A 115,343-nucleotide genomic window follows, 5' to 3' on the forward strand; every position below is an offset into this window, starting at 1 on the left:
GCCAAACATCCGCGAGTAAGTCTTTCTATTACCGAAGGTTTTAGCAATCCGCTATGTGACTTGGTAGCCGGGGGTCAACTTGAAGCTGCCATTATTAATCGCCCACGAACACGACTTACGTTACGCAATGATTTAATGTTGGATGAAGAAATCGTACTTGTCAGCGGACCAAAGGCTCATATTGGCAGAGAAAAATTGACTTTGAAAAAAATCATGGGTTTGAAAATGGTACTGCCAACTAAGCAACATGGCTTGCGAAAAATTTTAGACAGCATTACCTCTTCGGAAAACCTAGAGCTCTCCCCCATTCATGAAATCGACTCAATCAATGCAATCATGCAATTGGTAGAAATTAGTGACTATGTAACTTTGCTACCACAGCTTGCCATGAAGGGATTGAATGGAAAGCAATTATCAATAAATAAAATTCACCCACCAAATTTGACAAGGCAAATATCCTGTGTATCTCACCCGCGTCGACCGCTCAATGTTGCGGTCACGACTTTTATAGAAATATGCACGCGCCTCTCAATCGAGACACGCGCAAAATAATCTACAAATAAAGCAGCGAACTATTCTGGTGAAATTCCAGATTGAGCAACAACTTTCTTCCAAATATCCATTTGCTTTTTAATAAATGCATCAAACTGGGAGCTAGTACCGCCATCTGGAACAACACCCTGCTCCTGAAATGTCTTTTTGATGTCATCTTGCTTAAGTATTAAATTGATTTGCTTATTGAGCTTCTCTACAACGGCCGGCGGAGTACCTGAAGGCACAACAAATCCATGCCAAGATGAGGCCTCATAACCTTTTACACCGGACTCATTAATCGTAGGGACATCTGGCATTAGGGATGATCTAGATTCGGTAGCAATAGCGATAGGTCGAATTTTTCCGGACTGAAGAAATGGACGAACATGAGGATAAGCATCAAAAGCAACTTCAACCTGGCCACCCGCTAAATCCGTCAACAATGGTGTACTACCCTTATATGGGACCTGATTCAGAGATGTACCAGACATACTCTCAAATAAAACCATCGATAAATGATTGGATGATCCAGGGCCAGAGGACCCATAATTGACCGAACCAGGCTTTGCTTTAGCAAGAGATAATAGATCGCCGGTGGTTTTGATTGGAGAATTGGAATTTACAACTAAAACCATTGGCGATCTACCAGCCAAAATAACAGGGGCAAAAGCTTTTAAGGTGTCATATGGCAGTGACTTATATAAATACGGGTTGGCTGAAAATGGAAACTGGGCTACCAAAATCGTATATCCATCTGGAGCAGACTTGGCAACAAAGTTACTACCAATAGTTGTTCCCGCACCTGGCTTATTCTCAACTACTACGGTCTTACCCCATGCATCGCTTAATTTTTTCCCAACTATGCGGCCCAGGGTGTCATTAAAGCCACCTGGTGGGTATGGCACAACAATAGTAATAGGCTTATCAGGATATGTATCTACATTTTGAGCGTACAGATGACCCGATACAGAAGAAACTACCCCAAAAATTAACGAAAAAATAGAAAATTTGATATCAATCTTCATGTTACCCCTCCAGTTAGACACTGACTTTTTTAATAAGAATTTCACGTTCATGTTGATTGCTTGAATTACCCTCAAGGACAATGCGACCACGTTCAACAACATAATGTCTATCGCACAAATGGATGGCTTTGTGAATATTTTGCTCGATTAGCAAAATAGCAATCCCTTGAGACTTCAACTCTTCCATTAGACGAAAGATCTCAACCACCACCATAGGAGCAAGTCCCTCTGTTGGCTCATCAATAAGAAGCAATTTTGGCTTACCAACTAAGACACGACCCATCGCCAGCATTTGCTGCTCGCCACCAGAAAGCGTTGTACCAGACTGATGACGCCTCTCTCCTAGTCTTGGAAAGCGTTTGAAAACTTCTTCTATACGATCTTGTGCTGCGCCACGATCACTTGATGCCACCTGCATGAGGCCCAACCTTAAATTATCCTCAACACTTAAACCAGGGAAAATTCGACGATCCTCAGGAACTAACCCTAGTCCAAGCCTGGTAATGTCATTTGGAGGAAGTGAATCAATTCTTTTTCCATCAAAAAGAATTTCACCTTGAGATGGTTTATGCCAACCCGCTATTGTTTTAACAATGGTTGTCTTGCCAACGCCATTTCTACCGAATAACCCTACGGTTTCACCAGCATTGATATTTAAATCAACTCCCTGCAATACATGGGAGAGACCCAAGTTGACATGGACATTCTTCATTTGCAAGATCATGCTAGCTCCTCACCAAAGTAGGCAGCCTGAACTAAAGGATTCTGACGAACCTCAGCCGGAGCTCCTTCAGCCAACTTTCGACCCTGAGCCATAACAAACACTGTTTTAGATAAGTCCATAACCAACTCAACATCATGTTCAATCAATAGGACGGTCGTATTGGCACCCACACGCTTTATTAGATCCGCAGTTTCATGGGTGTCAACCTGAGACATTCCTTGAGTGGGCTCATCTAGTAATAGTAATTTCGGCCTCGTGGCCAAAGTAACAGCAATTTCCAGCCGTCTTTGCTGACCATGGGATAAGGCGCCCGCAAGTTGATCGCGGGACTCCTCCAAACCAAATTCCTCTAGAAGTTCATTTGCTCTTTTATATGCAATTTTGCTTTTTCTCAAAGGGAGATATAAGTAGGACCGCGGCTCAAGAATCTGGCTTGCAATTCGCAAATTATCGATAACCGTTAGATCAAAAAATAGATTGGTAATCTGAAAGGACCTGGCCATTCCAAAAAATAAACGCTCTTCTGGGCTTAGGCGCGTAATCTCCACACCATCCAGTTCAACAGAACCTCCATCCGGTAAAAAAGTACCACTCAGTAGATTAAATAACGTACTTTTACCGGCACCATTTGGGCCAATGATTGACGTTACTCCAAGCTTATGGACTGATATTGAGACATCGTCTACGGCAATCAATCCACCAAATCGCTTATTCAAGCCTCTTGCCTCGAGAATGATAGATTGTGAATTATTCATGCTTTTCTCCCTCTTTTTTAGAGGAATTTTTATTCATATGAGACACGATTAGTCCAATCAGCCCCTTTGGCGCTGAAATAACAATCACAACAAAAATTAAGCCAATCACAATATGATGGTGTGAGGTCCACGTACCAATAATGGATTTGAAAGAAGTGAGTAATACACTTCCTAGAATAGGTCCTACTAGGGTGCCTACACCGCCAAGCACAACTGTAACGACCGCATTTCCGGATACATTGAAGAACATCAATTCCGGTGAGACGAAACCCCTAAGCATCGGATACAGAGCTCCCGATACAGCAGCAACAACAGCTGCCAAAATAAATGCTACTTGTTTTGGGCCCTTTGATTTATACCCAACGTATGCCAACCGGTTTTCATTAGATTGAATGGCTAGCCATAATGAACCTGTCGGCGTTGATAGGAAGTATTTCAAAATACCATACAAAATAGAAATCGTTAATAAGCATATTAAGAAAAATATGCCGGGATCAGATGTATCAATCGGACCAAATGGAGTTGAAATTTGCAGCACAGGAACCCCCATCATGCCATCCGATGCACCAAGACTGCGTGTGTTGTACACAACCTTTGCCGCCACCTGAGCCAAGCCAAAAGTAATTAACGCAAAGTAAACACCTTTTGATCTCAATGCTATGAAGCTAGCAATCCAACCCAAAATAGCCGATGCAATAACAACAATAAAAATTGCCAAGGAGAATGAAGGTGCAAGCTCTTTCAAGATTAACGCTGATAAGTAAGCTCCAAACCCAAAATACAAAGCCTGTCCAAGAGATAGGAGACCTACAATCCCTAGCAAAAGATCAACCGAAAGTGCAAGGCCGCCAAAAATAAGTGACTCAGTCGCCAATCTTAAAAAGAAAGTATCGTCCAAATAGGTGCCAACAATGAATAGAATTGCAGCCGATATAAGCAACAATAACTCAACAAAACGGATTGCTCGCGCCTTGGTATTAAGCATTTTTCATCCCCCCGTACAATCCGGCAGGTTTAAACATCAGCACTAACACCATGACAGAAAAAACCAACGGATCCGACCATACTGGTGAAATATATAAAGATGATATGGATTGCAGTTGAGTTAAAAGAATCCCTGCAACAACAGCGCCCTTGATACTCCCCAAACCGCCGACAATAACAACGCTAAAAGCCATCAGAATAAAGTCCCTACCCATAGTCGGGAATACCGAGTAGATAGGGGCAAGCAAAACCCCTGCCAATCCAGCTAGAGCAATGCCGAATGCAAACGTAAGTGCGTATACTCGCATTACTGGAATACCTAGAGATGAACTCATTTCCTTATCGTATGCGGCAGCCCTAACAATAGCCCCAATCTGGGTTTTATATATAACAGCCCAAACACAAAAAATAAGAACAGCCCCAAACCCCATTAGGAAAAGGCGGTAGTTAGGAAACATTACCCCGAGGAATTCACTAGCCCCTGAAATTGGTGCAGATGGCTTGATTGGGTTAGCGCCCCAAATAATCTTATACGCATCTTCCAGAACCATCGCAACACCAAAGGTGAGCAAGAGAGTCAAAATATGGCGATCCTTGTAATGGAACACTCTTTGGATCAAAAGCCTTTCCATGGCAAAACCAATAGGAATCAACAACAGTGGAACCAAAAGAAGGCATAACCAAAAAGAAACACCCATCGCCATCAGACTCACGCTGATAAATGCACCGGCGGCATAAAACTCACCATGGGACATATTGATGACATCAAGTAAACCAAAAATAATGGTCAGACCAAGGGCCATCAAAATGACGGCTACTCCTATTGAAAGGCCATTAATCACCTGTGGTGTATAGATGTACTGCAAGGTTTCAAGCATAAAAAACCAATCACGTATTGAATACGACTGCCAATAAACCCCCATGCTAAAGGCTCACCTATAGCATGGGGTCGATACAAGAATTAATTAAAAGCGTGTGCAGGTATCAGGGCCAATTGCCTGATCTGATGCAACCTTACCGACGATGTTGAATTCACCATTCTCCACCCGGACAGCGAACATATCTTGCATCGCTTGATGGTCGCCAGCACGCATTTTCTTTGTACCCTGTGGAGTCTGCCAAGTTAAGTCATTCATGGCAGTGCGCACCTTATCCGTCTCAGTAGATTTTGCTTTTTCAACAGCGGCTTTATAGAAATACAATAAGCCATATGAGTCAGCACCATAAAGATCGGGAAGCTTGTTGTAGGCTTTTTGGAAATCTGCTACAAATTTCTTGTTTGCTGGATTATCTAACTTTGGAGAATAACCAACACCCGTAACAAATCCGTTGGCGGACTTACCAATTGCCCCCATATTTTGTGAAGTAACTGTTCCTGAGGCTCCTACAACAGTAATGCCCTTATTAACACCATACTCATCCATCTGAGTAAACAAGCGCACTGTATCGTTACCAGCTACCGAGGTATAAATCACATTTGGTTTAGCGGAGCGAACTTGTCCAAAATATGGCGAATAGTCTTTATTATCCAATGGAGCAAAAACCTCGCCAACATCTTTCGCCCCCTTTTCAGTAGAGGCCTTCTTAAAAGCAGCCACGGTACTACGACCCATCTCATAGTCAGGACCAATAAAGAAAATATTTGCCTTTGGGATCTCTTTGTCAACCCAAGCAGCTAGTGCAGCAGACTGCATACCCGCGCGGGCGTTTACGCGAAATACGTTTGGAGAGCACTTATCAGCAGTAATAGAGTCTGCAAATGATACTGTGGTTGCAATGAGCTTATTATTACGTTCTGCTAGCTGGCCAACTGCCAATGTGGAGCCGGAATTCACTGTGCCTGTTAAAAAATCGACTTTTTCAACTTGAAATAGTTTCTCAGCTTTTTGGGTTGCTACTGCAGGATTTGCCTCTTCATCTTCGTAGATAAGGCTAATTTTGCGCCCCCCGATACCGCCTGCTGCATTAATCTCTTTTGCCGCTAAATCAAGACCCATTTTGACCTGCTCTCCGATGGGAGTATAGGTACCAGAAAGAGGCGTAACCACACCAATTTTAATTGGGCCGGACTGAGCTACCGCAACCGACATACCAAAACTTAAGGCAGCTGCAATTGCAATTTTTTTAGCTTTAAATTCTTTTTGCATCATTCATGTCTCCAGTGAAAAATTAACGACCAACAAACTTAGGTTGACGCTTTCCATGAAAAGCTTCTACCCCTTCTTTAAAATCTTCAGAGTTACGCAAACGGCTATAACAATGACCCTCCACTTCGATTGCCGTTGTTAATAGACAATCTTCAGTCTCATTCAACATCTTTTTCGCAGTTCTTTGAGCCATCGGAGAGAAGGCTCGCAATTCATCCACCAATTTAGAAACAGCCTGAGCTAATTCAGCATCAGGAACACATTCAGTTGCAACACCCCATTCATAAGCCTGTTGACCTTTAATTCTTCGGGAGCGCATGACAATATCTTTGGTTCTTGTAATCCCCACCATCTTCTGTAAACGCGCAGAACCACCAGAACCTGGAATTTGTCCAAGCTTTTGCTCGGGTAGAGCATATAAAGTAGATTCAGCCGCAATACGGAAATCACAAGCCAATGAGATCTCAAAGCCAACCCCAAAACAGTAGCCATGATTGGCGGCAATCACTGGCTTAGTACAACGCGTAGGTGCTGCAATATTCCACGCCAATTTAGAGACATGCTCTGGCGTTGCCTCCAAGAACCCCTTAATATCACCACCGCTTGAAAAATGCTCGCCTTCAGCACGCAACACAATGATTCGCACTCTATCATCAGCATCTAACGCCTCAAATGCTGCGCGGAGCTGATCCCTTTGCGGCATCTGAATAACGTTAAACGGGGGACGCTTAAGCACAATATCCGCCCTCTCCTTAGCGGCATCAATCTCAACATAGAAGCCATCTAAATTGTCAAGAATATTGCTCAAGGGATGTTTTAAAACTGTAGTCATAATGTCTTTCTAATAAAATTAAACACTTTCATATTCGCCGGCAACCAATTTACGTCGCAATACTTTTCCCACAGGTGATTTGGGAATTTCTTTTACAAAAACATACTCTCTTGGCCGTTTAAAGTTAACCAAGTCAGAACTGCGACAGTATTCATCTAGTACCCGTGAATCTACTGAGGCTGCAGCTTTAATAAAAGCAACAACTTTTTGCCCTAAACGATCATCCTTTAGGCCTGCTACTGCAACTTCACTAACCGATGGATGCAAAGAAAGTACCGATTCAATCTCAACAGGTGAAATATTTTCACCACCCGAAATAATCATGTCATCAACACGACCGGTAACAAATAACTCACCAGATTGATCAAAATAACCTGTATCGCCCGTGAAATACCAACCTTCACGAATCGACTTTTGATCGGCATCAGGACGCTTCCAATAACCTTCAAATGCCTCGTCCCCACAAAGGTCGCAAATAATTTGACCCTCCTCATTTGGGGCGGCTAAATCATGTGGCCGAGTAGCTTGAGGGCCAAAATCCAGCTTAACAACACGGATACGGGCATTAATTCCGGCCCTACCAGCAGAACCTGGCTTAGCAACCGCACTTTGATTAATTGTGTATGTGTAAATTTCACTAGATCCATAGTGATTAACAAACAACTCAGGAGAAAATGCGTTATCAAGCCTCAACAAAAGAGCATCATGCATTGGGGCCCCTGCAAATCCAAGCTTTCTAACAGATGACACGCGTGATGAATGAAAGTTTTTTGATTCCAACATATCGTGGTACAGGGTTGGAACGAGATATAAATGCGTGACTTTTTCAGCCTCAATGGAATTGATTGCTTTTTCAACATCCCACCGTGGCACTGCAACATATGTTCCATTCACGATACATAGCGAAAGCAATGTTCTTACCCCCATCGTATGGTAAAGCGGCATAACTCCGAGCGTTACTTCACCCATAGCATATTGATTTTGCGCAACGTGAGCCACACCAGCCGCACGTTCTGCACGCTGCTTCCTGGGCACCCCCTTTGGCTTTCCTGTAGTGCCCGAAGTGAATAACATCACAGAGATATCATCTACCTGTCCATCGGCGTTTGGCTCACAGGCATCTTGCACCATATCTTGAAAATAGGTATGACCGTTCGAAGTAACTGCATCTGCGCAAAGAATGACTGGGATTGATTGACTGGTTTCAGAGTCTAAGTAATTTTGGAGGGATATTTCTTCCACAAAAGCCAGCTTTACATCTGCATTTTGCGCACAATAATCTATCTCTTCTGGCTTCGATCTCCAATTTAATGGAACTATAGCAATACCCGACATCTGGCATGCCCAATGAATGGTGGCAGCTTCATATCGATTCTGCAAAATGGTCAATATACGATCACCGCGTGTAAGTCCACGTTGATAGAATGATTTCTGAAGCGCCCCAATGGAGTTTGCCCATTCCTGGTAAGTTGACCGACGATCACCATCTACGATAGCTAAGCGATTAGGTTCACGCTCAACCGCCTGTAAAAATGTTCTTCCCAAATCAAGCATGGGCATCTCCAACCTTACTTCTTCTTTGTTCTGCGACCTCTAGTACCGCCTCAACTATGCCAACATAACCAGTGCATCGGCATAAGTTTCCAGATAAACCCTCTCGCACCTCCAGCTCCGAAGGTGAATTATTTTTGCGAAGTAGATCATCTGCAGCCATCAGAAATCCCGGAGTACAGAATCCACACTGCAAAGCATGGTGCCTTCTAAAGGCGAGCTGCAAGTCTGTCAATTCACCACCCTTTGAAATGCCTTCAACTGTTTTAATTTCTACCCCATCAGCCTGGCAAGCAAACATCAAACAGGAACGAACAACCTGACCATTGACTTCAACCGTACATGCGCCACACACCCCATGCTCACAACCCGCATGAGTGCCCGTCAATCCAAGATCATGTCGGATGAAATCCAGCAATGTAGTGCGATCTTCACACTTTGCCACTCTCTGAACTCCATTAATTGTTAAGTGGATAGATTTCTCTGTCATAACTGAAGATCGCTTTCATATTCAAATGCTTGTGTCGCCGCTCTTTTTCCAAGGGTACGCATCAGGTGCCTTCTTAATCCAGAGGTAGCGGTTGGATCCTCCCGCACCTCAATAGTACTAGCGAGTGTATGAATGTATTCCTCAACCTCACTCACAGAGTTAGCTTCAACATGAAAAACTTTAGCAGTGTCATCGATGCCACCAAACCCTATCCTCCACAAGTTTCCATTTCTGATGATAGCAACAGCAACCACAGCAAAATCACCATGACGATATCCATACTCGGAAAAACCGTAACCCACCTTAGTTGATTGAATTGGAAAATCAACTGACAAAATTAATTCATTCGATTCGCGAATAGTTTGTAATGCGCCAACAAAAAAATCCTCAGCCTTAACAATTCTTACTTTTTTCTTACTACCGAGTGTCACAAACCCTTCCAGGGTCATGATGGCCAACACCATTTCAGCACTCGGGTCTGCATGAGCGATGGAGCCACATACGGTTCCTCGATTGCGAATAGGTGAATGAGCGATCCACGGAAACATCATCTTTAACAGTGGCTGATATTGTGACAATTGATCCCACCCTTCCAATGCCGTTTGCGTTACTCCAGCACCAACTCGCAAAGATTTACCCGTAACATTGAATTCATGCAGCTCTTTAGCAAGGCTGATATCTATTAAATGAGCAGGGCTTGCTACTCTCATTGCCAGCATGGGTAGCAATGTTTGACCACCGGCCAAAATGCGCGCATCTTCACCGTGGACCTCTAACAACTCGATAATTTCTCGTAGCGAGCGGGGTCGGTGCATTTTAAAGTTAGTTGATTTCACTTTTTCAACCCTAGCAACAAGATGAGTCGAGCGTATAGCTCCATCAATAAACTCTGTCCCGCCTGAGCTCCAGCCTCTTTAGCCAATGAACGGAATAGTTGGTCTAAAACCAAACGAATTGCACCCTCCAACAGTCGGCTACCTATGGCTGATAATTTTCCAGAAACCTGAGCTTGATAGTCGTAATGCAACAGCGTTTCGCCGTCGATGGCCTCCAAGCGAACGCCCCCTATTCCAAGCGCCATGCCAAGCGGCCCCCTCCCTTCGCCGCCCAATGAAAAGCTATAAGGTCGAACGATATCAGTCAAATTAATTTTTGCGTTAAATCGAGCTTTAGCAACCCCAATTCGAACTACGGCCACGCAATCAAAACGAATGCCGTTATCAATTAGGGATTCTTGGATCGATTCACAGCCAGGAATAACGTTTTTAAGGCGCTCCGGATCGAGTAAAACAGCAAAGATCTTTTCGGGGGTCACCTTCAATCGAATTTCACCCTGAGCCCTCAATGGATAGTCCTGATTCATCCTTAGTGAGGACTTACGCGACACCTCAACATCTTTAGGCAACTTATTCTGAGAAACCAATAACGCATGAATTCGACTCGGCGTTGCGGGCAGCACAACATCCTCTACACCGAGAGCATCAGAAATTGCATTGGCTATGCAAACTGGAGTGCTCATACTGTTACCTTCACCAATTCCTTTAGCGCCTAAAGGAGTAAAGGGGCTTGGGGATTCTTGATGATAGATTTTTGGTGTGATGATCTCACTAGCCGTTGGCAACCGGTAATCGGCAAAAGTGCCTGACAAGAAGTTGCCATCACTTCCATATACAAATTCTTCAAATAGTGCCGCACCAACTGCTTGTGAATACGCCCCGTATATTTGCCCATCAGCAAGCAAGGGATTTAAAATTTTTCCAGCATCGTGTACGGTAATGTACTCATCGACTTTTGCGAAGCAAGTATCTGGATCAATTTCAATACCGCAAACATCCAATGCAAAACCATACGCAGCAGATGTATTAATACGATCTTTTCCATCTGGAGCATTAAGCACATCAGGACTCCAGAATGTAGTTTCTTGCAAAGCCAAAGTCACATCCTTGCCCAAAGCTTCTTGAACTAGTCCTGGCGACCAATGAAAATTTCCACATATTCTGGAAAAAGGTATCGATTCGTCAGTCCGCCCAACGATGGATATATTCCCGTTAGCGAACAGCAATTGCTCTGGGTTCACCTTTAAAACATTTGCAGCATAAGCTGCAATTCGTGTTTTTAATTTCTCAGCAGCCAGAAATACTGTACCAGCTACTGCACCAGCAAATCGACTAGAGTAATTTCCTGCCGCAATTGACCAGGCATCTTTTGCCGTATCAAAATCAACATTCACATGAACTTGTGACGGCGTGATACCAAAAACATCTGCTAATAGCTGGGCAATTACTGTTTGATGACCCTGGCCAGCAGGAGCGGATGCAATATTTGCGGATACACTCCCTGACGGATCAATACTAACGGTTGCCGAAGTAATTGCTCCGTTCTTGAGGCCAGATTTTGCCCGTTGCTCAACAGTAAGAACTGTAGTGATGTAGCCCATATTAGACACAGATGGCTCAACTATTGATGCGACACCAATCCCATAATGGCGACCATTTTTTCTTGCCTCATCGCGACGCGTCAAAAGTCTTTTATATTCTGGTGACGACTGTACTGTGGCGAGCGCCTTTTGATAATCGCCAGAATCCAATAGAGCCCCGGCAGCTGCTTGATAAGGAAATTGATTCTTTTCGACATAATTCAGCGCCGCAATTTCTAAATGAGATTTGCCAAGACGTTTAGCAATTTGATGAACCAGTCGCTCTAAGGCAAAGTAAACTTGAGGCCCACCGAAGCCGCGGACTAAGCCGGTAGGAGTTTTATTAATTAAAACTACTCGGTTACGAACTTTTAAGTTTTCAATCTGATAGGGGCCAGTCAAGCAGCCATGCATACGATATAAAGTTGCTGGCTCAGGAGCTCTTAAATAGGCGCCACAATCCTCAATTTGATCATAGTCTAGCGCAAGAATTTTGCCATTTGAATCAACTGCTGCCCGCAAATGAGTATGGCGTGCTGTGGCAGATGTTGCTGCCTGCAAATGTTCTAAGCGATCCTCTATAAACTTGACTGGTGCACCCGCTTTTCTCGAGGCTAAACAGCAGAGAATGATGTAAGGCAAAACAGATTGCTTTACCCCAAAACTGCCGCCAGAGTCAGGTGGCACATGATGCCGTAGCTTTGTTCCTGGAATTTTTAACGCAGCAGCCATCACTACATGAAGTGAAAATGGCCCCATAAAATTAGAGCTAACTTCGTAGGAAGAGTCGCTTGCCCGCCATTGGGCAACAACACCACCCGTCTCCATCGGTGTACATGAGTTGCGAGGATACCGAATATCAACCTCAATTAAATGAGCGGCTTGCAAAAAAGCATTTTCAGGATTGCCGTAACTAAAGGATCGGTCAGATACGCAATTACTGCCCATATCTTCATGCAACACTACCGCATCCTCATGAAGAGCCATATCAACATCAACAACAGCTGGAAGCGGTTCAATGTTCACTTGAACCTTTTCAACACCATCCTCAGCTAATGCTCGTGATTCAGCGATTACAACAGCAATAGGCTCGCCAACATATCGAACAAATTGATCAGCCAATACCCATTGACGCATTGGCGTCTTAACAGCGACTACCAAAGGATTTGACCAGCCTTGCACATCCTCGATTGTAAGAACGGCGCGTACCCCAGATATGCCCAATGCCTCACTAGCATCAACCGATAAAATTTTTCCATGGGCGATAGGCGAACGAACAATTGCAGCATGTAAGCAGCCAATGGGTAACGGTAAATCATCAAGGTAGCGTCCAGCCCCAGTCAGGAGTGCGCCATCTTCAACGCGCTCATGGGGGCTACCTAAATGAATTGAATTATGAGTCAATACCGTCTTTCAAAAATAGAATGAATCTAAACTTGAAAGAAGGTTAATGAACAGTTGCTAAGATCGCTTACCTCAGAGTCTGATTACTTACCTCAGAGTCTGATTTTATATATCAGGAAAACCCTAAGAATCAAATTTAGAAGTTTTTTCTACCTGCAATCGATAGAGGCTCGGGGCCACACCTTGGTGCTGTTTAAAGAATCTTGTGAAATGGCTAGGAGCAGAAAAGCCGAGTTCATCGCCAATATCAATCAAACTTTCTTCTTTATTTGCGAGTGCATCGAAGGCAAATTCCATTTTAAGAACGTTTGCAAAAACAATTGGCGATAAACCTGTGCAGCGTCGAAATAATTCAAAAAAGTGGGAGCGTGATAAGTCAACGCTTTTTGCAACAGTGGAAATGTCGCTAAAGCCCTGAGGCGATGTTCTCATCAAGTGAATCGCCTTACGAATTCTCGGATCCATGAAGGCCATAGCATTTCCTGCTGCACGAAGATCGCTTTGGGTAATGCACCCAATATCCTCCATGAAGGTTGAGGTCAGATCTAGCAACATGGACTCAAGATGATCATGAGTAATTTGATCAGACCACCACAACTCCATTGAAATCTTTTCGAGAATTTGCTTTTGTATTACACCCATTGCCGAAAGGTTACTCGAGAAGAAGCGGGGATGGCTACTTGCTAAGAATTTCTTACTAAAAGAGGCGAGCCACTTTGGTTCAAGGTATAAGGCAAGCAATATGGGGCTCTCCCCATTAACTGGCAAATGCAAATAGGAGTGCTCCTCCCAGGCATTAATTAATACCGCGTTTTCACTAGTCAACGGGCAATGGATCCCTCTCACCTGAAAAGCAATATCAGGACCGGCCACCTTGCAAAGAATGTGACAGTGATGGTGCGCATGAGTAACTAGGGGGGCATCCATTTCAAGGAGTGCCACCCTTCCAAACTCACCATGTAGTAAGCGAATTACCTTTGACATGATGAGATCATCTCATAGTGCAAATAGCAATGCACAGCATTACTATGTTGCACTGCAAAATAACGCTCGAATTACTTCTTCTTCACCGGCGGGAGATCGGTGCAGTGGCCGTGAGCAGCTTCAGCAGCAAGCCCAACAGATTCACCTAACGTTGGGTGTGGATGGATGGTTTTGCCAATATCTACCGCATCAGCACCCATCTCTATTGCAAGACACACCTCGCCAATTAAGTCACCTGCGTGAGTACCAACAATACCGCCACCAATAATGCGCTTGCTGGTGGCATCGAAAATCAGTTTCGTGAAACCCTCGTCTCGACCATTGGCAATCGCTCTACCACTAGCAGCCCAAGGAAATAAGCCTTTTTCGTACGCAATTCCTTGAGCCTTACACTGCTCTTCTGTTAAGCCGGCCCAAGCTACCTCAGGATCGGTATAAGCAACGGAAGGAATTTGCTTCGCATCAAAATAAGACTTCTCGCCAGATGCAGCTTCAGCAGCAACATGACCTTCGTGAACTGCCTTGTGCGCCAACATCGGCTGACCAACAATATCGCCAATCGCAAAAATATTGTTTACATTGGTGCGCATTTGTTTATCCACTGGGATAAAGCCGCGCTCATCAACCACTACGCCAGGGGCCGCCGCATCAATCTTCTTACCATTTGGCGTGCGACCAACAGCAACCAACACAAGATCATACAACTGCGGCTCTGCTGGAGCATTTTCACCTTCAAAACTCACATGAATTCCATCAGGCTTTGCTTCAGCTTTGGCGGCGCGTGTTTTGAGCATGATTTTTTCAAATCGACCTGCGTTGAATTTCTCCCAAACTTTTTCCAAGTCACGGTCGGCGCCAGCCATGAGCCCATCCATCATTTCAGCTATATCAATTCGAGAACCTAAGGTGCTGTAAACGGTAGCCATCTCCAGACCAATAATGCCGCCGCCAATGACCAACATTCTCTTAGGAACACTCTTGAGCAAGAGAGCCCCAGTGCTATCAACAATGCGAGGATCTTTTGGTAAAAATGGCAAGCTTACTGGCTGACTACCAGCGGCAATAATCGCTTTCTGAAAACGAACCACCTCTTTCTGACCAGTGAGATCTTGACCATCGCCCCCTGTTAGCTGAACCTCGACGTGATTTGCATCTAAGAAACGACCTAAGCCACGAACTACTTTCACTTTACGGGCCTTAGCCATACCAGCCAAGCCTCCGGTCAATTTAGCAATGACAGAATTTTTATAACCACGAAGCTGATCAATATCAATTTGCGGGGCTCCATAAGTGATGCCATGCTTTGACATGGTTTTCACTTCATCCATGACTGCAGTGGTATGCAATAAAGCCTTAGATGGAATGCAACCAACATTCAAGCACACACCACCCAAGGTAGCATAGCGTTCAACCAATATCGTTGACATGCCCAAATCGGCGCTACGGAAAGCAGCACTATAGCCACCTGGCCCAGCACCCAGCACTAATACCTCGCACTCATGATCAACCTTACCACCGTATTGCCCAGCGATTGGAGTCTGGATAGGCGCTGTTGATGGAGTTGGTAGTGGCGAAGTTGGGGCAGGTGCCGGTGAATGAGATGCTTGAGGAGCAGCAACAGCCGCACCGCCAGCCAACTCAATCTCAGCAACAACACTACCCTTGCTGACTTTATCGCCAACCTTTACAGAAATTCCCGTAACAGTGCCAGAAGCATCTGCAGGAACTTCCATAGTGGCCTTATCGGATTCAAGAACAAGCAGTGCTTGCTCTTTCTCTATGACGTCACCAACCTTAACCAGAACTTCAATAACTGGAACATCGTCGTAGTCACCGATATCCGGCACAAGAATCATTTGCTTAGCCATATTTCCTCCTTATAGCGCTGCACGACGAAAGTCGGACATAAGCTGAGCAATATAGGCATTAAAGCGCGTTGCCAGGGCGCCATCAATGACGCGATGATCTGCGCTGAGCGATAAGGGACAAATCAAACGCGGTACAAATTGTTTTCCATCCCACACAGGCTTCATGGAGGCCTTGCTAACACCCAAAATAGCAACTTCAGGAGCATTCACTATTGGTGAGAAATATGTTCCACCAATGCCACCTAGAGATGAAATCGTAAAACTGGCACCCTGCATTTGATCTGGCTTTAATTTACCTTCACGAGCAAGGGCAGCCAATTCAGAAGTTTCGCGTGCAAGTTCAAAAATCCCTTTTTTATCCGCATCACGAATTACTGGGACCACTAAGCCATTTGGCGTATCGGCGGCAAAGGCAATATTGAAATACTTCTTAAGGACTAAATCATCTCCGTCGAGTGAGCTATTGAACTCTGGATACTTTTTCAGTGCAGCTACAGCAGCCTTCATTAAGAAGGCTAGCATGGTAATTTTGACGCCCTGCTTTTCATTCTCTTTATTAGTAAGAACGCGAAATGCCTCCAGATCTGTAATATCAGCATCTTCATGGTAGGTCACAGCGGGAATCATTACCCAATTGCGGCCTAAATTCGCGGCAGTTAATTTTTTAATACGGTTTAACGGTTGACGCTCTGTCTCACCAAACTTCGAGAAGTCAACTTTAGGCCATGGAATTAAATTTAAGCCGCCCAAACTTCCACCGCTAGTATTAGCGCCATTGGTACCAGCACTCATCGCAGCTTTTACGAATGCCTGCACATCCTCCTGAGTAATACGGCCTTTAGGTCCAGTACCCTTTACTTGAGAAATTGTGACACCAAGTTCGCGGGCAAACTTGCGAACGGAAGGGCTGGCATGGCTTGCATTTGTATCGGTCTCAGGCGCAGCATTGCTTACTGGGGGTGGTGCTGGAGCGCGCGTAATTGGTGGCTCTACCTTAGGTGAAGCAGGAGACGCAACTGGCTCTGCCTTTGCTACAGCTGGTGTAGTTTGGGCTGCTTGTGTAGATACAGGAGCAGCTCCTACAGCGGTTTCTTCAAGAACAAGAACAACTGCCCCTTCCGAAATTGAGTCACCCACCTTAACCTTGACTTCCTTCACAATGCCCGAGTGTGAGGATGGCACATCCATGGTTGCCTTATCCGACTCAAGGACAACAATCGACTGCTCTTTTTCAACTTGGTCACCAGCCTTTACTAGCACTTCAATGACGGGTACATCCTTGTAGTCCCCAATATCTGGAACTTTGATATCAATTAATTGGCTCATATTCTCTATCTCTTATCAAACCGTCATTGGGTTTGGTTTAGTCGTATCGATCTCGTACTTTTTGATGGCTTCAGCCAATTTCTGACGATCAAGTTGGCCGGCGTCCACTAGAGAGCGCAGCGCTGTTAATACCACCCAACGACGATCCACCTCGAAGAAATCACGTAATTTCTCACGTGTGTCCGAGCGCCCAAAACCATCTGTGCCCAAAACCTCGAAGCGGCGACCGATGTGCTGAATAGCCGGACGAATTTGCTCAGCAAACAAACGAACATAATCAGTAGCAGCAATGATTGGTCCGCTAGTATCTTTAAGACACTTCTCAATATGCGATAGAGCTGGCGCCGCAGTAGGATTGAGTAAGTTGCTGCGATGAACAGTAGTCCAATCACGTCCCAACTCTGTAAAGCTTGGACAACCCCAAAGGTCTGAAGCGATGCCCCAATCCTTGTGCAATATTTCAGCTGCCTCAATCACTTCACGGAAGATCGTTCCAGAACCAAGCAACTGAACGCGTAACTTTGCATTCGCATCGCCAACAGACTTCAACTTATACATGCCCTTAATAATGTCCTGCTCCGCACCTTTAGGCATCGCTGGATGGGCATAGTTTTCGTTCATCAAAGTGATGTAGTAGTAGACATCCTCTTGATCAGTCAACATGCGACGCATACCATCTTGAATCACCACTGCAAGCTCAAATGAGAAGGTTGGGTCATAGCTAATGCAGTTTGGAATAGCGGCACTCCATACCTGACTATGACCATCCTCATGCTGGAGACCCTCACCATTGAGCGTGGTTCTGCCAGCCGTACCACCTAAAAGGAAGCCGCGACTGCGCATATCTCCAGCGGCCCAGCATAAGTCGCCAATGCGCTGGAATCCAAACATCGAATAGAAGATATAGAAAGGCAGCATAGGTACGCCATGAGTAGAGTACGAAGTTGCTGCTGCAATCCAATCGCACATGCCACCGGCTTCATTAATGCCCTCTTGCAAAATCTGGCCGTGCTTATCCTCTTTATAGAACATCAATTGATCATGGTCTTCAGGGGTGTAAAGCTGACCCAATTGATTCCATATCCCTAACTGACGGAACATACCTTCCATACCAAAAGTACGAGATTCATCTGGAACAATGGGCACCACACGCTTACCAAGAATCTTGTCGCGAACAACTGTATTGAGCATGCGCACAAATGCCATCGTGGTAGAAATCTCACGACCTTCTGTAGTCGCCTCCAAAAGTGCTGCAAATGTATCTAAGGCTGGCACAGGCAAACTTTCGGCCTTCATGCGACGCTGTGGCAAATAGCCGCCAAGTTCCTGACGACGAGCCTTCATATACTCAAGCTCTGGACTACCTTCAGGAAACTTAACTAAAGGCATCTCATCTAACTGCTCATCCTTGACTGGAATCTCAAAGCGGTCACGGAAACGACGCACGTCATCCGCATTCATTTTTTTTGCTTGGTGCGCAATATTCATTGCCTCACCAGAACCGCCCATTCCGTAACCCTTAATGGTGTGAGCTAAGATCACAGTCGGTTGATTCTTGTGGTTTACCGCAGCATGGAATGCAGCAAATACTTTATGAGGATCATGACCGCCTCGATTAAGCTGCCAAATTTCATCATCACTCCAGTCACTTACCAATGCTTTTAATTCTGGAGTGTTAAATACCGTCTCACGAACATAGGCGCCGTTTTTTGCCTTCATGGTTTGATACTGACCATCGACAATTTCGCCTAGTCGCTGCATCAGAATGCCTTTTTTATCGCGTGCGAAGAGTGCATCCCAATGGCCGCCCCAAACGACTTTAATGACATTCCAACCTGCGCCACGGAACTCGCTCTCAAGCTCCTGAATAATTTTGCCGTTACCGCGCACCGGGCCATCTAATCTCTGCAGATTACAGTTCACCACAAAGATAAGGTTATCCAGTTTTTCGCGACCAGCCATACCGATTGCACCGAGTGACTCAGGCTCATCAGTCTCTCCATCACCCAAGAATGCCCAAACTTTTCGGCCTTCCGGCTTAATAAATCCGCGATCTTGCATATAGCGCATAAAGCGCGCTTGATAAATGGCCATGATAGGACCAAGGCCCATTGAGACAGTTGGGAACTGCCAAAAGTCCGGCATCAACCATGGATGCGGATAACTGGAAATACCCTTTCCACCAACCTCTTGACGGAAATTATTCAACTGCTCCTCAGCCAAGCGACCTAACATGTACGCACGAGCATAAATGCCGGGCGCAGAGTGTCCTTGCACAAAAATTAAATCGCCACCGTGTTCTGGTGTTGGTGCATGCCAAAAATGATTGAATCCAACGTCATATAAAGTTGCGGCAGATTGAAACGAGGAGATATGTCCACCAACGTTAGTATCTTTATTGGCACGCAATACCATTGCCATCGCATTCCAGCGTGTATAAGAACGAATACGATGCTCAACATTCTGATCGCCAGGTAAGCGAGCTTGCTGCTCTACAGGAATTGTGTTGATGTAAGGAGTTTCAGCGTGGAAAGGTTGATTAACACCATTCACGCGTGCATGAGAAATTTGTTGGTCTATTAAGAAAGCAGCTCGCTCAGCACCTTCATTACGGATTACACCGTCTAAGGCCTGCAACCACTCTTGAGTTTCAACTGGATCCGCATCCTGCTTACCTGCGCTACCCAAAATTTGATCTGGAACTGCCGCCATAACTTATCTCCATTAGATACATCGGTGTTAATGATTCACTCTATAGGCAATATTCTAGGAAGGTCTATGGGTGTAAACAAGCAATTTTCCACATAATGATAGTATTTCTCATTATGTGGAAAATTGCTGCAATGCAATTTATCAAGCAGGAAACTTGAAAACACCTAAATAAAGAGATCAATCAGGCAAAATAGCTTGAATTCATGAAAAAAATCGCATTTTCCATCTGGCAACTAAAACCTGTGAAGTGGCTTCGTCGTATTCAGAGTTTTAGGCTGGTCTACACCCCACTATTAGCCATTGTGCTATTCACCAGTGTGATGGGAATCATCCTGGGAACACTTCAACTTCAAGAAAAAAGCCAACAAGAGTCTGCACTATTTAGAGAGTTGTCATTTGCAAAGCAAAGGATTCAGTTACGTTTCACGAATAACACTGATATTTTGCAATCAATGGGTCGGGAATACTTAAGTGCAAGTGAGACTGACAAGTCACGCGAAAACGTGATCGTCCAAGCAGAGAATTTATTGCAAAACAATCATGAAATTGTGCAAGTCTTGTGGATTAATGAAAATAGCCAGCGCGAGTGGAAGCTACCGCAAAGTAATTTGAAAACAGACTGGTTTAATAAGCCAGAAAACGCATCATTAATTAATGATGCACTCAGAAAAACAATTGAGCTAAGTGTAGCCACCCATAGATCGGCTTTCAGTCACTTTATTACACTACAAGTGCCTAAAGAAGAGCCAATTTCAAAAGAAATTCGAAATGTCTTTTGGCAAACCGTTCCTCAGATCTCAGGAAATAGTGTTAAGGGCATGGCAGTCGTCCTCTACACAACCCAAGGTCTGATTGATATGATCCCTGGCGAGTTAAAAGCTCAGTATCGATTTACGCTTTTGACCGACGACGAGAAAGTTCTCGCCATTTCATCCGATACAAACACTCCAAAAAGAGCTTTTAGTAATCAGACGAGTCTTGATATCGGCGTTTTGAGTCCGAATTTAAGTCTACGCATTGACACCTACCCGCCCGCAACTAATTTAACTTTCAGAATGCTCATTGGCGTTGTGTTGGGGTTGAGTGCATTTGTGATTTGGAGCTTATGGTCCGTCCTCAAACAAATGCAAGTTCGACAAGAGGCAGAGGCCAATCTGCGAGCCGAAACTAATTTTCGTAGGGCGATGGAAAATTCCACTCCAGTGGGAATTCGAGCTCACGACATGAATCGAACAATTACCTATGTAAACCCCGCCTTCTGTGAAATGACTGGCTGGTCTGCAAAAGAGCTCATTGGGCTTAAGCCCCCTTTTGTCTTCTGGCCTGAGGGTCAAAAAGTGGAGCTCATTGAAAAAATGAATAAGGGTTTGAAGTTAGCCCTGAGCGAGGAAAAGAATATTGGTATTGAAGGCTCAATTCTTCATCGAGATGGCTCCATCATCCAAACGCGCACTTTTATCGCTCCCCTGATTAACGAAAAAGGTGAGCAAACCGGCTGGGTCACCTCCTTAATTGATATTTCTGAGCCCAAGAAAATTCGCGAAGAATTAGCAGCATCACAAGTGCGCTTTGTCACGGTTCTTGAAAGTTTGGATGCTGCCGTATCAGTAGTTTCAAATGAAACTGGAGCACTTCTTTTCGCAAACCGCTTTTATCGCGAACGTTTTGGTGAAACGCCAAAAGGACATTTTGATTTAGCGGGCGGTGAAATCATTCACAATACGATGCTTGAATTATCTGAAGGTATAAATGATTCAACCCCAGGGATTCCGCCATCATCCCTATATCAAGAGTCTGAATCTGAGGAGATTCAATTAATCGATGAAACTACCGGTACCTCAAAGTGGTATGAGGTACGTCGCCGATTTGTGCCTTGGGTAGATGGGCAATTAGCACAACTCTTAATTGCTACAGATATTACTATTCGTATTGAGGCAGATGATTTGGCGCGACAACAAGAAGAGCGTATGCAATTTACCAGTCGCTTAACCACAATGGGTGAGATGGCATCGTCATTGGCACATGAATTGAATCAACCGCTCTCAGCCATTTCAAATTACTGCATGGGTGTTATCAAGCGTTTGCAAGGTCACCTTGACCCAGCATTACAAAAAGATATTCTGCCTGCGCTCGAAAAAGCCTCAGATCAAGCACATCGAGCCGGAACCATTATTCAGCGCATCAGGGGATTTGTGAAGCGAAGCGAACCTCAACGCAAGTCCTGTGACATTGGAGAAATTATTAGTGATGCAGTTGGCCTTGTCGAAATTGAGGCGCATCGTCACAGACTTAGCATCACTTCCCATGTGGCCGAAAACCTTCCCATGGTCGACTTAGATCCGGTATTAATTTTGCAAGTATTGGTCAATCTTCTCAAAAATTCCCTAGATAGCCTTAGAGAGGTATACCCCCTCTCCTCCCGCTGGACGGCACCACCAGTAGCCATTTCCGCCGATCTTGATACCAGCACCTTTCCCGCCATGCTTCGGATCCAGGTAACCGATGCTGGGGCTGGAATCGCCGATTCCGTCATTGAACGCATGTTTGAGCCCTTTTTCAGCACAAAAAATGATGGAATGGGTATGGGTTTGAATATTTGCCGATCAATTATTGAGTCTCATCAAGGGCGTCTGTGGGCCAAAAACCTCATGGATGCCGAGCAGACAAAGCTGTCAGGCTGCAGCTTTACAATACTATTGCCTCTGGAGTCCCCTGGTTCTGAGGGTAATATTTAACTTTTCGTATTTTTAGATTTCTATGAGAGATGCTATGAACGTTAGTGCCGCTACTAAACCCAATCAAGCTGAAGTGGTTTATGTTGTTGATGACGATGAGGCGGTGAGAGATTCACTCACTTGGCTACTTGAAAGCAATGGCTACGTTGTTCGTTGCCATGCTAGCGCCGAACGCTTCCTTCAATCCTTGCAGAGCACAGACAAGTCCACGATCTCTTGCGCCATTTTAGACGTCAGAATGTCGGGTATGTCGGGCCTTGAATTACAAGAGCGTTTAATCAGCGAAAATCTTCCAATGCCTGTGGCTTTTATCACTGGTCACGGGGATGTTTCAATGGCAGTATCAACAATGAAACGTGGCGCAGTAGACTTCATTGAAAAACCATTTAAAGAAAATGATCTGTGCGGCTTAGTCGATCGCATGCTGGCTAAGGCGCGTGTAGATTATTCGCAAGCTAGTCAACGTAAAATTACCCAAAGCTTACTCAGTAAACTTACCGGTCGCGAACGTCAAGTTCTAGAACGGATTGTTGCAGGTCGTCTGAATAAACAAATTGCCGACGATCTTGGCATCTCCATAAAGACAGTGGAGGCACATCGCGCGAACATTATGGAAAAGCTCAACGTTAATACCGTAGCCGACCTCTTGCGTCTCGCACTCTCTGATCCTCAGCCTACAAATTAATCACCGCTTACCCAATGCCTGCACAGCTACTTGATGGAAATCTTCTCTCCAAGAAACTTCGCGCTGAAATTGCCGCTCGAGGCGCCATTGTCACCGCCAAAGGCACCAGACCTGGCCTAGCGGTTATTGTTGTTGGTGATAATCCAGCAAGCCAAGTGTATGTTCGCAATAAAGTCAAAGCCTGTGAGGATGTTGGATTTCATTCAGTTCTAGAGCGCTATTCCGCTGATTTGGGCGAAGAAGAGTTACTTGCTCGCATTGCTACTTTAAATGCTGATCCAGCCATTCATGGCATCTTGGTTCAACTACCACTACCAGAGCATATTGCTGCAGAACGCGTACTTGAGGCGATTGCCCCTGAAAAAGATGTCGACGGTTTCCATGTGGCCAATGCTGGCGCACTAATGGTTGGTCAACCAGAATTCAAACCCTGCACCCCTTATGGTTGCATGAAGATTTTAGAAAGCATTGACTATCCTATTCGCGGAGCTCGCGCTGTGATTGTTGGCGCTTCTAATATTGTCGGAAAACCTATGGCTATGTTGTTGCTTCAGGCGGGCGCTACGGTCACCATTTGCAATAGCAAAACACGTGATCTAGCTCACCACACTAAAGATGCAGATATCTTGGTAGTGGCTACCGGTAAACCCAAAATGATTACTGGCGATATGGTTAAAAATGGTGCTGTAGTCATCGATGTTGGTATCAACCGTCTTCCTGATGGCAAGCTGTGTGGTGACGTCGATTTTGATGCGGCTCAGTACATTGCTGGCTGGATTACCCCAGTGCCTGGTGGTGTTGGACCAATGACTATCACCATGCTACTCATGAATACTCTAGAGGCGGCTGAGAAGGCGAGCAAACATTAAGTCTTGTGAGCTCTGACGTTGCTTCGTTGGCAAAAAAATCGCTAGTCCATTAAGCTAGAGGGATGACTACCTCTTTAGCCCCAAAACCCTCCGCTGACGTTGCGGAAAACCCTTTAATTTCTTTTGGTCGAGGGATTGCCGCTTACTCGCAAATTAAGCCCATTCATATTGCTCCAGCAATTTGCCACCTATTGAAGCAAGCGGAAAGCGCGGTGAATTACGCCACACAGGCTGCAACGCCAGCAACATGGAGTGCGTTAGTCGAACCCCTGGAGGATGCAACAGAGTCATTAGGACGGTCCTGGGGGGTAATATCTCACCTCAATAGCGTAGCGGATAGCCCTGAACTACGTGCTGCTTATGGAGAGATGCTGCCTAAGGTGACTGCATTTTTTTCAAGTCTAGGACAGAACCTCGCGTTATACGATAAGTTTAAGCAACTCAAACAAAGTCCCGATTTTTCCAAGCTATCAACTGCCCAGAAAAAAGTGATTGAAAACTCCTTAAGAGATTTTCGCCTTGGAGGCGCCGAGCTTCCTGATTCTGAGAAGACCCGCTTTTCAAAAATCCAAGACGAACAGGCAGTGCTTAGCAAGGCATTCTCAGACCATGTTCTGGATGCTACCGATGGATTTATTCACCTTGTTCAAAATGAAGATGAGCTTGCTGGCTTGCCAGAGGATGCCATAGCTGCCGCTGCTGACAACGCAACACAGAAGAATCTCAAGGGCTGGGTATTTTCACTACATTTCCCCTCTTACTTTCCGGTAATGCAATACGCAGAAAATCGAAATTTGCGCCGTCTCATGTATGAAGCTTACGTCACTCGCTCTTCTGAGTTAGGCCCTAAATTTGGTCATGGCCAGCTCGATTGGGACAATACTGAAAATATGCTTGAGCAATTGCGCCTTCGCGATGAGGAGGCACGCATGCTCGGATTCAACAACTATGCCGCCTTGAGTCTTGCCCCCAAGATGGCTCAGAGCGTTCAAGAGGTTGATCAATTTTTAAGCAATATCGCAACTAGAGCAAAACCATACGCACAACAGGATTGGCTAGAGCTACAAAATTTTGCTAAATCTCATTTAAATCTTGAAGGCGATCTACAGCCTTGGGATATTGCTTTTGCTTCTGAACGGCTAAAGCAAGAGCGCTACGCCTTTTCTGAGAACGAATTAAAACAATACTTTCCTCTACCAAAAGTATTGGATGGTTTATTTGGATTAATTCAAACGCTCTTTGGTGTGAAAATTAATGCTGCGGACCTTCCAACATGGCATACAGATGTTCAGTCGTTTTCGGTCAGCGATAGCTCCGATAAAGTCTTGGCCTATTTCTACCTAGACCCATATGCCAGACCAGGTAAACGTGGTGGCGCCTGGATGGATGATGCGAGAGGTCGCCGCGAATTACCTAATGGTGAAATCCAAATCCCCGTTGCGTATCTGGTCTGCAACTTCGCTCCCCCTGTAAAAGTAGATGGTGTATTACGCCAACCTACGATTACGCATGATGATGTGATTACCCTATTCCATGAAAGTGGTCATGGCCTGCATCACCTTCTCACCCAAGTCAGCGCTTTAGGTGTGTCAGGAATTAATGGCGTGGAATGGGATGCCGTGGAGTTGCCAAGCCAGTTTATGGAAAACTTTTGCTGGGAATGGGAGGTTTTAGAAACCATGACCGCACATACCGAAACTGGTAAGCCTTTACCCAAAGAGTTATTTGACAAAATGTTAGCTGCTAAGAATTTTCAAAACGGTCTTAGTACTCTGAGGCAGATTGTATTTTCGCTAACGGATTGGCGGATGCATTCAAGCTTTGACGCTAAAGATGCTAAGGAGTCAGCAGTATTAGAGCTATCAAGAAAAATCGCCAGCGAGTTTAATGTGATTCCCCAGCCAGAAATTTCCCGTTGGCCAAATACCTTTAGTCATATTTTTGCGGGGGGCTATGCCGCCGGATATTACAGCTATAAATGGGCAGAAGTCCTTTCTGCCGATGCCTATGCTGCATTTGAGGAGGCAGCCAAACTCACTGGTAGCGTCCTAGACGCCCAGACCGGCAAACGCTACCGCAAAGAAATCCTAGAAGTTGGTGGTAGCCGTCCCGCTGCGGAATCCTTTAAAGCCTTTAGAGGACGCGAACCCAGTATTGACGCACTCTTGCGTCATGGCGGATTAAGTGCGGCGATTTAATTCAGTGTAATTTCTGCGACTGCGGGAGCATGGTCTGACGGCTGCTCCCAAGTGCGCGGCTCTTTATCGATTATGCTGGCTGTGCATTTATTCTTCAGGGCGTCGCTTAACAATATATGATCAATTCGCATCCCTGCATTACGCCTAAAACCCATCATCCGGTAGTCCCACCAACTGAAAGACTTTGGCGCTTGCTCAAATAAGCGAAATGAGTCATATAAACCCAATTCAGTGAGTTGCTCAAATGCCTTACGCTCAGGTGGTGACACCAGGTTCTGACCAATCCACTTTGATGGATCATGCACATCAGAATCCGTTGGAGCAATATTAAAGTCACCCAATAATGCCAAGCGGTTATTTTGAGTTAACTCATCCTTTAGCCAACCCTCCAAGGCATTTAGCCAATTCAGTTTATAGACAAACTTATCGCTATCAGGAGATTGGCCGTTGGGGAAATATGCCGACACCAGACGTATTGGCTGCACCCCCTTAAAACACACTGTAGCCGCTAGAATGCGCTGCTGGTCATCAGCATAACCAGGAATATTTCGAACAGGCTTTAGAAAAGCCGTCTCTAAATCAGAGGCCATTGGCGCTAATGCCGCTCGACGCAATAAAATTGCGACTCCATTATAGGTTTTCTGCCCTGCAGCCAAACTCAAATACCCCGCCTCCTGAAGCTCTCGATGCGGATATTTATCATCTGTTAATTTCAATTCTTGAAGACATAAAGCGTCGATTGGTTTTTTAGTTCGAGCCTGATCGTCAAGCCACTTAATGACCTGGGGCAGTCGAACCTTTAATGAATTCACATTCCATGCGGCGATCCGCAATGACTCAGTCATTTATTCCCAACTCCTGAAGCTTACGGGTAATTGTGTTTCGACCAATACCCAATCTTTGAGCTGCCTCTACACGACGACCTCGAGTAACCTCGAGCGCCGCTTGCAAGATAACCTTTTCAAATCTAGAGCACAAAGCATCATAAACATTTAGCTCGCCGTCCTGCAGCATCTTTACGGCGATACGGGACAAGCCGGCCTCCCAATCAATACCAACGCCCCTAGCAGCAACAGGAGCCGATGGAGTAGAGTCACCCTCTAAAAGAACAGGATGCGCCCCTGCCTCAGCCAATATATCAGCAGGCAAATCACTGCTACCGATGATATTAGATGGCGTCATGACCGTGAGCCAATGACATAAGTTTTCAAGTTGACGAACATTGCCAGGAAAAGACATGGAACTCATTTCTTTCAAGGCCTCATCAGAGATTTTTTTAACTTCGACTCCTAGGGATTTTGCACATGTCGTCATGAAGTGGCGTGCTAATGCAGGTATATCTTCCGCGCGCTCACGTAAGGGGGGCATCCTCAAGCGAATAACATTTAAGCGGTGGAGTAAGTCTTCTCGGAAAGCTCCTGAAGCTACTTTAGCTTCTAAATGATGATGAGTGGAGGCAATGATGCGGACATTTGCCTTAATCGGATCTTGGCCACCAACACGATAAAAGTGTCCATCCGATAAGGCGCGTAATAGCCGCGTTTGCAAATCAAATGGAATATCACCAATTTCATCTAAAAATAAGGTGCCGCCATCAGCTTGCTCGAAGCGCCCACGCCGCAAGGTTAGCGCCCCCGGAAAAGCTCCGCGTTCATGACCAAACAATTCGGACTCCAAGAGCTCTTTAGGCACCGCTGCCGTACTAAAAGTAATAAAAGGGCCTTTAGCGCGCGGACTATGTTTATGTAAGGCTTGAGCAACCATCTCCTTGCCGGTGCCTGACTCACCCGTAACCAGGACAGTTGAATGCGATTGAGAAAGCCTTCCTATCGCCTTAAAAACCTCCTGCATCGCTGGCGCCTGGCCAATAATTTCGGTGGAATCCTGCCTCCAACCGGCTACTTCTTTATTCCCTGTGGAGTTGCGTTCGCTTTGTTCAATTGCGCGTCGAATAAGCTCAACCGCCTTATCAATATCAAAAGGTTTTGTTAGATATTCAAATGCACCACCTTGCAAAGAAGAAACTGCAGAATCTAAATCCGAATAAGCGGTCATGATAATGACGGGCAATAAAGGATGAGTCTCTTTGACAGATTGCAAGAGATCCAAACCATTTCCACGTGGCATGCGGATATCAGAAATCAAGATTTGTGGAGTTTCTTTTTCCAGGGCATCCAATACATCATTAGGGTTAGAAAAACTCTTATGAGGAATATTCTCCCGTGTCAGCGCCTTCTCGAGTACCCAACGAATTGATTGGTCATCATCCACGATCCAAATGGGTTTCATAATACTTTCTCCTGCCTACGGTAAGGAATTTGAATATGGAAATCAGTGAAACCAGGTCGACTCTCGCAAGCTATAAAGCCCTGATGTTGCTGAACAAATGTTTGGGCCAAAGTTAAACCCAAACCACTGCCGCCCTCTCGTCCAGATACCAAAGGAAAAAAGATGCGCTCACGAATATCCTCCGGAATACCGGGACCGTTATCAATCACATGTAGATCCATGGCCATCTTATAGCGATGTTTTGAGATCGTGACCGAACGGGCAACACGAGTTTTAAATTCAATCTGAGCAACTCCATCCCGAATTTCTTCAGAAAGAGCCTGCGCTGCGTTATGCGCAATATTCAGAACGGCCTGTATCAACTGCTCACGGTCACCCAAAACCTCTGGCAGACTGGTGTCATAGTTACGAATAATCCTTAAGCCCTTAGGAAACTCAGCGAGTACCAAACTCCGCACCCGCTCCAAAGCCTCATGGACATTAAAGGACTCCATAGCATGGGCTTTACGATGTGGCGCCAGCAATCGATCTACCAAGGTTTGCAAGCGATCGGATTCTTTAATAATGACTTGCGTATATTCACGCAGACCCTTCTCAGGAAGTTCAAATTCTAAGAGTTGGGCTGCACCACGAATACCACCCAATGGGTTCTTAATTTCATGCGCTAAATTACGCATCAACTGCTTATTAGCCTCTACCTGCTGAGTTACGCGCTCATCACGCTCACTGCGTAATTGTTGATCTATTGGAAACCACTCCATCATGATTAAGCTTGGATCTTCCAAGCTAGCAATTACAACATGGGCGGGAATAGAGTCTTGATGAATGCTGCCAGGCAAGGAATTCAATACCATCTCTTGGCGTTGAGCAGCTACATGCCCTAACTTTACCTCGTCAATCATATGAGCAAGAGAGTCGTTATCGCCAAATAAATCGCGCACAGATTGACCCTCAAGTGATTTACGAGAAAGATCCAAGGCTGATTCTGCAGCTGGATTCACATAAACCAATTGTTGGTTTCCTGCCTCAAACACCACAATGGCATTTGGCATTTGGTCGAGCAATGTCGGAAAAAAAGGAGCAGCCGAAGCTGCCCCTTTGAACGAATTGCGCAATAGACCTGCGCTCAACATTTCTCCTTCGCTTACAGGGAGTAATACATATCGAATTCGATCGGATGAGTTGTCATACGGAAACGTGTGACATCTTCCATCTTCAATGCGATATATGCGTCGATCATAGAATCAGTAAAGACACCGCCACGAGTCAAGAACTCGCGATCTTTGTCCAACGCTGCCAAAGCCTCTTCTAAGCTTGCGCACACAGTTGGGATCTTTGCATCTTCCTCTGGAGGCAAGTCATACAAGTTTTTATCAGCAGCTTCACCTGGATGAATCTTGTTCTGCACACCATCCAAACCAGCCATCATCAATGCTGAGAAGCAGAGATATGGATTAGCCAATGGATCAGGGAATCGCGTCTCAATACGACGACCCTTAGGACTGGAAACGTGTGGAATGCGGATTGAAGCGGAACGATTACGTGCAGAGTAGGCCAATTTCACTGGGGCCTCAAAGCCTGGAACTAGACGCTTATATGAGTTAGTGCCTGGATTAGTAATTGCATTCAATGCTTTAGCGTGCTTAATGATACCGCCAATATAGAACAAAGCAAACTCAGACAAACCAGCATAGCCATTGCCAGCAAATAAGTTCTCGCCATTCTTCCAAATAGATTGGTGAACGTGCATACCTGAACCATTGTCGCCGACGATTGGCTTAGGCATAAATGTTGCCGTCTTGCCATAAGCATGCGCTACGTTTTGAATCACATACTTCTGCCAGATAGTCCAGTCAGCGCGCTCTACCAATGTGCTGAACTTGGTACCCAATTCATTTTGGCCTTGGCCAGCAACTTCATGGTGGTGCACTTCAACTGGAATGCCCAATGACTCCAGAATCAAACACATTTCGGAGCGCATGTCTTGGAATGTATCGACTGGCGCAACTGGGAAGTAACCACCCTTCTTGCCCGGACGGTGACCAGTGTTACCACCTTCGATTTCAGCAGATGAAGACCATGGAGCTTCCTCGGAGTCAACCTTAACGAAACAGCCCTGCATGTCAGCACCCCAACGGACGCCATCAAAAATAAAGAATTCTGGCTCTGGGCCAAAATATGCAGTGTCACCCAAGCCAGTACTCTTGAGGTATGACTCTGCACGTTTAGCGATCGAGCGTGGGTCGCGGTCATAACCTTTACCGTCTGAAGGCTCAATCACATCACAGGTGATAACTAACGTTGGCTCTTCATAGAATGGGTCAATGTATGCTGCAGTTGGATCAGGCATCAACAACATATCGGAAGCTTCAATGCCTTTCCAGCCAGCAATAGAAGAACCGTCAAATGCATGACCACTCTCAAATTTATCTTCGTCAAAATGGGAGATAGGAACTGTTGTGTGCTGCTCTTTACCCTTGGTATCGGTAAAACGGAAATCAACGAAAGTACACTCTTTCTCTTTAACTAACTTCATCACATCGGCGACGGTCTTCGTCATGCAAATCTCCTCTATTAACTAAATTCGGAATACAAACCTAAGGCATAAACCCTTGTTTATTCCAGGCATCAAATATGCCGTGGGGATGTATCTAATTTACTGAAGCAAACAAATGGTATGACACATTATTGCACTACTTGGGTGCTTAATTACCCCTGTAAAAGCAGGAAATAAGCTAATTTGCACCAAAGTAGTGCTAATTAAGCAGCTGAAATATCATGGATTTCATAGCCTAAGGCCTCAGTCCCAGAACGAAGGGCAATCCATGCGCTATTTAAAAGATCCGCATTCCCCTTAATTCCAAGCTCAATGTGGCGCTCAGCATAAACACCCTCTTTCGCAGGATCACCAACAGACGGAAGACTGAAGACCTTAACCCCAGGATAAGCAGACTCAATGCGCTCCATCAGGGGTGTTAAGACAGACTCAATGCCTTTAGGTACGATAAAACTTTGCTCAGCCCAGTTTTCTTGATGAAATAAATTCTTGTAGTGGGTATCAAGACACCAGGCCATCATGGGCGCAGCCATTACTGGGAAGCCGGGTACAAAGTGAAGTTCCTTAATTCGAAAACCAGGGATCTGGTTATAAGGGTTAGGAATAATTTCACTTCCAATAGGAAACTCTCCCATCTTGAAGCGATGTTGGTTTTCAGGGGTGTTGAGATCAGCCTTGATGGGATCTCCCTCAGCCATAGATTGGATGCGCCCTGCTATTAACTCCCGAGCAGTCGGATGGAGCTCTAAGGTAGTGCCCAGCGCTAATGCGGCACATTGACGAGTATGGTCATCAGGAGTAGCACCAATACCGCCCGTGCTAAACACAACATCTCCACTAGCAAAGCCATCAACTAGCGTTGCAGTAATCTGATCGGGATTATCAGCAACATACCTTACCCAAGACAGACTCAGACCTCGTTCATTCAAAAGCTCAATAAGCGTATTCATATGCTTATCTTGACGGCGACCTGACAATATTTCATCGCCAATCACAATTAAACCGAAACGCCGATTCAATAACTCTGGCACATCAATAGCTACATTCTTTACTTGATCAACCATGGTAAGGTAACTCCATATCAATAACGCGAGCCTCGATATTAAGGGATTTCTCTAGCTCTTCTTCACGCAAATCCTTTAGGGCATCCAATAAAAAATGGGTAAACCACAAGGCGGCAAATACAAATATTAAAGAGTAAACCCAGAGAGCCACAAAGCTCACAATCGGAAACAATACGAGGGCCAAAGCTGAAGTAGCCCAGAAAAAAGTAGGTACGGCACCAAGTAATCCGGATACAACACCCATGGCTAGCAATGACCACTTATACCTTTGCAGCAAAATATCACGTTCTTCAGTGCTCGCGTGCTCGGCAAGAACATCGTAGGACATTAAGCGCATTGTTAACCAGCCCCATAGCAGTGGGGGGAGAACCGCTACAAGTGGAGGTAGCCACCAAACTGGCAAAGTCAGCATCACCAGAACCAAGCAAATCAATGCCGACCAAATTGTATAAATCAAGCTACCGAATAATCCGCCGCCCTTTTTCTTTTGCAGATCTTTGTACATGTGCTGACGCGCAACACTACGAACAATTGCTGGAACTGTAGTAAAGGCAATAAAAACCAACAGGCTTATAGAGATCAATGGAATTAAGAGCATGACGAAAAATAGTGGTGCTATCCACGCTCTGGCGTTTTCAAAACCAACCCAAATCAAACCTTCCTGAATCCAACTTGTAAAGATAGAGGTTGTTAAGAAGCTGCTGAGCATCTCTAGCGCTGGCGTCCAAGTTAACCAAATAAGACACCCCCACAAAATCGACACAATCAGAAAAGGGCGTAGGCTCAACCACAACATCCTAGGATGCATGGCACCGATCATTGCCAAGCCAAATGACTTAAAAACCTGTTGCATGCTGTCCATATTTTCTTATTTACGCCCTAACAAACAAATACGATTACTTCTTCGAAAGTAATTCCCGAAAGGAGTGCCTCAAACCTTGCCACTGCTGCACCAATACATTATTAGAAACAGATAAATTCCTGACGCCTGTTGGATACACATCACGAGGGAAGATTGCCGTATTAAAAATCATATCCCACCAGGGGAACAATACGCCGAAGTTGCAACCCCCCAAGACTCCAGGCCTATCCTTAGCTTCATAGCCATATCCAATCGCATGATGCATGCGGTGATACATAGGGGAAATTAACAGATACTTAAACGAACCTAGATGCACCCTAATATTGGCATGCTGCCAACTCTGTATAAATTGACTCAATACAACCAATAAAATAAATTGGGTGGGTGATACACCAAACAGCAAAGCAAAAAATGCAAAAACTACCGCATGCATGATGTCATCCAAAATATGATTGCGATCATCAGACCATGCGGTCATGACTGTTTGACTGTGATGAAGGGCGTGGAGCTGCCACCACCAATGTATACGATGCGATGCGCGATGGTAAAGGTACTCAATAAAATCCAGCAAGACAAAATAGATACAGAAGCTAACTAACGGAATCGCTGTAAATGGAGGCCACCAGGACTCGACGTTCAATCTTGCAAATCGGAAGTCATGTAATACCGCATCAATATCAAAAAAGAAGCCAGATAGCAAGATAAAAAACAGTCCATGAAATAAACCCAAGCGATGGAATAATGTATAGACAACATCGGCTCTACTTGAGCGTGCGAATCGTTCTTGGGGTTCGGCTGGAGCCAACCTCTCCCAGGTACGCAATACGGTCAAAATCAAAAAAACTTGAATGCAGCCAAACAAAAACCAATCAATGCCATCAAATACATCTTCAGCCCAGGCCATTAAATTGAACTGGTACAAGATAGGAGCAGCTATATTGGCAAAAATGAATTCTTGAGCGCTTGCATACGCCGCAGAAATCATTGAGAGGACGGAACTATTTTCCATGTCTCTAATTGTGACTTATTTCATTGATTTTGGTAGCGTAGCAAAACAAAAACCACGATTTTTAAGGTTAATAATCAATTGCTCCAAAACCGCTGGAGCCCAAGGGTCTTTTCTTGACCAAATCCCAAGGTGCGCCATCGTAATATCACCATCCCTTAAACCCTGACTAGCCCGCTCTAATAACAATGGATTGGGATGCGTTTGGGAATTAAGTTCATCACCCAAAAAACCCGCAGGACTCCAGCCAATATGTTGATAGCCGCAATGCTCACCCATTTGAATTAAGCGGGGTGATGTTTTGCCACCTGGGGCACGCCAAATTTTTTCCAAATTAGACCCGGTCAGCTCCTTGAATCGCTCATCAACCCTTCTAATTTCACGACAGTAGTTGGACTCGCTATAAGACTTACTTACCCCCGCCTTAGGGCCGAACTGAGGTTTAGCAATCACCTCCCCTAAAGCGCCATCTTTAATAAAGTAAAGATGATCAAAGGTGTGACTTCCAAAGTGATGCCCCTCTTTCACCCTTTCCTGCCAATAGGTCTTCCAGAAATCATCCAAGGAAAAGTTGCCTTGACTTGTTTTTTCATTCGCCAGAAAAAAGGTGGCTTTAACGTTTTGACGATTAAGAATATCTGCTACCGTTTGGGCTACCGACATATTGCCGGTGTCAAACGTAAGGTAAACGGTTTTTTTACACTGAACTTCTTGTGCTGGTGAGCTTGAGGAGAAAATGCCTAAGATAGTAAGCGCCAATAGCCCGGCAATCTTCATCCTCAAGCACATGAGCGCCCTTATTCCCAGCCAGCTCTAGGCGTAAAAAATACACCGTGAGGAGACTTGCCAACTGGAATCACGGTTTGCAACTTCATCGAAGGGATATCGATGACCCCCACCTTTTTTGAGAAACGAAATGTCACCCACAATGTTTTTCCATCTGGCGTAATCTCCATATCATCGGGACCCGCAGGCAAGCCGGTAATATCACCAACTTTTTCCAAAGTTTGCATATTGATTAAGCTAATCGTTGAAGCAATGCGATTACTCAAAAACACATGTTTTTTATCACCCAAGGGGCGGAAATTATGAGCGCCTTTGCCGGTGTATATACGTTTAACCTCTTTACGGTTCTTCCAGTCAATCACCTGAACATTATCTTCACCAGTAATCCCGATCAATAGATATTGATCACCTGGAGTCATCCATACGCCAGCAGGAACCTTACCTGTAGGCATTTTCCAAATGACAGTCTGAGTATCTAAGTCGATTGCGGCTAACTCATTTGAATCTTGCAGGGTAATGAAAGCGATCTTGCTATCAGCAGTAAACGCTACGTGACTCGGCGTTTTACCCAATTTGATTGACTTAGCCAACTTCAAATCCGCGCCTTGTGCGTGATACACATCAACCCGATCTAAACGATTACCGTTTGCTATAAACCACTTGTAATTTGGAGAGTAGCCAATTTGATAAGGGTCGATAATATTGGGAATCTTGCCAGTGATCTCGCCGCTTGTAGGATTCATCAGATCCACATCATTGCCGGCAGCATTGGCAATTAATAATGTCTTTTGATCTGGAGTGATCATTAAATGATGAGGCTCTTTTCCAACTGGAACCGTCTTAATCACCTTGCGTGATGGCATATCAATTAAGCTTACGGTCGCCTCACCGGAATTCAGAATTACCGCCAGCTTTGGTTCCTTGGGGTCTGCCACAGAACCACTCTGAGCCAGAGCGGTATATTGACAGCCAATATAGGAAAATATGGCAAAAGCAAAAACTTTGCCAAATCTTGATTTACTTATAAATGTACGCATAAGGCATATTGTAAGCAAAGAGACCTAAGTCCAAACGGGCAAATTTGACCTAGCGCAAGCTAGCAAGGATCTTTTCTAGTCGCTTAAGGGACATTGGGGTAGGCGTTTTAAGCTCTTGGGCATATAAAGCTACTCTTAACTCTTCTAGTTGCCAACGAAAATCAATGAGCGCCTGATCCTCAGCCAAGGCGTATGATGCCGACCCCCTACTGCCCTGAAGCATTTTTTGCCAAGGGCGGGCTACAGACTCCCAATCTTTTTGGCACTGAGCATCTCTCGCGGGATTGGTTCGAAGTTTATCTATCCGCAACATAATCGCCTTAAGATACCGGGGCAAATGAACTAACTGCGCATAAGGAATCTCCGACACAAACTTGGCAAAAATGAGAGCCTGGAGTTGCGACTGAATATCGGCATACGCACTAGGTGATGCTGCTTTTGCTTGGGCTAATTTTTTAAGTACGTCAGCATTTGCCTGTAATGCAGCTAAGGCATGCTTGGATATCTCTTGGGCAATGAGCGCCAATCTGGGTTTGCCAGTATGAAGTCGTTCAGCAAACTGATTGGAATTGATTGGAAGCGGATCATTCATAAATGCACGCTCTAATGCCAAATTCAGAATTTGCTCTATCAACGCCTCAACTGAGCCCACATTAATAAACAATAAACCAAGCTCACGAATTCCAGGAAGTTGCTTTTGCAATGACTTAAGCGTGTCTTTATTAGATAGCGCGAATAAACGACGCAAGCCAAGCCAATGAATTTTTCTAGCCTCGACTAAATCATCAAACACCTCAAGGTCACATGCATCCATCCGATCTACAAGGGCAGGATAACCAAATAAAGTGCGATTACCTTTTTGAATTTCAAGGGTCTCTGGTAGCTCGCCAAAATCCCAACTCCGATACCCCCCCTGCTCTACCGATCTCGCATCCTGCAGGAGATTGCTTGACCGGGATGTTGGACTTGATGAAGATATGGGCGCCTCCACCCCAAGCTCTTCATGAGCAGCCTGCTGAGCGATCGCCTGAAATGCGGTTCTAGCGGTTTGACCATACTCCGAGCGAAGACGAGCAAGATTGCGCTCCAATTCCAACTGACGGCCGTGTTCATCAACTAAACGAAAATTCATTGAGGAGTGAATTGGCAATAACTCTGGTCTAAAGTCAGTTCGCTTGATTTCCAAACCACGCTCCTTGCGAATATCCGCAATGAGCTTATCCAAGAAATCACCAGCACCGAATTTCTTTTCTTCCAGAATGCGCTCTAAAAAAGACTTTGCATATTCTGGTAATGGAACACAGTGACGACGTAATTTCTGTGGAAGAGATTTGAGCAATAAGAGAATCTTCTCTTCACACATACCCGGCACCAACCATTCACACCGTCGACCATCCACTTGATTAAGAAGCGTTAATGGAACAACTAGGGTCACTCCGTCTTTAGGGCTGCCTGGCTCAAAGTGATAAGTCAAACTCAGATCCATTCCACCGACAGTCATTTTTTTAGGGTAACGATCTACAGTGATACCGGCAGCCTCATGACGCATAAGATCAGCTTTTGATAGTCTTAATTGAGTATCAGGACTCTCTTGATCCCCGGCATTCTTATCGGTAGAGCGCTTTAGCCAAGATTTCATACTCTCTCGACTCAGAACATCCTTTGGAATACGCGCATCATAGAAGGCAAACAAGAGCTCATCATCCACCAAGACATCAGGCCTACGTGAACGGTGCTCTAGCGCCTCAATTTCTTTAATCAGTCGACGGTTATGCCAGAAAAAATCGAAGGAACCCGGGTATTTTTTTCTGGCATCCGCCTCCGTTTCTCGAATCAATGCGGGTGTATCCATACGTCCAAACATTTCTTCTTGAACTAAGGCTTGCTTAATAAATAGCTCTCGTGCCTCTACTGGGTTGTGTGATTCGTAACGGACACGACGTCCATGATAAATAGGTAAGCCATATAAAGTGCCCCTCTCAAATGCCATCACTTCACCCTGACGGGCATCCCAAAAAGGATCGCTTAATGATTTGATTAAACGATGAGCAGCAACTCGCTCAACCCATTGTGGCTCAATCTTTGCGATCGTACGGGCATACATGCGATTGGTTTCTTGTAATTCGCCAGCCAATATCCAGGCACCCGCCTTTTTACCAATCGTCGATCCGGGCCAAATAAATGGTCGAATACCACGTGCACCAATATATCCGCCAGTCTTACTACCACGCTCTTGAGATTTTTCATCCTCTTCTTTTTTGGCAACATAACCGAGCAGGCCAGTAAGTAGTGATACATGAATCTGTTCATAAGTTGCCGCAGAGGCATTCTCTTTCCAGCCTTTTTCTCCCAGCATGGTGTGGAGCTGACCATGAACATCTCGCCATTCACGCAAACGTCGTGGCGATAAAAATTTACTGCGACACAGATTTTCTAATTGTCGATTGCTATGCTTATGTTGCAAAGCATCCTGATACCAATCCCAGAGTTTTACAAAGCTCAGGAACTCCGAACGCTCATCAGCAAATTGCAAGTGAGCCTGATCGGCTGCCCCAGTCTGATCCATAGGTCTTTCCCGTGGATCTTGCGTTGCCAAGGCAGAAGCAATGATAGTCACTTCTCGTAAAGCATTTTGCTCTTTTGCGGCTAAAAGCATACGGCCGATACGCGGATCTAAGGGAAGGTCTGCTAATTGCCTACCAATAGGAGTGAGCTTGAAGCTGTTGTTCAAATCTTTGCTATCACCTCCAGAAGTCTCACCATTAGTAATGGCACCCAGTTCATCTAAAAGCTGCACACCATCGGCAATTGCCCTACCGAGCGGCTTATCAATGAAGGGAAACTCTTGAATCTTCGGCAAGCGCAATGCACTCATACGCAATAGAACCGCGGCTAAAGAGCTGCGCAAGATTTCGGGGTCTGTAAACTTGGGACGTCCGAGATAATCTTGTTCGCTATAAAGACGAATACAAATTCCGTCAGAGACTCGACCGCAACGACCCGCCCGCTGATTTGCAGCCGCTTGTGAGATAGGCTCAATCTGCAACTGCTCAACCTTATTGCGATACGAATAACGCTTTACTCTAGCCAACCCACTATCGATTACATAACGAATATTGGGAACCGTTAATGAAGTTTCGGCAACGTTAGTGGTGAGGATGATCCGACGGCCATTACCAGGATTAAACACACGCTCCTGTTCAGCTACTGACTGCCGAGCAAAAAGACTGAGAATTTCTGGATGAAAACGCTGCTGAAGAATATGGTCTTTTCTGAGTGCTTCAGCGCAGTCTCGGATCTCTCGCTCTCCCGGCAAAAATACCAAGACATCTCCCGCGCCTGACGCACCCTCCCGCCATACATCAACAATGGCTTCCGCGACCGCCTCTGGAATCTCCTTGGCCTCCTTAGACTCCTTTTTCCCATCCGGCTTAACATCAGGCTCAAGTGGCGCATAACGCTGTTCGACTGGGAATAATCTTCCGCTGACCTCGATAACTGGAGCATCTTCACCATTAATAGCAAAGTGTTCTGAGAAACGTTTGGCATCAATTGTGGCCGAAGTGATGATGAGCTTAAGGTCTGGGCGTTTTGGAAGCAATTGCCTGAGATAGCCCAGCAAAAAGTCAATATTTAGACTACGCTCATGAGCCTCATCGATAATTAATGTGTCGTAGGCCTTTAGATGGGGATCGCGCTGGGTCTCGGCGAGCAATATGCCGTCAGTCATCAGTTTTATGGATGCGCCTTGACTAGTTCTATCGGCAAAACGCACTTGATAGCCAACGTCTTGACCAATCGGACTACCCAACTCCTGGGCGATACGCTTCGCTGTGGCTGTCGCCGCTATACGGCGAGGCTGAGTATGGCCAATTAAACGACCGCCATTGATAGTCCCCCTGCCAAGGTCCAAACAGATCTTAGGGAGTTGGGTGGTTTTACCTGAGCCCGTTTCACCACAAACAATCACCACCTGGTGCGATTGCAAGGCGTCCTTGATGTTCTGCCGTTGGCCCGAGACTGGCAACTCTTCTGGGAACCGAACCTCCAGACGTCGGGGGGTGTTGGAAGCAGGCACAGAGGCGCTCATTGCTTTGGGTTTTTGTTGGTTTATAGGCTCTTGCACCCTATAATTTTCTCACTATGCCAACAAATGCTCCAAACCCCGGTTCAAACGCTGAAGAATCCAGCTCCAACTTCCCCTTCGTAGGGTGGTTGCGCGATGTTGCGCCCTATATTCATAGCTTTCGCGAAAAGACCTTTGTCATCGCATTCGCTGGTGAGCTAGCCCAAGAAATTGGCCTAGAAAACCTGATTGAGGACATCGCCATGCTACATGCCATGGGGATGCGAATTGTGCTGGTTCATGGGATTCGCCCACAAATTGAGGAGCAACTCATGCTCCGCAATATTAAGAGTCAATTTGGCCAAAGTGCAATGCACAGCTATCGGATTACCGATGCTGCGGCTTTGGAGTGTGTCAAAGAGGCGGCTGGAGAATTACGGCTAGACATTGAAGCTGCATTTAGCCGGGGGCTACCCAATACTCCAATGGCTGGATCACGCATCTCGGTGATCTCAGGCAACTTCATTACCGCCATGCCAGTTGGCGTAGTTGAGGGTACCGATTACATCCATACTGGCTTGGTTCGTAAAGTTGACTCCACGTCGATCAAACTATCTTTAGACAGTAATAAGATTGTGCTACTTTCCCCCTTGGGATTTTCGCCTACAGGCCAAGCATTCAATCTAGCCTTTGAGGATGTGGCTGCCTCAACTGCGGCCGCTCTAAAAGCTGATAAGTTAATCTTCTTAAGCCCTTACGAAGGACTGAAAGATAGCGAAGGTGACTACATTACTGAGCTGTCTATGCCACAACTACAGGAATACATCTCTCAACACCAAGAGCTGGATCTGGGGATGAAGAGTTTGTTAAACATTTCTGGAAGAGCCATTCGTGCTGGCGTGAGTCGTGTGCACTTCTTGCCATGTAATCAAGATGGCGCCCTACTAGAGGAACTCTTCACCCACGATGGTATCGGCATGATGCTCGCCTCTTCCGATATTGAAAATCTTCGGGAAGCTAATCAAGATGATGTGGGTGGCATCTTGCAACTTACCAGCCCATTGGAAGAGGAAGGTATTTTGGCGGCGCGCGGACAAGATGTCATCGAGCGCGATATTCACCGCTTCTCTGTCATTGAGCACGATAGAGTTCTCTTTGGTTGCGCGGCACTTTTTCCATTCCCAAATGGCGTTGGAGAGTTAGCCTGTCTTGCAGTTGATCCCGATGTTCAGGGTTCTGGAGACGGTGAACGCCTTCTTAAACGCATCGAAATGCGAGCCAAACGTGAAGGCATTAAAAAACTGTTTGTACTCACCACACGGACAGAGCATTGGTTTTTGAAGCGAGGCTTTAAACGCGCAACCGTGGATGACCTACCTGAAGAAAGAAAGCAAATCTACAACTGGGATCGCAAGTCTATGGTACTTACCAAAGACCTTTAATTCCAAATGAATTAGTATTTGCTCTTGCAACAAATTTGATTTGAAAGGCATTACAGATGGCACGCATGGTTCAATGTATCAAACTCAACAAAGAGGCTGAAGGTATGGACTTCGCTCCACTACCTGGTGAGCTTGGTAAAAAGATTTGGAATCAAGTTTCTAAAGAGGCTTGGGCAGCTTGGTTAAAGCAACAAACCATGCTGATTAATGAAAACCGACTCAATATGGCGGATCCTCGCGCTCGCCAGTACCTCCTCAAGCAAGTCGAAAAGTACTTCTTTGAAGGTGGTGCTGATATGGCTCAAGGGTACGTACCACCCGCAGAATAAATATTTTCGCCCGCCTCTTGACGACTCTTATTAAGAGGCATAGGATGAAACTGTAGCCTCCTAGATCTCGTGGTTGGCTACATTGGCGAAAGCCGATACTGATAAGCATATCTGTGTGCTTATTGGGCACTAGGAACTCAATCTCTTCCTTTTGCCCTCGCCATGATAGACATGGCAAACAAACCCGATGGGGCTACCCCGTCGGGTTTTTTAATTAAAAGCTAATGCGACTGACCCCAGATGCATTGCTCACTAGCAAAATATCCGCCTTTTCTTTTGCAAATAATCCAACTGTAATCACGCCTGCAATTTGATTGATCTGGGATTCCAAGGCCAAAGGGTTGGCAATCTTCAGACCAGAGACATCCAAGATCCAGCCGCCGTTATCCGTCACAAATGGCTGACTTTGAGTTTGACCGAGATCCGCCCTTACTTCTTTCGCTAAACGTAAGGTCACATGACCCCCTAACTTCTCAAGTTCTTTTGTCACTACGCCCTTTGATAAGGGAATAATTTCTACGGGTAAAGCAAAATTACCCAGCATAGGAACCTGCTTTGAGGCATCACAAATACAAATGAAACATTGCGCCATCGAGGCAATAATCTTTTCACGAGTCAAGGCGCCACCGCCGCCCTTAATCATGTGGCCAGCAGGATCAATTTCATCAGCTCCATCCACATAGGCAGGAAAAATACCTACATCATTTGGGTCTAGAACCTTAAAACCGTGCTTGAGCAAACGCTCAGTAGTAGCGTTAGAACTTGATACTGCTCCAGCAAAATGATCCTTATGGGGAGCCAAGGCATCAATAAAGCAATTGGCCGTGGAACCCGTACCAACGCCTAGCACCTGGCCGGCAGGCAACTTTAAGACCTCATCCCTAGCAGCCTCTCCTACCAATTGTTTTAGTTGATCTTGATTCATGCCTATTGCCTTCATTGTTCTGGAATACGGAAATTTATCCATCTATCATATGATATTCAGAATAATCCATAATTAATCCCGACTGAGCACAGACGATTCCTATGACCTCAAGCACTTCCGCATTAAGCCAACTCAAAAAATTCACTATCGTTGTTGCCGATACCGGCGACTTTGAGCGTATGCGGGAATTCCAGCCCCAAGATGCCACCACCAATCCATCCCTCATCCTGAAAGCTGCGCAGCAGGCTAATTATCAAAATTTAGTTCATCAGGTCAAAACAGCCCACTTTGGCATGAAGCCAGTCGATTTGGTAGATTACATCCTAGTAGCCTTTGGTTTAGAAATTTTGAAGATCGTACCGGGGCGAGTATCCACCGAGGTTGATGCACGACTCTCATTTGACACTCAAGCGACAGTTCATAAGGCCAAACATCTAATCTCTCTATACGAATCACATGGAATAGATCGTAAACGCGTGCTGATTAAACTGGCTGCTACATGGGAAGGAATTCAAGCCGCCAAAATATTAGAGTCCGAGGGCATTCATTGCAATATGACCCTGATATTTTCACTGGTCCAAGCCGCTGCCTGTGGCGCCGTCAATGCAAAGTTAATTTCTCCATTCGTGGGTCGTATTACAGATTGGTACAAGGCTAAACTTGGTGTTGAATGGAGTGATGCACGTCATGGCGGCCCAAATGACCCTGGAGTGACTTCCGTCAAACGCATTTTTCACTACTACAAGCGCTTTGGTATTTCCACGGAAATTATGGGTGCAAGTTTTCGCAATACCAATCAAATATTGGAGCTGGCTGGCTGTGACTTGCTCACAATTAGCCCAGAGCTGCTAGGCGAACTACAAGCTAGCCACGCAAGCGTCGAGCTCAAACTCAACCCAGGTAATGCTGCAAGGGCCTTAGAGAATGAAAATATCTCTCAACTAAAACTAGATGAATCACACTTTAGACTGCAGCTAAACAATGATCCAATGGCCACCGAAAAGTTAGCCGAGGGGATTCGCAACTTCTGCATTGACACCGAGAAACTAGAAAACTTACTGACACACTAAGCCGGCAAAGAGGTACCGATATGATCATTCATTGTCCACATTGCTCCAAAGGAAACCGCGTTCCAGCGGAAAAACTCAACCAGACACCAATCTGTGGGGCTTGCAAAAAAGATCTTCTCTCTTTACCAATCAATGCGACGACATCCAATTTCAGCGAACTGATTGCTCAAACAGTGTTACCTGTCATCGTAGATTTTTGGGCACCTTGGTGTGGCCCTTGCAAAATGTTTGCGCCAACTTTTCAAGCTAGCGCCGTAAAGTACGCCAATAAGGTCTTATTTATAAAGGTAGATACAGAGTCTGAGCAATCATTAGGAGCACAATTTAATATTCGCTCTATACCCACGCTTGCAGGATTTAAACAAGGTAAAGAAATTCACCGCGTGAGCGGCGCTCTACCGCCTGCCCAACTCGAACAATTTATTAATCAGCTTGCCAGCTAATGCGCTTATTTTTTGGCTGTATTAATGCCTAGCAAGCTATAGGCCGGACAATTACCAATCAGCCCGGTAACAAAGGGGATGACACCAATCCAAGCCCAAGCGCCAGTAATGCCGAAGCCAGCTAAGCCCATGAGGGTAACACCCACAGTCATACGTAGCACGCGATCAGTATGTCCAATGTTGCATTTCATATCAAGCTCCAAAAGTAAGGGCCAAAAGCCAAGCGAAATCTAATTTTGAGATTTAGCCAAACGTTGTCTTAAGGCCTCATACAAGCATACGCCACTAGCAACAGATACGTTTAAACTTTCAACCACACCTTGCATCGGAATGCGGACCAACTCGTCACATGTCTCGCGAGTGAGGCGACGCATACCCTCTCCTTCAGCACCCATGACAATGCCAATTGGGCCAGTCAGATCAATGTCATAAATAGATTTTTGAGCTTCATCATCTGTGCCAATCAACCAAACACCAGCCTCTTGCATCTCTTTCATACTGCGTACTAAATTAGTAACTGTGATCACGGGCATCACCTCTGATGCTCCACTAGACACCTTGCTAACGGTTGCGTTGATAGAGGCAGAGCGATCTTTGGGGATCACTACCGCATCAACACCAGCCCCATCAGCCACTCGCAAACAGGCGCCAAAATTATGCGGATCGGTCACGCCATCTAGGACTAAAAACATGACCTGGGTTTGATTGCTTTCTGCATCCTCGACTACCTCTGTAATTGTCCGAGCAACAGTTAACTTTTCAGCCAAGGCAACAACACCTTGATGACGGTCATGCCCCGCCAACTTATGCAGACGCTCAGCATCAGCAGCGTGCAATCTCTCTCCCAGCGCCTCTTCGGCTTGCTTCAAAAAATCACCCATCCGGCGATCACGTCGACTAGGATCGAAGTAGACTGATTTGAGGCTTGCGGGATCTACCCTTAAGCGAGCCTGTACCGCATGAAATCCTACCAATATTTGCTTCATTTACATTATCTCGATCTAGCGTTTCTTATTTACGACGTGATTTAGTGCCACGAACCGGAGGCTTAGTCCCTGCCGGCTTTCCAACGGATCTTACTGGCTTGCTGGAACTGGCGACCCTACTTGCCGATCGACCCGCCTTGTTTTTAGATTGGTTGGCCCCTAAGTTGCCAGCCGACTTTGCTGCATTGACATTAATGCCGGCATGTTTTTGAGGCTCCTTACTTCCGGGGCGACCCTTCTTAGAAGCAGCCTTCTTATTTGGGCGACCAGTATCACTAGCCAAGATGATTTGACGGCGATTAGTGGTGCCGCCTGGCTCCAAACCAACAGACTTAACCAAACTAAATTCAATTTTGCGAGCATCCAGATCCACGCGACTCACCAATACATGCACGCGATCCCCTAAGCGATAACGAATGCCTGTTCGCTCACCACGAAGTTCTTGACGAGCCTCATCGTATTGGAAGTAATCCCCACCAAGCTCGGTAACGTGAATCATTCCCTCAACAAAGAGGTTTTCTAACTGAACAAATAATCCAAAAGTTGCTACTCCAGTAACGGTACCAGCGTATTCCTGTCCCAAGTGATCACGCATGTAATAGCACTTTAACCAAGCCTCTACATCGCGAGATGCCTCATCAGCACGTCGCTCATTCGATGAGCAATGCACTCCCAATTGCCCCCAGATAGGCAGAGCTGCATTGGCACCTTTGGGCAGCTTTGGCAAGCGAGCGCCTTTGGCACTAGCATCCTTGGCATCTTGGTGTGATTTTTTGGCATTAACCGCATTCTCACGACCCTTACCCTTGCGAGGTAAAGTTAAGTTCAAGGGGACCTTTGGCGGCAATACTGGCGTGTATGGCTTCTTGGCCAGAATTGCCTTAATCACACGATGAGTCAGAAGATCTGGGTACCTACGAATTGGACTAGTGAAATGAGAGTACGCAGGATAGGCCAAACCAAAGTGACCTTCATTGTCTGGCTGATACATTGCCTGCTGCATAGCCCTTAAGACCACGGACTGGAGCATATTGGCATCAGGTCGGTCTTTGATTTCACGCATCAACTTAGCAAAGTCTTTTGGTTTTGGTTTCTCGCCGCCACCTAAAGATAAACCCGAGGTACGCAATACTTGACGCAAGGTCACCAACTTCTCTTCAGAAGGTTCGCCATGAACGCGATACAGGCTGAGATGTTTATTTTTATCAATGAAATCAGCCGCACAAACGTTAGCCGTCAACATACATTCTTCAATTAAGCGATGCGCATCATTTCGAATACGGGGCTCGATTCTTAAAATCTTGCCAAGCTCATTGCTAATGATTTGAGTCTCAGTAGTTTCAAACTCAATCGCGCCACGTTTTTGACGGGCATCTAACAAAATTTTGTATAGAGAGTATAGGTTTGTTAGTAAAGGCCTAAACTCTGAAAAACGCGTGGCTTCAGGGCCCTTGCTGTTAGAAAGAATCTCCCAAACTGTATCGTAGGTGAAACGTTGAGCGGAATGCATAACTGCTGGATAGAACTGGTAAGCCAGCACCACACCATTGTTATCAACCACAGAATCGCATACCATGCAGAGGCGATCAACTCCGGGATTTAAAGAACAAAGACCATTGGAGATTTTCTCCGGGAGCATTGGAATTACTCGCCTTGGAAAATAGACTGAAGTCGCACGCAGCAAACCTTCATCATCCAATGGCTGCCCCGGTTTTACATAGTGGGAAACGTCGGCAATGGCTACAATAAGACGCCAAGCCTTGCTCTTGCCGTACATGACCGGCTCACAATAGACGGCATCATCAAAATCGCGCGCATCTGCACCATCAATAGTGACTAGCGGCACATCACGTAAATCAACACGTCCCTCTAAGTCAGCTTGCTGCACAGTATCAGGCAATGCGTCCGCTTCCTTTTTGACAGCAGCTGAAAACTCATGTGGCACGCCATACTTACGCACAGCAATTTCAATTTCCATACCTGGATCATCAATCTCACCAAGTACTTCAACAACACGACCCACTGCCTGGCGATAGCTATCGGGATAATCAATGATCTCTACACTAACAACCTGCCCTAACTTTGCACTTCCCTGACCCTTAGGTGGAATCAGAATATCGTGACCAATCCGCTTATCTTCGGGCGCAACAATTAAAACACCATTCTCATTCAGGAGTCGACCAATGACTACTTTATTAGCATGCAAAACAACGTCAACAATTTGACCTTCTGGGCGACCACGTCGATCCGTGCCCAATACTCTGACATTCACTCTATCGCCATGCATAACGCGAGACATTTCTCTCTCAGAGAGAAAAATATCTTCACCGCCATCATCGGGGATGACAAATCCAAATCCATCTCGATGACCTTGGACTGTACCTAGACGGTCAGCCTCTCGTGGCACCAAGTTTTTTGCTTTACGCATTTAATTCCTTCGGCAATACATGCCTTATATATCTATGATTATTCTTAATTAGGCTACTGTATCAAACCACTAGGTTAGAAGGGGAAAAGCCGAACTGGAGTTAGAAAAGAAGCCAAAAGGCACATACCTTTATAATAACGGTATGCCCAGGTGGCGAAATTGGTAGACGCACCAGCTTCAGGTGCTGGCGATCGTAAGGTTGTGGGGGTTCGAGTCCCTTCCTGGGCACCAAATACACCTACAAAGAACTATATGGGGGCTAGACCGCCCTTTTTCAAGAGCCGGCTAGATACCCATCGTTCGATGCAAAATCTTGGGCTTCATCTCCTCCCAGAGGCTTTCAAAGTCTTCTATCTTGTCCTCGGATAGATTGAGTGGGTCAAAGAGCTTGCCAAAGAAAATGGTTTTCCTCGGCGCCAAGATCTGCTCAAAATCAGTCAGACCAATAGGTTTATCGTCGATGTCGCGAGTAAGTTCGGCGGAACAAACGATAGCTTGATCATCATCTCGATCAATCACAGCGAACTCAATAAGTTGCTGTGATTTTTCCAGAATCACCAATGTACCCCTGGCATAGCAAACCGCTTCATGTTCTTGGACTATAAAAGCAAGAAACTGATTCTCCTCATCCGTCTCCATTGCTAAATCATCCACAAAGAATAGATACTGATCGCCCTCACCGTTAACCAGGGTGAAGACTTTTGGTATCACGCCATGCCCCAAAGCAAGATTTCGATAGTAAGACGCGATTTCAACTGCGAGATTTTCGGAAAAAAGATGCATGAGAGGTAAATAGATTAAAGATTATTCGGTACGAGTCTTAATCGACTCAATAATTTTTAGAAAAGGTTCAGGCTCAATCGCGCTCTGGCCCTTAAAAGGTTGATCGGTAATGACCAATAAAGAAATGAGAGCGCCTAACGTAACAGGCAGAATTTTCAAACCCATAAAAAATGAATCAGATGGCAAAAACAAGGTATTAATGCCAAGTAACGCCAGCATACAGATAATAATGACAACCCAAAATAAATTCGGTAGGCGCACCGAGGAGCGCTCGATCCGGGATTCCCTGCTTTCAGCAACTTCCTCAGCTTTCTTGAGAATATCGGTATACATAGCAGTCTGCCTGTTGGTGTGTGGCTCAAGGGATAAAAGTTTTCGAGAAAGACCCCGCCAAAGCATATGAGTCTTTGGACTACCCTGACCATTCTTTAGTAGATCCCACTCGTCATAAACGATCGAATTCATGTACTCATATAACTCTTTGCGCATGGGTGCAATCGCAGGATCACCATACCGGACCAATAAGCGATCTAGATTATTAATTTGACCAGCCTCCCTAGAGACCAAGGACTGGACTTCGCGAAAATTGGTTTGCGCTTGATTTAGCAAGAAACCAATTAACAGACCACTTAATGTAATGATGGAGCCAAATAAGCTTAAACCCAATCGCGTACTGTCTTCTGTCGGAGCAAACACCGAGATAGTTTGCAAAAGCCGAGGCATTAAATCCAATAACAATACAAAGAAGATAACCAAAATAATCAATATCTGGATATTGCTCCGCTTATAAATCCAAGTAAAAAACATTTGCGCCTTTGGGGTTGCTTAATCAATTACCGATAGTATTTTTTAAGAAAGTCATCGTACGCTCCCAAGCCAGATCAGCGGCGGCGGGATTGTATTGCAATGGTGGCAAACCCCTTGTCTCCGACTTAGGGTTAGCAAAAGCATGCTTGGCATCATAGCGCTGGAAATCATATTTCACACCAGCAGCTTTTAATTTACCCTCAAGCTGGTCAACACCTGCAATTGAAAAGAAATCATCGTGCAAAGCCCAGTGAGCCAACATCGGCTTTTGAATTGCTTGGGCGTCTACATATTCCAAAGGGGGATAGCCGTACCAAACTACAGTGCCATCACATTCCGGAACAAGTCCTGCAGAAAGTACCGTCAGCGCACCACCCATACAAAAACCAGTCACGGCAACTTTAGTGCTACCAGTCGCTTTTAAATACTGAACTGCGCCACGGATATCTTGACTGGCCGCATCAGCAAAGTTGAGATCATTCATTAAGTGCTCCGCTTCATTTGCCTCAAGTGCTAACTTGCCGCGATAGAGGTCCGGCACTAAGGCGCGATATCCGGCCTTTCCCAAACGATCCGCCACATTTTTAATTTCATTATCTAGTCCCCACCACTCCTGAATCACAACTATGCCGGGGGCATTTTTTGCCTCCGCTGGTTCGACTAAATATGCATTACTAGATTTACCGTCAGGCCTTTGAAATGAAATCATCATAGTCTTCCTTTAAAAATTGATTACTTGGCAGTTGCACTTGCCTGCGTATCGTTATGAATATATCCCACCAATATAAAGGTAAGCAAGCCACAGAACACAGCTCCATAGCCAACCAAGTTGTAATGGTTTATCTTCCCGTCGGCGCCAATGGTAATTACAGCGCCCGCAACTACGGAAGCCAAACCGGATGCCAGCATTTGTACCGACCCCACTAAACTCATAAAGGTGCCACGAATTTTCGCATCAACCACCTGACTAACAATCGCCATTGCTGGAATCATCCGCCCAGAAACCAATACAAAAAATGCGGTCGTGTTAATCAACACCACCCAGAACGGAACGGGTATTAAATGTGTAGTTACTAATAATGGAATCACACTAATCATTGCAAGCGTCCTAAACATGCGAACCTTTCCGTAATGGTCTGCCATATAACCAATAATGCGAGAGGTCATTAAGGTGGCAACCCCACCACATAGGTAGATCAGGGAAATATAAGAGTTTTCAACCCCCGCATTGGAAGTGAGGTACAGAGCAATATAGGGTATGACGGAGAAACCAGTCATCATGATTAGCGCCATAAACACAAATGCCCTCATATGCTGATGGGCAGTAAAAACATTCCAGACTTGGCGAAATCGACTACCCTCCTGTGCATGTCCAAGATGTCCGGCAATCTTTGGAATATTGCGATAGCCCAAATACAAAATCACCGTTGAAGCCAGCGCAATAAAAATAAATGGCGCCCGCCATCCCAAGAATGGAATTTGCTGTGCCAAAAAAAGACTTAACGGTACGCCTGCTACCGTTGATACCGAGAATGCCGACATCACTGTACCCAAAGCCTTACCTCTGCGCTCAAAGGGAATAGAGTCAGCAACAATCGTTTGCACCAAAGATCCAAGAATTCCGCCAAAGGCACCTGCAAAGGCACGTGCAATAAACAAAGAGTGATAATCAGGCGCTAAGCCGCAAATCAGAGTTGCGATAATAAAGCAGCTATACAAGCTTAATAAGAGCGCCCTTCTCTCAAAGCGGTCCACAAAGTAGGTTGCAAAAACGCCCGCTATTGCAGCCGCAAAGGTATATGAGGAAAGCAGTAGGCCAAACTCATGCGTATTGATATTGAGCTCCCGAATAAAGTCAGGGCCCAAGGGCATCATAATCATGAAATCCAAGATATGGGTAAACTGAATTCCGGCCAAGGAGAATAAGAAGAATTGCTCTTTTTGCTTTCCTCCAGGCATGTATTTCTCTGTCACTGTTTTCTTTACTTGGTGTTGGGTATATGCCATTATCAACCCTGAGGGTCAATTCAGCTTGATCTTGACCTCAAACCCTATCCCCACATGAACTTCACCATTCTTGAACTCCCCTACCTAGTCTTGCTATACAACATTGCCCTTGGCATCCTTGGCCTGATCGCCATTTTATTTTTTCATGGAAGTGCTATTAACCATGTTCTAACGAGATTTAAAAGATTAACAAAGGCAAACTTGGCATTGGCGCAGTACAACCGAGTCTTCTTTCATTTCTACCTTGCATTTGTTTACATCGCCCTCATTCATATTGTTGAAATATTAATGTGGGCTTTCTTCATCCTGCGGATGGATCTCATTGAAAAACCAGTGGATGCGATTCTTTTTTCAGGAAGCTGCTATACGACCGTTGGCTTTATATCTGACGTGCTCCCAGATGGCTGGAAAAGCCTCGCATTCTTTATTGCTTTTACTGGTCTTTTTTGCCTGGCCTGGACTACCTCAATCATGATAGGAATGACCAACACCTATCAAAACGCCTGGGACCAGAAATATCACACTGGCGAAGGTGAAATTTAAATAATTTGCTGCACCCCAACATTTTTTGGGGAAATGGGAGTATCATTAGGGTTAACCCTTAAGGAGCTTACCATGGCACATGCAAACTCAGCACAATTTACAGAAGCACCAGTATTTAGTTTTAAGCCTTTAATGGCATTGCGTAATTACATCCTATTGTTGGCTAGCGCATTTAGCGAAGCCAAGATTTTGGAGCAAAAATCACGTAAAAATAGCGGAAATTGGTAATTTTTAGCAAATTTGAGCTTTTTTTAGCCAACTTTGGCTATTTAATGTAAAAAGTCCCAACTTGTTTGGGACTTTTTACATTTGAGCCCCTAAATGAACTATCGCCGGATGTAATAGCCATAAACACAGCGATTTCCACCTCTAGATGGGTTGTGGGTATCTTGAATAACCCCATCAATAATTGCGCTTAAGTGTTTGGAAACCTTGACAATTAGCGTACCAATAGGCAACTCGTCCGGCCGAAGATGTACTTGGCAACCTGCACCAACCCTCATAGTCGGAACCCACTGAAAACCATGGCTCAGGATGTAGTCATGAAAGACGTTGCGGTGATTGCCATTTCGCGGTGACACCCCTTTTGCATTGAGTCTTCTGGCTAGCTTGTCATTACGGGTATCCGCATAAGCTTCATTTGCCAACCGAAGATCCTCATACACTTGCAGATAGGGTAATTGCGCAGCAATAGCAATTGCGCGTACTACGCAATCCCCAGCCCCACCTTTAAAACCAGCCTCCGCCCTTCCACCATCATTAAAGGAGAAATCAAACTCCCGCCCCTTGAAGGATGAAGCTCTTGAAAAGGGATTCAGAAAATGCCACATCAAAAATGAAACCGCCCTTACGAAAAGTAAAAAATGGATTTGCCTTGCGACAAACCCATTCTCATTTGACCCGCTATTTTCAGTGAATTAAGCTTGCGCCTTTTTCACCTCAAGACGCCAAGCATGTAATAAAGGCTCAGTGTAGCCATTTGGCTGCTCAAGGCCTTTAAAGATTAAATCACTAGCTGCTTTATAAGCGAATGAATCCTGATAGTTTGGCATCATTGGCTTGTAAAGAGGGTCGCCAGCATTTTGACCATCCACCACTTTAGCCATACGTTGCAATGTCTCATTTACCTGGGCTTCAGAAACAACACCATGCAATAGCCAGTTGGCAATATGCTGACTAGAAATGCGTAATGTTGCACGATCTTCCATCAGGCCTACGTTATGAATATCAGGCACTTTAGAGCAACCAACACCTTGATCAATCCAGCGAACTACATAACCTAAAATACCCTGGCAATTATTGTCCAACTCTTGCTGAATTTCTTCTTTAGACCAATTGGCTTTTTCAACCACCGGAATGGTTAGTAAGTCATTCATTAAGGCCTCGGCTTCTGCGGCAGTATCGAGCTTTTCCATTTCTTTTTGGAGCTCAGCCACATTCACTTGATGGTAATGCAAGGCGTGCAAAGTTGCCGCGGTAGGAGATGGAACCCAAGCGGTATTTGCGCCAGCCTTTGGGTGAACAATCTTTTGCTCAACCATTGCCTTCATCAAGTCAGGCATGGCCCACATTCCCTTGCCGATCTGCGCGCGACCACGCAAACCGCAATCCAAACCAGCCAGAACATTACGACGCTCATACGCTGATAACCATTTGCTGGTTTTCATATCGCCCTTGCGCATCATTGGACCCGCATGCATAGCTGTGTGCATCTCATCACCAGTACGATCAAGGAAACCTGTGTTAATAAATGCAACACGTGCACCCGCAGCTGCAATTGCTGCCTTAATGTTTGCACTCATGCGACGCTCTTCATCCATGATGCCCAGTTTCACTGTATCAGCAGGCAGGCCAAGCAATTTTTCAACGCGACCAAAAAGCTCCCCGGCAAAAGCGACTTCTTCTGGGCTATGCATTTTTGGTTTAACAATGTAAACAGATCCTTTGCGGGTATTGCCAATTGCTTGAGTTGCTGGACGTTTGATGTCATATAAAGCAATCAGAACGGTCACAACGGCATCTAAAATACCTTCGTAGATTTCCTTACCTTCGCCAGTAATGATGGCTGGGTTAGTCATTAAGTGACCAACATTGCGCAGGAATAACAAAGAACGACCATGCAAAGTCACTAAGCCGTCTTTAGCATCAGTTGCGCCGATGCCAGCTTTGTACTGACGATCAGGATTTAGTGTACGGGTAAAGGTTTTACCGCCCTTACTCACCTCTTCAACCAAAGTACCTTTAAGAATGCCCAACCAGTTTTCATAAGCCAATACTTTGTCATCAGCATCTACAGCAGCGATGGAATCTTCTAGATCTAAGATGGTAGAAAGAGCCGCCTCCAAAATGACATCATTAACACCGGCAGGATCGCTTGAGCCAATGGTTTTGCCCTTATCAATCTCAATATCAATATGCACACCATTGTTACGCAGCAAAATAGACGAAGGGGCAGATGCATCGCCTTGGTAACCAATAAATTGCTTTTCATCAGCAAGGCCAGTTTTACTGCCATCCTTAAGCGTGACAACTAGCTTATTACCCTCGACGGTATAAGCAGCGGAATCACGATGCGAACCTTTTGCAAGTGGTGCGGACTGATCTAAAAAATTTCGAGCAAAGGCAACAACCTTTGCGCCACGAATTGGGTTGTAGCTAGCAGTTTTTGCTGCGCCATCCTCTTCCGAAATAACGTCGGTTCCATAAAGAGCGTCGTATAAGGAGCCCCAGCGAGCATTAGCCGCGTTGAGTGCATAACGGGCATTTAGAACAGGGACAACCAATTGTGGGCCCGCTTGCAGGGCTAATTCATCATCGACATTTTTAGTGCTTCCTAAAACCTTGCCAGGAACCTCATCAAGGTAACCGATTTCCTTGAGATACTTGCGATAAGCAGGCATATCTTTAATGGGACCCGGATTGGCTTGATGCCACTTATCTAGCTCAAGTTGCAAATGATCACGCTTAGCCAGCAAAGCCTCATTTTTTGGACTTAAATCTTTAACAATCTCATCAAAGCCTTTCCAAAAATCTGCACTTTTGATGCCTGTGCCTGGTAAAACTTTGTCTTCTATAAAACGATATAACGGTGTAGCCACTTGAAGGCTATTGCATTGTGTACGCGCAGTCATTTTTATACCCCGAAGGAAATATGAATAATTGAGTTAATAGTTCAAGAGTTAAATATCAAAATATGTCTTTGATTAACCCTTGAAAGGATGTTGTAGAAGAATCGTTTCATCGCGTTCTGGTCCTGTTGAGACCATAGCGATCGGCTTTCCTGCAACTTCTTCGATACGACGCAGGAACTTCTGAGCCTCTATTGGGAGTTTGTCCCATTCACGAATACCAAAGGTCGTCCCCTGCCAACCAGGGAAGTCCTCATAAATCGGCTGGCAACGGGCAACCGCTTCAGCACCGCGCGGTAACACATCCAGCTTTTTGCCATCGAGCTCGTAACCAACGCACAGGCGAATGGTTTCTAAGCCGTCTAAGACATCAAGCTTGGTGATGCATAGTCCAGATAAGCCGTTAATTTGAATGGAGCGCTTCAAAGCGGCAGCATCTAACCAGCCAGTACGACGCGGGCGTCCTGTTACCGAACCAAATTCCTTACCCACTTCAGCCAAACGAATCCCTACTGGGTCTTGCTTGGCTGGATTATCAAAGTCATACAACTCGCTTGGGAATGGACCAGCACCAACACGCGTGCAATAAGCCTTGGTGATTCCCAATATATATTCCAATGAATCCGGACCAACCCCCGAACCTGCTGCAGCATTACCAGCTACACAATTACTCGAGGTAACGTAAGGATAGGTGCCGTGGTCAATATCGAGCAATGTGCCTTGTGCACCTTCGAATAGTAAATTCTGGCCAGCTTGTTCGGCAGCGTACAGAGCGCTAGAAACATCCACCACCATAGGCTCAATGCGCTTAGCATAGGACATTGCTTCATCTAATGTTTTTTGAAAATCTACCGGCTCTGCCCCATAGTAATTGGTGAGCATAAAGTTGTGATATTCCAAGTTCTCACGCAACTGAGCAGCAAACTTTTCTGGGTAGAACAAATCCTGAACACGCAAAGCACGTCGTGCGACCTTATCCTCATATGCTGGCCCAATACCGCGACCAGTTGTACCAATCTTGGCATTGCCGCGTTTTTTCTCACGAGCATGATCAATAGCTACGTGGTATGGCAATATCAAAGTAGTAGCTTCAGAAATTTTCAGACGAGATTGAACATCTAATCCAGCAGCTTCTAACTCGCCAATCTCTTTGAAGAGGGCTTCGGGAGAAAGTACAACGCCATTACCAATGTAGCAAATGACGTTCTTGTGCATGATTCCAGAGGGAATTAAACGTAGAATTGTTTTCTTATCACCAATAATTAATGTATGGCCAGCATTATGTCCACCCTGAAAACGCACTACCGCTTGAGCATGATCGGTTAACCAATCGACTACTTTGCCCTTGCCTTCGTCACCCCACTGGGTACCAATGACAACGACGTTACGACCATGAGCTTGTTGCTTTGAAGACATAATGAAATCCAAAAGGTAATTACAGAATTCGTTTGTTAATAAATAAAGTTTTAATTTGCTTTTTACTAATATTGCTTATTTCTTTTTTACTTCCCATGAGTCACCTTGCTTTACTAACTCGCGATCACAAAGATATTCAGCAGTTTCTACAGCCTCACCTGCTGGGATCTGAATGACAACATCGCCAGCGTGGCGCAAACTGGCAATCCTCGCAGCCAGCGAAGCATCCTCAATCCAAGGTGCAACAATCGCAGGCTTACGCTGAGTCAAAGGCGACAGATTAGCCAAGGTTAGTAAGTCCAATGAAAAACCCGTTGCGGGACGTGAACGTCCAAAGGCCTGGCCAACATGGTCATAGCGACCGCCACGAGCAATGGGTTGAGGCAACTTATCTACATAGGCAGCAAACATGACTCCGCTGTGATATTGATAGCCACGCAAATCAGACAAATCAATGCTGAGCTCAACATCTTGGGAGAGTGTTGCGATAGCGGCGGATAATTTTTCCAATTGAGCCAAGGCCTCATTGATCTGCGCGTGCGAAGGCAAGATCTTTTTTGCGCTAACTAATACTTCAGCACAGGGGCCATTTAATTCAGTTAAGGCCATCAATGCATCGGCAGATTTAGCGGGCAAGCATTTAGACCAGTGAGCCAAACGAGGACGATCCTTGCTTTGTAATAAGGAATAGATAACAGCAACATCTTCTTTGCCAATATTTTGACCAGCCAAAATCCCCTCAAGCACACCTGCGTGCGAGAGATCCAAATACACTTTATTCAAACCGGCAATACCCAAAGTCTGCAGCAAGAGAGAAATTGCTTCAAAATCAGCCTCCCAGCTTGCACATCCATAGATTTCAGCGCCAAGCTGAAGCTCTTCACGAGCAGAGCTGCCCACAGGAGTACGTGCATGCGCAATCGATCCCGCATAACAAAGACGCGTCACCCCTTCACGATTCAGTAAATGCGCATCAATTCTAGCAACTTGCGGCGTCATATCTGCGCGTAAACCTAAGGTGCGCCCAGAAAGCTGATCAACCAGTTTGAAAGTTTGTAAGTTCAGATCAGAACCAGTGCCGGTCAATAAGGAATCTAAGAACTCTAATATTGGAGGGGCAACTAACTCATAACCGTAGGATTGGTATAAATCCAAAATGGCACGACGCAAAGTTTCTACCTTGCGGGCCTCTGCCGGCAAAACGTCAGCGATATCTTCAGGAAGTAACCAGCGATTCATGATCTGAAATATTCACTTTCAATTATTTTTTGTGTAAGAACTTAAAGAATTCACCATTGGGCTCAACCACCATGATGTCCTTCTTATCCTTAAATGAGCTACGGTAGGCCTCAAGACTTTGGTAGAACTGCGCGAACTGAGGGTCGCGTCCAAAAGCCTCCGCATATAAAGCAGTTGCCCTTGCATCTCCAGCGCCTTTAATCTTTTGCGCATCACGATACGCTTCAGCCAAAATAGTGTCGCGCTGACGCTCGGCATTTGCACGTATCTTGTCAGACTCAGCGGCACCGGTGGAACGTAATTCATTAGCCACGCGTTTACGCTCAGCTTCCATGCGGCGATAAACAGAGTCACTAATCTCCGCAAGCAAATCAACGCGCTTTAAGCGAACGTCTACGATTTCAACCCCGATATCTGCGGCGTCATCGGCAACTTTCTTACGTATTCCCTGCATCACCTGCTCACGCTGATCAGAGATCAACTCACGAACGGTGCGCTTAGTGAACTCTTCATTTAATGCCGATCGAACCAATTGGGTTAAACGGTCTTGCGCCAAACGCTCATCACCTTTGAAGCTAATAAAGAATTTGCGCGGATCTACAATTCTCCACTTCACATAAGAATCCACCAGGAGATTCTTTTTCTCAGCAGTAATAAAGCGTTCAGCCTCAGGGTTATCAATCGTCAAGATTCGACGATCAAAGAAACGCACGCTTTCAAATGGTGCGGGGTATTTGATTTGCAAACCCGGCTGCTCAATCACGCGAACAATTTGTCCAAATGAGAACACCACAGCGAAGTTACGCTGATCAACAATAAAAATACTGGAAGCCAATACGTAAGTTAAAGCGATTAAACCCGCAATACCAGCAAGAAGACGATTTGCATTCATTATCTTGCCTCCCGATCGCGGCTTCGTAGGCCATCCCGTTTATCTGTAGCACCCACTGCTGAGTTAGCGGCTGATGGAGTTGTCGTTGGTGCCGCCGCATTACCGGTAGCACCACCGACAGTAACTGATCCCGTAGGGGTATTTGCTGGGGCTTGGCCAGTAGCAACCTGAGCGCTCTCAGCACTGACTTGCGCGACGATCTTATCTAAGGGTAAATACAAAAGGCTATTACTCTTATTGGTATCAACCAAGATCTTCGTTACATTGTTGTACATCTCACGCATGCTATCGATGTACATACGGTCACGAGTAACACCTGGTGCTTTTGCATACTCAGCCTGCACTTGTTTAAAGCGCGCAGCATCTCCTTCTGCAGTTGCCACAACGCGAGCTTTGTAACCTTCCGCTTCTTGAATCAAGCGAGCGGCAGTTCCCTTTGCGCGCGGAATAATGTCATTGGCGTAAGCCTGACCTTCACTCTTTAAGCGCTCCTGGTCTTGACCAGCTTTTACGGCATCATCAAATGCAGCCTGCACTTGCTCTGGTGGCTGGACATTCTGCACAGTCACGCTAGTGACATAGATACCCGTTTTATAGCTATCTAAAATTTTCTGAATCGAGTTCGCTAGATCAACGCCAATCTTCTCGCGCCCCTCATAGAGAACTGTATCCATCTTGCTACGAGCGACGATTTCACGAACAGCTGTTTCTGCCGCCTGCACCACTGCTGCGTCTGGATCACGATTGTTAAACAAATAATCCGTTGGATCTTTAAGGCGGTATTGAACTGCAAAGCGCACATCGATGATATTTTCATCTTCGGTGAGCATGGATGAATCCTTTTGATTCGTTGCCTTAATCAACACTGGGCGACCTACCTCAACCGAACGAACCCCAGATAGATTAACCGTCTCTTGAGACTGAATTGGCCAAGGCATACGCCAATTGATACCAGGCTTCGCCGTGTAATCGTATTTACCGAAGGTGGAAATCACCCCAGCCTGGCCTTCTTGAATAATGAAAAAGCCACTCAAAATCCAAACTACAAATACTCCACCCGCTGCAAGCAATATGGTTGCCTTTGAGCTAAAGGGGTTAGTGAAATTGAAGTTTGGCGTAGATGCGCCTCCACCTCCGCCGCCACCAGCACCCCTCTGTGAAGGTGTTGGAATGTCGGTGCTATTGGGTTTATTTGACGGTTTGCTCGATGAGGACTCAGGCTTTTTCTTGCCGCCAAAAATTCCACTAAGGCGATCATTAAAGTCGCGCCATAACTCGTCCAAATCTGGAGGACCATCCGGCTTAGCGGCGGGACTTTTGGGCGGGCTTTCTACCGGCTTATCAGAACTTGGGGCGGGATCCACTTTGGGCGCCTGCTCACCAGCCTGCCCATCATTGGCATCTTTAGATCCATTGCCAGGGCGTCCATTGTTCCATCCTGGGTCATTGACCGAAAACAGCTCAAGAAATTTACGCATCATTAGGTGAATATTTTCGGATTGGTAGCGGGTTAAATTCAGAAGATTCTGGTCGTTCGGGTAAAGGCGTTAAAAACTCTTCTGGAGTCATTAATACCTTGGCACGATTATGCTCGACCCTTATTCTATCAGTCATTTGCGAGCATTCTGCTAAGGCTGAGCGTAATAAATCGAGGCCTAGGCCAGTCCTAGCGGAGAGGAAAATCTGGCTGGGGATACCATTAGCATCCCGCTCCAAAACCGCCCCTCTGGCAAAGGTTTGAGGCATCTGGTCAATCTTATTCATTACCTCGATCCGGGGGATGTCATCAGCCCCTATTTCCCGCAAAACAGCCTCAACTTCGGCTTTTTGCTCCTTAGCTACCGGGCTACAGGCGTCGATCACATGCAAAATCAGGTCGGCATGGATGGTTTCATCCAGAGTCGCCCTAAATGCCTCTACCAGCTGATGGGGGAGCTCCCGGATAAAACCCACGGTATCAGAGACCACGATGGAACCCACGCCGTCCAAATGGACTTTTCTGGAAGTGGTATCAAGGGTGGCAAATAACTGATCGGCAGCATAAGTCCCAGCTTTTGTAAGGGCATTAAAGAGGGTCGATTTTCCAGCATTGGTATATCCAACTAAGGACACTGAAAAGACGTCCTTACGGTTTCTAGCTCTTCTTTGGGTTCTTTGCTGACGCTGAAGCTTTTCGAGTTCGTTTTCTAGGCGCTTTGCCTTGGTTGCCAACATGCGTCGGTCAAGTTCCATCTGGGTCTCACCAGGTCCGCCACGCACACCAATACCACCCCGCTGTCGCTCAAGGTGACTCCATGCACGTACCAAACGAGACATACGATATCGCACTTGGGCTAATTCAACCTGCGTTTTACCAATATGACTTTGGGCTCTTTGGCTAAAAATATCCAAAATAAGACCCGTGCGATCCATGACATGAAAGCCAATATGGCGCTCAAGGTTGCGCTGCTGAGTGGGGGAAAGCGGATGATTGAAGATGGCTAACTCGGCACCATTCTCCTCCATCACCTTCTTAAGTTCATTTGCCTTGCCGGATCCAATGAATAAAGCGGGATCAGTTTTACCTTTACGGGCAATAACGCTGGCTGTGGGTATAGAGCCGGCACTATCAGCCAAAAGACTGAGTTCTGCCATGCTGTCCGCAAAATCTTCGCGTCCCGTATCAACACCAACCAGGACGGCGCGCGCCGCATCTACATCAGTTTTATACAGAGCCGACTTCTTCCGTACGGAATTCCACTGCACGAGCGGGAACAATGGTTGAGATAGCGTGCTTGTAAACCATCTGCGTTACGGTGTTACGCAACAGAACAACATATTGATCAAAGGACTCAATATTGCCCTGTAACTTGATACCGTTTACTAGATAGATAGAGACAGGAACGTGCTCTTTGCGCAAGGCATTAAGGAATGGATCCTGAAGTAATTGGATTTTGCTGTTATTCATACTGCTCCTTATTGGTTTTTATAAGCTGCTTATATTTTTTGGGAGTCTTGCTTTTTTAATCATGTAAAAACTATTAACACCTACAACACACTGCCGAATTACCCGCCACTTCACCGTCATCCTCTGTCATAAGGGGCTCAAATATGAAATATCAAGCCCTTTATCTCAAACATACCTAAAACTGTAACGCTGATTCCGTATTTTTACTTCTTTTTACCTTTTTTCCCTTTATCCGCATCAACATACGGGTTTTTAGCGGTATTCATCTGGATTCTTAAAGGGGTGCCACGCAACTTAAATACATCTCTAAAGCGCCCCTCAAGGTAGCGTTTATAGCTATCTGTAACCCCACTCAGAGATGTGCCATGAATGACCACAATTGGGGGGTTCATGCCGCCTTGGTGGGCATAACGCAGTTTTGGCCGCCCCATCCCCACTCTTTTGGGCTGCTGATGCTCAATTGCCTCTTGCAAAATACGGGTCAGTTTTGGTGTTGGCAGTTTCGCCATCGCAGCAGCATAGGCCGCATCTACATCCTTAAATAACTCTTTCAAGCCAGTGCCTTTTTTGGCGGAAATAGGATGCACATTGGCGAAATCTAAAAAGCGTAGTTTTTGAGCAATCTCTAAACGGGCACGTTCTTTAACGTAAGAATCAATTCCATCCCACTTATTGACCGCAACAACTAGCGCACGCCCTGCCTCAACAATAAATCCAGCTATGTGCGCGTCTTGCTCGGAAATATCTTGTTGAGCATCCAGCATCAAAATCACAACATTACAATCCGCAATCGCTTGCAGAGTTTTAACTACAGAGAACTTCTCGATCGCCTCAAATACTTTACCGCGGCGACGCAAGCCTGCAGTATCTACCAAAATATAGGGCTTGCCATTGCGCTCGAAGGGTACCTCAATCGCATCACGAGTGGTGCCCGGCATGTCAAATGCAATAACCCGCTCTTCACCGATGAGCTTATTAATTAAAGTGGATTTACCTACGTTGGGACGACCCACTACCGCAATTTTCATTGGGCGATTTGGATCGTTTTCCTTATCTTCTGGCTCGGGCTCTGGAATACCCAATGAATCTAAAGCATCATCAATTAAGCCGCGCACTCCATCGCCATGGGCTGATGAAATAGGAAACGGTTCGCCCAGGCCAAGCTCATGAAAGTCTGCAGTGACGACACCGGCTTGCATGCCTTCAGTCTTGTTCACAGCCAAGATCACTGGTCTACCAGTCTTACGCAAGAAATCTGCAATCACACGATCTTGCGGCGCCATTCCTAGACGTCCATCTACCAAGAAAATAATGATGTCAGACTCAGCAACCGCTTGCTTGGTTTGCTTAGCCATTTCAGCAACAATGCCAGTCTTTGCAACAGGCTCAAAGCCGCCGGTGTCTACGCAAATAAATGCGCGCTCACCAATCCGACCTTTACCATAGTGACGATCTCGCGTTAAACCAGAGAAGTCGGCAACCAAAGCATCGCGTGATCGTGTTAAACGATTAAAGAGTGTCGATTTACCAACATTAGGACGACCGACGATAGTGATTACTGGATTCATTTTGGACTGTACGCCGCTAGTTTTCCACCTTGAGATTGAATCAAGATGAGGCCGTTCACCGCAATCGGTGCGGCTGTAATTGGACTACTGTCATGACGAATCCGTGCAAGCATTTCGCCACTCGCTTGTGAGAGCGCATGCACATAACCCTGCGCATCACCCATCAGCAATACTTTGCCTATTGCCATAGGCTCACCCAAATCTCTAAAGGTTAATTGCGTATTTTCCCAAAACAAAGAACCGTCCTTTACTGCAAACGCACTAACGTGTGAACGCTCATTCGATGAGAAAACGAGATCAGGACTTTGGGCTGTACCGGTATAGCTTGAGAAATCCTTAAACCATAGTAAGTTTCCTGTTCGCGCTTGGGCACAACCAATGCGCCCCTGATAGGACACGGCACAGATAGTCTCACCCTCCATGCTCGGTTTAGCGGTCACATCATTTAAGCGCTCGATTTCAGAAAAACCCTTAGGAAAGGATACGGGGGTCTCCCATATAAGGCCGCCATTAGCCATCGCTATCATGCCAAATCGACCGCCAGAAAATCCCGTGACAATGACTTCATTACCAATTGCTAACATCCCATAACCAACGCGCAAAGATAAAGCGGATTGTTGACGCTGATAAGTCCAGCGACGAGCACCCGTCTGAGCATCCAGACCAACAAAGCGATTATCTAGAGTGCGAATAATTACAACTCCAGCAGCAACCACTGGCTCGGATAACACTTCGCTACCAATGCTGACATTCCAGATTGCCTTGCCAGTATCGTCATAAGCATAAACAGTACCTTTTGTTGTCACAGCTGCAGTAGTGCGACCATCAGATCCCGGTCCAATTGAAAGACGATCGGGCACAGATACTTCCCACAATTTATTGCCCGTCATTAAATCAATTTTGACAAGCTTGCCACTGAGTGAGGCGGCATAAACGGCATCACCCGCAACTGCCAGATGAAAATTAAACGGCTCAGAAGAGCCGACATTAGTCGACCACACTGGTGAGAGCTCAAATTGATTGCTAACAGGAACCAATTCAGCGGGCTTGCGCACGCGCGAGTTACCAGAACACGCTACCAAAGTAGCGACAGCAGAGGTTAAAACCAAAGCGATTGTTACTAGCTTTACTACACGCTTGCATATCACCATCACTGAGCTACTCCCCCAACAGCATCCAATTTAACCTTTAAGAGACGGCGCGCCTCCTCCGGAAATTCTTTTGCATCATTCAATTGTTTCCAAGCAGCCTCGTAGCTCTTGCGTGCGTCTGCCATTTTCTGCTGCGCCAAATACCAATCGCCACGTCGCTCCATCCAAAGCGCCTCAAATCCTGGGATAGCCTTCTCATTCAAAATACTATCAGCCTCAGCAAAATCATTTGCCGTCCCCTGCTCGATCAACTGAGCGGCCAAGCGCAATTTAGCCAAGGCTAAATAGCCTTTATCAGAAGCATTCTTAGCGGCCCAACGTAAATATTCTGTTGCCTTTGCTGTATCACCAGCATCCGAAGCAATCCTGGCGGCTACCAAACTAGACATTGCCGCATAAGGCGTGCCGGAGAATTGCTTTTGCAAATCATCGGCTGCGCGCAAGGTTTGATCTTTGTCACCCTTACCAATTGCAGTTACCATCGTTTCATATAACTGGGAAGCCGCAGCAGCTTGGCTATTTCGCCACCATTGATAACCGCTATAAGCCGCGTATGCCAATAAAGCCGCAGTCACCACACTGGTGATGAGGTTGCGATATTTCTGCCAAAAGGCTTTGAGTTGATCTAATTGTTCTTGTTCTTCTAGGTCTAAAGGCATATCAATCCAAGCTAATAAATACAATAATCAATTACAAAGTTAATCGGAGTAAGCCCATTCTATTCGGTAGCGCCAACAATGGCATCAATTACCGCTTCCACTAGGCTATCCAGAGCTACCGCTTTTTGCTGCCCGCTAGCCCGCAAATCCTTAATCTGAGCCTCATCTTTAGCCAACTCGTCAGGCCCAATAATGACTGCATAGGCCGCACCGCTGGCATCCGCCTTCTTCATCTGGGACTTAAAGCTAGCCGATTGCCCATCTGGGGGGCAAAATAAAATCACATCAATACCAGCGCTACGCAGGCGCTCAGCAATAATCATGGCTGCTGTCAGGGTCTCACCGCCTTGATGCAATACAAAAACATCGCATTGCGCCTGTGCTTCTGGCAGGGATCCAGAGACCTTCATCAACTCAAGCACACGCTCCATACCCATTGCCCAGCCACATGCAGGAGCAGACTTGCCACCCATACGCTCGATCAATGGGTCATAGCGACCACCACCAGCGATCGTACCTTGCGCACCAAGCTCCTCGGTAATCCACTCAAACACAGTGAGGTTGTAATAATCTAAGCCACGTACTAAGCGAGGGTTAATCTTGCATGGAATGTTATTTGCCTTAAGCAAAGCCTGAACAGCTTCAAAATGCTTAAGCGACTCTTCACCCAAGTAATCTAATAACTTAGGAGCGCCCTCAATCAACTCTTGCATTGCTGGATTTTTAGAATCCAAAATACGCAAAGGATTACTCAGCAAGCGACGTTGAGAATCTTCATCTAATTGTTCTTTGTGAGCCTCAAAGTAAGTCACCAAGGCGGCGCGATGCTGTGCACGCTCAGGAGCCTGCCCCAAAGAATTGATCTCCAAGCGTACCCCCTTGAGACCCAACTCATCCCAGAGACGCTGACCCATCAAAATAATCTCGGCATCAATATCGGGACCAGCAAAGCCCAGGGCCTCAATACCAAATTGGTGAAATTGGCGATAGCGCCCGCGCTGTGGACGCTCATGGCGGAACATCGGCCCGGTGTACCAAAGACGCTTGGGTCCTTCGTATAGCAAATTATTTTCAACGACTGAGCGAACGATGGCGGCAGTACCTTCGGGGCGCAAAGTGAGTTGCTCACCGTTCAAGCGATCCTCAAAGGAATACATTTCCTTTTCAACAATGTCAGTTACTTCGCCAATACCACGTTGAAATACTGCAGTTGCTTCAACAATCGGGGTACGCAAGAACTCATAACCATAGGCGCGCGTTAGGTCACGCAATACATGCTCCAAGTGTGCCCATTGCGCAGCATCCGCTGGCAATAGATCATTCATTCCGCGAACGCCATTAATCTTTTGGATCTTTTGTGTTTTAGCTTGATCAGTCATGATGTGCTTTGAATATGGTTTTTATTATTTTTGTTTTAGATATCTGCGCTTATCGTTACTTGGGCGCGTAATTTTGATTGACGTATTCGTCCACAATCACCTGAAACTCTTCGGCGATATTTTCCCCACGCAAGGTTTTCACTTTTACGCCATCCACAAATACTGGGGCAGCAGGTGTCTCGCCAGTGCCCGGCAAAGAAATACCAATATTGGCATGCTTACTCTCGCCAGGTCCATTCACAATACAACCCATCACAGCGACATTCATATTCTCCACGCCAGGATGGGTCTTTTTCCAAATCGGCATTTGCTGACGTAGATAGGACTGAATGCTGGCAGCCAACTCTTGAAATGTAGTGCTCGTCGTTCTACCGCAACCAGGACAAGCAATCACCATTGGCGTGAAATTACGCAAACCCATGGTTTGCAAAATCTCTTGGGCCACAATTACTTCATTCTCGCGTGGCGCACCCGGATCTGGAGTTAAAGATACTCGAATCGTATCGCCAATGCCCTCTTGTAACAAAATACCCATTGCCGCTGTTGAAGAAACAATCCCTTTGCTACCCATTCCCGCTTCAGTGAGACCTAAATGCAAAGGATAATCAGAGCGTCGAGAGAGATCGCGATAGACAGCCACTAAGTCTTGCACGTTACTGACTTTGCAAGAGAGCAAAATTTGATTAGGATCCATGCCAAACTCAACTGCCTTTTCGGCAGACTGCAATGCAGACTGAATCAAAGCCTCAATCATCACTTCTTGCGCAGTCTTTGGCTCCGCTAGGGCTGCATTACTATCCATGATGCTCGCCAGCAAATCTTGGTCCAGACTGCCCCAGTTCACACCAATCCGGATCGGCTTGTCATACTTGCAAGCTGCCTCAATCATTTGCGCAAACTGTGGATCGCGCTTAGCACCTTTACCAACGTTTCCTGGATTAATGCGGTACTTTGATAAAGCCTTAGCGCATTCTGGGTAGTCATTCAATAAGGTATGGCCGTTGTAATGAAAGTCACCAATGAGTGGTACTAATACATCCATCTTATCGAGCTGCTCTCGAATGTACGGCACCGCTGCTGCTGCAGCTGGAGTATCAACGGTAATACGCACCATCTCCGAACCGGCACGAGCAAGCTCTTTTACCTGAATAGCAGTACTAAGCGCATCCGCAGTATCGGTATTCGTCATTGACTGCACGCGAACTGGCGCATCACCACCAACTGTAATGACGTTCGTTTTCCAAATGACTTTAGCCTGGCGCGTTACACGCTTAGGTGACGGACCCAAAGGCAGCTTAGGAAGATGATTAGAAAAATTACTCATGAGGATTTGCTTGAATCAATCATCCAGTCGCTTGAGCCACTGCACAGGTTGCTCGGGAATAATAATTTTTGCATCATGGACTGCGCGCTCACGCACCCGAGTGCGATCAACCACATCACCCGCTAATTGGCCGCAGGCTGCAGCAATATCGTCGCCTCGCGTCTTACGCACAGTAGCTACCATGCCGGCATCTAGCAGAATACTGGCGAATGCATGCACCCGTTGCGCTGGGGAACGCTTTAATCCAGATTCGGGGAAAGGATTAAAGGGGATGAGGTTGACTTTGCACTTGATGTTCGCAAGCAAACGCACCAATTCTTTCGCTTGAATATCAGAGTCATTAACACCATCGAGCATGCAGTACTCAAAGGTTAAAAAATCTCTTGGGGCAAACGGTAAATACCGCTCGCATGCGGCAAGCAATTCTCTTAAGGGATATTTTTGATTGAGTGGCACGAGTTGATCGCGTAGAGCATCGTTCGGCGCATGCAATGAGACTGCCAATGCTACTGGGCAATCCTGCGCCAAGCGATCAATCATTGGCACAACACCAGATGTCGAAACAGTCACACGACGGCGTGATAAGCCATAGGCGCGGTCGTCAAGCATGAGGCGCAAAGCAGTCACAACGTTGTCGTAATTGAGCAAGGGCTCACCCATACCCATCATCACCACATTCGAGATGACACGGCCAGTATGCTCCCAGCCAGGGGTTGGGTATTCTTCAACACGACGTACTGCGTTCGGATCGTTGCGCAATAAGTGCTCAGCAAACCACAACTGACCAATGATTTCACCAGCGGTAAGGTTGCGAGAGAAGCCTTGATGCCCAGTTGAGCAAAAACGGCAATTAACCGCGCAACCGGCTTGTGAAGAAATACACAAGGTGCCACGATCATCTTCTGGAATGAATACAGACTCTACGGCATTGCCAGCACCAACATCAAGCAACCACTTACGGGTGCCATCATGCGCTTGCTCGTCTTTAATTACCGGGAGAGAAAGAACTTCTGCTTTATCGAGCAATGTTGCTCTGAAGCTTTTTGCTAAATCGCTCATGTCGTTGATGTCAGCAATACCACGTTGGTGTATCCACTGCATGAGCTGCTTTGCCCTAAAGGGCTTTTCATTCAACCCCGCGACATACGCTGCCATTTGGTCAGCGTCAAAATCTAAGAGATTTACGCGCGGGGAGGTCAATGCGACTACTTATTCAATAGTTTGTTCAATAATCGTTAATTAACGATTGAACACATTCATGCCAGGGAAGAAGAATGCAACTTCCACAGCAGCAGTTTCAGGAGCATCCGAACCGTGTACGGCGTTCGCATCGATGCTATCAGCAAAGTCAGCGCGAATTGTGCCTTTATCTGCCTTCTTAGGATCAGTAGCGCCCATTAAATCGCGATTCTTAGCAATTGCGCCTTCGCCTTCCAATACCTGAATCATTACAGGACCAGAAATCATAAAGCTCACCAAATCTTTAAAGAAAGGACGGTCTTTGTGAACGCCATAAAACTGCTCTGCTTCTCTTTGTGACAAATGCGCCATTCTGGAAGCAACGATCTTCAAACCAGCAGATTCAAAACGGTCATAGATCTTGCCGATGACGTTTTTAGCTACAGCATCAGGTTTGATAATAGAAAGGGTGCGTTCAATAGCCATGCAAAACTCCAGTAGTGATTTCAAAGGTTTAGCTAAATTGGCGTTCTACAGGGGCTTAGAGGGGATTTTCTGCCCCACCACCTACAGCGCGCTCGGAATTCAGCGACCCCCGAATTATACAACGGCCGACCGTATTTACCCTGATCCCCACAAGGCTAAGCCATTGAATTTACAGGGCATAACCCTTCACTTTGTGGTCTTTTTCAACGGATTTTGATGAGGGGCTTGAAATTTACCCATTTTGTCTATACTTACTGACAACAGCCCCCAGTGGGCTCCTGTAATTACTAGAAAGAAGGAGTCAATATGAGTGATCTGAACTCTTACGGCTTTGGGCAGACCGGCTCGATTAGCACCCCGCAAATACGCAACCGCGTATTGCGTAATACCTATGCCCTCTTGGCCCTATCCATGGTGCCTACAGTGATTGGCGCTTGGCTAGGCGTTGCATTCGGCCTCAACTTTATGGCTGGTAGCCCTTTCTTAGGCTTCATCGTCTTTATGGCGATCGCTTTCGGTTTTTTCTGGGCAATTGAGAAAAACAAGGACACTGGCGCTGGCGTCCTTTTGCTTCTGGGTTTCACCTTCTTTATGGGCATCATGATGTCCGGCTTAGTGGGCTACACCCTAAATAGTTATAGCAACGGTGCTGCTTTAATCATGCTGGCCTTTGGTGGAACAGCAGCCATTTTTGCCGTAATGGCAACGATAGCCACTATCAGCAAGAGTGACTTTTCCGGAATGGGTAAATGGTTAATGGTGGGTGTTTTACTCTTGATCGTTGCCTCATTGGCCAATATTTGGTTGCAACTACCCGCCCTGATGTTGACTGTGATGGTTTTGGCAATTGCTATTTTCTCCGCCTTCATTTTGGTTGATGTACAACGCATCATCAATGGTGGTGAGACCAACTACATCATGGCTACATTAGCAATCTACTTGGATGTCTACAACGTCTTTACCAACTTGCTTGCACTCTTGGGCATTGTGGGCGGCGACAGAGACTAAGTTTGATTCTGACTAAACATGAAGCTTCAATAGAAAAGGCACCTGCGGGTGCCTTTTTCTTTAGCTGAGTTTACTGAGTTGTCAGACCTTTTCAAAGACCGCTATTGACTCGACATGGGATGTGTGAGGAAACATATTGACGATACCAGCACTCTTGAGGGTATAGCCCGCCTGGTGACACAAAATATCTGCATCCCTGGCTAAAGTCTTAGGATTACAAGAAACATACACAATGCGTATTGGTGGAAAATCACTAGCCTGCTCATGTAATTGCGCCAGAGCTTGACAGATCTCCATTGCCCCCTCACGTGGAGGATCCATTAACCAGCGGTTAGCTCTACCCCATGAAGCAATCGTTTCTGTCGATACCTCAAATAGATTGCTTTGCATGAAGCTCACTTTATCTGCGAGTTGATTATGCTGCGCATTGGACTTGGCTCTAGCAGTCAAGCTTTCTAAACCTTCAATACCCAAGACTTCGCTTGCCCGTCTTGCAAGTGGCAAAGTGAAGTTGCCAATACCGCAGAACAAATCAAGCACCCGATCGCCCGGCTTCACCTCGAGCAGACGAATTGCCCGACTCACCAAAGCGCGATTCATCAGATGATTGACTTGCGTGAAATCCGCCGGCTTAAATGGCATTTCAATTTCAAACTCAGGCAAGCGATAACAAAGTTTTCCAGTGAGCGGATAAAACGGCGCTACGGTTTCGATCCCCTTAGGCTGTAACCAGATCCAAACTTGATGTTGGTCTGCGAAGTCCCGCAAGAGTTGCTCATCTGCTGGCGTGAGGGGCAATAGATTTCTAAAGACTAAAGCCGTTACTGGACGCGCTTTTTTAGGGTCATCAGAATTCGGATTCTCGGGCTCGCCAACGGCGATCTCGATTTGAGGCATGCGGTCGACGATCGATAAACCCATCACCAACCTGCGCATTGCGGGAAGCAGATCAGAAACATGTTTGGGTAAGATCTCGCAAGCAATCATATCCGCTACATAGCCACTCTTACCTTCGTGAAAACCGATCAGCACTGTGCCCTTTTTGATTGAGCGATTCACAGCACTTAGGCGAGCACGATGACGATATTCCCAGGCAGGTCCACCCATTGGACGCAGAATTTCTTCTGGAGCAACTTTAGCAATATGTTTTAAATCATCCTCTAGAACACGTTGTTTCATTGCAATTTGCGCCCGAATATCCAAATGCTGCATGGTGCAGCCACCGCACACACCAAACGCTTTACATTTTGGCTCGGCTCTAAAGACCGCTGGCTTGAGAATGTCGAGAACTTTAGCTTTGCTAAAGCGAGCCTTATCGCGGGTAATGACATAAGTCACTAGTTCGGTTGGCAAGGCTCCTTGAATAAAAACTACTTTGCCACTTTGTCCTGCCTCTGGGCTATTTCCAGCCTCTTCCTCAGTGGGGGCCAAGCGTGCAATACCCTGGGCATCAAGATCCAAAGATTCAACATAAATTGGCTCAGTCACAACAATGTGAACCGGTTTCTCTCCCCTACGCATCCGGAGCAAAGCCTTGGAGATACTCTTGCCACTGAGCGCCATGAGGTTCTTTTGCAAGACTTTCCAGATATGCTTTTACAAAAGTGATTTCTTCTTTGTACTCTTCCAAGGAGAAGCCGCCACGCATGAGCTGAAAGCGGCAGTACATTAAATACGTATTGACCACATCGGTTTCGCAATAGCGACGAATCTCATCAATCTTGCCATCTTGATATGCGGGCCAAACTTGACTGCCATCCATGCCCATCTTCCCCGGAAATCCACAGAGCTTTGCTAAACCATCTAGGGGTGCATTAGCGCGTCCATTAAATTTTGCCAAGAGATCCATCATATCCAAATGGCGCATGTGATAACGACTAATGTAGTTATTCCACTTAAATTCGCGACTATCGTTTTCTTGGCTCTCACCCATCTCCCAATAGCGCGGCGCTTGTACATGATTAGCTAAAGCCCGGTAATGTAGAACAGGCAAATCAAAGCCGCTACCATTCCAAGAGACTAACTGGGGGGTGTACTTCTCAATTAATTCAAAGAAGGTTTGTATCAGAACCTTTTCATCATCCGCTATCGATCCTAAAGTGCCAACCTTAATCTGGGGTGAGCCATCTTTAGTTGTCCTACGAATCACACAGGAGATAGCGCATATGCGCTGTAAATAGAGAGGAAGAAACTCGCTACCCGTCTTCTCGGCACGATCTGCCATTGCTTTAGCAGCAACCTCGCTATCAGTCATCGATGCTGGATAGTCATCTAGACGACGCAATCCCGCCACATCTGGAATTGTTTCAATATCAAAGACGAGAACGGTTGCCATACTTAAATCGTTAGCGATTGAGTGACAGCAATTACTGCAAGTATGGCGTTGGATTTACCGGCTTGCCATTTACTCGCAATTCAAAGTGAAGCTTAACGGAATTCGTGTCGGTATCACCCATCTCCGCAATCTTCTGCCCCTTTTTGACCGAGTCGCCCTCTTTCACTAAAAGGCTGCGATTGTGCGCATAGGCAGTCAGATAAGTATTGTCATGCTTGATGATCACAAGATTGCCATAGCCACGCAGGCTATTGCCGGCATAAACCACTTTGCCATCAGAAGCGGCAGTTACTGGGTCGCCCAACTTTCCAGAGATATCAATCCCTTTGGATTTTTCACTAAATTCATCAGTGACCCTACCTTTTGCCGGCCACGATAAACGAATGCCAGGTTCTGCGACCATTTCTTTTGCGGGTTCTGACTTGGAGGATTCAGCCTTGGGTACATCCGCTTTAGGAGCGTCTGTATTTGTCGTGGATTTCGTTACTGGCTTTGCGGCTGTTTTCGATCCCGCTGGAGGCTTTACCAAAATCAGGTCTCCCACCTCAATCTGATTTGGGTTGGACATATTGTTCCACTGCGCCACATCTCGAGGGGACTGGCCATGATCTAAAGCAATGCGCGCCAAGGTATCACCGCGCTTGACGCGATAGTAGCCTGGGGGGGTTGACTCACTACCGCTACTAGTGCGATCCACTACATTTGCAGGCTTGGCGCGTGGCGTGGTACTACAACCGATACTTAGCAGGGCTGAGGCCGCTGCCAGAAGTATCAGGAGGTATTTAGCGATTAAGTTCATGGGGTACATGGTGTGTCTCATACTACCCCTGATTGTAAGGGGACAAAAAAGACCTCATCTAGAACGGTTCTTTGGTAGCGCTGGGAGCTCATGCGCTCAACCATAATTAATTGCTGCTCTTTTTCATTTTTTGCCACTGGGGCAACCAATCTACCTCCAATTGCCAATTGATCCAATAGGGCATCAGGAATACCCAAACCGGCAGCCGCTAGGATAATTCCATCAAATGGGGCGGCTTGAGGAAGACCCAAAATGCCATCGCCGTAGATTAAACGCAAATTATTGATCCGAAATGGCCGCAGTTTCGCTCTAGCCATATCATGCAATGGCCGGATTCGTTCAATTGAGTAAACCTCATCAGCCAGCAGACTCAGAACAGCAGCCTGATAGCCGCAGCCAGTACCAATTTCCAAGACCTTACCTAATTTGTGTCTTGGTTTATGCAGTAACTCAATCATACGAGCTACTACCGATGGCTTAGAAATAGTTTGAGAATGGCCAATGGGTAAGGCAGTATCTTCGTACGCTTGAGGATGCATTCCAGCATCCATAAAAGCATGACGAGGAACAGTTGCAATTGCTTCTAATGTTTTGCCATGCTTGACTCCAGCAGCGAGCACCTTCGCCGCTAAAGCTTGCCGATGACCGGCATTGCGTTCAGCCGCAGACTTCAACCGCGACCCCAGCCATTAGCACGCATCGCTGCCAAGCGGGCGTGGTGAGTTAAATCTAACTGCATGGGCGTGATAGAGATGCATCCATCATCAATCGCATGAAAGTCCGTTCCCTCGGAATTATCTTTGGCGTGCCCCGCAGCGCCAATCCAGTAAATGTCATCACCACGCGGACTCTTTTGCAATACCACTGGTTGCGAGTGATGGCGATTACCCAGACGAGTCACACGCCAACGATATAAATCAGCGTAAGGTCTATTGGGAATATTGACATTTAGTAAGGTCGCAGTACCTTCGGTGTGCGCTAATTTAGAAACAAGCATTTGCGCAACAATGTCATGGGCTGCCTTAGCGGCGTCATCAATGCGGGCCCAGCCTTTATCAATTTGTGAAAACGCAATTCCGGGAACACCAAACATCACCCCCTCAATTGCGGCAGCTACCGTGCCAGAGTACAAGGTATCTTCACCCATATTCTCGCCTTGGTTAATGCCAGAAACTACTAGGTCTGGCTTCTCATCCAAAAATCCTGTCATCGCAATATGAACGCAATCAGTTGGTGTGCCATTGATAAACAAAAATCCGTCACGCTCACCACCAGCCACACGATGAATGGACAAAGGACGCGATAAGGTAAGTGAATTAGAGGCACCACTGTGATTTTGTTCGGGAGCAATCACCGTCACCCTACCCAGTGGACGAATGGCGTTAACCAAAGCCAAGAGGCCGGGAGCCAGATATCCATCATCATTTGAGATCAGGATATGGGGCTGTTTTGTATTTTCACTCATGGTTTGAATACCTTATTAGCGCTACTCTATTCTTAACACCGCTTAAGCTTTGGCCGCCTGGGTTAAGCTACGCCCTCTAAACCATCCGTATATTACTGGCAATACTAGGAGCGTCAAAATCGTCGTGGTAACCATGCCACCTACAATCACGAGCGCCAAAGGCCGTTGCGCTTCAGATCCAATAGAGTGCGATAAAGCTGCTGGCAAAAGCCCAAGGCCCGATAACGCAGCTGTCATCAATACGGGACGAACACGCAAGGAGGCGCCCTCCACCATTACGTCCTTCATCTCTCCATGCTCAGTAGCGGCAGTCTTATTGATAAAAGAAATCAAAATGACTCCATCCTGAATCGCAATACCAAACAGAGATAGGAAGCCAAAGAATGCTGAGATACTTAAAGTCTCACCAGCAAGATGTAGGGCAATTACGCCACCAATCGCAGCAAAGGGCACATTAATCATGACGATCACTGCATCGCGGAAATTACCAAAAGCACTTACCAGTAACAAGAAAATTCCTAAAAGTGCCATTGGCACAATCAGCATCAACTTCTTCTGAGCCTGCTTCATTTGATTGAACTGACCATCCCAGGCAATGGAATAATTTGGCGGCAAAGTAATGTTCTTCTCAACTAAAAATTGCGCATCTTCCACGGCGCTACCTAAGTCGCGGCCACGCACGCTAAATTTAATCGCGATATAGCGCTTACCGGCTTCGCGATAAATAAAGAATGGGCCATCAGTCAACCGTACAGTGGCAACCATAGATAAGGGAATCGATGGTCCATTAGGTGAATCAACTAAGAGGTGCCCAATATCGGCAATGTCATTACGACTGCCTTCATTTAGACGAATAGCAATACCAAAGGTTTTCTCATCCTCTAAGAGATTGGTTACCGATGCGCCACCAATCGCATTGGCTACCACCGTCTGAATATCATTAACGTTAATGCCATAGCGCGCTGCACGCTCGCGATCAATCTGAATATTCAGAGTTGGCTGACCAAGCTCCTTCAAAATGCCCTCATCAGCAACACCACGCACTTTCTTGAGCTGATTAATCACTTCATGCGCTTTTTGATCCAAAACATCCAAGTCTGTGCCGTAAATCTTGACAGAGTTTTCACCCTTAACGCCCGATAAGGCCTCGTTAACGTTGTCCTGAATGTATTGCGAGAAGCTATAAGTCACACCCGGAATCTTATTAAGCTCTTCCTCTAGGTTTGCAATCAATGCTTTCTTACTTGAGCCACTTGGCATCGCATCAGGACTCTTTAAATACAAACCATACTCTTGATTAAATACGCCAGTAGAATCGGTTCCGTCATCTGGCCTACCGATTTGAGCAGCAACCTTATCAATCTCAGGCTGCTTTAAGAAAGTTTCTCTGAGCTGATTGGCGATCTTGATGGAGTAATCTAAATCAACCGTATTCGGAAGAGTGACGCGCAACCAAATATTATTCTCTTCGAGGGTTGGTAAAAACGCCGTCCCTAATCGTGTCACACTCAACAAGGTAAGACCTAAGACAAAAACCGCTAGAGAAACTACTGTAAGTGGGCGATCCATCCATTTTCTAAGCAAGGGCTTGTAGCCATTGAGAAGCTTGGTGATAAATCCAGGCGGCTTATGGTGGAGATTTTCACCAAACACCAAAGAAATCATGGCAGGCAGGAAAGTTAAACTGAGAACCATCGCTGCAATCAAGGCAAAGCCCATCGTAAAGGCCATTGGTTTGAAGATAATACCCTCTACTCCACCCATGAAAAACAAGGGGGAGTAAGCAACAATAATGATGCCAGTGGAATAAATCATCGCCCGCTGAACTTCACTAGTCGCCAAGATAATGCTTTGATTGAGGCGCTTACCGCCCTCCTCTAAGTGACGCATGACGTTCTCCGTCAGAATCACAGCAGAGTCTACAATCACGCCAAAATCAATAGCGCCCAAGGAAATTAAGTTCGCCGGCACGCTCCATAGGTGCATCTGAATAAATGAGACGCACAAAGCCAACGGAATCACCGCCGCCACAACGGCTGCAGCTCGTAAATTTCCGAGGAAGAAAAACAGCACTGCAAGAACCAAAGAAATACCAAAGAATAAGGTGTGCTTAACAGTGCCAATAGTGATGTCCAATAAAACCTGACGGTCATAGAAAGGAACAACCTCAATTCCTGGGGGCAAAACCTGCTTATTGATATTTTCAACTGTATTTCGTACGCGGGCTAAGACCTCGGTAGCATTTTCGCCACGACGCAAATACACAATCCCTTCGACAGAATCTGGGTTGTCATTGAATTGGAACAAGCCTAAACGTGGTGCGTTACCGATTTCTACACGGGCAACATCACCAATACGAATTGGCACGCCGTTATGAATAGAAATCACAACACGCTTAATGTCGTCGATGTTCCTGAGAAGACCAACACCACGTATAACAAACTGCTGCTCACCGCTAGGCAATAAGCCACCACCAGTATTGCTATTGGCGCTAGTTAGAGCCGCAATTAAGTCATTAACACTAACGCCCTTAGCCTGCAGAGTTTCAGGGGTAACAATCACTTGATACTGCCTGACCTTACCGCCGAAGGAGGAAACATCGGCAACCCCCGGGGTTTGCTTTAGTTCCTTATAAATCTCATAGTTCTGCAAGGTCTTTAACAACATGGACGATGCGTACTCAGACCTGACCTCATAGCGCATGATCTCGCCAGTTGCATCAGAATCTGGACTTACGCTAGATATCACCCCTGGCGGGAAGGTGACATTTCCAAGGCTGGTAATAAAACGTTGGCGCGCCTGAAATGGATCGGTTGTGTCATTGAACTTCAGCGTCACGACCGATAGACCAAACAAGGAAACGGACCGGAAGGCCTGCAAGCCTGGAATGCCTGCTAGAGCGTTTTCTACGGGAATAGTGACTTGTTGCTCAACCTCAGTAGTACTTCTTCCTGGCCATTGAGAAATCGCCTGAATAGTAAGTGGTGCTACGCCGGGGTATGGCTGAATCGGTAACTTAGAGAGACTGAACATCCCCAAACCCAAAAGCACGATTGAAGCAAAGATGACCAGCATCCGCTTCTCAACGACACCTCGAATAAAGGAAGTAAAAGCGCTCACTTAGTCTTCCTGCTTTGCAAATCGATCATTCAACAATACCGCGCCTTCCGCCAAAATACGAGAGCCAGGCTCGACACCTTCAGTAATAGCGAACGTCTTACTATTGAGATCGTAACCCCTCACCGGCAAACGACGATAGGACTCATCACCCGCTTTAACAATGACGTAACGCATCTCCCGGATACGCACTACCGCGGTTTGCGGCACCACGATGGCATCAGCCATGCCAGTGGTGAGTTTTGCTGAAGCAAACATATCAGGACGCAATAGATCGTCAGCATTTTCAATTTCGGCACGAATGAGTAAGGCGCGTGTTTGGGGATCAATGGTTGGTGCAATATAGTTCGCGTACACCACGAATTCTTTATCGGGATAAGCCTCGACTTGCAATACCATCTTTTGGCCTGTCTTAATCAAACGCAAATCCTGCTCAAACACATTACCCAAAAACCAAAGCTGCTTAGGATCAGCCAAGGTGGCAATCAGATCGCCAGCATTAACCGCTGAGCCAGGCTCAACATTACGCTTAACGACTACACCCTTTAGTGGGGAGCGCATGATCAAATTGCTCTGTGTCTTACCAGTAGTTTCAATTGCTTTAATATCGCCATCCCCAGCACCAAGATTGCGCATACGATTTGCGGCAGCTTGTTGCGTTATGCGAGCATCACCGAGCAAGTCACTCATGGATTTACTTGATTCCAGTACTTTGGCATTTTTAGACGACAGTAAATACTCTTGCTGCGCAGACAGAAATTCAGGGCTGTAGAGTTCAACAACGGGCGAGCCAATATTGACATCGGCGCCATCAAAGGCATAGATACGCTCTACCCTGCCAGGAGCGCGGGCAGATAATACTTTTGATCTCTCTGCATTAAACGCTAAACGTCCTGGAACTCTAATATCAACAGGAACTTGAACTTTGACAGCATCTTGAAAGACATAAATATCGGGATTGAGTTTGACGCCTGGGAGCTTTAACTCCAAGATGCCACTCTTTTCAACCTTCAATGCCTTATCTGAAGCTTCAATTTTGACATTGCGATTGACATTGGTGATGCGGCCCAAAACAATACCCATCGATAAAATTGCGAATGCAAAAGCTGCCAGTCTTACACGGTAACGATTTTGCGGACTTAAGTTCCAGTACAAACCAGCCACAGCGGCAAAGGCAATTTGCAGACGATGTCCACCTAAATGCCATGCTTTATTAGCGATTGGTTTCGCTTTTTCGGCAAACTGTTTAAACAAAGAAAGAATTTTGTCTTTCAAGATCATTCCTTAAAAAGGTTCTTTACCGGCTGTCACCAGCAATACAGCTTGCGCTTGCAGAAGATTACTTTCCGCCTGCGCCAATTGAACTTCAAGATTGCGCAATTGGGTTTGCGCTGTCAGTAAATCGTTAAATCCCTGACCATTATTAGAGTATTGGGTTAAGCCCACCTTGTATGCGGCATCAGCCTGTGGAACTTGGCGCTCTTTTAAAAATTGAGTTTGATTCTTCGCTTGTTCGTAAGCGGCATAGGCGCTGTTGACTGCCAATACGATTTGCTGACGATTGGAAATGTTGCCCGCTTCAGCAGCCGCCTGATTGCGTTGCGCCTGCTCCACCCCGTACTTCTCTTTCGTAAAGAAATACAAAGGGATAACTAGATCGAGCTCTAATTGATAAAACATCGCACCATTGTTGGCTGAAAAAGGACCGCGCGGCGTGAATGAGGAGCCAATTACCTGAAAGTCTGGTAGGTAAGCTTTCTTCGCCAAATCTACCCCTTTGCGTGCCGCCTCTAATTGCAGGGCTGAACTCTTTAAAGAAGGATGACTGCTTTCCGCATAGTCCTCTAGCTCAACTAAGGTAGGCACACTATTCATGGCGCGACGAACATCACCACGCAATACCAAGCGCTCTCTTGAGTGGCGACCTACCAAGGTGTTGATGTTGTTTAGAGCAACTTGTAATTGACGCTCAACATTAAACTGATCCGCTTGCGCTGCACTTTGTGATACTTGCGCATTGAGATACTCAACATAAGCAGCCGCATTGTTGGTGTAGCGCGCCTTAGCGACATTCTTAATCATCTCCAAGCGCATGACGGACTCTTTAAGAACCTGCAACTGCTTCTGCGATGCTAAGGCGTTGTAATACAGAGTCGAGAGCTGCGCACCCAGTTGCAAGTAAGTAGATTCACTCTGAGCAAGCAAGGCTTCAGCATTGGTATTGGCAATATCGGATGCCAAGCTCCTCTTGCCCGGAAACTGAAATGGCTGCGCGATCGAGATCGAGTTATTGCTACTGATGCCATTAGGATATTGCGGAGGGTTTGGCGCATTTGCTCCCCCTAATGCAAATGGAGAATTCGCTGGCATTCCGGACCAGACCAACCCCACTTGCGGATTAGCGGGCGCTGCAATCTGTGGCACTGTTGCCTTAGCGGATAAATAAGACTCGCGTAAAGATGATAGTTGCGGATTATTGAGTTTGAGCTCGGCCCAGAGCTGACGCAAATCCATATCCGCTGGACCTGACGGCATACCTTTGGTATAGATCTTGGGTGTGTTGCTTGGCTTTACTGGCGAGAATAGCGATGCCGCATTGGCAGGATTAGGCTCATTGCCCACTACGGGTGGCGCGGATAAGGCGGTTTGGGCTTCGCTGGTTTGCACTGTTACTGTGGCTGGAATCGCCAACTCCGCTTGGGCAAAGACTCTTGGGGCAAAGCTAAAAAAGGCAAGCGCACAAGCAACCGTTGTTAAGGGATTATTTTTTAACTTCAGTAATGCGCTAATTTTCATTTGGCCGTAAATCAAATCGGCAGCCTCTAAATCTGTATTAATGCTGTTTTTATAGCCCCAGGATGCAGATTTCCCTGCATTTGTAGGGGGTTTGGAAGATTATAGGGGAGAAAACTCAAAAGTCCATTAATTGGGGTTTTCTATCTCATTGATTCTAAAGAAAATAATTAATTTAGCCCACCTAGAATCGCTTAAAACTCAGCATGAATCCTAAAAGACACGATATTGACTGGTCCACGGGCAGAGTTATAGGCCGGATTAATGATGTGTTGATAGTTCAATCCAGCAAGAACATTCTTGACAACAGTGGCGTTGTAATACACCTCACCGATACGTTCTGGCGAGTAAGAAATTGTCTGGCTTGGGCTGGCGTAGTCACCGATGAAGTAAGAAACACCACCCGCCTGCAGGTAACCGCGACGGTAGCTTGATAAGCCGTTTTGCATTGCCGATATACCAATGCTGTCTTTGGGGCGCTTCCAGCTTGTGCCATTCATTCCCAAACCAATCGAGATGGAATTATCAGCCTCTGTGAAGGACATGGTTTCGGTATGACCATCAGAAGTAAAGGCGCGACCATAGATACCTAGGTCTTTAGTTAAAGCCTGCTCCCCATGAATACCCACGCCAGTTTTGTACTGCATGTTGTTACGTACATTGTTAATTGCTTGCGTACCCTGTGCATTATTTTGTAGAACATAATTAGTTGCATCCTGAAAGCGCGCCAACATCATCTTGTTGCGATACGCCAAAACACTAACCTTACCCGGAAGGTCAGCAATATTATGCTGACGCTCTACCTCGACTTGATCGCCATAGGTATTGAAGATTTGCCAATTGAGGTCTCGACCATTGGGTGACTTTGGCGCCAGCATCCGAGAGGCACGCATCACCCAGTTATCCAAATACCATTCCCCTGCCAAGCCCCAGCTATAACCTCGCGCATCTGCAGCATAGTCATAAGCCAGGTATGTCATATTGCCCCAGTTCATAAACTGAATCCGGGGATCTTTGGCATAGCGGCTGTCATCAAAAATATCTAAGGTAGAAAACTGGCCGCCCGTGAGCACGACACGATTACTACTCACTGTTTGCGTAATTTGATTGGCCTCATTTTCTAAGACAACCTTATCACCCTCTTGATTAATGGTTTGACGCACAAAAGCACGAGCCGAGTAAAACTTAGCTTGCGCGCCATTTGCTTTGGTTGCTTCACCGTTCGTGAAACCACCTAAACCAGATAAATCAGAAAATGGCACACCAGACACCACCTCCGGATTGAAATAAATGTCTGTATTGGGCGCAAGGCGTGCACCAAAGAATAAGGTCCCTGACCAGGTATAGCTCATCGCCCTTTCGGCGCTCAAACTATTCATGCCAGAGTAAGACGAGGTGAAATTGTTATAACGTTGATTAATGTAAGTGGTTTGCCCGTGAATATTCACCGGTAATCCAAAAAGCATTCCTTCGGTTGGGAGATCGTCAATCGGTGAGGCAAAACTAGCAATCTGATCAGAGCCCGACCCTGCTTTTTGTGCATGCGCAGAGCTACCCCAAAAGGCACTCAATACACTGAATAGCAAGAGAAGGTATAACTTGTGGGTCATTCACAATTTCACAATGCTTAGCATCAATGGCCAATGAACAGCTTAGGGCCAGATCTACCGGGGTAAAAACAAGACAAATCGGTTAGGCACGGTGTGAGATTGAAGCTCAACAGTGGTGCAGGCCAAATTATCCCCAAAAAGGAGCAATTTACCTAGAATTTATGTCGATTTAGTGACTAATATGCCGCTTATTGGTCACAGCACGCAGTCAGCAGAATAAATCGCTATGAGACCCCAGGCTAGCCAGACTCAATATTTATCTGCGATCCATGAGTGCTCTAGCCAAGGTTCCTGCATCGACGTACTCAAGCTCACCACCAACTGGAATACCTCTGGCGATTCTGGTGACTTTAATGCCTTTGGCTTTAAGCACCTCACCAATGTAATGGGCCGTTGCCTCACCCTCACTCGTGAAATTCGTTGCCAATACCACTTCCCTGACTGGCACACCAGTGTCAGGTGCCTCAATGCGATTTAGTAATCGATCAAAATGAATTTCATTAGGACCCATGCCATCTAGTGGCGAGATACGACCCATTAATACGAAGTAATTACCCTTAAAACTCAAGGTCTGCTCAACCATGACTTGGTCGGCGGGTGTTTCCACAATGCAGAGTAACGATGGATCACGACGATCATCATTACATGTACTGCAAATTTGGGTTTCCGAGAACGTATTACAACGGGCGCAATGCCCAACGGCGTCTACTGCTTCACCGAGTGATTGGGCAAGCACTGCTGCGCCATTGCGATCATGCTGAAGCAAGTAAAAAGCCATGCGTTGCGCAGACTTTGGACCCACTCCCGGCAATACACGCAATGCCTCGATCAATCGACCGAGTGCATCTTGCGGAGCTTCATGGCGCGCCATTAATAAATTGCAATCAACAATTAAAAAGGTAACTTAAAGCCAGGAGGCATTGGCATGCCTGCTGTTGCGCCAGACATCACTTGTGCGCTAGCAGCCTCTACTTGTTTGAATGCTTCTGTATAAGCAGTTACCAATAAGTCTTCAAGCATTTCACGGTCATCCATTGCGCCTGGATCGATCTGTACACGCTTCATTTCGTGCTTGCCCGAGATGGTGACTTTTACCAAACCGCCAGCGGCTTGACCAGTCACTTCTAGCGCAGCCAATTGCTCTTGCGCTACTTTCATCTTCTCTTGCATCTGCTGAGCTTGTTTCATCAAACCCGCAAGGCCACCTTTCATCATCGCTTGATTTCCTTATTCTCTATTTGTCTAATATTGATCTAATTTGGCAATTAGAGCGGTTTCACAGAGCCGCCAACCACTTTGGCTCCAAACTCTTTCTCTAATTGCTGAATAAATGGATCTTGAGCGATCATCTGCTCTGCATTCTGTCTTTTCTCTTGATGAATCTGCGCATCAACCTTAGCTACGGTCTTGCCTTCTACCTCACCCTTCTCAATTACGAGTTTTACTGGTTTGCCAAAATGTGCAGTCAAGGCATCAGCCAGGCGTGCAACAGAGGCTTCAGATGCAAGTTGCGGCATTGGCGTCACCACGGATGCACGCACACCAGCGGCTGAATCATTCCACTCTTGCAACTCTGTCTGAAAAGCCAACTGCTGAACCAAGCCTTTCACCGGTAGTTGACGCATCAAGGCATGCCAATCTGGACGATCTGCACTTGAAGCGACTGGCGCAGAAGCTGGAGGAGCTGAAGCAGCAGGCGCTGGAGCAGATGACGCAGGTGTAGATCTTGCTGGAGCGGCAGTTTGATTGGCCGGACCAGCAGCTCTTGGTGCAGACGCTACTGGTGGCACTGAATGACCACCCGCTGGAGCTGGCTTACTCGGTGTTACGCCGCCCGGACGAAAGGCCAGCATCCGCAAGAGCGTCATGGCAAAGCCCGTTTGCTCATCTGGAGCAAGCGATAAATCGGGACGACTCGTAATACTAATTTGATAGAAAAGCTGGGCTTCCTCTTTAGAAAGTGCTCCAGCTAAGCGATGAATTTCTGCTGCCTCAGGCCAATCCTCTAATACAGACTCGGGAACAATTTGCGCGGCGGCGATTTTCTGAATGAGGCTTGAGAGATCTGCCAACGCTAATGAGAAAGACATACTGCGCTCACCCATCTCATTGGCAATTGCCAATAGTGTTGCGCCATCTTTAGCTATTAGTGAATCCAGAATTCTGATGAGGTATGCATCATCTAAGGTGCCCAGCATGCCCCGCACTGCTTCTTCAGATACTTTGCCAGCAGCGTATGCAATAGCTTGATCAGTAAGTGATAAAGCATCGCGCATGGATCCTTGGGCTGCTTTAGCCAATACACGTAGTGCATTAGTTTCGTAATCGACCTTTTCTGCAGCAAGGACTTTTTCCAAATGCTCTACGATGAGCGGCACTGGCATTTGCTTGAGATTGAACTGCAAGCAACGCGACAAAATAGTTACTGGGATCTTTTGGGGATCCGTAGTTGCCAGTATGAACTTCACATGTTCAGGCGGCTCTTCCAGAGTTTTGAGCATGGCATTAAAAGCATGATTGGTGAGCATGTGCACCTCGTCAATCATGTAAACCTTATAACGCGCATTACTTGGTGCGTAGGCCGCTTTCTCTAAAAGAGCGGCAATATCATCTACCCCGCGATTACTCGCAGCGTCCATCTCAATATAGTCAACAAAGCGGCCGGCATCAATTTCCAGGCAAGCCGGGCATTTTCCACAGGGTTCTGAGGTCATTCGACCTTGACCATCTTCTCCGGTGCAATTCAGGGCTTTAGCCATAATTCGGGCAATCGTGGTCTTTCCGACCCCGCGAGTGCCTGTAAATAGCCATGCGTGGTGTAGTCGACCCTGGTCTAAGGCATGGGTTAATGCCTTAACCACATGGTCTTGTCCTACCAATTGGGAGAAAGTTTTAGGGCGCCACGAACGGGCTAAAGCTAATGCTGTCATGTATTACATTCTAACAAGCTAAAATAGAATTGGACGGGCCTCCCCGCATGGCGGTTTGGATAACCTGGTCAGGTCGGGAACGAAGCAGCCAAACCCAATTCTGTCAGTGCCGGGGGTCGGGCTCGTCCACCTTCCCCAAGCTAGATTTAGCCCAATCACAGGATCTTGAGAATCCTCAAGATTCCCCAAATCATCCAAATAATTAGCAATACAAGCATGACCCTTGAATCGAGAGAGATTCGAAATAGCTTCAAATGCTTGTGAGAACACTCAATAGAAAGTCGCATCCAGATCCCCGTGAAGTCGGAAAGACTTAGGGTAGATGTTTGAAATGCGAAATGACAGGTTTTGCAGAGGATTCTGATGTGGGAATGGGATGAGCAATTAGGCTATCAAACTGGGCTTCTTTCTTATGAGCCCCATACTCCAACCAAATAAGCTATTTTTTCTAAATTACAAGATTTGGTGGAGCTAAGTAAAACTCAAGGCACAATATTCACTTAATATCTTTTACTGAGAAGCCCATGCCTCAAGCCATTATTTTCGATGTAGAAGCAACCGATAAGACTGATGCCGTCATCATTGAGGCGGCCTCTTTGGATGTCACGTCCATTAATCCGCTTGCTGTTGGTAATCCCTGGGTGCAACGCTATAACCCTGGTAAGCCAATTAGCTTGGGGGCTTTAGCAACTCATCACATTATGGATGAGGAATTGGTCAACTGTCCTTCTAGCAGTTCATTTAGATTGCCTGCTGGCACCAAGTACATCATTGGTCATAGCGTAGATTTTGACTGGGAGGCGATTGGCAAGCCCGAGGTAAAACGCATCTGTACGCTTGCCCTTGCGCGCAGTCTTTGGCCTGAGTTAGATAGCCATACTCAAAGCGCTCTGCTCTATTACTTTGAACGTGCTACCGCTAGAGACCAATTGCGTGATGCCCATAGCGCATTAGCAGATGTTTGGATCTGCTCTAAGATTTTGGGTCGGATTATTGAAAAGCTACATCCTGGCTCTTTAGATGCTTTATGGGAAATGTCTGAGAAGGCTCGCATTCCGACGATCATGCCTTTTGGTAAACACAAAGGTGAATTGATTGGCCAGGTGCCATCTGACTATAAGCAGTGGATGCTGCGTCAGGACAATGTTTCCGAGTACTTGCGCAAGGCTCTCAGCGCAAAGTAAGCACCTTTACTAGGGAATAAGGAATCCGTGATTTCCTTATTCCCCTTCTAGGCCTGCTGCTGATTCTTTTTTCGCTACTACCTTTTTGCCGCCTACTTACTGATACTTGCGGCCAAACACGCGAGTATTCGTTTGTTCATTGCGCTTGGTATTTTTCAACACTGCACAGTAAGACAGAATCATGATCACTGCGAGTGAGATGCCATTGAAGTTGTTTAATAGTTCCATTTGATTTCTCCTTATTTACTTTTGACTTAGTTGCTTACTGGGTTAATGAGTTTTTACTTCGTTAATCGTTTATCGCGCGATGGGTAATTCATCCCACTGCGTGGTGTAGTTCGGTGATCTATTGCCTGATCGCATTTGCCAGTCTTGCTTGGTACCTGCTGCCGCGGTTCTAATGACAGCGTTACCAAAGCGACTGTTGATTGAGTCCAGGGCCTTCATGAGGCCAGCAGATTTACCCTTGACTTCCATGTCATCAAATAGCGATTGCTGCATGGTGGGCTTATCCGCCAACAGATTGAAGATCACACCTGCTTTTTTATACTTAAAGCCGGTTTTATAGATTTGTTGGAGACCCTTTAATGCGGCAGTGGTTAACGTTAAGGTGTTATCACTAGGATCACTGAGGGCAACGGTAATGCTTTGATGGTGTTGTGGCTCGAATTGTTTGTGTGGGTTAGTTTGCACAAATACTGTGAGCGCGCCCGTCACTGACTTCTGACTTCTGAGCTTCTCAGCACCTCTAGCGGCATGAGTAGCAACAGACTCAGCCAACTCTTCCATGGAAGTTACCGGTTTACCAAAACTTCTTGAAGAAATGATTTGCTGTTTGGCTGGAGCCACTTCTTCTAGCTGTAAGCAAGATACGCCGCGCAACTCATAGCAAATGCGCTCAATCACAACGCCAAATTGTTGACGCATGGCTTGTGGTGAAACTTGCATGAGATCAAATACACTATGGATCTTCAGATCTTTGAGTTTCTTCGCGGTCTTGCCACCAATACCCCATACCTCACCTACCGGTGTCTCGGTCATCCATTGATATAGCTCCTCTTTAGCCATGGAGCTGATGTCGCATACACCAGCGAACGGTTTATATTTCTTGGCAAGGTGATTGGCTAGCTTGGCAAGTGTCTTGCTAGCGCCAATACCAACACATACAGGCAAGCCCGTAGTGTCTTTAACTTCTTGCTTGATGATTTGACCCAAGCTAGTGGGGTCAACATATTGCCTCAGTACAGTCTCAATTTGCAGAAAGCTCTCGTCAATGCTGTAGACCTCTAAATTGGGTGTGAACTTTCTTAAGACTTCCACTACCCTGCTGCTCATATCACCATACAAGGTGTAGTTTGAAGAATAGGCCTGGATACCATGTTTTTTAGCCAGGTCCTTCATCTGAAACCAGGGTGTACCCATCTTCACACCAAGCGCTTTGACTTCAGCACTACGCGCTACGGCACAACCATCGTTATTGGAGAGCACCACCATCGGCACATCTTCCAGCTTCGGCGCAAAGACGCGCTCGCAAGATACATAGAAATTATTGACATCTACGAGTGCGAAGAGTTGATTGGTTTGTCCGGCTTGATTCATGCTGACCTCCCGTTTCTGCTGCTAGCATGGCTGTACTTGCGTACTACCCCAACGACTACTCCCCAAATTTGGAGTTCGCTGTTCTCGTTAAAGGTAATAGCCTGGTAATTCGGGTTCTCAGGCTGGAGCTCTGTTTTGCCGCGCAATTGATAAAGGCGCTTGATGGTGTACTCGTCATTCACGACAGCCACCACGATATCTTTATGTTTTGGCTTGAGGGCTTTATCGACTACCACCTTGTCGCCATCACAAATGCCTGCGCCCATCATCGAATCACCCTTAACAGTGAACATGAAGGTAGCTGGCTTGTTTTGGACTAAGTAGCTATTGAGATCGAGACCTTCCTCGGCATAGTCCGCCGCTGGGCTCGGAAATCCTGCTGAAATGCGATGACTCAGGAGTTTGAACTCATAGGCGCCATTGACCGCCAAAGCCTGTGGGGCCTGGGTCAGAGTGCTTTCTGAGGAGCTTTGTGGAAGTGCGATAAGTGCCATGGGTTCTAATATACTGTATATCCATACAGTATTTCAATACCCGACACTTATTTCATGAAAAAACCGTTATTTATGGACTTTTTTGTCGCTTTTGCCCACACCAGACTCATTTACTGGCTAAAGAGCATTCCCAGCCTTAATAGTTTGTACAACATGTATATCTTTAATACTCATAGGGTCTACTTTTAAGGGGTTTTGATCCAGTTCCACTAAATCAGCCAATTTGCCGGCAGTGATCGTGCCCTTTTTACCCTCTTCCCTATATAGATAGGCCGCATTACTAGTAAAGCCCTTGAGCGCCAAATAGGGATCAACCCTTTGCTCTGGGCCCAAAGTGTTTCCAGAGACAGTTTGGCGATTAACAGCACTCCAAACTGAAAAGAGCGCACTAGGTCCAGAAGATGGGGTGTCATTATGAAGCGCAGTGATCACTCCTTTTGCATGGGCACTCTTTAATGGATTTAAATTATTGGCACGCTCCGCCCCAAGCGTCTTGGGATAAACATCACCATATAACCAGGTGCCATTGGGCATCATGACCGCCATGATGTTGTTCTTTTTATAACCCTCGAGCTGATCATCGCGCGCAAAAAAAGAATGCGCAATCACCGTACGGCGGTCATCAGTAATACCAGTCTCTTTGACAACCTTATCGATAGCCGCCAGGGTCATATCAATACCAGCATCACCATTGCTATAGCCAAAGTATTGAATATTCTTTTGATAGGCAAGCTTGATGTACTTATCAATCAGGCTTTGTGGGTAATAAGCAAACCCACGCCAATCTTTTGCAAAGCCTGTGGTATCCAAATAGGGTTTAGTGAAGTAAGCCAATCGCAACTGCGGTGCGCCATCTGTGGGGACTTGTATACCCGCAACCTTGAAACCTCGATCGCCTTTACTGTAGATTCCGAACTGGTAATTGGGGTTAGTCTTGAGTAATTGATCAACAACATCAAAAGTTGGTAGAGCAATTAAATCTAAGGTCACAATGCCGCGATCTACCGCCAATCGCATATTGCGCATATCGGTAATAGTCGCCTCATAGCTTTGCGCCGTTGTGAAACCATTGGAAATGTAGAGTTTCTCGGCCTTGCGATAAGACTCAAATGTAAGGTCTTGAGAGTATTTACCCACTGCTTTTGCTACTGCATTGAGATAAGGCATGCCAATCAGGTCGCCAGTGAGCCTCCCCGTTTTAGGGTCAACAGGAATGAATCCATTCACCGCTTTAGTGGCAGTAGTAATCCTCAATTTTTTGAGGCCCGCACTATTGACCATGCCTGTTAAGGTAGAAATATTTTCAATCAAAACTGGCGTATCAGGAAAAGCCTGGTCAAGCTCTACCAAAGTGATTGCGCCATCACTCAACAGCGTCTCAGAATATCCCGTACCGACGATCCAACCATTAAAAGGATTGCCCTCCTTACGTAACTTATCTATTAACTGCTGCTTCGTCTTTGGTGGATTTTTAGAAAAGTACGCCAGATTGACGCCAAACGTGTCTTGGGCAATTAAAGCAAAATGACCCCAAGTATCAATGAAGCCTGGCAAGAGAGTATGGCCTTTTAAGTCATACATGTTGGCGTTAGTACCTGCCTCGACTAAAGCTGCTTTCATATCCCCGACAAAAGTAATCTTGTCATCCTTGACAAGAACAGCTTCAACATACCTGGGACTATCGCCCTCCATCGTCAGAATATCGCCGTTGAAATAGACGGTTGCGGGGCCCGCAAAAGAGATCGTCGCAATCGAAATCAAAAGGCTAGCAAGGATTTTAGGGATAGTTTTCATAAGCACCATTTTTACAGAAAAACCTATGGGGCAATAAAAAACCACCCGAAGGTGGTTTCTTAATTAACAAAAAGCAAAAGCTAAGATGGCTGGGTCATCCAAGAAGGCATTCGAGGCATAGATACTGACCCGGTAAAACCAAGCGTGTCCTACCTCGACAATCTCCATCAAGTAATTAAATGGACGATCCATCATCCCAGGTAATTGGCTTTACCAATTTCAACGCCGTTATGACGCAGGATGTTGTAGGTAGTGGTGACATGGAAATAAAAATTCGGAATGATCCAAGTCAGCACGTATTGTTCCCCCACAAACTCAAAGTTCCATTCTTTAATAGAGAATTTAATCTCCTTAGCTTCCGTACCATCAACTTGCTCAGGCTTGATGGTGTCAACAAAAGCAATGGTTTTGGCAATACGCTCTTGTAACTCAGCGAGAGTACTTTCAGTATCGTCAAATTTAGGCGCCTCAACACCAGCTAAGCGTGCCAAACCAAACTTCACTTGATCACAAGCAATTTGTACTTGCTTAGCCAGAGGGAACATGTCTGGGAATAAACGCGCCTCCACTAAGACCTTGCCATCGATTCCTTTGGCAGCCGCATACTCTTCTGCCTTCGTTAAAAGGTTGGAGAGATTGCCAAGCATCTTCTTGAACTGCGGAATAGATGCTTGGTACATTGAAATTGCCATAAATACCTTTTGAAATAAATTACTGTATTGAGAGTGAATTAAACATCACTCATAAAGTCGCCACCGCCGCCATTGTCATCCCAAGAAGATCCCAAGCTGGCATCATCCCAAGAACTAGCATCACGCACGCCAAAGTTTGGATCATCCATTCCAGGGCCGCCTACTTGATTAAAGTTAGGGTTGACATTGGGGTTTGAATGGCCATTATCATGACCACCCATGAGGTTGCTGGCTAATGCTTGACCAGCATACATACCAGCACCCAAGGCAGCACCAGTGGCTAAGCTACCCATCAAACCACTTCCCATACCGCCTGCAGCCGGAGCACCAGGATAGCCAGGGCCGCCGGGATAACCAGCCGGACCGCCAGGGGTTCCGGGGGCGCCAGGATAGCCAGCACTTGGAGCGTTATAGACCTGCACTGCTTCAGCCTTGCGACGCTTCATCACGATCATGATTCCAACAACCAAGATTGCGATCAAACCCCAAAACAGTGGGTTACTAAAAATAGAGCCTTGGCTAACAGCGGGTGCGCCTGGAACTGCAGCGCCAGCCAATTGCATCTGGAGTTTTTGTACTGACTCAGGTTGCGCGAATGGCAAGCCTGGAGCAAGATTTTGCGCTTTGATGAAATGATTACGCGCGGCCTCTAGCTTGCCTTCTTTAACGTAAAGCTCAGCTGCTACATAGTGAGCCTTTGCGCTATTAGGGTGATTTTGGAGAACCTCTTTCATCATGGCATCGGCTTTAGCCATTTGCCCAGATTGCACAGCCTGATATACCTCAGGCAAAGTTGCCTCGGCAAACGCTGCGTTGCTAGTTACCAGTACCGCAGCTGCGATTACGCCAACTAATAAATTGATTACTTTACGAATACTCATCAAGACTCCTTGTAGGATGTTTCGTGTGAATTCCATTATCCCTAGTTTCGGGATTTTTACTATTCCCTAGCTATATGGGGGATTTAGGGGGAATTTCAAGGGGTAAAGGGCACTTAAGCGATTTCGACTATCTCGCCCTTGGCGGAGATTAAAAAGGCCTTAGCCGGCTTATCCGGACGTATTCTGGCTAGCTCTTGTTTATAGTTATTCAGTTGCCCACGGTATTTATTGTGAGCCTCGCTACCCTCTTCAGGGATGGTGAGCTTGTAATCGAGGATGGCCAAGTGATCATCAAACTCTACTAGGCGATCTAAGCGGAAGCTTCTGCCATCCAGACTCACAACATCAATCTCATTCCAGGCTTGTACCCACTGATTTGTCGTGAGATATGGCTGGAGCTTTTGGGCATTAAGAACGGTATTGGCTTGATCTAAGGCTTTATTTGCCAACTCATTGCTAATGCCAAGCCAGCGAGCTATTTGATCTGCACTCATTGGCTCCGGGCCTGTTGCCCCGGTTTGATGTGTAAGGTGTTCAAGAAGGCGATGAAAATGCACGCCCTCTTCCAATATTTTGGAGTTATCTGGTGCACCGTCATCATCCTGGAAGACTTCGAGAGCTACACCACTCTCAATATCTTTTAGCTGTTGCTCGTGACTCGCTTTAGCTGCGCCCCAAGAAACCTCAAAGTCATCCATCATGAAATCCTTTGAACCAACTGCCTTCTGACTTTTTGGCGCTGGGGTTTTATTTGTTAGTGGTGACGGTTGGTCTTCAAGAATGCTTAATTGGCCTAGCATCGCTCTACCATACCAAGACTTCTCATCCAGGCCTACAGGATTTTTTGCAGTGGGCGCCTTTGCTACACCGCTAATCCAAAGCCCCTGTTTTGCCCTAGTCATTGCCACGTAGAGCAGATTCCAATTCTCATTCTTAGCTATGAGTAATTCGCGTTCACGCACTTCGCTGCGGGGATTGGTTAAGGTGGCCGAGGTATACATCGATAAATGACTTGGACTCTCGCTCTCGGGCGGCCAATCCAATAAGACGCCACGATGATCCGCCTTACCTTCAGTATGGTTAGCATCGAGCATGATGACAAATGGCGATTCCAAGCCCTTTGCCCCATGGATCGTCATCATACGAACGCGCTTGTTTTTGTCTTCTTCAGATAACTCACTCTCCTCGTCGAGCTCAACGAGATCCGCTTCTGCTTCAACATCACCCTCATCCGGGGTTTCATCATCATCGCCGCGGCGGATGGTGTTGATCTCCTCGATAAATCGCCCCAGACTTGGATAGCGGCCGCCATCCTGATTGAGGGCCAGCTCAAGGAAGGCATCCAGATTCGCTAAGACCTGTGCTCGAGCAATCTCTTGAGAGGCGCTTGCATACTTGATGCGCAAATCACTTTCTTGATAAATTCGATCCAGTAAATCATGAACTGGCAGGCGCTCACCTAATATGCGCCAATGCTCTAAATATCGCGCTGCCTGCATCAAGCTAGCATCTGGACTATCTTGCAAAGCATCCCACCAAGAGCGGTATTGATTAGATGCCATTGCTTTAGCAAGGGTTTGCATTTGGCTTTCGGTAAATGCAAAGATCGGACTTCTCAACACCTGCGCGAGCGGCAAATCATGGCGTGGCGTAACTAGGACAGTTAAAAGCGCAATTAGATCATCAATCTCTAGGGTATTGAGCAAACCACCGAGTCTTGAACTCTCGAACGCTAAACCTGCCTCACGTAGAGCGCGCTCAAATTGTGGAAGATATTTGCGGCGCTTCACCAGCAATAAGAAATCACTCTCTCTAGCCTTGCGCCAGACTTCTTTGCCATTGACGCGATCTACTACTGGACGCGTCTGAATAAGGTGCTGTATTAATGCGCTAACTTGCTGCCCCTCAACGTAGCGCTGAGTGACATCAGCGGTTTGTCGCGCATCGACAATCGCTTCTTCAAAAGCATTGCCAGCTCTTTGCTCCAACTCTTCAGCTTCGTATTTCACAAGGGGCAATAAATAGGCTTCGCCCTCGCTTGAGTGTTTTGGGTTGTCAGAATCTCCTGCTGGCGCTTGCCATAAGGTGTTTTGCTTAGTGAATGGATATGACTCCGGCAATTGCTCGGTGCCAAAGATCTGATTTACTGCTTCATTTATTTTTGGTGCGTTACGGCGGGTAGTATTTTGATTTAAGGATGCTGCGTTCATTTCTTTTACTAAGAAAGCCTGCGCATCATTAAACAATCTCGGATCAGCCCGGCGGAATCGGTAAATCGATTGCTTGGGATCCCCTACGATAAAGACAGTGGGTTTAGATTCATCCTGACCATAACCTTCTAACCATGCCCGCAGAATCTGCCATTGCAATGGGTTGGTATCCTGAAACTCATCCACCAAAATATGTTTGTACTTCGCATCTAGCCTTGACTGTAAGTAGGCTGCATTGGCAGAGTCCGCCATTAATTGACTGACACCGATCTCCAGATCATCAAAGTCACGGACGCGCATGGATTCTTTGGTCGCACTAACGTGATCCATCATGGCGGCGCTCATTGCAAACCAGGCTTCATTGAGTGCGAAGGCTTCTTGCTCTTTATTCCAGGCAACAAACTCTAAGAAAGCCGTTGCCCAAGCTTGCTTATAGGTTGCGTGCTCTTGTTCGCGATCTAGCTCACCTTCTTTTTTGAGGTACTTCTTGAGATCACCAGCGGCCTTGTCATTCGATGTTCGATTGGCATCATCTTGAGTCAAAAATACTGGCTGCAATGTCGATACAATATCCATCACATCACCACCGCTAGCCTTGAGATTAATGGCGGCTTGAATGATTGGCGCATAGGCCATTTCTGTAGCACTGCTATTGCTAAAACAGCGATATAAAAACTCTAAATCCGCCTTGACGTTAATGGCATTCCAAATTCCATTAAGCGGATTATCAATTTTCAGTCTCGATAAATCAGCTTTGAGCTTCTCAATAGGAGTGGTGCCATGAGCTTTACATGCTTGCGAGAAGAATGTCCAAGCACCCCTCTGTTTAAAGAGGCTGTAATTGCTCATCAGGAACTTCTGGGTTTCACTTGCTCCAAGCGTCTTTAGCAAGGTGTCGTAATGTGCCTGAATCCCTTCGGGCAGATTTCCCCACCAATCATCTAAGCACTCGTCTTGTAAGCGCTTTGCGTCTTCTCGTAGGCTAAAGCCAGGCTGTATACCCGTTGAGATTGGTGCAGCGCCTAAGAGCCTACCAAACCAACCATGGAAGGTATCAATAACAATACCCTGCGGACTTGCTAGCACTTTGGCATAGAGAGACTTTGCAGTGGGTAGCAGCACCTTTGCCTCATCAGCACTCAATCCGCGCTCAGTTAAGTACCCAATGAGTTGCTCATCACTTGATTGTGAAAACTCTTCAAGCAAACGATAGAGGCGATCACGCATCTCTTGCGCAGCTTTACGAGTAAAAGTGAGCGCGAGAATCTCTTGAGGCTTAGCGCCAGCCAACAGTAGTCGAGCCATCCTGGTGACCAATAACCAAGTCTTACCACTACCCGCACATGCAGACACGATTACCGAGCGATTAGGATCGCAAGCAATTTGGATTGGAAAGGTAGTGTTACTCACCACATCCCCTTTCTGCAAATACCCCTAGCTTCGCAATACTGGCAAACGCTATCGGGTGCAAATGCTTTAAGAGGTTTTCCGGACCAGAGGGATTGCACATCCTCGGTAATTTGCTCAGAAAACTCTTGCATGAGTTCTGGTATTTCTGCGATGCCTACTGAGCGCTCAGCACCATCACCAGCTTTTTTCACGTCGGCTTTTAAAGCTACCCACTCGGCTGCATTGACTGCGCGCCCAGGGATCTTTTTGCTCTCATTTGCGGCTCTGGCATAAATTAATAGCTGCGGATCATCCAAGACTACTTCAGAGCGCCACTCTACTTTGGCCAGACTCTGGTTCTTATAGTCAATCACTGATGCAGCGTTAGGATCATGAATGCTGACATCAAAGCGGTCGGCGTAACCCTCAATCCGAATATGGCGCTCATTTCCATCTGCATCGGTAAATGGCAGATCAAAGCCAACCTTCACTTCAGCGTCGTAGAACAGCCAACCTTGAGCCTCCCGATCCAACTGCCACTGAATAAAACTAGGGATTTGTTGTTGCCAATCTCTTAAGACGCCTAAGACTCTGGCGTCACCTTCAATTAAACGCTTAAAGACCTGCTCGGAGATTAGCGTTAGCTGATCTTGCATCCAAGCACGGTGCAGTTCTGGTTCTGCAGTGATTGGTGTGGCGGATTTTTGCGCCTCACTTTTCATGGCGTGATAGAAATTACGCAAGATCTTATGCAACGTTTGGCCAGCTAGTGAGGCATCAAAACCTTCTTCAAAACCTTTGAGCTTACGCAGGCCTAGCAAACTACGCACGTAGTAGCGATAAGGGCAGTCACGCAATGCTTTGTAAGCGCTCGGACTCATCGAGACTGGCATTGGTAAATCTGAATCCAGTGTTGCTATCGCCATTTGGGATGGGGCTGCAGTACCGCTGCGAGGTGCAAATAATGCACTGGCATTTTGTGCCTGCCAATTTGGTAAATCAATTTGAAGTCTCTGAATCCATGCCGAAGGTCTTAGTGGCTCTCCACTCTTACTCTTACTTTGCCAAAGGAGATTCACGCTAGGGAATGAGATAAGCAGTTGAGATAAATCTCGCGCCTGCTGAATAAACTGCGCCTCAATACTAGAGCCACCCAAGAGTCGATTTAAAGTATCAGAGAAAAATAGTGGAGGTTCTGAAAATGCAGGTAGTTGCTGTTCATCACAACCCACCATCACAACAGATTCAAATTCCCTAAAACGAGTGGAGCTCAGTGGCAGGATGCTGAGAGTTGCCTCAGCACTAGCACCCTTCTCTTCATATGAAGATTCTTCAATAACTGTTTTTAATAAACTAAGCCATTCATTGAGGCGCATCGCAATTTGCTGATGCTCTACATCAAAATCAAATGTTTCCAAAAGCTCAAGCAACTGCTTGCCAGCAGAATCTTTATCTAGGCCTTCAGTCATTCCCATTTGAACCAGATCATCCACCAGATATTGATGGGCAAGAGCGCAATTGATTTTGATTCCACGCCAGCGATTGAGTCGACCACGAATGGATTGCAGCAGTTCCAGTAACAGCGGATTCGGTGCAGTAGAGCCATGCGTGACCGATCCCTCGATCGCCATATGAAAAGTTTCCCAGCCGGATTTAACTTGGCTAGCAATCAAAATATCTTCGAGCTGTGCCACCAATCCATTTAAAGATTCTGCGTCACGTGTACCGTTGGAGTTAAGACACCTTCCAAGATCTAAGAATGGATTTTGTAAAAACTCCAACAGGTCAGCCGCACTCGGGCCCTCAGATGGTGCACGCAATAACTCCAGCCAACTATTGAGCGCTGCTGCCGCTCTGGTGGTGGACAGCTTCCAGCCAGTCTCATCTTGAATCTTAAGGGATGGGCCTAAACGTGCGAGCAATGCACGCGCTCTTCTAGCGACGAGACGATCTTGCGCTACCAGGGCGATATTGGTTTTTCCATCGATTAGTTGACGCTCAATTGTTTTAGCCGTTGCCCACGCCAATTCCTCAAATCGCTTAGCGGCAATCAGATGCCAATGCTCTGGATGCGCATTACTGATATTAGTTTGGATGGCTTGCAGCTTTTGCTCTTCAGGAGCGTTAGTGCTGATGGCTTCAGCCCAAAGCGCAACCGACTCCCAGTTCATTGTTACCTCAATTGCTGGAGCGTACTGCGCATAGTCCGCTAGATACCACTGAATAAGCTGCTTATCAATCGGCGTTGGGTCTGCTGTCTCTACCCAAACCAAAGGTCTTGTATTTACTTGTGCAATTTTCTTGCTAGCCTCAAGATGGGCAGCCATAGCAAATTGTTTTCTGAATGCAGGATCGCTTGGGCTGGTGATATATCTCCAGAAGGTCAGTAGCACTTGCGCTTCTTGATCCACCACTTTTCTTGCAAGCGCTGGGTATGCCTGACCAATGGTGCGATCTAATAATGGTTCAAGTGTCTCAATCCAAGATTGCGTATTTTGATTAATAGACTCTTCTTGATTTGAGATGAGCTGATGCAGCTCTTGCTGAAGACTGGGCGCTATGGAGTTGGATAAGGTGTCGCAGGCTGCAATGATGGCCTGAGCCAATCCCCACGAACCTGCCTCGGTTTCCGCTTTAAACCAGGATTGCAATTGCTTGTGTTTGCGCAGTGTCGCGTAAACCGACAACCAACGCTCTAGATCAGTTTGCTTCTTAGGGAACTTCCATGCGCCTGGTGCTGCTTCTAGCCAGTCGTTAAAACTCATGACTTGGGGCAGGAAGGCAATGTGACTAGGCAGGTTATTGGGGGGGCACCTCTCTAGAGCAGCTCTCACCCCCATTAATGGTCCTGCAGTACTCAGCACCACTAAGGGGCGTTGATTCGTTTGCATTGCACAATTCCAAATACCCTCGGCCAGCGACTTTAGAGCGTCCGCGTTGGGCGCTATTGCCCAAGCATATGGCTGCTTTTGCTCATTTAGGGTCGGAAATGGGTGCGACATTGACAGTTTTTCTGGGGCTGGCTTTGGGGCTGGTTTGTGATTGATTTTTACAATTTAGGCAGAAAGTGTGGCTTATTGCTAATATAAGCGTTGTAGTGCAATAACTATATAAAACTAAATAAGACTAATTAAGGAATTTTCATGAGTGCCGGCATCAAATATGTAACTGACGCTTCTTTCGAGCAAGACGTTCTCAAGTCCGATAAACCCGTTCTCCTCGACTTCTGGGCTGAGTGGTGTGGTCCTTGCAAGATGATCGGCCCTATCCTTGAAGAGCTGGCTGGTGAATACGGCGACAAGATCCAAATCGCGAAGATGAACGTGGATGAGAACCAAGGCGTTCCTGCCCAGTTCAATATTCGTGGCATCCCAACATTGATCCTCTTTAAGAACGGCACTGTAGCTGCTCAAAAAGTAGGCGCTTTGGCCAAATCCCAGTTGACCGCATTTATTGATAGTCATCTGTAAATAGCCTTCGATCACAGGTTCACTGGGTGAGCCTGTGGTTTTAGCTGTTTTTAGTGTAGTATCTATCTCATTGCACTTTCAGTGCCCCGATTTTCGGCAATATTCCCAGCAATTTTCCCTCCCCTTCTTTTTTAGCAAACTCCCCAAAATTCTGCTTTTCCATAACTGTCTCAGTTTGATCTAGACGGCGATAACCCAAAACACATTTACATCTTTCATCTACACCCGAGAACCACATGCAATTATCTGAACTCAAAGTCCTCCACGTATCCGCTCTGCTTGAAATGGCAGCGAGCTTGGAGATTGAAAACACCCAACGGATGCGCAAACAAGAATTGATGTTTGCGATTCTGAAGAAACGCGCCAAAGCTGGTGAAACCGTTTTCGGTGACGGCACTTTAGAGGTGTTGCCAGATGGCTTTGGCTTCTTGCGCTCCCCAGACGCCTCTTACATGGCTTCTCCGGACGACATTTACATCTCCCCTGCGCAGATTCGCCGCTTCAATCTGCACACCGGAGATAGCGTTGAGGGCGAGGTTCGCACCCCTAAAGATGGTGAGCGTTACTTTGCTTTAGTAAAAGTCGACAAGATCAATGGCTTGCCTCCAGAGGCATTGAAGAACCGCATCATGTTCGAGAACTTAACGCCTTTGCACCCAAATCGCGTTGTTCAATTAGAGCGTGACATTAAGGCTGAAGAAAATTTAACGGGCCGCATTATCGACATGATTTCCCCAATTGGTTACGGCCAACGTGGTCTACTCGTGGCATCGCCTAAGTCTGGTAAGACCGTAATGATGCAGCACATTGCACATGCGATTGCCGCCAACAATCCCGAAGCGATTCTGATTGTCCTGTTAGTTGATGAACGCCCAGAAGAAGTGACCGAGATGCAGCGCTCTGTTCGTGGTGAAGTCGTTGCCTCTACCTTTGATGAGCCAGCGGTTCGTCACGTTCAAGTAGCTGAAATGGTGATTGAAAAAGCTAAGCGCTTAGTCGAAATGAAAAAAGATGTCATCATCTTGCTTGACTCGATTACCCGCCTTGCTCGCGCTTACAACACTGTAGTTCCCTCATCAGGCAAAGTACTCTCCGGTGGTGTGGATGCTAATGCATTGCAGCGTCCAAAACGTTTCTTTGGTGCCGCACGTAACGTCGAAGAAGGTGGCTCATTGACGATCATCGCAACAGCTTTGATTGAAACTGGTAGCCGTATGGATGACCTCATCTACGAAGAGTTCAAAGGTACTGGCAACATGGAAGTCCACCTTGAGCGTCGCCTAGCTGAGCGCCGTGTTTACCCTGCGATTAACCTCAATAAGTCTGGCACCCGCCGCGAAGAATTGCTGGTTAAAGCTGAAAACCTCCAAAAAATCTGGGTTTTACGCAAATTATTGGCCGATATGGATGATATTGAGGCGATGAACTTCATCGTTGATAAGCTCAAATCCACGAAAAATAATGGTGAATTCTTTGATTTAATGCGTAAAGGTGGCTAATTTAGGCTAGGAAAGCCAGCGAAACTGCGCTTTCCTATTGATTTCATGGCATAATTTCGCTTTTACTGATTTAACAATTTGCATTTAACTGGGTAAGTATTGAGATCTTTGGATCTAAACGGCTGCCTGCTAATAGGACTAAAAATGAAACCTGGCATTCACCCCGAATATCGTGAAATCGTCTTTGTAGACGTTTCAAACAACTTCAGCTTCAAGACTCGCTCCACAATGCCTACTAAAGAGACAATCAAGTGGGAAGATGGCAATGAGTATCCATTGGCCAAGATCGAGACTTCATCTGAGTCACACCCTTTCTACACTGGCACCCAGAAGATTATGGATACCGCTGGTCGTGTTGAGAAATTCCGTCAGAAATTCGGTACTAAAGCTGTTGCTAAGGCTTCCGGTGATGGCGCTGCCAAAACAGCTGAGAAAAAAGCTGCTGCCGCAGAAGCTAAAGCTGCTGAAAAGCCAGCTAAGAAAAAGGCTTAATTTAAAGCACACTTCGAATAGGGATTGGGTCATTACCCTCCCCCTGCGAGATAATCAAGGCAGCGTTTGCTGCCTTTTTTATTGCTAATTTTTTATGGTCAAACTTACCGCCGCTGCCACTACCTCGATCCCGCGCATTATTATTTTTGCGCTGACCTTGGTCTATGGTCTGGCTGGTCTTTTTGCGCGCGATCCTTGGAAAAATGAAGATGCTATCGGATTTGGCGGCATGTGGACTTTGCAGCATGGCAAAGCGCTAGACTGGATCGTCCCTCACCTTGCAGGACGCAACGAATCCTTAGGTGCACCATTTCCCTATTGGTTGGGCGCCACCTTGATGGACATATTTGGCCCTTGGATTGGTGATGCGAATGCCGCCCGCTTGTACTCGGCGATCTGTTTTTTTTCTGCGGCCCTGGCCATTTGGTATGCCACCTATTTATTAGGGCGTCGCCAAGAAGTTCAACCCATGGCCTTAGCAGTTGGTGGTCAGCCTGGACGCAAGAACTATGGCATGACATTGGCAGATGGCGCTTTATTAATTTTCTTGGCCTGCGTCGGGCTTGCGCAACGCGCTCATGAAACTACGCCAATGATGGCGCAACTGATGGGTATTAGCATTGTGCTGTATGGCACTGTACGCGGCTTAGATAAACCTTGGCAAGGTGGTTTGTGGACTGGGCTCGGTATCACACTTGTTACCCTATCGAGCAATCTTACCCTCAGCTTGATCGTAGTAAGCTCCACCATCATTGCGGTTCTTGCAAGCAATGCGAAGCTGCGCTTTCGCTGGACATTAACAAGCACTGCTCTAGGCTTGATCGGTTTTGCGATTTGGCCAATGCTTTGGTATCTAGGCAATATCACTCCCGAATGGCGCCATATCGCCGAAGAAGGTTGGCGAAATGCGCCAGAGATGCGCGCCACCCCATCTATTGAATCGATTGGCTTTTTGAGTGTGAACTTTTGGGCATATGCATGGCCAGTCTGGCCATTAGCCATGATTTCTCTTGCGCATTGGGGTCGGGTAAAAGAAGCGGGTCAATGGCGCGCACCACACCTTTGCATTCCACTGAGTTTATTTATTGGCTGCTTGATTTACGTACTCTTTAGACTCGAGGCAAATGAGCATGATCTGATGATCCTGATTCCAAGCCTTTCGATTATTGCCGCTTTTAGTCTACCAATCCTAAAGCGTAGTCTGATCAGCTTTATTGACTGGTTTGCCATGTTTAGCTTCACGATCATTGCCTTGGCCATTTGGATTATTTGGTTGGCAAAAGTTACCGGCTTTCCAGAATCCACTGCCAGCAATTTGGCACGCCTACTACCCGGCTTTCAGGGGCAATTTGATTACATTGGTTTTTTGGTTGCCATCCTCATTACAGGTGTTTGGCTCGCAATTGTGCGCTGGAGAACTTCACGCGCCCCAAAAGAAATCTGGCGTTGCCTGATTATCTCTGCATCTGGCACAACCTTGATGTGGGTGTTATTAATGACACTATGGTTACCAACCATTAATTACGCCAAAACCTATCGCTACGTTTCCGATCGCTTAACGCAAATTATCGCCAATACACCAGGATGTATTGATACCACCAATTTAGGTCCAGCTCAATTGGCTTCATTTAGTTACTTCACTAAACTACCTTTACGTGATGACCCTAGCTGCAATCTTATGCTGACGCATAGCTCGTCCGAAGCAAAAGCGTACGCCAGCTTGAACAAAAAGAAGATTGAACTACTTTGGGAAGATCGTCGCGCATCCGACCGCGATGAGCGTTTACGCCTCTATCAAATCACTCCTGCCAGCAGGCAGTAATTGATGCTGCATTTCAAGTTATCGCGCCTTCGCGAGGATATCCCCTCCCTATTAAAGCTTGCCGGCCCATTGCTAGTTGGTCAGCTAGCAGTCATTGCTTTTGGCGTATTAGATACCGCCATGACAGCACGTTACTCCGCCGATGACTTAGCAGCACTGGCAATGGCCTCAGCCATTTTTATTAGCATCTATGTTGGATTAACCGGAGTCATCTCTGCACTAGCCCCGATTGCAGGACAACTTTTTGGCGCAAAACGCTTCGGCGACATTGGTGAAGAGGTTCGTCAGGCTACATGGCTTGCTCTTGGACTCACCGCCCTAGGTTGCTTAATTCTTCTCAATGCTGATCATCTATTACAAATCTCGCAAGTCAACACCGATATCGAAGGCAAGGCACGACTCTATCTGAGTATTCTGGCAATCGGTCTACCGGCTAGTATGGGCATGAGGGTTTTGATGGCGCTGCATAATGCAGTTTCAAGACCAGCAGTGATTACTGTGGTGCAACTCATCGGGCTAGGCCTGAAATTACCGCTCAATCTCTTATTTATTTATGGTGGGCTTGGCATTGAAGGCATGGGTGGTCCGGGATGCGCTGTGGCAACTGTCATCATCAACTGGTTATGGCTCTTGATTACCTTGAGTTTTGTACTCTTTGATCGCTTCTACAAACCCTTTAAGATCTTTGCCCGTTTTAGTGGGCCCAACTGGCCTCGCATCTGGACTTTACTTAAGCTTGGCACCCCCATTGGTTTTAGCTATCTCATTGAAGTGACATCATTCACCTTCATGTCGCTCTTTATTGCGCGCTTGGGCACGACGGCATTGGCAGGACATCAAATTGTGGCTAATATGGGGACGGTCATCTATATGGTGCCACTCTCCCTCTCGATCGCAACGATGACATTAGTCTCTCAATCGATTGGCGCAAATAAGCAAGAGCGTGCTGAAGAGATTGGCTGGTCATCTGTTTTCTTCACAACCACCCTCTGTATTGCGATTGGTATCGCGGTGTGGATTTTTAGAATGCAACTTCTCGATCTTTATGATCCACCAGAAGAAGTGAAGATATTCTCAATCCCACTCTTTTTGTTTATTGCCTTCTATCAAGTCTTTGATGCATTGCAGGTGACCGCGGCATTTATTCTGCGCGCATATCGCATTGCCTTTTGGCCAATGCTGATTTATGCGGGATCACTCTGGGGAGTCGGTCTAGGTGGTGGATATCTGATGGGCTTTAATGTTCTGGGCAATACTCCAGAATTTCTTCAGGGGGCTAATGGATTTTGGGCTGGTAACAGTCTGAGCTTGGGATTGGCCGCCCTACTGCTGCTTTATCTCTTTAGAAAAACGGCGGCACGCTTTGAGAAAACGCATCCGCCGGTTGAGGTTTAGTTCAAGCAGTTTTACTGAATAGGCTTGTATCCATTCGCAGGCATCGATGGCTTGCCTTGAGGGATGTTGTAACTACTATTGCCTTGACTTTGGGTTGGATAGCTGGGAACTTGATTGCCTTTGGCATACATGCACTGCTGATACGCAATGTTGTATTGGGTCTGAGATTGATTTTGTTTACCAGCAGAATTCATGGCTCCCATAGCGGCGCCACCAAGCAAACCAATACCAGCGCCAGTACCAACACCCTGACTGCTACCGCCCTGAATTACAGCACCCGCTGCCGCACCGAGAGCCGCGCCAATTGCTGCACTAGTAGCGCCTTCTTTTAAAGCAGCATTACTGGTATCTTTAACCGCGCCAGCCGCAAATTCACGACACTGCTGATCTTCTTGCTGAAAAACCTCAAAAGGCTTTCCTTCTCTGGGCATGATCGCAATCGTTGGCCCAGTGGGAGCGGAGACACACCCAGCTAAAGAGCCCATCGCTAGCAATGTGAATACAGCACGTTTCATATCCTACCCTTCAATTGAATTAATGACTGATTACTTGGCGTCGTTGCGCACCATTATTCGATGGCGGCATAGCGGCTTGAGTTTGCCAACCGGATGCGCAGTTTTGCACATACGGAAAATATTGGCCACTCGCTTCACAGAAATACCAGACAGGTGCTTGAGGCTGCGATGCCAATACCATCGGCTGCGCAGGGGCTGCATAGGTCACCACCTGGGGTGCCGAATAGACCACTGGAGGAGCGTAATAGCCTGCCGCATATGGATAGCCATAAGCAGGCCCATAGTAACCACCTCTCCAGCCTGGACCCCAGCCACCACCCCAACCTGGTCCATAGGCGACTGGTCGCCAACCACCGCCGTAGCCGTAGCCGCCGCCGCCACCAACCGAAACCGCCCAACCGACATTACCGGCATACGCCGATATAGGAGACAGGGACAATAGGCCAGCTGCCGCTAAGAGCGTCAGAAACGCTTTCAAAGCGCCGGATTTGCAATGCTTTTTATTTGTATTCATAGTGGACTCCATTATTGGTCGCCTCCTACTATATTTAACGCTTGATCTATACCCAAGCTGACAAGATTGGCAAATTTATTGCTCTAATTTTGCACCCGATCTATAAATGACTCTACCCCATTTATTGGCTTCCGATTGGATTAATTGCGTGAGTTCCTGCGGAGTGCCTGGCTTAGGTTCTAAACCGCTAGCCAGGAGTTTATTTCGCACTTCGGGCCGACTGAGTGCTTGGCGGGTTAAGGTATTCAAACGCTTTTGAAGATTAGGCGGCAAATTTGCAGGCGCCATTAACGAAAACCAGGAGGTTGCCTCAAAGCCTGGCAAACCCTGCTCAGCCAAAGTGGGGATTTCGGGAGCGGCAGGAGATCGCTTAAGTGTTGTGACACCTAATGCCTGTACCTCACCAGATTTAATCAGAGGTAGAGAAGATGATAGATTATCAAAGAGCATAGAAATCCGCCCGCTAATTAGATCTGGCAGTGATTGGGCTCTACCCTTGTAAGGAATATGTCGTATTTCTACACCTGTCATCTCTTTAAATAATTCACCAGACATATGCAATGAAGTCCCCACTCCAGAGGATCCAAAGGTCAATTGATTGGGATTGGCTTTTGCCAGCTCAATCAACTCATGCATATTCTTTACGCCTAGCTTTTTATTCACCACCAAAACATTCGGAGTGCTTGCCAGGAAACTAATCGGCGTGAAATCTTGAATCGGATGAAAGGACATCTTCTCGTACAAGGCGCCATTGATTGCATGAATACCTACCGTACCGATCAATAGCGTATAGCCATCTGGCTCGCTCTTAGCAACCAAGTCTGCGCCAATATTGCCACCATAACCAGGTCGATTTTCCACTAATATCGGCACACCTAAAGTCTGCTGCCAACTCTCAGCAAGCACTCGTGCCAAGATATCTGGGGCGCCACCAGGGGTAAAAGTGACCACAATCCGAATCGCCTGCCTTGGCCACCCCTCACTGGACTTTAAAGAAGCATTCGTCTGAGCCTGGGCGCCAAAGACTAGGGTGGCAAGCAGGAATACCACCGCCTTCACCATCATTGATGCATTCTTCATAGGAAAAGTAATGGCAAATTAAAAGCCGAAACGAGCGCGCAACCAAATCCAACCCTCATACTTCACAGGGTCGTCAGCGCAAGGGCCGATGCCACACTCTAAGAGTGTAGATAACAGGTTGGCAAAAACAAGTAGGATAAAAATAGCTACTAGAGAGTTTGAAAATAGAGAGCGGGAACGCACATCCCGATTAGGCAACATCAGCAATATAGCAAAGCCGGCTAACAGACCAACATAGCCTACAAATGCCCAGGTGTAAAAATGCAATTCTAAAAATGTTGCGCCAAATCCTTTGTCGCCCGGCAGGATATGTAGCAGCACTTGACGTAGTGAAACCATCATACCGACTAGGCCGCCAATAATGCCCCAGCCATAATGAGCGGAATGTGCCCCGCAACGAATGTTAAGTACTAGTGCAAAACCAATGATGACAAAACCCATACGTTGCATTAAACACAGAGGGCAAGGTAGCTCACCAAAATACAACTGATCGATAAAGGCATAAGACAGCATGCCAACAATTGCCAAGAGAGCCAATTGATTGCCTAGTGCAGCTAGTGAAGGAAAAGAGTTTTTACTCACCGTTGCTCACAGACTAATGTTGAGATGAGTTGTGGCATGAATGCGGAACCAGAACATCAGAATTCCTACGGTAATGCCAAGCATCACCAAACCCGCTAAGCGCCTCTCAAACCAAACAAGGACGAGACCAATAAAGGCCGTCAGGAAAGGTAAAAACATATACATACAGGAATTCTATCCTAGGTTGAGCTAAGAACTAAAAACGGGGAATGAGAAGTGCTATGAAGACGCTTTTGTATAGAATAAGGTATGACATCTACCCCACCCAGCGTTGATCTCGCAATCGATGGAGCGCTTGCTCGTATTACCTTTAATAACCCAGCGGCACGCAATGCTTTGACTTGGCCAATGTATGAAGAGCTTCAAAGGATTTGCGACAACATTGCCAAAGATCCAGAGATTCGGGTAGCCATTCTCAGAGGTGCCGGCGATAAGGCGTTTGTATCGGGGAGCGATATTCAGCAATTTGTTGATCTTCAAGAAAATGAAGCTTACGAAGTTGCCGTAGATGCTATCTTTCATTCGCTGCAACACTTACCCATTCCCACGATTGCACTCATCGAAGGGTTGGCAGTAGGTAGCGGACTATTGATTGCCACCGCTTGTGATTTTAGAATCGCTACTCCAGATGCCCGCTTTGGGATCCCAGTAGCTCGCACTCTAGGCAACTGTTTATCGCCCAGCAATCTCTCCTGGATTGCGGCTCATCTTGGTGTACCCATGGTCAAACGGATGCTACTGACCGCAGAACTTATTAAAGCTCCAGAATTACTTTCCAACTCCTACCTCTACAGTACGGCCCTACCTCAAGACATCCAACGTGATACAGAGGCATTAGCAATAAAGTTAGCAGCGCTCGCTCCAATCACACAGAAAGCGAGCAAAGTTACTTTAGCCCGCCTGATGGAAAGCAATCTTCCGGATTGCACAGAGTTAATGCGTGAGACTTATAACAGCGCTGACTTCAAAGAAGGAGTGAACGCCTTTCTTGAAGGACGTTCACCTCAATGGATTGGTAAGTGAATCTAGTGAACCGCCAGATAAGATCAAACTCAGACAATCTTGACCTTAAGCGGAGTCAGCCCCTCAACACTGCCCTCAAGTACATCACCCTTTTTCACAGGGCCAACCCCTGCAGGGGTGCCTGACATAATCAAATCACCTGGCTCAAGCGTAAATAATGTGGAGAGATAGGCGATAGTATCGGGAATATTCCAGATCAACTGGTTTAAGTCACCCTCTTGACGAACTTCACCATTCACTAAGAGGACAACTTTGCCTTTATTGGGGTGGCCACACTGAGCGGCAGGAGTAATTGCAGCACAAGGAGCGGACTGATCAAAAGCCTTTCCTGTATCCCAAGGTCGACCCATCTTTTTCGCCTCACCCTGCAAATCACGGCGAGTCATATCTAAACCAACGCCGTATCCATAAACATGCTCAAGCGCTTTGTTGGAAGGAATATTAGCTCCGCCTTTACCAATCGCAACCACCATCTCAATCTCATGATGCACATCATTCGACAGGCTTGGGTACTTCATATCTTTACCATCAGTAACAATTGAATTTGCTGGCTTCATAAAGAAAAACGGCGGCTCACGATCTGGATCATGGCCCATTTCACGAGCATGATCCGCATAATTTCGTCCGACACAATAAATACGATTAACAGCAAAACGACGGGAGTCACCAACCACGGGAAGAGAAGAAATTACTGGGGGATCAATAACAAATGTAGCGCTCATGACTGCCTTTCTGAATGAGTTTTTATGGTTTCTACTGGTGTGAACAATATTGTCGAATGATTATGACATCACTTTTGATAGGGCTTGACTATGCTGGCGCGACTAGCCTGTAACTTCAAGATCAAGATACTCAGAGCCAGCGCAAAGGTCAGCGCATTGGCCAATATCAGAGGCCATTTCTCAATGATCAATCCATAGATCAACCATAAGCCAACGCCTAAGGTAAAGAGGCTATACATCCCCGCGGAGATACCAGATAAGTCACGCGTGCGCCATGACTGAATCGCTTGAGGCAGGAAGGCAATGGTCGTTAAAAAAGCAGCGCAATAACCAATAATCTCAATGTGATGAGGTTGCAGAGTCATCAGAGATAGCTGCATTTATTGCTTTTTATTTAATCCCGCTTTACGAGCTTCAATTTCCTTATTGATAGCAGCAAGAGTTTTTGCATCTGGAGATTTCCAGTTACCACCTGCTTGATTAGCCATATAGACCACAGCATCTGAAAATGTTTCTATGGTCATATTGGGGTTACCGCCTTTAGCAGGCATTCCTCTTACGCCAACATAAGCATGCGCTGTTAAGGTAACCTGACCTTCGGCAATGAGTGGCGCCCACTTGGCTTTATCACCAAATTTCGGGGCATTTAAAACACCAGTTCCGTGGCAAGCAGCGCAGACTTGCTTATAAGTATTTTCACCGGACTGAGCAAAAACAGTAGCGCCAAAGCTTAAGCCAACCATCAAGAGGAGTGGGTGTAACGGTAATGTCATAGATGCACCATTTAGAGATAAGTTAGCGATTCTAATAATTTATCTCAAATTTCAAATGCATGCTCTAGTTCAAGCCAAAGAAGTTAGCTACGCTATAAGTAATAAAGGCAGCCAAGTAGGCCAGCCCAAAGAGGTAGCTCAGCATGACGATCGGGATCTTCCAACCACCGGTCTCCCTCTTCACCGCGGCTATGGTAGATAAACACTGCGGAGCGAAAACAAACCAGGCTAACAGGGATAGCGCTGTTGCTAGACTCCAGCCCTGAGAAATCAAGGGAACTAAGGCATCGGCAGCATCGGCACCTGAGCTGGATAAGGCATATACCGTAGCCAAAGAGCTCACCACCACCTCACGGGCAGCCATGCCGGGCACCAAGGCAATACTAATTTGCCAATTAAACCCAATAGGCTCAAACACTACTGCTAATGCTTGCCCCATCATTCCCGCAATACTGTATTGGATTGGGGCGCCCGTAGCGTTTTCGGGGGGTAGCGGAAAACTAGATAAGGCCCAAAGGCAAACCGTCATGATCAGAATAATGCCGCCCACTCTACGCAAAAATATCTCTGCTCTTTGCCATAAACCAATCGCGAGATTGCCTAGACGCGGCAAATGATAGCTTGGCAACTCCATCATTAATGCATTGAGCTGAAATTTTTCAGTAGTAAAACGCTTTAATACCCAGGCAACCATCATCGCTCCGAATATGCCAGCGAAATAGAGTGAGAAAAGGACTAGGCCCTGTAAATCCAAACCAGCCCATAACTTGCGCTCTGGAATGAAAGCCGATATGAGTAATGCATACACCGGCAAACGAGCAGAGCAAGTCATCATGGGCGCAATCAGGATCGTCACCAAACGATCACGCGAATTGGAAATGCTTCGGGTCGCCATGATTCCAGGAATGGCACAGGCAAAGCTAGACAACAAGGGAATGAAAGACCTTCCGGAGAGCCCCACCCTACCCATTAAGCGGTCCAACAAATAAGCAGCACGTGGTAAATACCCCGACTCCTCCAAAATCAAAATAAAGAAATACAAAATCAAAATCTGGGGTAAGAAAATCAATACGCCGCCCGCGCCAGCCAACACGCCATTCACCAATAGGCTGCGGAACCAGTTATTCGGCAAAAACTCTACCAACAAAGCACCAAGCCAATCAACACCGGCTTCGATAGCTTCCATTGGTAAGGTAGCCCAACTAAATACCGCTTGAAAAATAAAGAATAGAACAAACGCAAGAATCATTAAGCCAAATACGGGGTGTAGCAATACGCTATCAAGGCGATCACTCAAGCGATCGGGAACAATTTGGTCTAAACCGAGATTTTGCAAAATCCTCTGTACTTGAATATTGTCAGACTCGGTATGAGCGGAATGATCTACGGAGGTCTCGATACCTTCATCAACTTCGCTAGTGCGAAAGGCTGTTAGATTTTTCCAATCCAACTGATTAAGAAAATGTTTTAGATCATCAGCACCATCAGACTGGATACCAACAGTAGTAACCACCGGCAAGCCCAGCTCCTGCGACAGGCCTTTAGCATCAACCGCAAGCCCTTGTCGCTTAGCGACATCCACCATATTGAGGACGACGATACACGGCAATCCCAGCCGTTTGGCAGCCAACACCAAACGGAGATTACGCCTGAGATTCATAGCGTTGAGAACGCATAAAACCAAATCGGGACGCTTCTCACCCGCAGCATTGCCATGCAAAACATTGCAAGTGACTCGCTCATCCAAAGATCGTGGGTAAAGACTATAAGCACCAGGTAAATCTAAAATCCTCAGGACCTTTCCTGAATCCAGGTTGAGTCGACCCTCTTTTCTCTCTACGGTAACGCCTGAGTAGTTAGCAACCTTTTGACGGCTGCCAGTCAGTAAATTAAATAAAGCGGTTTTTCCGCAATTTGGATTGCCCAATAAGGCAACCAGCGGCTCGCTAGGGAAAAAATGAATCTGGGATTCTGTCATGCTTAGAGCACCTCCACCTCAACTAGGCGGGCTTCAGACTCTCGCAAGGCAAATGTTGAAGATCCAATCCTGACTAAGATGGGACCCAAGCCTAAAAATCCTTTCCGCAGAACTTCGACCTGCTCCCCAGGGAGAAATCCAATATCTTCAAGCTGACCACGCATGTCTGCGCTTTCGCCAGATGGACTCATAATCCGTGTAACGCGACCTCTTACACCTGGGGCGATGTCTTCAAGATTCATGGATTAGGGTTATTGGAAAGGGCGGGAAATAGACTGTATTGGCTCATTATATCCCCACTTGAGAATGACTATCATTTCCTAAAATGAAGGGATCAAACTACATCATGAGGGCTTAGGCACCTGCCCACTTTGATGTATCACAAAAGAAAGGCCGGTTTTTAGAGCCAGCCAGCAATTTGCTTATTTAGGCCAACCGATTTATACCCAGGGGTCGCGTTTGATAATGCCCGGATCTTGCGGATCAATTTAGCAATCTCGCGATCAGCACTCAACTCCTCACTCATGGTTAGAAAAAATATTTCGTCTTTTAGCCAAATAAAGTCGAGGCCATTTTCAATTGCAACGCTTTTAACGCCCATACCCACGTCAGCCTTTTTAGCCAATATGGCTGTCGCAATCGCCGAGTGCGTGAACTCTTCATTCTCATACCCCCGAATTCCCTTCGAATCCAAGCCCTCTTTACTTAAAATCGTATCGAGCAATAAGCGAGTTCCCGAACCTTTTTGTCGGTTGATAAAGCGAAGCTTTGGCCGTAGCAAATCTTTAGCGCAAGTAATGTTCAGTGGATTGCCCTTTGCTACGAAAAATCCTTGTATACGCCTCATTACCGGAAATATCTGCATTCCCTCTTTTTCTAGGCGTCGAGCGATGACTTGAGAGCTCTTGGGATCTGATACATGAAATCCAGCAATATCCACTTCATAATTGAGCAGGCGCTCTAAGGCCTCACCAGAACCAGCGGTGATCAGCTCAAAGCCACCAATATCTAGCACTGCTTTTTGAATAACGGGATCGCTACTGCTTGCAAAACGCCATTGTTTTTTAGCCTTCACCCGGAACTGCGCAAACCCATCCTCAAGGTGCAAAAGACTACTTTGACCTAAGCGCAACGTCTTTTGATCAAAGTCATCGGTAAATTGCATCAAGTAATAAGCATATTCAGATAGCTGCGAGCCATGACCCCTCACGCGATCGATTAACTTAAAACCCAGTGCTTTTTCGACATCGTTCAGCTTTTGCCAAACATTGCGATAGGACAGCCCCATCTTCTTGCACGCGGACATCAAGGTCTTGCCGTGATCAATATCCTTTAGGAGAGCAGTCAACCACACTAGATCAACAACAGTTGGATCTTTGGCATTTTTATTGCCAAAAACTAAGGTAGGCCGAATCTGGATTCTCATATGTAATTTTTTGCATATTGATGTTTTGTAATATGACTGATATTACCCGAACCCACTCAAGGATACGAAACCACATGAAATTGATACTCAATCGAATTCTGACTTCTGCCATTACGGCATTAATGTTGATCGGAACGCCAGTACTCGCACAAGAAAAAAGTATCATCCTCTCCTCTACCACTTCTACGGAGCAATCTGGATTATTTGGATTCATACTACCTATCTTCAAAATGAAAACGGGCATTGATGTCAAAGTAGTTGCCGTAGGAACTGGTCAGGCATTGGATATTGGCCGTCGCGGTGACGCAGATGTCGTATTCGTCCACGACAAACCCGCTGAAGAGAAGTTTGTCAGCGAGGGCTATTCAACTAAACGTAATGAAGTGATGTACAACGATTTTGTACTCATTGGACCTAAAGCAGATCCAGCAAAAATTGCTGGTGGGAAAGATATCAAACTGGCATTTCAGAAAATTGCCAGCTCTCAGGCTCCATTTGTTTCTCGTGGTGACAAGAGTGGCACCCATGCAGCGGAGCTGCGCTACTGGAAGGATGCCGGTGTAGCTGTTGCCCCAGGTATGGCTTGGTATAAAGAAACTGGCTCTGGAATGGGTCCCGCCCTAAATACCGCATCTGCGATGAATGGCTATATCCTCGCTGATCGCGCAACTTGGCTAAGCTTTAAGAATCGTGGTGACCTCGCTATTTTGGTTCAGGGTGACCCAAAATTATTTAATCAATATGGCGTCATGCTCGTAAATCCAGCCAAATTTCCACATGTGAAAAAAGCAGAAGGACAAGCATTTATTGATTGGATTCTTTCCAAAAATGGTCAAGACGTCATTGCTAGCTATCAAATTGGTGGCGAGCAACTCTTCTTTCCGAATGCGAAGAAATAAGAATATGTAGGCAGCATATTTTTCATCGCTGATATTGAAAAATACTCAAAAGAAAAAGGCCTGCAATGCAGGCCTTTTTATTGACTACTTCAGTATGAAACCATGCACTATGGTTTAACGCTTACTTCTTTGGTGTGACAAAGCCAATCGCTGTATCGTCAACAAATTCAACCATAACGTCATCACCAGCTTTAAATTTCTCAAGACCTAAAACACTTTGATCCACTTTAACTTTTTGCTTTTCGCCTGAAGGTAATGTGAATGTCACAATGCGTGTTTTCGCATCAATGGTACTGATCTTCACCGTTGCATAAATAGTATCGGTAGTCTCTTCGAATGGCTTAGCTGAGCCTTTACCAGAGATTACCACTGAGCGAACACCAGAAACTCCTGGCTTAGCATCCTTAGGGGCAGCAACCAAACCAATCGCAATCGCTTGAGCATGCTCAACAACAAAGAGATCGCCCTTTTTTACTTTATCCAGATCATTTACTTGCTTGGCTACATTCATTTGAGCCAAATTACCATTGGCATCTTTCAATACAACAGTGCGCTTCTTCACATCCACTGAATCTACAGTTGCAGTTAATACAGCGGCTTCTACCGCTAACGGCAACATTTTTGCTGGAGCCTGAGCAAATACTGCGCTTGTGGCAACCAAACCAATTGATGCAACTAATGTGGCAAGTAATGTTTTTTTCAAAATAACTCCTGAATAAAGGTTTATGAGGCGCTTAAGGGTAAGCGCCATTGGATTATTGTAACCACGAAGAGAATTACTTATAAACTCTAAAGCAACTATTTGGAGCCAAATGTGGCAGATTTATACGCGATACTCATTAAATCTTGGAATGATGCCCAGAAGGAGGCCTTTGCCATCCGTAAAACGGTATTCATAGAAGAGCAAGGCGTCCCAGAGGAAATGGAGCTGGATGAGTTCGACCCCATTTGTCAGCACGCCCTAGCCTATGAAAACTCAAGATGCATTGGCACAGCCCGGCTTATCCTGCCGATTGAGGCAGCAAATCGGCAAATCGCTCGCATTGGCAGGATGGCAGTATTAGCACCGTATCGAAAGCAAGGCGTTGGAAAGAGTTTATTGAGCGCATTGATCAAATTGGGCATATCAAAAGATATCACTCAGTTTGAGCTCCATGCCCAGCTAAGTGCCATCCCCTTTTATGAGCAGCTCGGATTTATCGCCACGGGTAATGTCTATGACGAAGCTGGAATTGCACATCGCGATATGATTCTACAAACACCTCTCTCACAATCTCCATGACCAACTCTACCAATACAACCCACCCTCCATTTCTCTTTCGCGTTTGCTACTCCGATACCGATGCCGCTGGTTTTGTTTATCACGCCCGTTACCTTGAGATCTTTGAGCGTAGCCGCTCTGAATGGCTACAGCAGCGTGGACTTAGCCCCACCAAACTCGTTGATGAGCATGGCATCTTATTGCCCGTTCGAGAGATTACTATGAACTTTCATCGCCCCGGACGCCTAGACGATCTTCTGAGCATTGATCAGGTGATCGAAAAACGAGGGCGCACCCAGATCGCCGTCAAGCAAACAGCCATGCGTATTAAAGAGAATGCCGATCCAGAGCTCATTGCGAGCGCCCTTCTCCATATCGTTTGTGTCGATACGATCACTCTTAAACCCAAAGGGTTGCCAGATTGGCTGTTTGTGGCCGAGCAATAGCATAAAATAGAGCCTCTTTCTGCAATCACTTGAAGTGTGGCAGCTCACCCCATTGGCCGGGATAGTCGTTTAATTGAATACGGGCCAATATCTTTTTGGCTCCTATGTT

Annotated in this window: 103 protein-coding genes, 1 tRNA gene, 1 other RNA gene and 1 pseudogene (2 of these 106 running past the window's edge); 25 read left to right on the forward strand and 81 right to left on the reverse strand. The window is 46.3% G+C overall.

Going from position 1 to position 115,343, the window contains the following annotated elements; all coding sequences use genetic code 11:
- A protein-coding gene (locus AOB49_RS05800; RefSeq protein ID WP_062308890.1) for a LysR family transcriptional regulator crosses the window boundary here: on the forward strand, positions 1-552 show its 3' portion. It extends 342 nt beyond the left edge of the window; only the last 552 of its 894 coding nucleotides appear in the window; its start codon lies beyond the left edge, outside the window; the stop codon is at positions 550-552.
- Between the two features lie 20 nt (positions 553-572).
- Here the strand turns inward: AOB49_RS05800 and AOB49_RS05805 are convergent, their stop codons facing one another.
- From AOB49_RS05805 to aceE, 15 genes are all read right to left on the reverse strand, one after another.
- A complete protein-coding gene (locus tag AOB49_RS05805) occupies positions 573-1,559 on the reverse strand; it encodes a Bug family tripartite tricarboxylate transporter substrate binding protein (protein WP_062308891.1) in 987 nt (328 codons plus the stop codon).
- 13 nt (positions 1,560-1,572) lie between these two features.
- Complete coding sequence (locus AOB49_RS05810; protein ID WP_156471343.1) at positions 1,573-2,283, reverse strand: ABC transporter ATP-binding protein; 711 nt, start codon at positions 2,281-2,283, stop codon at positions 1,573-1,575.
- A complete protein-coding gene (locus AOB49_RS05815; protein ID WP_062308893.1) occupies positions 2,280-3,038 on the reverse strand; it encodes an ABC transporter ATP-binding protein in 759 nt (252 codons plus the stop codon). The genes AOB49_RS05810 and AOB49_RS05815 overlap by 4 nt, the downstream gene beginning before the upstream one ends.
- On the reverse strand, positions 3,031-4,023 hold the full coding sequence (locus AOB49_RS05820; protein ID WP_062308895.1) for a branched-chain amino acid ABC transporter permease: 993 nt from the start codon (positions 4,021-4,023) through the stop codon (positions 3,031-3,033). The genes AOB49_RS05815 and AOB49_RS05820 overlap by 8 nt, the downstream gene beginning before the upstream one ends.
- Positions 4,016-4,900 carry a branched-chain amino acid ABC transporter permease gene (locus AOB49_RS05825; protein WP_062308897.1) on the reverse strand — a complete coding sequence of 295 codons (885 nt, stop codon included), beginning with the start codon at positions 4,898-4,900 and terminating at the stop codon, positions 4,016-4,018. Before AOB49_RS05825 ends, AOB49_RS05820 begins: the two co-directional genes overlap by 8 nt.
- An 87-nt stretch (positions 4,901-4,987) precedes the next feature.
- Positions 4,988-6,172, reverse strand: a complete 1,185-nt coding sequence (locus AOB49_RS05830; protein ID WP_245640622.1) for an ABC transporter substrate-binding protein — start codon at positions 6,170-6,172, stop codon at positions 4,988-4,990.
- A 19-nt stretch (positions 6,173-6,191) separates the two neighbouring features.
- The gene (locus AOB49_RS05835) at positions 6,192-7,001 is read right to left on the reverse strand and encodes an enoyl-CoA hydratase/isomerase family protein (RefSeq protein ID WP_062308898.1); all 810 of its coding nucleotides are present in this window, start codon (positions 6,999-7,001) and stop codon (positions 6,192-6,194) included.
- Between the two features lie 18 nt (positions 7,002-7,019).
- Entirely contained in the window at positions 7,020-8,555 is a 1,536-nt protein-coding gene (locus AOB49_RS05840; RefSeq protein WP_062308900.1) for an AMP-binding protein, read from the reverse strand.
- Positions 8,548-9,042 carry a (2Fe-2S)-binding protein gene (locus AOB49_RS05845; protein WP_062308902.1) on the reverse strand — a complete coding sequence of 165 codons (495 nt, stop codon included), beginning with the start codon at positions 9,040-9,042 and terminating at the stop codon, positions 8,548-8,550. The genes AOB49_RS05840 and AOB49_RS05845 overlap by 8 nt, the downstream gene beginning before the upstream one ends.
- Positions 9,039-9,857: an FAD binding domain-containing protein gene (locus AOB49_RS05850; protein ID WP_156471344.1), complete on the reverse strand. Its 819-nt coding sequence runs from the start codon at positions 9,855-9,857 to the stop codon at positions 9,039-9,041. The genes AOB49_RS05845 and AOB49_RS05850 overlap by 4 nt, the downstream gene beginning before the upstream one ends.
- 17 nt (positions 9,858-9,874) lie before the next feature.
- Positions 9,875-12,862, reverse strand: a complete 2,988-nt coding sequence (locus AOB49_RS05855) for a xanthine dehydrogenase family protein molybdopterin-binding subunit (protein WP_062308905.1) — start codon at positions 12,860-12,862, stop codon at positions 9,875-9,877.
- A 123-nt stretch (positions 12,863-12,985) separates the two neighbouring features.
- Positions 12,986-13,846, reverse strand: coding sequence for a helix-turn-helix domain-containing protein (locus AOB49_RS05860; protein WP_062308907.1), 861 nt, complete (start codon positions 13,844-13,846; stop codon positions 12,986-12,988).
- Between the two features lie 71 nt (positions 13,847-13,917).
- Positions 13,918-15,714, reverse strand: coding sequence for a dihydrolipoyl dehydrogenase (gene lpdA / locus AOB49_RS05865; protein WP_062308909.1), 1,797 nt, complete (start codon positions 15,712-15,714; stop codon positions 13,918-13,920).
- Between the two features lie 9 nt (positions 15,715-15,723).
- On the reverse strand, positions 15,724-17,040 hold the full coding sequence (gene aceF, locus AOB49_RS05870) for a dihydrolipoyllysine-residue acetyltransferase (RefSeq protein WP_062308911.1): 1,317 nt from the start codon (positions 17,038-17,040) through the stop codon (positions 15,724-15,726).
- A 15-nt stretch (positions 17,041-17,055) separates the two neighbouring features.
- Positions 17,056-19,752, reverse strand: coding sequence for a pyruvate dehydrogenase (acetyl-transferring), homodimeric type (aceE, locus tag AOB49_RS05875; RefSeq protein ID WP_062308913.1), 2,697 nt, complete (start codon positions 19,750-19,752; stop codon positions 17,056-17,058).
- Between the two features lie 203 nt (positions 19,753-19,955).
- Here aceE and AOB49_RS05880 point away from each other — a divergent pair, with 203 nt between their 5' ends.
- The 4 genes from AOB49_RS05880 (at position 19,956) to AOB49_RS05895 (ending at position 26,239) form a co-directional block, all read left to right on the forward strand.
- Positions 19,956-22,487, forward strand: coding sequence for a PAS domain-containing sensor histidine kinase (locus AOB49_RS05880; RefSeq protein WP_062308915.1), 2,532 nt, complete (start codon positions 19,956-19,958; stop codon positions 22,485-22,487).
- Positions 22,488-22,521: 34 nt separating this feature from the next.
- The gene (locus AOB49_RS05885) at positions 22,522-23,172 is read left to right on the forward strand and encodes a response regulator transcription factor (protein ID WP_062308917.1); all 651 of its coding nucleotides are present in this window, start codon (positions 22,522-22,524) and stop codon (positions 23,170-23,172) included.
- Between the two features lie 14 nt (positions 23,173-23,186).
- Entirely contained in the window at positions 23,187-24,041 is an 855-nt protein-coding gene (gene folD, locus AOB49_RS05890) for a bifunctional methylenetetrahydrofolate dehydrogenase/methenyltetrahydrofolate cyclohydrolase FolD (RefSeq protein WP_062308918.1), read from the forward strand.
- Positions 24,042-24,103: 62 nt separating this feature from the next.
- Positions 24,104-26,239: a M3 family metallopeptidase gene (locus tag AOB49_RS05895; RefSeq protein WP_062308920.1), complete on the forward strand. Its 2,136-nt coding sequence runs from the start codon at positions 24,104-24,106 to the stop codon at positions 26,237-26,239.
- Here the strand turns inward: AOB49_RS05895 and xth are convergent.
- From xth to hrpA, 10 genes are all read right to left on the reverse strand, one after another.
- Positions 26,236-27,084, reverse strand: coding sequence for an exodeoxyribonuclease III (gene xth, locus AOB49_RS05900; protein ID WP_172793397.1), 849 nt, complete (start codon positions 27,082-27,084; stop codon positions 26,236-26,238). The two genes, AOB49_RS05895 and xth, sit on opposite strands and share 4 nt — an antisense overlap.
- Positions 27,077-28,528 (reverse strand): nitrogen regulation protein NR(I), encoded by a 1,452-nt coding sequence (gene ntrC / locus AOB49_RS05905; RefSeq protein ID WP_062308921.1) that lies wholly within the window; start codon positions 28,526-28,528, stop codon positions 27,077-27,079. The genes xth and ntrC overlap by 8 nt, the downstream gene beginning before the upstream one ends.
- Positions 28,525-29,661: a nitrogen regulation protein NR(II) gene (gene glnL, locus AOB49_RS05910; RefSeq protein ID WP_062308923.1), complete on the reverse strand. Its 1,137-nt coding sequence runs from the start codon at positions 29,659-29,661 to the stop codon at positions 28,525-28,527. The genes ntrC and glnL overlap by 4 nt, the downstream gene beginning before the upstream one ends.
- Before the next feature lie 11 nt (positions 29,662-29,672).
- A complete protein-coding gene (glnA, locus tag AOB49_RS05915) occupies positions 29,673-31,088 on the reverse strand; it encodes a type I glutamate--ammonia ligase (RefSeq protein ID WP_062308925.1) in 1,416 nt (471 codons plus the stop codon).
- 200 nt (positions 31,089-31,288) lie between these two features.
- Positions 31,289-32,149, reverse strand: a complete 861-nt coding sequence (locus AOB49_RS05920) for a competence/damage-inducible protein A (RefSeq protein ID WP_062308927.1) — start codon at positions 32,147-32,149, stop codon at positions 31,289-31,291.
- Positions 32,142-33,002, reverse strand: a complete 861-nt coding sequence (locus AOB49_RS05925) for an EI24 domain-containing protein (protein ID WP_245640623.1) — start codon at positions 33,000-33,002, stop codon at positions 32,142-32,144. Before AOB49_RS05925 ends, AOB49_RS05920 begins: the two co-directional genes overlap by 8 nt.
- A gap of 43 nt (positions 33,003-33,045) precedes the next feature.
- Positions 33,046-34,020, reverse strand: coding sequence for a sterol desaturase family protein (locus AOB49_RS05930; RefSeq protein WP_062308931.1), 975 nt, complete (start codon positions 34,018-34,020; stop codon positions 33,046-33,048).
- Between the two features lie 15 nt (positions 34,021-34,035).
- On the reverse strand, positions 34,036-34,806 hold the full coding sequence (locus tag AOB49_RS05935; protein ID WP_062308932.1) for a polysaccharide deacetylase family protein: 771 nt from the start codon (positions 34,804-34,806) through the stop codon (positions 34,036-34,038).
- Positions 34,807-34,814: 8 nt separating this feature from the next.
- Positions 34,815-35,840 (reverse strand): YVTN family beta-propeller repeat protein, encoded by a 1,026-nt coding sequence (locus tag AOB49_RS05940; protein WP_062308934.1) that lies wholly within the window; start codon positions 35,838-35,840, stop codon positions 34,815-34,817.
- 49 nt (positions 35,841-35,889) lie between these two features.
- Entirely contained in the window at positions 35,890-39,930 is a 4,041-nt protein-coding gene (gene hrpA / locus AOB49_RS05945; RefSeq protein WP_082784088.1) for an ATP-dependent RNA helicase HrpA, read from the reverse strand.
- A gap of 53 nt (positions 39,931-39,983) precedes the next feature.
- Here hrpA and argA point away from each other — a divergent pair, with 53 nt between their 5' ends.
- The gene (gene argA, locus AOB49_RS05950) at positions 39,984-41,348 is read left to right on the forward strand and encodes an amino-acid N-acetyltransferase (protein ID WP_062308938.1); all 1,365 of its coding nucleotides are present in this window, start codon (positions 39,984-39,986) and stop codon (positions 41,346-41,348) included.
- A 56-nt stretch (positions 41,349-41,404) separates the two neighbouring features.
- Positions 41,405-41,677, forward strand: coding sequence for an oxidative damage protection protein (locus AOB49_RS05955; protein ID WP_062308940.1), 273 nt, complete (start codon positions 41,405-41,407; stop codon positions 41,675-41,677).
- Between the two features lie 214 nt (positions 41,678-41,891).
- Here the strand turns inward: AOB49_RS05955 and rpiA are convergent, their stop codons facing one another.
- Positions 41,892-42,602, reverse strand: a complete 711-nt coding sequence (gene rpiA, locus AOB49_RS05960) for a ribose-5-phosphate isomerase RpiA (protein ID WP_062308942.1) — start codon at positions 42,600-42,602, stop codon at positions 41,892-41,894.
- Positions 42,603-42,703: 101 nt separating this feature from the next.
- Here rpiA and tal point away from each other — a divergent pair, with 101 nt between their 5' ends.
- Positions 42,704-43,672, forward strand: coding sequence for a transaldolase (gene tal, locus AOB49_RS05965; protein WP_062308944.1), 969 nt, complete (start codon positions 42,704-42,706; stop codon positions 43,670-43,672).
- A 20-nt stretch (positions 43,673-43,692) separates the two neighbouring features.
- Entirely contained in the window at positions 43,693-44,115 is a 423-nt protein-coding gene (gene trxC, locus AOB49_RS05970; protein WP_062308946.1) for a thioredoxin TrxC, read from the forward strand.
- Between the two features lie 5 nt (positions 44,116-44,120).
- On the opposite strand, the gene AOB49_RS05975 is transcribed toward trxC, so the two are convergent.
- From AOB49_RS05975 to rnr, 3 genes are read right to left on the reverse strand one after another with little or no spacing between them, the layout of a single operon-like run.
- Positions 44,121-44,306, reverse strand: a complete 186-nt coding sequence (locus AOB49_RS05975; protein WP_062308948.1) for a YgaP family membrane protein — start codon at positions 44,304-44,306, stop codon at positions 44,121-44,123.
- A gap of 39 nt (positions 44,307-44,345) precedes the next feature.
- The gene (gene rlmB / locus AOB49_RS05980; RefSeq protein WP_062308949.1) at positions 44,346-45,101 is read right to left on the reverse strand and encodes a 23S rRNA (guanosine(2251)-2'-O)-methyltransferase RlmB; all 756 of its coding nucleotides are present in this window, start codon (positions 45,099-45,101) and stop codon (positions 44,346-44,348) included.
- 25 nt (positions 45,102-45,126) lie between these two features.
- Complete coding sequence (gene rnr, locus AOB49_RS05985) at positions 45,127-47,529, reverse strand: ribonuclease R (protein WP_062308951.1); 2,403 nt, start codon at positions 47,527-47,529, stop codon at positions 45,127-45,129.
- A 144-nt stretch (positions 47,530-47,673) separates the two neighbouring features.
- Between rnr and AOB49_RS05990 the strand changes: the two genes are divergently transcribed.
- Positions 47,674-47,760 (forward strand) — tRNA-Leu (locus AOB49_RS05990).
- A gap of 54 nt (positions 47,761-47,814) precedes the next feature.
- Here the strand turns inward: AOB49_RS05990 and AOB49_RS05995 are convergent.
- From AOB49_RS05995 to AOB49_RS06010, 4 genes are read right to left on the reverse strand one after another with little or no spacing between them, the layout of a single operon-like run.
- Positions 47,815-48,312, reverse strand: coding sequence for a hypothetical protein (locus tag AOB49_RS05995; RefSeq protein ID WP_062308953.1), 498 nt, complete (start codon positions 48,310-48,312; stop codon positions 47,815-47,817).
- Between the two features lie 21 nt (positions 48,313-48,333).
- Positions 48,334-49,119: a bestrophin-like domain gene (locus AOB49_RS06000; RefSeq protein ID WP_062308955.1), complete on the reverse strand. Its 786-nt coding sequence runs from the start codon at positions 49,117-49,119 to the stop codon at positions 48,334-48,336.
- Positions 49,120-49,141: 22 nt separating this feature from the next.
- Positions 49,142-49,828: a dienelactone hydrolase family protein gene (locus tag AOB49_RS06005; protein ID WP_062308956.1), complete on the reverse strand. Its 687-nt coding sequence runs from the start codon at positions 49,826-49,828 to the stop codon at positions 49,142-49,144.
- Positions 49,829-49,851: 23 nt separating this feature from the next.
- Positions 49,852-51,126, reverse strand: a complete 1,275-nt coding sequence (locus AOB49_RS06010; RefSeq protein WP_245640624.1) for an MFS transporter — start codon at positions 51,124-51,126, stop codon at positions 49,852-49,854.
- A 54-nt stretch (positions 51,127-51,180) separates the two neighbouring features.
- Here AOB49_RS06010 and AOB49_RS06015 point away from each other — a divergent pair, with 54 nt between their 5' ends.
- Positions 51,181-51,669 (forward strand): ion channel, encoded by a 489-nt coding sequence (locus AOB49_RS06015; RefSeq protein ID WP_062308959.1) that lies wholly within the window; start codon positions 51,181-51,183, stop codon positions 51,667-51,669.
- A gap of 72 nt (positions 51,670-51,741) precedes the next feature.
- Positions 51,742-51,897: a hypothetical protein gene (locus AOB49_RS12015; protein WP_156471345.1), complete on the forward strand. Its 156-nt coding sequence runs from the start codon at positions 51,742-51,744 to the stop codon at positions 51,895-51,897.
- A 98-nt stretch (positions 51,898-51,995) separates the two neighbouring features.
- Here AOB49_RS12015 and AOB49_RS06020 read toward each other — a convergent pair whose 3' ends face one another.
- The 15 genes from AOB49_RS06020 to ndk form a co-directional block, all read right to left on the reverse strand.
- Positions 51,996-52,499 (reverse strand): hypothetical protein, encoded by a 504-nt coding sequence (locus AOB49_RS06020; protein WP_082784071.1) that lies wholly within the window; start codon positions 52,497-52,499, stop codon positions 51,996-51,998.
- An 87-nt stretch (positions 52,500-52,586) separates the two neighbouring features.
- A complete protein-coding gene (locus AOB49_RS06025) occupies positions 52,587-54,800 on the reverse strand; it encodes a malate synthase G (RefSeq protein ID WP_062308961.1) in 2,214 nt (737 codons plus the stop codon).
- 72 nt (positions 54,801-54,872) lie between these two features.
- The gene (locus AOB49_RS06030) at positions 54,873-56,213 is read right to left on the reverse strand and encodes an adenylosuccinate synthase (RefSeq protein WP_062308963.1); all 1,341 of its coding nucleotides are present in this window, start codon (positions 56,211-56,213) and stop codon (positions 54,873-54,875) included.
- Between the two features lie 75 nt (positions 56,214-56,288).
- Positions 56,289-57,452, reverse strand: coding sequence for an ATP phosphoribosyltransferase regulatory subunit (locus AOB49_RS06035; RefSeq protein ID WP_062308965.1), 1,164 nt, complete (start codon positions 57,450-57,452; stop codon positions 56,289-56,291).
- Positions 57,453-57,474: 22 nt separating this feature from the next.
- Positions 57,475-58,344, reverse strand: coding sequence for a protease modulator HflC (hflC, locus tag AOB49_RS06040; RefSeq protein ID WP_062308966.1), 870 nt, complete (start codon positions 58,342-58,344; stop codon positions 57,475-57,477).
- Complete coding sequence (gene hflK / locus AOB49_RS06045; RefSeq protein ID WP_062308968.1) at positions 58,344-59,825, reverse strand: FtsH protease activity modulator HflK; 1,482 nt, start codon at positions 59,823-59,825, stop codon at positions 58,344-58,346. The genes hflC and hflK overlap by 1 nt, the downstream gene beginning before the upstream one ends.
- A complete protein-coding gene (gene hflX / locus AOB49_RS06050) occupies positions 59,815-61,089 on the reverse strand; it encodes a GTPase HflX (RefSeq protein ID WP_245640625.1) in 1,275 nt (424 codons plus the stop codon). Before hflX ends, hflK begins: the two co-directional genes overlap by 11 nt.
- A complete protein-coding gene (gene hfq, locus AOB49_RS06055) occupies positions 61,049-61,291 on the reverse strand; it encodes an RNA chaperone Hfq (RefSeq protein WP_062308972.1) in 243 nt (80 codons plus the stop codon). Before hfq ends, hflX begins: the two co-directional genes overlap by 41 nt.
- Before the next feature lie 203 nt (positions 61,292-61,494).
- Complete coding sequence (gene der / locus AOB49_RS06060; protein ID WP_062308973.1) at positions 61,495-62,859, reverse strand: ribosome biogenesis GTPase Der; 1,365 nt, start codon at positions 62,857-62,859, stop codon at positions 61,495-61,497.
- The gene (bamB, locus tag AOB49_RS06065; RefSeq protein ID WP_062308975.1) at positions 62,856-64,010 is read right to left on the reverse strand and encodes an outer membrane protein assembly factor BamB; all 1,155 of its coding nucleotides are present in this window, start codon (positions 64,008-64,010) and stop codon (positions 62,856-62,858) included. Before bamB ends, der begins: the two co-directional genes overlap by 4 nt.
- A complete protein-coding gene (locus AOB49_RS06070) occupies positions 64,010-64,669 on the reverse strand; it encodes a YfgM family protein (RefSeq protein WP_062309368.1) in 660 nt (219 codons plus the stop codon). Before AOB49_RS06070 ends, bamB begins: the two co-directional genes overlap by 1 nt.
- Positions 64,670-64,728: 59 nt before the next feature.
- The gene (hisS, locus tag AOB49_RS06075) at positions 64,729-66,048 is read right to left on the reverse strand and encodes a histidine--tRNA ligase (RefSeq protein ID WP_062308977.1); all 1,320 of its coding nucleotides are present in this window, start codon (positions 66,046-66,048) and stop codon (positions 64,729-64,731) included.
- A 55-nt stretch (positions 66,049-66,103) separates the two neighbouring features.
- Positions 66,104-67,372, reverse strand: coding sequence for a flavodoxin-dependent (E)-4-hydroxy-3-methylbut-2-enyl-diphosphate synthase (gene ispG / locus AOB49_RS06080; protein ID WP_062308979.1), 1,269 nt, complete (start codon positions 67,370-67,372; stop codon positions 66,104-66,106).
- Between the two features lie 15 nt (positions 67,373-67,387).
- The gene (rlmN, locus tag AOB49_RS06085; RefSeq protein WP_062309370.1) at positions 67,388-68,527 is read right to left on the reverse strand and encodes a 23S rRNA (adenine(2503)-C(2))-methyltransferase RlmN; all 1,140 of its coding nucleotides are present in this window, start codon (positions 68,525-68,527) and stop codon (positions 67,388-67,390) included.
- 84 nt (positions 68,528-68,611) lie between these two features.
- Positions 68,612-69,037, reverse strand: a complete 426-nt coding sequence (gene ndk, locus AOB49_RS06090) for a nucleoside-diphosphate kinase (protein WP_062308980.1) — start codon at positions 69,035-69,037, stop codon at positions 68,612-68,614.
- Between the two features lie 306 nt (positions 69,038-69,343).
- Between ndk and AOB49_RS06100 the strand changes: the two genes are divergently transcribed.
- Positions 69,344-70,045, forward strand: coding sequence for a Bax inhibitor-1 family protein (locus tag AOB49_RS06100; RefSeq protein ID WP_062308986.1), 702 nt, complete (start codon positions 69,344-69,346; stop codon positions 70,043-70,045).
- A gap of 81 nt (positions 70,046-70,126) precedes the next feature.
- Here AOB49_RS06100 and rlmD read toward each other — a convergent pair whose 3' ends face one another.
- The 12 genes and pseudogenes from rlmD to dnaX all read right to left on the reverse strand — a co-directional run bounded on the left by rlmD (position 70,127) and on the right by dnaX (position 85,094).
- Positions 70,127-71,566, reverse strand: coding sequence for a 23S rRNA (uracil(1939)-C(5))-methyltransferase RlmD (gene rlmD / locus AOB49_RS06105; RefSeq protein ID WP_062308988.1), 1,440 nt, complete (start codon positions 71,564-71,566; stop codon positions 70,127-70,129).
- The gene (locus AOB49_RS06110) at positions 71,559-72,380 is read right to left on the reverse strand and encodes a 3'-5' exonuclease (RefSeq protein ID WP_062308990.1); all 822 of its coding nucleotides are present in this window, start codon (positions 72,378-72,380) and stop codon (positions 71,559-71,561) included. Before AOB49_RS06110 ends, rlmD begins: the two co-directional genes overlap by 8 nt.
- A gap of 31 nt (positions 72,381-72,411) precedes the next feature.
- Positions 72,412-73,200, reverse strand: a complete 789-nt coding sequence (locus AOB49_RS06115; protein WP_062308992.1) for a peptidoglycan DD-metalloendopeptidase family protein — start codon at positions 73,198-73,200, stop codon at positions 72,412-72,414.
- Positions 73,197-73,820, reverse strand: a pseudogene (locus AOB49_RS06120) (protein-L-isoaspartate(D-aspartate) O-methyltransferase); the annotation flags it as partial. The pseudogene AOB49_RS06120 and the gene AOB49_RS06115, both read right to left, overlap by 4 nt.
- 29 nt (positions 73,821-73,849) lie before the next feature.
- Entirely contained in the window at positions 73,850-74,644 is a 795-nt protein-coding gene (gene surE / locus AOB49_RS06125; protein ID WP_062308995.1) for a 5'/3'-nucleotidase SurE, read from the reverse strand.
- Positions 74,645-74,686: 42 nt separating this feature from the next.
- Complete coding sequence (locus AOB49_RS06130) at positions 74,687-77,764, reverse strand: efflux RND transporter permease subunit (RefSeq protein ID WP_062308998.1); 3,078 nt, start codon at positions 77,762-77,764, stop codon at positions 74,687-74,689.
- The gene (locus AOB49_RS06135) at positions 77,765-79,036 is read right to left on the reverse strand and encodes an efflux RND transporter periplasmic adaptor subunit (protein WP_062309372.1); all 1,272 of its coding nucleotides are present in this window, start codon (positions 79,034-79,036) and stop codon (positions 77,765-77,767) included.
- Between the two features lie 9 nt (positions 79,037-79,045).
- The gene (locus tag AOB49_RS06140; protein WP_216634651.1) at positions 79,046-80,557 is read right to left on the reverse strand and encodes a TolC family protein; all 1,512 of its coding nucleotides are present in this window, start codon (positions 80,555-80,557) and stop codon (positions 79,046-79,048) included.
- 191 nt (positions 80,558-80,748) lie between these two features.
- Entirely contained in the window at positions 80,749-82,164 is a 1,416-nt protein-coding gene (locus tag AOB49_RS06145) for a carbohydrate porin (protein ID WP_062309002.1), read from the reverse strand.
- Between the two features lie 256 nt (positions 82,165-82,420).
- Positions 82,421-83,035 carry a recombination mediator RecR gene (gene recR, locus AOB49_RS06150; protein ID WP_062309003.1) on the reverse strand — a complete coding sequence of 205 codons (615 nt, stop codon included), beginning with the start codon at positions 83,033-83,035 and terminating at the stop codon, positions 82,421-82,423.
- Positions 83,036-83,055: 20 nt separating this feature from the next.
- Entirely contained in the window at positions 83,056-83,379 is a 324-nt protein-coding gene (locus AOB49_RS06155) for a YbaB/EbfC family nucleoid-associated protein (protein WP_062309006.1), read from the reverse strand.
- 50 nt (positions 83,380-83,429) lie between these two features.
- Entirely contained in the window at positions 83,430-85,094 is a 1,665-nt protein-coding gene (gene dnaX / locus AOB49_RS06160) for a DNA polymerase III subunit gamma/tau (protein WP_062309007.1), read from the reverse strand.
- Positions 85,095-85,126: 32 nt separating this feature from the next.
- On the opposite strand from dnaX, the gene ffs reads away from it, so the two are divergent.
- Together ffs and AOB49_RS06170 are read left to right on the forward strand one after the other, a co-directional pair.
- An RNA gene (gene ffs / locus AOB49_RS06165) (signal recognition particle sRNA small type) lies at positions 85,127-85,224 on the forward strand.
- 394 nt (positions 85,225-85,618) lie between these two features.
- Positions 85,619-86,278 (forward strand): putative quorum-sensing-regulated virulence factor, encoded by a 660-nt coding sequence (locus AOB49_RS06170; RefSeq protein ID WP_062309010.1) that lies wholly within the window; start codon positions 85,619-85,621, stop codon positions 86,276-86,278.
- Between the two features lie 96 nt (positions 86,279-86,374).
- Here AOB49_RS06170 and AOB49_RS12365 read toward each other — a convergent pair whose 3' ends face one another.
- The 9 genes from AOB49_RS12365 to AOB49_RS06205 all read right to left on the reverse strand — a co-directional run bounded on the left by AOB49_RS12365 (position 86,375) and on the right by AOB49_RS06205 (position 98,339).
- The gene (locus AOB49_RS12365; protein WP_281177812.1) at positions 86,375-86,506 is read right to left on the reverse strand and encodes a hypothetical protein; all 132 of its coding nucleotides are present in this window, start codon (positions 86,504-86,506) and stop codon (positions 86,375-86,377) included.
- 69 nt (positions 86,507-86,575) lie between these two features.
- Positions 86,576-87,877 carry a Y-family DNA polymerase gene (locus tag AOB49_RS06175; RefSeq protein ID WP_062309011.1) on the reverse strand — a complete coding sequence of 434 codons (1,302 nt, stop codon included), beginning with the start codon at positions 87,875-87,877 and terminating at the stop codon, positions 86,576-86,578.
- Complete coding sequence (locus tag AOB49_RS06180; RefSeq protein ID WP_062309013.1) at positions 87,874-88,371, reverse strand: LexA family protein; 498 nt, start codon at positions 88,369-88,371, stop codon at positions 87,874-87,876. Before AOB49_RS06180 ends, AOB49_RS06175 begins: the two co-directional genes overlap by 4 nt.
- A gap of 117 nt (positions 88,372-88,488) precedes the next feature.
- The gene (locus tag AOB49_RS06185) at positions 88,489-90,165 is read right to left on the reverse strand and encodes an amidohydrolase (RefSeq protein ID WP_062309015.1); all 1,677 of its coding nucleotides are present in this window, start codon (positions 90,163-90,165) and stop codon (positions 88,489-88,491) included.
- Between the two features lie 63 nt (positions 90,166-90,228).
- Positions 90,229-90,360, reverse strand: coding sequence for a hypothetical protein (locus AOB49_RS12370; protein WP_281177813.1), 132 nt, complete (start codon positions 90,358-90,360; stop codon positions 90,229-90,231).
- Positions 90,357-90,857, reverse strand: coding sequence for a DUF1993 domain-containing protein (locus tag AOB49_RS06190; RefSeq protein WP_062309017.1), 501 nt, complete (start codon positions 90,855-90,857; stop codon positions 90,357-90,359). Before AOB49_RS06190 ends, AOB49_RS12370 begins: the two co-directional genes overlap by 4 nt.
- Positions 90,858-90,895: 38 nt before the next feature.
- Positions 90,896-91,738, reverse strand: a complete 843-nt coding sequence (locus AOB49_RS06195) for a tetratricopeptide repeat protein (RefSeq protein WP_062309019.1) — start codon at positions 91,736-91,738, stop codon at positions 90,896-90,898.
- A 113-nt stretch (positions 91,739-91,851) separates the two neighbouring features.
- The gene (locus AOB49_RS06200) at positions 91,852-95,358 is read right to left on the reverse strand and encodes a UvrD-helicase domain-containing protein (protein ID WP_245640626.1); all 3,507 of its coding nucleotides are present in this window, start codon (positions 95,356-95,358) and stop codon (positions 91,852-91,854) included.
- Positions 95,355-98,339 (reverse strand): PD-(D/E)XK nuclease family protein, encoded by a 2,985-nt coding sequence (locus tag AOB49_RS06205; RefSeq protein WP_062309023.1) that lies wholly within the window; start codon positions 98,337-98,339, stop codon positions 95,355-95,357. Before AOB49_RS06205 ends, AOB49_RS06200 begins: the two co-directional genes overlap by 4 nt.
- Before the next feature lie 141 nt (positions 98,340-98,480).
- Here AOB49_RS06205 and trxA point away from each other — a divergent pair, with 141 nt between their 5' ends.
- The 5 genes from trxA to AOB49_RS06230 all read left to right on the forward strand — a co-directional run bounded on the left by trxA (position 98,481) and on the right by AOB49_RS06230 (position 104,015).
- The gene (gene trxA, locus AOB49_RS06210) at positions 98,481-98,807 is read left to right on the forward strand and encodes a thioredoxin TrxA (RefSeq protein ID WP_062309025.1); all 327 of its coding nucleotides are present in this window, start codon (positions 98,481-98,483) and stop codon (positions 98,805-98,807) included.
- 236 nt (positions 98,808-99,043) lie between these two features.
- Positions 99,044-100,306 (forward strand): transcription termination factor Rho, encoded by a 1,263-nt coding sequence (gene rho / locus AOB49_RS06215; protein WP_062309027.1) that lies wholly within the window; start codon positions 99,044-99,046, stop codon positions 100,304-100,306.
- A 144-nt stretch (positions 100,307-100,450) separates the two neighbouring features.
- Positions 100,451-100,798, forward strand: coding sequence for a type B 50S ribosomal protein L31 (locus AOB49_RS06220; protein WP_062309029.1), 348 nt, complete (start codon positions 100,451-100,453; stop codon positions 100,796-100,798).
- A 94-nt stretch (positions 100,799-100,892) separates the two neighbouring features.
- Positions 100,893-102,620 carry an ArnT family glycosyltransferase gene (locus tag AOB49_RS06225; RefSeq protein WP_062309031.1) on the forward strand — a complete coding sequence of 576 codons (1,728 nt, stop codon included), beginning with the start codon at positions 100,893-100,895 and terminating at the stop codon, positions 102,618-102,620.
- A 3-nt stretch (positions 102,621-102,623) separates the two neighbouring features.
- Positions 102,624-104,015 carry an MATE family efflux transporter gene (locus AOB49_RS06230; RefSeq protein ID WP_062309032.1) on the forward strand — a complete coding sequence of 464 codons (1,392 nt, stop codon included), beginning with the start codon at positions 102,624-102,626 and terminating at the stop codon, positions 104,013-104,015.
- A gap of 11 nt (positions 104,016-104,026) precedes the next feature.
- Here the strand turns inward: AOB49_RS06230 and AOB49_RS06235 are convergent, their stop codons facing one another.
- From AOB49_RS06235 to AOB49_RS12020, 5 genes are all read right to left on the reverse strand, one after another.
- Positions 104,027-104,530 carry a glycine zipper family protein gene (locus tag AOB49_RS06235; RefSeq protein WP_216634653.1) on the reverse strand — a complete coding sequence of 168 codons (504 nt, stop codon included), beginning with the start codon at positions 104,528-104,530 and terminating at the stop codon, positions 104,027-104,029.
- Between the two features lie 19 nt (positions 104,531-104,549).
- Positions 104,550-105,044 (reverse strand): hypothetical protein, encoded by a 495-nt coding sequence (locus AOB49_RS06240; protein ID WP_062309034.1) that lies wholly within the window; start codon positions 105,042-105,044, stop codon positions 104,550-104,552.
- 75 nt (positions 105,045-105,119) lie between these two features.
- Positions 105,120-106,124 carry a Bug family tripartite tricarboxylate transporter substrate binding protein gene (locus AOB49_RS06245; protein WP_062309036.1) on the reverse strand — a complete coding sequence of 335 codons (1,005 nt, stop codon included), beginning with the start codon at positions 106,122-106,124 and terminating at the stop codon, positions 105,120-105,122.
- Positions 106,125-106,142: 18 nt separating this feature from the next.
- Positions 106,143-106,706, reverse strand: a complete 564-nt coding sequence (locus AOB49_RS06250; protein ID WP_082784074.1) for a disulfide bond formation protein B — start codon at positions 106,704-106,706, stop codon at positions 106,143-106,145.
- A gap of 6 nt (positions 106,707-106,712) precedes the next feature.
- Positions 106,713-106,871, reverse strand: coding sequence for a DUF5993 family protein (locus tag AOB49_RS12020; protein ID WP_156471346.1), 159 nt, complete (start codon positions 106,869-106,871; stop codon positions 106,713-106,715).
- 84 nt (positions 106,872-106,955) lie between these two features.
- On the opposite strand from AOB49_RS12020, the gene AOB49_RS06255 reads away from it, so the two are divergent.
- Positions 106,956-107,729 (forward strand): enoyl-CoA hydratase/isomerase family protein, encoded by a 774-nt coding sequence (locus AOB49_RS06255; protein ID WP_062309038.1) that lies wholly within the window; start codon positions 106,956-106,958, stop codon positions 107,727-107,729.
- 29 nt (positions 107,730-107,758) lie between these two features.
- Here the strand turns inward: AOB49_RS06255 and AOB49_RS06260 are convergent, their stop codons facing one another.
- The 6 genes from AOB49_RS06260 to AOB49_RS06285 form a co-directional block, all read right to left on the reverse strand.
- Positions 107,759-108,451 carry a fumarylacetoacetate hydrolase family protein gene (locus tag AOB49_RS06260; protein WP_062309039.1) on the reverse strand — a complete coding sequence of 231 codons (693 nt, stop codon included), beginning with the start codon at positions 108,449-108,451 and terminating at the stop codon, positions 107,759-107,761.
- Between the two features lie 68 nt (positions 108,452-108,519).
- Positions 108,520-108,831: a SemiSWEET transporter gene (locus AOB49_RS06265; protein WP_245640627.1), complete on the reverse strand. Its 312-nt coding sequence runs from the start codon at positions 108,829-108,831 to the stop codon at positions 108,520-108,522.
- Positions 108,832-109,224, reverse strand: coding sequence for a c-type cytochrome (locus tag AOB49_RS06270; RefSeq protein ID WP_062309041.1), 393 nt, complete (start codon positions 109,222-109,224; stop codon positions 108,832-108,834). It lies immediately after the preceding gene.
- A 64-nt stretch (positions 109,225-109,288) separates the two neighbouring features.
- Positions 109,289-111,202, reverse strand: a complete 1,914-nt coding sequence (feoB, locus tag AOB49_RS06275) for a ferrous iron transporter B (RefSeq protein ID WP_062309042.1) — start codon at positions 111,200-111,202, stop codon at positions 109,289-109,291.
- Between the two features lie 2 nt (positions 111,203-111,204).
- Positions 111,205-111,444 carry a FeoA family protein gene (locus AOB49_RS06280; protein ID WP_062309044.1) on the reverse strand — a complete coding sequence of 80 codons (240 nt, stop codon included), beginning with the start codon at positions 111,442-111,444 and terminating at the stop codon, positions 111,205-111,207.
- A gap of 158 nt (positions 111,445-111,602) precedes the next feature.
- Entirely contained in the window at positions 111,603-112,628 is a 1,026-nt protein-coding gene (locus tag AOB49_RS06285; RefSeq protein ID WP_062309046.1) for a substrate-binding domain-containing protein, read from the reverse strand.
- Positions 112,629-112,702: 74 nt separating this feature from the next.
- Here AOB49_RS06285 and AOB49_RS06290 point away from each other — a divergent pair, with 74 nt between their 5' ends.
- Entirely contained in the window at positions 112,703-113,527 is an 825-nt protein-coding gene (locus AOB49_RS06290) for a substrate-binding domain-containing protein (protein WP_062309047.1), read from the forward strand.
- Positions 113,528-113,648: 121 nt separating this feature from the next.
- Here AOB49_RS06290 and AOB49_RS06295 read toward each other — a convergent pair whose 3' ends face one another.
- The gene (locus AOB49_RS06295; RefSeq protein WP_062309377.1) at positions 113,649-114,230 is read right to left on the reverse strand and encodes a hypothetical protein; all 582 of its coding nucleotides are present in this window, start codon (positions 114,228-114,230) and stop codon (positions 113,649-113,651) included.
- Between the two features lie 111 nt (positions 114,231-114,341).
- Between AOB49_RS06295 and AOB49_RS06300 the strand changes: the two genes are divergently transcribed.
- The 3 genes from AOB49_RS06300 to AOB49_RS06310 form a co-directional block, all read left to right on the forward strand.
- Positions 114,342-114,809 carry a GNAT family N-acetyltransferase gene (locus tag AOB49_RS06300; RefSeq protein ID WP_245640628.1) on the forward strand — a complete coding sequence of 156 codons (468 nt, stop codon included), beginning with the start codon at positions 114,342-114,344 and terminating at the stop codon, positions 114,807-114,809.
- Positions 114,806-115,234 (forward strand): YbgC/FadM family acyl-CoA thioesterase, encoded by a 429-nt coding sequence (locus AOB49_RS06305; protein ID WP_062309050.1) that lies wholly within the window; start codon positions 114,806-114,808, stop codon positions 115,232-115,234. The genes AOB49_RS06300 and AOB49_RS06305 overlap by 4 nt, the downstream gene beginning before the upstream one ends.
- A 104-nt stretch (positions 115,235-115,338) precedes the next feature.
- On the forward strand, positions 115,339-115,343 hold the beginning of the coding sequence (locus tag AOB49_RS06310; RefSeq protein WP_062309051.1) for a DEAD/DEAH box helicase. The gene runs 1,273 nt beyond the window's last position; 5 of the gene's 1,278 nt are visible here — the first part of the coding sequence; its start codon is at positions 115,339-115,341; its stop codon lies beyond the right edge, outside the window.

The sequence above is a fragment of the Polynucleobacter sinensis genome, assembly GCF_001595985.1.
GTDB classification, from domain to species: Bacteria; Pseudomonadota; Gammaproteobacteria; order Burkholderiales; family Burkholderiaceae; genus Polynucleobacter; species Polynucleobacter sinensis.

What these genes read in the sequence shown, in the direction of transcription:
- AOB49_RS05805 (WP_062308891.1), bottom strand. Translation starts at nt 1,559, where the DNA reads ATGAAGATTGATATCAAATTTTCTATTTTTTCGTTAATTTTTGGGGTA.
- AOB49_RS05810 (WP_156471343.1), bottom strand. Translation starts at nt 2,283, where the DNA reads ATGATCTTGCAAATGAAGAATGTCCATGTCAACTTGGGTCTCTCCCAT.
- AOB49_RS05815 (WP_062308893.1), bottom strand. Translation starts at nt 3,038, where the DNA reads ATGAATAATTCACAATCTATCATTCTCGAGGCAAGAGGCTTGAATAAG.
- AOB49_RS05820 (WP_062308895.1), bottom strand. Translation starts at nt 4,023, where the DNA reads ATGCTTAATACCAAGGCGCGAGCAATCCGTTTTGTTGAGTTATTGTTG.
- AOB49_RS05825 (WP_062308897.1), bottom strand. Translation starts at nt 4,900, where the DNA reads ATGCTTGAAACCTTGCAGTACATCTATACACCACAGGTGATTAATGGC.
- AOB49_RS05830 (WP_245640622.1), bottom strand. Translation starts at nt 6,172, where the DNA reads ATGATGCAAAAAGAATTTAAAGCTAAAAAAATTGCAATTGCAGCTGCC.
- AOB49_RS05835 (WP_062308898.1), bottom strand. Translation starts at nt 7,001, where the DNA reads ATGACTACAGTTTTAAAACATCCCTTGAGCAATATTCTTGACAATTTA.
- AOB49_RS05840 (WP_062308900.1), bottom strand. Translation starts at nt 8,555, where the DNA reads ATGCTTGATTTGGGAAGAACATTTTTACAGGCGGTTGAGCGTGAACCT.
- AOB49_RS05845 (WP_062308902.1), bottom strand. Translation starts at nt 9,042, where the DNA reads ATGACAGAGAAATCTATCCACTTAACAATTAATGGAGTTCAGAGAGTG.
- AOB49_RS05850 (WP_156471344.1), bottom strand. Translation starts at nt 9,857, where the DNA reads ATGCACCGACCCCGCTCGCTACGAGAAATTATCGAGTTGTTAGAGGTC.
- AOB49_RS05860 (WP_062308907.1), bottom strand. Translation starts at nt 13,846, where the DNA reads ATGTCAAAGGTAATTCGCTTACTACATGGTGAGTTTGGAAGGGTGGCA.
- lpdA (WP_062308909.1), bottom strand. Translation starts at nt 15,714, where the DNA reads ATGGCTAAGCAAATGATTCTTGTGCCGGATATCGGTGACTACGACGAT.
- aceF (WP_062308911.1), bottom strand. Translation starts at nt 17,040, where the DNA reads ATGAGCCAATTAATTGATATCAAAGTTCCAGATATTGGGGACTACAAG.
- aceE (WP_062308913.1), bottom strand. Translation starts at nt 19,752, where the DNA reads ATGGCGGCAGTTCCAGATCAAATTTTGGGTAGCGCAGGTAAGCAGGAT.
- AOB49_RS05880 (WP_062308915.1), top strand. Translation starts at nt 19,956, where the DNA reads ATGAAAAAAATCGCATTTTCCATCTGGCAACTAAAACCTGTGAAGTGG.
- AOB49_RS05885 (WP_062308917.1), top strand. Translation starts at nt 22,522, where the DNA reads ATGAACGTTAGTGCCGCTACTAAACCCAATCAAGCTGAAGTGGTTTAT.
- folD (WP_062308918.1), top strand. Translation starts at nt 23,187, where the DNA reads ATGCCTGCACAGCTACTTGATGGAAATCTTCTCTCCAAGAAACTTCGC.
- AOB49_RS05895 (WP_062308920.1), top strand. Translation starts at nt 24,104, where the DNA reads ATGACTACCTCTTTAGCCCCAAAACCCTCCGCTGACGTTGCGGAAAAC.
- xth (WP_172793397.1), bottom strand. Translation starts at nt 27,084, where the DNA reads ATGACTGAGTCATTGCGGATCGCCGCATGGAATGTGAATTCATTAAAG.
- ntrC (WP_062308921.1), bottom strand. Translation starts at nt 28,528, where the DNA reads ATGAAACCCATTTGGATCGTGGATGATGACCAATCAATTCGTTGGGTA.
- glnL (WP_062308923.1), bottom strand. Translation starts at nt 29,661, where the DNA reads ATGTTGAGCGCAGGTCTATTGCGCAATTCGTTCAAAGGGGCAGCTTCG.
- glnA (WP_062308925.1), bottom strand. Translation starts at nt 31,088, where the DNA reads ATGACGAAGACCGTCGCCGATGTGATGAAGTTAGTTAAAGAGAAAGAG.
- AOB49_RS05920 (WP_062308927.1), bottom strand. Translation starts at nt 32,149, where the DNA reads ATGGTTGATCAAGTAAAGAATGTAGCTATTGATGTGCCAGAGTTATTG.
- AOB49_RS05925 (WP_245640623.1), bottom strand. Translation starts at nt 33,002, where the DNA reads ATGCAACAGGTTTTTAAGTCATTTGGCTTGGCAATGATCGGTGCCATG.
- AOB49_RS05930 (WP_062308931.1), bottom strand. Translation starts at nt 34,020, where the DNA reads ATGGAAAATAGTTCCGTCCTCTCAATGATTTCTGCGGCGTATGCAAGC.
- AOB49_RS05935 (WP_062308932.1), bottom strand. Translation starts at nt 34,806, where the DNA reads ATGTGCTTGAGGATGAAGATTGCCGGGCTATTGGCGCTTACTATCTTA.
- AOB49_RS05940 (WP_062308934.1), bottom strand. Translation starts at nt 35,840, where the DNA reads ATGCGTACATTTATAAGTAAATCAAGATTTGGCAAAGTTTTTGCTTTT.
- hrpA (WP_082784088.1), bottom strand. Translation starts at nt 39,930, where the DNA reads ATGAGCGCCTCTGTGCCTGCTTCCAACACCCCCCGACGTCTGGAGGTT.
- argA (WP_062308938.1), top strand. Translation starts at nt 39,984, where the DNA reads ATGCCAACAAATGCTCCAAACCCCGGTTCAAACGCTGAAGAATCCAGC.
- AOB49_RS05955 (WP_062308940.1), top strand. Translation starts at nt 41,405, where the DNA reads ATGGCACGCATGGTTCAATGTATCAAACTCAACAAAGAGGCTGAAGGT.
- rpiA (WP_062308942.1), bottom strand. Translation starts at nt 42,602, where the DNA reads ATGAATCAAGATCAACTAAAACAATTGGTAGGAGAGGCTGCTAGGGAT.
- tal (WP_062308944.1), top strand. Translation starts at nt 42,704, where the DNA reads ATGACCTCAAGCACTTCCGCATTAAGCCAACTCAAAAAATTCACTATC.
- trxC (WP_062308946.1), top strand. Translation starts at nt 43,693, where the DNA reads ATGATCATTCATTGTCCACATTGCTCCAAAGGAAACCGCGTTCCAGCG.
- AOB49_RS05975 (WP_062308948.1), bottom strand. Translation starts at nt 44,306, where the DNA reads ATGAAATGCAACATTGGACATACTGATCGCGTGCTACGTATGACTGTG.
- rlmB (WP_062308949.1), bottom strand. Translation starts at nt 45,101, where the DNA reads ATGAAGCAAATATTGGTAGGATTTCATGCGGTACAGGCTCGCTTAAGG.
- rnr (WP_062308951.1), bottom strand. Translation starts at nt 47,529, where the DNA reads ATGCGTAAAGCAAAAAACTTGGTGCCACGAGAGGCTGACCGTCTAGGT.
- AOB49_RS05995 (WP_062308953.1), bottom strand. Translation starts at nt 48,312, where the DNA reads ATGCATCTTTTTTCCGAAAATCTCGCAGTTGAAATCGCGTCTTACTAT.
- AOB49_RS06000 (WP_062308955.1), bottom strand. Translation starts at nt 49,119, where the DNA reads ATGTTTTTTACTTGGATTTATAAGCGGAGCAATATCCAGATATTGATT.
- AOB49_RS06005 (WP_062308956.1), bottom strand. Translation starts at nt 49,828, where the DNA reads ATGATTTCATTTCAAAGGCCTGACGGTAAATCTAGTAATGCATATTTA.
- AOB49_RS06010 (WP_245640624.1), bottom strand. Translation starts at nt 51,126, where the DNA reads ATGGCATATACCCAACACCAAGTAAAGAAAACAGTGACAGAGAAATAC.
- AOB49_RS06015 (WP_062308959.1), top strand. Translation starts at nt 51,181, where the DNA reads ATGAACTTCACCATTCTTGAACTCCCCTACCTAGTCTTGCTATACAAC.
- AOB49_RS12015 (WP_156471345.1), top strand. Translation starts at nt 51,742, where the DNA reads ATGGCACATGCAAACTCAGCACAATTTACAGAAGCACCAGTATTTAGT.
- AOB49_RS06020 (WP_082784071.1), bottom strand. Translation starts at nt 52,499, where the DNA reads ATGTGGCATTTTCTGAATCCCTTTTCAAGAGCTTCATCCTTCAAGGGG.
- AOB49_RS06025 (WP_062308961.1), bottom strand. Translation starts at nt 54,800, where the DNA reads ATGACTGCGCGTACACAATGCAATAGCCTTCAAGTGGCTACACCGTTA.
- AOB49_RS06030 (WP_062308963.1), bottom strand. Translation starts at nt 56,213, where the DNA reads ATGTCTTCAAAGCAACAAGCTCATGGTCGTAACGTCGTTGTCATTGGT.
- AOB49_RS06035 (WP_062308965.1), bottom strand. Translation starts at nt 57,452, where the DNA reads ATGAATCGCTGGTTACTTCCTGAAGATATCGCTGACGTTTTGCCGGCA.
- hflC (WP_062308966.1), bottom strand. Translation starts at nt 58,344, where the DNA reads ATGAATGCAAATCGTCTTCTTGCTGGTATTGCGGGTTTAATCGCTTTA.
- hflK (WP_062308968.1), bottom strand. Translation starts at nt 59,825, where the DNA reads ATGATGCGTAAATTTCTTGAGCTGTTTTCGGTCAATGACCCAGGATGG.
- hfq (WP_062308972.1), bottom strand. Translation starts at nt 61,291, where the DNA reads ATGAATAACAGCAAAATCCAATTACTTCAGGATCCATTCCTTAATGCC.
- der (WP_062308973.1), bottom strand. Translation starts at nt 62,859, where the DNA reads ATGAATCCAGTAATCACTATCGTCGGTCGTCCTAATGTTGGTAAATCG.
- bamB (WP_062308975.1), bottom strand. Translation starts at nt 64,010, where the DNA reads ATGGTGATATGCAAGCGTGTAGTAAAGCTAGTAACAATCGCTTTGGTT.
- AOB49_RS06070 (WP_062309368.1), bottom strand. Translation starts at nt 64,669, where the DNA reads ATGCCTTTAGACCTAGAAGAACAAGAACAATTAGATCAACTCAAAGCC.
- hisS (WP_062308977.1), bottom strand. Translation starts at nt 66,048, where the DNA reads ATGACTGATCAAGCTAAAACACAAAAGATCCAAAAGATTAATGGCGTT.
- ispG (WP_062308979.1), bottom strand. Translation starts at nt 67,372, where the DNA reads ATGAGTAATTTTTCTAATCATCTTCCTAAGCTGCCTTTGGGTCCGTCA.
- rlmN (WP_062309370.1), bottom strand. Translation starts at nt 68,527, where the DNA reads ATGGCAGCGTATGTCGCGGGGTTGAATGAAAAGCCCTTTAGGGCAAAG.
- ndk (WP_062308980.1), bottom strand. Translation starts at nt 69,037, where the DNA reads ATGGCTATTGAACGCACCCTTTCTATTATCAAACCTGATGCTGTAGCT.
- AOB49_RS06100 (WP_062308986.1), top strand. Translation starts at nt 69,344, where the DNA reads ATGAGTGATCTGAACTCTTACGGCTTTGGGCAGACCGGCTCGATTAGC.
- rlmD (WP_062308988.1), bottom strand. Translation starts at nt 71,566, where the DNA reads ATGCGTAGGGGAGAGAAACCGGTTCACATTGTTGTGACTGAGCCAATT.
- AOB49_RS06110 (WP_062308990.1), bottom strand. Translation starts at nt 72,380, where the DNA reads ATGGCAACCGTTCTCGTCTTTGATATTGAAACAATTCCAGATGTGGCG.
- AOB49_RS06115 (WP_062308992.1), bottom strand. Translation starts at nt 73,200, where the DNA reads ATGAGACACACCATGTACCCCATGAACTTAATCGCTAAATACCTCCTG.
- surE (WP_062308995.1), bottom strand. Translation starts at nt 74,644, where the DNA reads ATGAGTGAAAATACAAAACAGCCCCATATCCTGATCTCAAATGATGAT.
- AOB49_RS06140 (WP_216634651.1), bottom strand. Translation starts at nt 80,557, where the DNA reads ATGAAAATTAGCGCATTACTGAAGTTAAAAAATAATCCCTTAACAACG.
- AOB49_RS06145 (WP_062309002.1), bottom strand. Translation starts at nt 82,164, where the DNA reads ATGACCCACAAGTTATACCTTCTCTTGCTATTCAGTGTATTGAGTGCC.
- recR (WP_062309003.1), bottom strand. Translation starts at nt 83,035, where the DNA reads ATGGCGCGCCATGAAGCTCCGCAAGATGCACTCGGTCGATTGATCGAG.
- AOB49_RS06155 (WP_062309006.1), bottom strand. Translation starts at nt 83,379, where the DNA reads ATGATGAAAGGTGGCCTTGCGGGTTTGATGAAACAAGCTCAGCAGATG.
- dnaX (WP_062309007.1), bottom strand. Translation starts at nt 85,094, where the DNA reads ATGACAGCATTAGCTTTAGCCCGTTCGTGGCGCCCTAAAACTTTCTCC.
- AOB49_RS06170 (WP_062309010.1), top strand. Translation starts at nt 85,619, where the DNA reads ATGCCTCAAGCCATTATTTTCGATGTAGAAGCAACCGATAAGACTGAT.
- AOB49_RS12365 (WP_281177812.1), bottom strand. Translation starts at nt 86,506, where the DNA reads ATGGAACTATTAAACAACTTCAATGGCATCTCACTCGCAGTGATCATG.
- AOB49_RS06175 (WP_062309011.1), bottom strand. Translation starts at nt 87,877, where the DNA reads ATGAATCAAGCCGGACAAACCAATCAACTCTTCGCACTCGTAGATGTC.
- AOB49_RS06180 (WP_062309013.1), bottom strand. Translation starts at nt 88,371, where the DNA reads ATGGCACTTATCGCACTTCCACAAAGCTCCTCAGAAAGCACTCTGACC.
- AOB49_RS06185 (WP_062309015.1), bottom strand. Translation starts at nt 90,165, where the DNA reads ATGAAAACTATCCCTAAAATCCTTGCTAGCCTTTTGATTTCGATTGCG.
- AOB49_RS12370 (WP_281177813.1), bottom strand. Translation starts at nt 90,360, where the DNA reads ATGATGGATCGTCCATTTAATTACTTGATGGAGATTGTCGAGGTAGGA.
- AOB49_RS06190 (WP_062309017.1), bottom strand. Translation starts at nt 90,857, where the DNA reads ATGGCAATTTCAATGTACCAAGCATCTATTCCGCAGTTCAAGAAGATG.
- AOB49_RS06195 (WP_062309019.1), bottom strand. Translation starts at nt 91,738, where the DNA reads ATGAGTATTCGTAAAGTAATCAATTTATTAGTTGGCGTAATCGCAGCT.
- AOB49_RS06205 (WP_062309023.1), bottom strand. Translation starts at nt 98,339, where the DNA reads ATGTCGCACCCATTTCCGACCCTAAATGAGCAAAAGCAGCCATATGCT.
- trxA (WP_062309025.1), top strand. Translation starts at nt 98,481, where the DNA reads ATGAGTGCCGGCATCAAATATGTAACTGACGCTTCTTTCGAGCAAGAC.
- rho (WP_062309027.1), top strand. Translation starts at nt 99,044, where the DNA reads ATGCAATTATCTGAACTCAAAGTCCTCCACGTATCCGCTCTGCTTGAA.
- AOB49_RS06220 (WP_062309029.1), top strand. Translation starts at nt 100,451, where the DNA reads ATGAAACCTGGCATTCACCCCGAATATCGTGAAATCGTCTTTGTAGAC.
- AOB49_RS06225 (WP_062309031.1), top strand. Translation starts at nt 100,893, where the DNA reads ATGGTCAAACTTACCGCCGCTGCCACTACCTCGATCCCGCGCATTATT.
- AOB49_RS06230 (WP_062309032.1), top strand. Translation starts at nt 102,624, where the DNA reads ATGCTGCATTTCAAGTTATCGCGCCTTCGCGAGGATATCCCCTCCCTA.
- AOB49_RS06235 (WP_216634653.1), bottom strand. Translation starts at nt 104,530, where the DNA reads ATGAAACGTGCTGTATTCACATTGCTAGCGATGGGCTCTTTAGCTGGG.
- AOB49_RS06240 (WP_062309034.1), bottom strand. Translation starts at nt 105,044, where the DNA reads ATGAATACAAATAAAAAGCATTGCAAATCCGGCGCTTTGAAAGCGTTT.
- AOB49_RS06245 (WP_062309036.1), bottom strand. Translation starts at nt 106,124, where the DNA reads ATGAAGAATGCATCAATGATGGTGAAGGCGGTGGTATTCCTGCTTGCC.
- AOB49_RS12020 (WP_156471346.1), bottom strand. Translation starts at nt 106,871, where the DNA reads ATGTATATGTTTTTACCTTTCCTGACGGCCTTTATTGGTCTCGTCCTT.
- AOB49_RS06255 (WP_062309038.1), top strand. Translation starts at nt 106,956, where the DNA reads ATGACATCTACCCCACCCAGCGTTGATCTCGCAATCGATGGAGCGCTT.
- AOB49_RS06260 (WP_062309039.1), bottom strand. Translation starts at nt 108,451, where the DNA reads ATGAGCGCTACATTTGTTATTGATCCCCCAGTAATTTCTTCTCTTCCC.
- AOB49_RS06265 (WP_245640627.1), bottom strand. Translation starts at nt 108,831, where the DNA reads ATGCAGCTATCTCTGATGACTCTGCAACCTCATCACATTGAGATTATT.
- AOB49_RS06270 (WP_062309041.1), bottom strand. Translation starts at nt 109,224, where the DNA reads ATGACATTACCGTTACACCCACTCCTCTTGATGGTTGGCTTAAGCTTT.
- feoB (WP_062309042.1), bottom strand. Translation starts at nt 111,202, where the DNA reads ATGACAGAATCCCAGATTCATTTTTTCCCTAGCGAGCCGCTGGTTGCC.
- AOB49_RS06280 (WP_062309044.1), bottom strand. Translation starts at nt 111,444, where the DNA reads ATGAATCTTGAAGACATCGCCCCAGGTGTAAGAGGTCGCGTTACACGG.
- AOB49_RS06285 (WP_062309046.1), bottom strand. Translation starts at nt 112,628, where the DNA reads ATGAGAATCCAGATTCGGCCTACCTTAGTTTTTGGCAATAAAAATGCC.
- AOB49_RS06290 (WP_062309047.1), top strand. Translation starts at nt 112,703, where the DNA reads ATGAAATTGATACTCAATCGAATTCTGACTTCTGCCATTACGGCATTA.
- AOB49_RS06305 (WP_062309050.1), top strand. Translation starts at nt 114,806, where the DNA reads ATGACCAACTCTACCAATACAACCCACCCTCCATTTCTCTTTCGCGTT.